Origin of the sequence: Algimonas arctica, from assembly GCF_014652695.1 — a bacterium.
Classification (GTDB): domain Bacteria; phylum Pseudomonadota; class Alphaproteobacteria; order Caulobacterales; family Maricaulaceae; genus Litorimonas; species Litorimonas arctica.
Genome location: NZ_BMZH01000007.1, coordinates 56,408 through 169,791, shown reverse-complemented (window position 1 = coordinate 169,791; position 113,384 = coordinate 56,408). Strand labels below are relative to the sequence as shown.

116 protein-coding genes, 1 tRNA gene, 1 other RNA gene and 1 riboswitch are annotated in these 113,384 nt (G+C 55.3%); of the genes, 57 read left to right on the top strand and 61 right to left on the bottom strand.

Features of this window, described 5'->3' with window-relative positions; all coding sequences use genetic code 11:
• The first annotated feature begins 332 nt into the window (after positions 1-332).
• Together IE105_RS10100 and IE105_RS10095 are read left to right on the top strand one after the other, a co-directional pair.
• A complete protein-coding gene (locus tag IE105_RS10100; protein ID WP_189498045.1) occupies positions 333-641 on the top strand; it encodes a hypothetical protein in 309 nt (102 codons plus the stop codon).
• Between the two features lie 5 nt (positions 642-646).
• Complete coding sequence (locus tag IE105_RS10095) at positions 647-952, top strand: type II toxin-antitoxin system RelE/ParE family toxin (protein WP_189498043.1); 306 nt, start codon at positions 647-649, stop codon at positions 950-952.
• Positions 953-1,355: 403 nt separating this feature from the next.
• Here IE105_RS10095 and IE105_RS10090 read toward each other — a convergent pair.
• The 4 genes from IE105_RS10090 to IE105_RS10075 form a co-directional block, all read right to left on the bottom strand.
• Positions 1,356-1,432, bottom strand: a tRNA-Arg gene (locus tag IE105_RS10090).
• Positions 1,433-1,511: 79 nt separating this feature from the next.
• Complete coding sequence (locus IE105_RS10085) at positions 1,512-1,988, bottom strand: GNAT family N-acetyltransferase (protein WP_189498041.1); 477 nt, start codon at positions 1,986-1,988, stop codon at positions 1,512-1,514.
• Between the two features lie 5 nt (positions 1,989-1,993).
• A complete protein-coding gene (locus tag IE105_RS10080; protein ID WP_189498039.1) occupies positions 1,994-2,953 on the bottom strand; it encodes a P1 family peptidase in 960 nt (319 codons plus the stop codon).
• 193 nt (positions 2,954-3,146) lie between these two features.
• Positions 3,147-3,521, bottom strand: a complete 375-nt coding sequence (locus IE105_RS10075) for a UrcA family protein (RefSeq protein ID WP_189498037.1) — start codon at positions 3,519-3,521, stop codon at positions 3,147-3,149.
• Between the two features lie 260 nt (positions 3,522-3,781).
• Here IE105_RS10075 and greA point away from each other — a divergent pair, with 260 nt between their 5' ends.
• Positions 3,782-4,258, top strand: coding sequence for a transcription elongation factor GreA (gene greA, locus IE105_RS10070; RefSeq protein ID WP_189498035.1), 477 nt, complete (start codon positions 3,782-3,784; stop codon positions 4,256-4,258).
• A gap of 3 nt (positions 4,259-4,261) precedes the next feature.
• Positions 4,262-5,212: a mitochondrial fission ELM1 family protein gene (locus IE105_RS10065; RefSeq protein ID WP_189498033.1), complete on the top strand. Its 951-nt coding sequence runs from the start codon at positions 4,262-4,264 to the stop codon at positions 5,210-5,212.
• 10 nt (positions 5,213-5,222) lie between these two features.
• On the opposite strand, the gene IE105_RS10060 is transcribed toward IE105_RS10065, so the two are convergent.
• Positions 5,223-5,996, bottom strand: coding sequence for a ThuA domain-containing protein (locus IE105_RS10060; RefSeq protein ID WP_189498031.1), 774 nt, complete (start codon positions 5,994-5,996; stop codon positions 5,223-5,225).
• 239 nt (positions 5,997-6,235) lie between these two features.
• On the opposite strand from IE105_RS10060, the gene trxB reads away from it, so the two are divergent.
• Positions 6,236-7,291, top strand: a complete 1,056-nt coding sequence (trxB, locus tag IE105_RS10055) for a thioredoxin-disulfide reductase (RefSeq protein WP_189498029.1) — start codon at positions 6,236-6,238, stop codon at positions 7,289-7,291.
• Here the strand turns inward: trxB and IE105_RS10050 are convergent.
• Positions 7,275-7,904, bottom strand: coding sequence for a hypothetical protein (locus tag IE105_RS10050; protein ID WP_189498027.1), 630 nt, complete (start codon positions 7,902-7,904; stop codon positions 7,275-7,277). The genes trxB and IE105_RS10050 overlap by 17 nt on opposite strands.
• 113 nt (positions 7,905-8,017) lie before the next feature.
• Here IE105_RS10050 and IE105_RS10045 point away from each other — a divergent pair, with 113 nt between their 5' ends.
• Together IE105_RS10045 and IE105_RS10040 are read left to right on the top strand one after the other, a co-directional pair.
• On the top strand, positions 8,018-8,929 hold the full coding sequence (locus tag IE105_RS10045; protein WP_189498025.1) for a LysR family transcriptional regulator: 912 nt from the start codon (positions 8,018-8,020) through the stop codon (positions 8,927-8,929).
• 294 nt (positions 8,930-9,223) lie between these two features.
• Positions 9,224-12,070 (top strand): response regulator, encoded by a 2,847-nt coding sequence (locus IE105_RS10040; protein WP_189498024.1) that lies wholly within the window; start codon positions 9,224-9,226, stop codon positions 12,068-12,070.
• A gap of 66 nt (positions 12,071-12,136) precedes the next feature.
• Here IE105_RS10040 and IE105_RS10035 read toward each other — a convergent pair whose 3' ends face one another.
• From IE105_RS10035 to IE105_RS10020, 4 genes are all read right to left on the bottom strand, one after another.
• Complete coding sequence (locus IE105_RS10035) at positions 12,137-13,075, bottom strand: electron transfer flavoprotein subunit alpha/FixB family protein (RefSeq protein WP_189498021.1); 939 nt, start codon at positions 13,073-13,075, stop codon at positions 12,137-12,139.
• On the bottom strand, positions 13,075-13,824 hold the full coding sequence (locus IE105_RS10030; RefSeq protein WP_189498019.1) for an electron transfer flavoprotein subunit beta/FixA family protein: 750 nt from the start codon (positions 13,822-13,824) through the stop codon (positions 13,075-13,077). The genes IE105_RS10035 and IE105_RS10030 overlap by 1 nt, the downstream gene beginning before the upstream one ends.
• A gap of 123 nt (positions 13,825-13,947) precedes the next feature.
• Entirely contained in the window at positions 13,948-14,673 is a 726-nt protein-coding gene (locus tag IE105_RS10025) for a TMEM175 family protein (RefSeq protein ID WP_189498017.1), read from the bottom strand.
• Between the two features lie 5 nt (positions 14,674-14,678).
• Positions 14,679-16,415 (bottom strand): aq_1923 C-terminal domain, encoded by a 1,737-nt coding sequence (locus tag IE105_RS10020; RefSeq protein ID WP_189498015.1) that lies wholly within the window; start codon positions 16,413-16,415, stop codon positions 14,679-14,681.
• On the opposite strand from IE105_RS10020, the gene IE105_RS10015 reads away from it, so the two are divergent.
• The 3 genes from IE105_RS10015 to def all read left to right on the top strand — a co-directional run bounded on the left by IE105_RS10015 (position 16,414) and on the right by def (position 19,345).
• A complete protein-coding gene (locus tag IE105_RS10015; RefSeq protein ID WP_189498013.1) occupies positions 16,414-17,184 on the top strand; it encodes a M48 family metallopeptidase in 771 nt (256 codons plus the stop codon). The two genes, IE105_RS10020 and IE105_RS10015, sit on opposite strands and share 2 nt — an antisense overlap.
• Before the next feature lie 53 nt (positions 17,185-17,237).
• On the top strand, positions 17,238-18,749 hold the full coding sequence (locus IE105_RS10010; RefSeq protein ID WP_189498012.1) for an FMN-binding glutamate synthase family protein: 1,512 nt from the start codon (positions 17,238-17,240) through the stop codon (positions 18,747-18,749).
• 65 nt (positions 18,750-18,814) lie between these two features.
• Positions 18,815-19,345 (top strand): peptide deformylase, encoded by a 531-nt coding sequence (def, locus tag IE105_RS10005; protein WP_189498010.1) that lies wholly within the window; start codon positions 18,815-18,817, stop codon positions 19,343-19,345.
• Positions 19,346-19,367: 22 nt separating this feature from the next.
• On the opposite strand, the gene ggt is transcribed toward def, so the two are convergent.
• From ggt to IE105_RS09985, 4 genes are all read right to left on the bottom strand, one after another.
• Complete coding sequence (gene ggt / locus IE105_RS10000) at positions 19,368-21,095, bottom strand: gamma-glutamyltransferase (protein ID WP_233354094.1); 1,728 nt, start codon at positions 21,093-21,095, stop codon at positions 19,368-19,370.
• 241 nt (positions 21,096-21,336) lie between these two features.
• On the bottom strand, positions 21,337-21,663 hold the full coding sequence (locus IE105_RS09995; RefSeq protein WP_189498008.1) for a YbaB/EbfC family nucleoid-associated protein: 327 nt from the start codon (positions 21,661-21,663) through the stop codon (positions 21,337-21,339).
• Positions 21,660-23,384 carry a DNA polymerase III subunit gamma/tau gene (locus tag IE105_RS09990; RefSeq protein ID WP_189498006.1) on the bottom strand — a complete coding sequence of 575 codons (1,725 nt, stop codon included), beginning with the start codon at positions 23,382-23,384 and terminating at the stop codon, positions 21,660-21,662. The genes IE105_RS09995 and IE105_RS09990 overlap by 4 nt, the downstream gene beginning before the upstream one ends.
• A 144-nt stretch (positions 23,385-23,528) precedes the next feature.
• Entirely contained in the window at positions 23,529-24,167 is a 639-nt protein-coding gene (locus IE105_RS09985) for a hypothetical protein (RefSeq protein WP_189498005.1), read from the bottom strand.
• Positions 24,168-24,361: 194 nt separating this feature from the next.
• Here IE105_RS09985 and IE105_RS09980 point away from each other — a divergent pair, with 194 nt between their 5' ends.
• Positions 24,362-25,801 (top strand): cytochrome P450, encoded by a 1,440-nt coding sequence (locus IE105_RS09980; protein WP_189498003.1) that lies wholly within the window; start codon positions 24,362-24,364, stop codon positions 25,799-25,801.
• A 1-nt stretch (position 25,802) separates the two neighbouring features.
• Here IE105_RS09980 and ffs read toward each other — a convergent pair.
• Both ffs and IE105_RS09970 read right to left on the bottom strand, forming a co-directional pair.
• An RNA gene (gene ffs, locus IE105_RS09975) (signal recognition particle sRNA small type) lies at positions 25,803-25,900 on the bottom strand.
• Positions 25,901-26,006: 106 nt separating this feature from the next.
• Positions 26,007-26,525, bottom strand: coding sequence for an outer membrane beta-barrel protein (locus tag IE105_RS09970; RefSeq protein WP_189498000.1), 519 nt, complete (start codon positions 26,523-26,525; stop codon positions 26,007-26,009).
• Positions 26,526-26,746: 221 nt separating this feature from the next.
• Here IE105_RS09970 and nudC point away from each other — a divergent pair, with 221 nt between their 5' ends.
• A complete protein-coding gene (gene nudC / locus IE105_RS09965) occupies positions 26,747-27,640 on the top strand; it encodes an NAD(+) diphosphatase (protein WP_189497998.1) in 894 nt (297 codons plus the stop codon).
• A gap of 6 nt (positions 27,641-27,646) precedes the next feature.
• On the opposite strand, the gene IE105_RS09960 is transcribed toward nudC, so the two are convergent.
• Together IE105_RS09960 and IE105_RS09955 are read right to left on the bottom strand one after the other, a co-directional pair.
• Positions 27,647-28,099 carry a YHS domain-containing (seleno)protein gene (locus IE105_RS09960; RefSeq protein WP_233354093.1) on the bottom strand — a complete coding sequence of 151 codons (453 nt, stop codon included), beginning with the start codon at positions 28,097-28,099 and terminating at the stop codon, positions 27,647-27,649.
• A 46-nt stretch (positions 28,100-28,145) separates the two neighbouring features.
• A complete protein-coding gene (locus IE105_RS09955) occupies positions 28,146-28,985 on the bottom strand; it encodes a prephenate dehydratase (protein ID WP_189497997.1) in 840 nt (279 codons plus the stop codon).
• A gap of 173 nt (positions 28,986-29,158) precedes the next feature.
• Between IE105_RS09955 and IE105_RS09950 the strand changes: the two genes are divergently transcribed.
• On the top strand, positions 29,159-29,800 hold the full coding sequence (locus IE105_RS09950; RefSeq protein ID WP_189497996.1) for a c-type cytochrome: 642 nt from the start codon (positions 29,159-29,161) through the stop codon (positions 29,798-29,800).
• Positions 29,801-29,818: 18 nt separating this feature from the next.
• Here the strand turns inward: IE105_RS09950 and IE105_RS09945 are convergent, their stop codons facing one another.
• Both IE105_RS09945 and IE105_RS09940 read right to left on the bottom strand, forming a co-directional pair.
• Positions 29,819-30,628: a C40 family peptidase gene (locus IE105_RS09945; RefSeq protein WP_189497994.1), complete on the bottom strand. Its 810-nt coding sequence runs from the start codon at positions 30,626-30,628 to the stop codon at positions 29,819-29,821.
• 7 nt (positions 30,629-30,635) lie between these two features.
• On the bottom strand, positions 30,636-31,142 hold the full coding sequence (locus IE105_RS09940; protein ID WP_233354092.1) for a MarR family transcriptional regulator: 507 nt from the start codon (positions 31,140-31,142) through the stop codon (positions 30,636-30,638).
• A gap of 206 nt (positions 31,143-31,348) precedes the next feature.
• Between IE105_RS09940 and IE105_RS09935 the strand changes: the two genes are divergently transcribed.
• Entirely contained in the window at positions 31,349-32,413 is a 1,065-nt protein-coding gene (locus IE105_RS09935; RefSeq protein WP_189497992.1) for an acyltransferase family protein, read from the top strand.
• On the opposite strand, the gene IE105_RS09930 is transcribed toward IE105_RS09935, so the two are convergent.
• Positions 32,363-33,799 carry a leucyl aminopeptidase family protein gene (locus IE105_RS09930; RefSeq protein WP_189497991.1) on the bottom strand — a complete coding sequence of 479 codons (1,437 nt, stop codon included), beginning with the start codon at positions 33,797-33,799 and terminating at the stop codon, positions 32,363-32,365. The genes IE105_RS09935 and IE105_RS09930 overlap by 51 nt on opposite strands.
• Positions 33,800-34,041: 242 nt before the next feature.
• On the opposite strand from IE105_RS09930, the gene IE105_RS09925 reads away from it, so the two are divergent.
• Positions 34,042-35,340 (top strand): tetratricopeptide repeat protein, encoded by a 1,299-nt coding sequence (locus IE105_RS09925; protein WP_189497989.1) that lies wholly within the window; start codon positions 34,042-34,044, stop codon positions 35,338-35,340.
• 78 nt (positions 35,341-35,418) lie between these two features.
• Here the strand turns inward: IE105_RS09925 and IE105_RS09920 are convergent, their stop codons facing one another.
• The 10 genes from IE105_RS09920 to IE105_RS09875 form a co-directional block, all read right to left on the bottom strand.
• Entirely contained in the window at positions 35,419-36,384 is a 966-nt protein-coding gene (locus tag IE105_RS09920) for a type II secretion system F family protein (RefSeq protein WP_189497987.1), read from the bottom strand.
• Between the two features lie 12 nt (positions 36,385-36,396).
• Positions 36,397-37,383, bottom strand: coding sequence for a type II secretion system F family protein (locus IE105_RS09915; protein WP_189497985.1), 987 nt, complete (start codon positions 37,381-37,383; stop codon positions 36,397-36,399).
• A complete protein-coding gene (locus tag IE105_RS09910; protein WP_189497983.1) occupies positions 37,383-38,783 on the bottom strand; it encodes a TadA family conjugal transfer-associated ATPase in 1,401 nt (466 codons plus the stop codon). Before IE105_RS09910 ends, IE105_RS09915 begins: the two co-directional genes overlap by 1 nt.
• 7 nt (positions 38,784-38,790) lie before the next feature.
• Complete coding sequence (locus tag IE105_RS09905) at positions 38,791-40,551, bottom strand: CpaE/TadZ family protein (protein WP_189497981.1); 1,761 nt, start codon at positions 40,549-40,551, stop codon at positions 38,791-38,793.
• A 10-nt stretch (positions 40,552-40,561) separates the two neighbouring features.
• A complete protein-coding gene (locus IE105_RS09900) occupies positions 40,562-41,242 on the bottom strand; it encodes a CpaD family pilus assembly lipoprotein (protein WP_189497979.1) in 681 nt (226 codons plus the stop codon).
• Positions 41,243-41,252: 10 nt separating this feature from the next.
• The gene (locus IE105_RS09895) at positions 41,253-42,740 is read right to left on the bottom strand and encodes a type II and III secretion system protein family protein (protein WP_189497977.1); all 1,488 of its coding nucleotides are present in this window, start codon (positions 42,738-42,740) and stop codon (positions 41,253-41,255) included.
• Between the two features lie 3 nt (positions 42,741-42,743).
• Positions 42,744-43,583: a Flp pilus assembly protein CpaB gene (gene cpaB / locus IE105_RS09890; RefSeq protein WP_267904674.1), complete on the bottom strand. Its 840-nt coding sequence runs from the start codon at positions 43,581-43,583 to the stop codon at positions 42,744-42,746.
• A gap of 118 nt (positions 43,584-43,701) precedes the next feature.
• The gene (locus IE105_RS09885) at positions 43,702-44,208 is read right to left on the bottom strand and encodes an A24 family peptidase (RefSeq protein ID WP_189497973.1); all 507 of its coding nucleotides are present in this window, start codon (positions 44,206-44,208) and stop codon (positions 43,702-43,704) included.
• A gap of 158 nt (positions 44,209-44,366) precedes the next feature.
• Positions 44,367-44,570 carry a Flp family type IVb pilin gene (locus IE105_RS09880; protein ID WP_189497971.1) on the bottom strand — a complete coding sequence of 68 codons (204 nt, stop codon included), beginning with the start codon at positions 44,568-44,570 and terminating at the stop codon, positions 44,367-44,369.
• An 83-nt stretch (positions 44,571-44,653) separates the two neighbouring features.
• Entirely contained in the window at positions 44,654-44,860 is a 207-nt protein-coding gene (locus tag IE105_RS09875; RefSeq protein ID WP_189497969.1) for a Flp family type IVb pilin, read from the bottom strand.
• Between the two features lie 276 nt (positions 44,861-45,136).
• Here IE105_RS09875 and IE105_RS09870 point away from each other — a divergent pair, with 276 nt between their 5' ends.
• The 3 genes from IE105_RS09870 to IE105_RS09860 all read left to right on the top strand — a co-directional run bounded on the left by IE105_RS09870 (position 45,137) and on the right by IE105_RS09860 (position 47,161).
• Positions 45,137-45,706, top strand: a complete 570-nt coding sequence (locus IE105_RS09870; protein WP_189497967.1) for a pilus assembly protein N-terminal domain-containing protein — start codon at positions 45,137-45,139, stop codon at positions 45,704-45,706.
• Between the two features lie 127 nt (positions 45,707-45,833).
• Entirely contained in the window at positions 45,834-46,469 is a 636-nt protein-coding gene (locus IE105_RS09865; RefSeq protein WP_189497965.1) for a TadE/TadG family type IV pilus assembly protein, read from the top strand.
• Between the two features lie 26 nt (positions 46,470-46,495).
• The gene (locus tag IE105_RS09860) at positions 46,496-47,161 is read left to right on the top strand and encodes a TadE/TadG family type IV pilus assembly protein (protein WP_189497963.1); all 666 of its coding nucleotides are present in this window, start codon (positions 46,496-46,498) and stop codon (positions 47,159-47,161) included.
• Positions 47,162-47,196: 35 nt separating this feature from the next.
• Here the strand turns inward: IE105_RS09860 and IE105_RS09855 are convergent, their stop codons facing one another.
• Complete coding sequence (locus tag IE105_RS09855; protein ID WP_189497961.1) at positions 47,197-48,009, bottom strand: tyrosine-protein phosphatase; 813 nt, start codon at positions 48,007-48,009, stop codon at positions 47,197-47,199.
• A 77-nt stretch (positions 48,010-48,086) separates the two neighbouring features.
• A complete protein-coding gene (locus IE105_RS09850) occupies positions 48,087-49,148 on the bottom strand; it encodes a ribonucleotide-diphosphate reductase subunit beta (RefSeq protein ID WP_189497959.1) in 1,062 nt (353 codons plus the stop codon).
• Between the two features lie 274 nt (positions 49,149-49,422).
• Here IE105_RS09850 and IE105_RS09845 point away from each other — a divergent pair, with 274 nt between their 5' ends.
• The 7 genes from IE105_RS09845 to IE105_RS09815 all read left to right on the top strand — a co-directional run bounded on the left by IE105_RS09845 (position 49,423) and on the right by IE105_RS09815 (position 55,936).
• A complete protein-coding gene (locus IE105_RS09845; RefSeq protein WP_189497957.1) occupies positions 49,423-50,991 on the top strand; it encodes an ABC1 kinase family protein in 1,569 nt (522 codons plus the stop codon).
• An 18-nt stretch (positions 50,992-51,009) separates the two neighbouring features.
• Positions 51,010-52,227: a bifunctional phosphopantothenoylcysteine decarboxylase/phosphopantothenate--cysteine ligase CoaBC gene (gene coaBC, locus IE105_RS09840; RefSeq protein WP_189497955.1), complete on the top strand. Its 1,218-nt coding sequence runs from the start codon at positions 51,010-51,012 to the stop codon at positions 52,225-52,227.
• Positions 52,224-52,715 carry a hypothetical protein gene (locus tag IE105_RS09835; RefSeq protein ID WP_189497953.1) on the top strand — a complete coding sequence of 164 codons (492 nt, stop codon included), beginning with the start codon at positions 52,224-52,226 and terminating at the stop codon, positions 52,713-52,715. The genes coaBC and IE105_RS09835 overlap by 4 nt, the downstream gene beginning before the upstream one ends.
• An 83-nt stretch (positions 52,716-52,798) precedes the next feature.
• Entirely contained in the window at positions 52,799-53,251 is a 453-nt protein-coding gene (dut, locus tag IE105_RS09830; RefSeq protein ID WP_189497952.1) for a dUTP diphosphatase, read from the top strand.
• On the top strand, positions 53,248-54,213 hold the full coding sequence (locus tag IE105_RS09825) for a sensor histidine kinase (protein WP_189497950.1): 966 nt from the start codon (positions 53,248-53,250) through the stop codon (positions 54,211-54,213). Before dut ends, IE105_RS09825 begins: the two co-directional genes overlap by 4 nt.
• Before the next feature lie 32 nt (positions 54,214-54,245).
• Positions 54,246-55,187, top strand: coding sequence for a cysteine synthase A (cysK, locus tag IE105_RS09820; protein ID WP_189497948.1), 942 nt, complete (start codon positions 54,246-54,248; stop codon positions 55,185-55,187).
• A gap of 11 nt (positions 55,188-55,198) precedes the next feature.
• Positions 55,199-55,936, top strand: coding sequence for a HesA/MoeB/ThiF family protein (locus IE105_RS09815; protein ID WP_189497946.1), 738 nt, complete (start codon positions 55,199-55,201; stop codon positions 55,934-55,936).
• On the opposite strand, the gene msrC is transcribed toward IE105_RS09815, so the two are convergent.
• Entirely contained in the window at positions 55,933-56,382 is a 450-nt protein-coding gene (msrC, locus tag IE105_RS09810) for a free L-methionine (R)-S-oxide reductase MsrC (RefSeq protein WP_189498063.1), read from the bottom strand. The genes IE105_RS09815 and msrC overlap by 4 nt on opposite strands.
• 161 nt (positions 56,383-56,543) lie before the next feature.
• On the opposite strand from msrC, the gene IE105_RS09805 reads away from it, so the two are divergent.
• Both IE105_RS09805 and IE105_RS09800 read left to right on the top strand, forming a co-directional pair.
• Positions 56,544-57,200: an acyloxyacyl hydrolase gene (locus IE105_RS09805; RefSeq protein WP_189497944.1), complete on the top strand. Its 657-nt coding sequence runs from the start codon at positions 56,544-56,546 to the stop codon at positions 57,198-57,200.
• Between the two features lie 80 nt (positions 57,201-57,280).
• A complete protein-coding gene (locus IE105_RS09800; protein WP_189497942.1) occupies positions 57,281-58,576 on the top strand; it encodes an adenylosuccinate synthase in 1,296 nt (431 codons plus the stop codon).
• A gap of 13 nt (positions 58,577-58,589) precedes the next feature.
• Here the strand turns inward: IE105_RS09800 and IE105_RS09795 are convergent, their stop codons facing one another.
• Together IE105_RS09795 and IE105_RS09790 are read right to left on the bottom strand one after the other, a co-directional pair.
• Positions 58,590-58,901 (bottom strand): WapI family immunity protein, encoded by a 312-nt coding sequence (locus IE105_RS09795; RefSeq protein WP_189497940.1) that lies wholly within the window; start codon positions 58,899-58,901, stop codon positions 58,590-58,592.
• Positions 58,902-59,004: 103 nt separating this feature from the next.
• Positions 59,005-61,164: a primosomal protein N' gene (locus IE105_RS09790; protein ID WP_189497938.1), complete on the bottom strand. Its 2,160-nt coding sequence runs from the start codon at positions 61,162-61,164 to the stop codon at positions 59,005-59,007.
• Positions 61,165-61,250: 86 nt separating this feature from the next.
• Here IE105_RS09790 and fsa point away from each other — a divergent pair, with 86 nt between their 5' ends.
• The gene (gene fsa, locus IE105_RS09785; protein WP_189497936.1) at positions 61,251-61,901 is read left to right on the top strand and encodes a fructose-6-phosphate aldolase; all 651 of its coding nucleotides are present in this window, start codon (positions 61,251-61,253) and stop codon (positions 61,899-61,901) included.
• A gap of 71 nt (positions 61,902-61,972) precedes the next feature.
• On the opposite strand, the gene IE105_RS09780 is transcribed toward fsa, so the two are convergent.
• Complete coding sequence (locus IE105_RS09780) at positions 61,973-62,140, bottom strand: CsbD family protein (RefSeq protein WP_189497934.1); 168 nt, start codon at positions 62,138-62,140, stop codon at positions 61,973-61,975.
• A gap of 94 nt (positions 62,141-62,234) precedes the next feature.
• Here IE105_RS09780 and ubiG point away from each other — a divergent pair, with 94 nt between their 5' ends.
• Positions 62,235-63,011 carry a bifunctional 2-polyprenyl-6-hydroxyphenol methylase/3-demethylubiquinol 3-O-methyltransferase UbiG gene (gene ubiG / locus IE105_RS09775; RefSeq protein ID WP_189497932.1) on the top strand — a complete coding sequence of 259 codons (777 nt, stop codon included), beginning with the start codon at positions 62,235-62,237 and terminating at the stop codon, positions 63,009-63,011.
• Between the two features lie 189 nt (positions 63,012-63,200).
• Entirely contained in the window at positions 63,201-63,833 is a 633-nt protein-coding gene (locus IE105_RS09770; protein WP_189497931.1) for a ParB/RepB/Spo0J family partition protein, read from the top strand.
• 193 nt (positions 63,834-64,026) lie between these two features.
• Here the strand turns inward: IE105_RS09770 and IE105_RS09765 are convergent, their stop codons facing one another.
• The 4 genes from IE105_RS09765 to IE105_RS09750 all read right to left on the bottom strand — a co-directional run bounded on the left by IE105_RS09765 (position 64,027) and on the right by IE105_RS09750 (position 65,639).
• On the bottom strand, positions 64,027-64,497 hold the full coding sequence (locus tag IE105_RS09765) for a hypothetical protein (protein WP_189497929.1): 471 nt from the start codon (positions 64,495-64,497) through the stop codon (positions 64,027-64,029).
• A gap of 72 nt (positions 64,498-64,569) precedes the next feature.
• Positions 64,570-64,725 (bottom strand): hypothetical protein, encoded by a 156-nt coding sequence (locus IE105_RS09760; RefSeq protein WP_189497927.1) that lies wholly within the window; start codon positions 64,723-64,725, stop codon positions 64,570-64,572.
• Between the two features lie 33 nt (positions 64,726-64,758).
• A complete protein-coding gene (locus tag IE105_RS09755) occupies positions 64,759-65,226 on the bottom strand; it encodes a hypothetical protein (RefSeq protein WP_189497925.1) in 468 nt (155 codons plus the stop codon).
• Positions 65,227-65,288: 62 nt separating this feature from the next.
• The gene (locus IE105_RS09750; RefSeq protein WP_189497923.1) at positions 65,289-65,639 is read right to left on the bottom strand and encodes an ElaB/YgaM/YqjD family protein; all 351 of its coding nucleotides are present in this window, start codon (positions 65,637-65,639) and stop codon (positions 65,289-65,291) included.
• Positions 65,640-66,084: 445 nt separating this feature from the next.
• On the opposite strand from IE105_RS09750, the gene IE105_RS09745 reads away from it, so the two are divergent.
• Positions 66,085-66,255, top strand: coding sequence for a PLD nuclease N-terminal domain-containing protein (locus IE105_RS09745; protein WP_189497921.1), 171 nt, complete (start codon positions 66,085-66,087; stop codon positions 66,253-66,255).
• 105 nt (positions 66,256-66,360) lie between these two features.
• Here the strand turns inward: IE105_RS09745 and IE105_RS09740 are convergent, their stop codons facing one another.
• Both IE105_RS09740 and IE105_RS09735 read right to left on the bottom strand, forming a co-directional pair.
• Positions 66,361-66,795, bottom strand: coding sequence for a DUF4112 domain-containing protein (locus IE105_RS09740; protein WP_189497919.1), 435 nt, complete (start codon positions 66,793-66,795; stop codon positions 66,361-66,363).
• 99 nt (positions 66,796-66,894) lie between these two features.
• Complete coding sequence (locus IE105_RS09735) at positions 66,895-67,278, bottom strand: hypothetical protein (RefSeq protein WP_189497918.1); 384 nt, start codon at positions 67,276-67,278, stop codon at positions 66,895-66,897.
• Between the two features lie 232 nt (positions 67,279-67,510).
• On the opposite strand from IE105_RS09735, the gene IE105_RS09730 reads away from it, so the two are divergent.
• The 14 genes from IE105_RS09730 to IE105_RS09665 all read left to right on the top strand — a co-directional run bounded on the left by IE105_RS09730 (position 67,511) and on the right by IE105_RS09665 (position 84,110).
• Positions 67,511-67,885, top strand: a complete 375-nt coding sequence (locus IE105_RS09730; protein ID WP_189497916.1) for a DUF983 domain-containing protein — start codon at positions 67,511-67,513, stop codon at positions 67,883-67,885.
• Positions 67,886-67,952: 67 nt separating this feature from the next.
• Positions 67,953-68,076, top strand: a riboswitch (SAM riboswitch).
• A gap of 80 nt (positions 68,077-68,156) precedes the next feature.
• Positions 68,157-69,116: a homoserine O-succinyltransferase MetX gene (metX, locus tag IE105_RS09725; RefSeq protein ID WP_189497914.1), complete on the top strand. Its 960-nt coding sequence runs from the start codon at positions 68,157-68,159 to the stop codon at positions 69,114-69,116.
• Positions 69,113-70,246 carry a trans-sulfuration enzyme family protein gene (locus IE105_RS09720; protein WP_189497912.1) on the top strand — a complete coding sequence of 378 codons (1,134 nt, stop codon included), beginning with the start codon at positions 69,113-69,115 and terminating at the stop codon, positions 70,244-70,246. The genes metX and IE105_RS09720 overlap by 4 nt, the downstream gene beginning before the upstream one ends.
• Positions 70,247-70,588: 342 nt before the next feature.
• Complete coding sequence (locus IE105_RS09715; RefSeq protein ID WP_189497910.1) at positions 70,589-72,259, top strand: dihydroxy-acid dehydratase; 1,671 nt, start codon at positions 70,589-70,591, stop codon at positions 72,257-72,259.
• Positions 72,260-72,265: 6 nt separating this feature from the next.
• Positions 72,266-73,306 (top strand): ketol-acid reductoisomerase, encoded by a 1,041-nt coding sequence (gene ilvC / locus IE105_RS09710; RefSeq protein WP_267904673.1) that lies wholly within the window; start codon positions 72,266-72,268, stop codon positions 73,304-73,306.
• Between the two features lie 96 nt (positions 73,307-73,402).
• On the top strand, positions 73,403-75,124 hold the full coding sequence (gene ilvG / locus IE105_RS09705; RefSeq protein WP_189497908.1) for an acetolactate synthase 2 catalytic subunit: 1,722 nt from the start codon (positions 73,403-73,405) through the stop codon (positions 75,122-75,124).
• Between the two features lie 296 nt (positions 75,125-75,420).
• Complete coding sequence (locus IE105_RS09700; RefSeq protein ID WP_189497906.1) at positions 75,421-75,723, top strand: ACT domain-containing protein; 303 nt, start codon at positions 75,421-75,423, stop codon at positions 75,721-75,723.
• The gene (locus IE105_RS09695) at positions 75,720-77,267 is read left to right on the top strand and encodes a 2-isopropylmalate synthase (RefSeq protein WP_189497904.1); all 1,548 of its coding nucleotides are present in this window, start codon (positions 75,720-75,722) and stop codon (positions 77,265-77,267) included. Before IE105_RS09700 ends, IE105_RS09695 begins: the two co-directional genes overlap by 4 nt.
• A 94-nt stretch (positions 77,268-77,361) precedes the next feature.
• The gene (gene leuC, locus IE105_RS09690; RefSeq protein ID WP_189497902.1) at positions 77,362-78,759 is read left to right on the top strand and encodes a 3-isopropylmalate dehydratase large subunit; all 1,398 of its coding nucleotides are present in this window, start codon (positions 77,362-77,364) and stop codon (positions 78,757-78,759) included.
• A complete protein-coding gene (gene leuD / locus IE105_RS09685; protein WP_189497900.1) occupies positions 78,756-79,340 on the top strand; it encodes a 3-isopropylmalate dehydratase small subunit in 585 nt (194 codons plus the stop codon). The genes leuC and leuD overlap by 4 nt, the downstream gene beginning before the upstream one ends.
• A complete protein-coding gene (leuB, locus tag IE105_RS09680) occupies positions 79,337-80,404 on the top strand; it encodes a 3-isopropylmalate dehydrogenase (RefSeq protein WP_189497898.1) in 1,068 nt (355 codons plus the stop codon). The genes leuD and leuB overlap by 4 nt, the downstream gene beginning before the upstream one ends.
• A 2-nt stretch (positions 80,405-80,406) precedes the next feature.
• Positions 80,407-81,924, top strand: a complete 1,518-nt coding sequence (ilvA, locus tag IE105_RS09675) for a threonine ammonia-lyase, biosynthetic (protein WP_189497896.1) — start codon at positions 80,407-80,409, stop codon at positions 81,922-81,924.
• Positions 81,925-82,030: 106 nt separating this feature from the next.
• Positions 82,031-83,884 carry a DUF3604 domain-containing protein gene (locus tag IE105_RS09670; RefSeq protein ID WP_189497894.1) on the top strand — a complete coding sequence of 618 codons (1,854 nt, stop codon included), beginning with the start codon at positions 82,031-82,033 and terminating at the stop codon, positions 83,882-83,884.
• A 70-nt stretch (positions 83,885-83,954) separates the two neighbouring features.
• Complete coding sequence (locus IE105_RS09665; RefSeq protein WP_189497892.1) at positions 83,955-84,110, top strand: hypothetical protein; 156 nt, start codon at positions 83,955-83,957, stop codon at positions 84,108-84,110.
• A 71-nt stretch (positions 84,111-84,181) separates the two neighbouring features.
• On the opposite strand, the gene IE105_RS09660 is transcribed toward IE105_RS09665, so the two are convergent.
• From IE105_RS09660 to ahcY, 12 genes are all read right to left on the bottom strand, one after another.
• Positions 84,182-85,858, bottom strand: coding sequence for a DUF8614 domain-containing protein (locus IE105_RS09660; protein ID WP_189497890.1), 1,677 nt, complete (start codon positions 85,856-85,858; stop codon positions 84,182-84,184).
• A 43-nt stretch (positions 85,859-85,901) separates the two neighbouring features.
• Positions 85,902-86,336: an HIT family protein gene (locus IE105_RS09655; RefSeq protein ID WP_189497888.1), complete on the bottom strand. Its 435-nt coding sequence runs from the start codon at positions 86,334-86,336 to the stop codon at positions 85,902-85,904.
• A gap of 413 nt (positions 86,337-86,749) precedes the next feature.
• Complete coding sequence (locus IE105_RS09650; protein WP_189497886.1) at positions 86,750-87,283, bottom strand: DUF421 domain-containing protein; 534 nt, start codon at positions 87,281-87,283, stop codon at positions 86,750-86,752.
• A gap of 65 nt (positions 87,284-87,348) precedes the next feature.
• Positions 87,349-87,534, bottom strand: a complete 186-nt coding sequence (locus IE105_RS09645) for a hypothetical protein (protein WP_189497884.1) — start codon at positions 87,532-87,534, stop codon at positions 87,349-87,351.
• Positions 87,535-87,637: 103 nt separating this feature from the next.
• Complete coding sequence (locus IE105_RS09640; RefSeq protein WP_189497882.1) at positions 87,638-88,219, bottom strand: hypothetical protein; 582 nt, start codon at positions 88,217-88,219, stop codon at positions 87,638-87,640.
• 14 nt (positions 88,220-88,233) lie between these two features.
• On the bottom strand, positions 88,234-89,433 hold the full coding sequence (locus IE105_RS09635) for a GNAT family N-acetyltransferase (protein WP_189497881.1): 1,200 nt from the start codon (positions 89,431-89,433) through the stop codon (positions 88,234-88,236).
• 5 nt (positions 89,434-89,438) lie between these two features.
• A complete protein-coding gene (locus IE105_RS09630; RefSeq protein WP_189497878.1) occupies positions 89,439-89,936 on the bottom strand; it encodes a hypothetical protein in 498 nt (165 codons plus the stop codon).
• A 37-nt stretch (positions 89,937-89,973) separates the two neighbouring features.
• The gene (ptsP, locus tag IE105_RS09625) at positions 89,974-92,250 is read right to left on the bottom strand and encodes a phosphoenolpyruvate--protein phosphotransferase (RefSeq protein WP_189497877.1); all 2,277 of its coding nucleotides are present in this window, start codon (positions 92,248-92,250) and stop codon (positions 89,974-89,976) included.
• 66 nt (positions 92,251-92,316) lie between these two features.
• Positions 92,317-92,910, bottom strand: coding sequence for a ribosome maturation factor RimM (rimM, locus tag IE105_RS09620; RefSeq protein WP_189497875.1), 594 nt, complete (start codon positions 92,908-92,910; stop codon positions 92,317-92,319).
• Positions 92,907-93,443 carry a GNAT family N-acetyltransferase gene (locus IE105_RS09615; RefSeq protein ID WP_189497873.1) on the bottom strand — a complete coding sequence of 179 codons (537 nt, stop codon included), beginning with the start codon at positions 93,441-93,443 and terminating at the stop codon, positions 92,907-92,909. The genes rimM and IE105_RS09615 overlap by 4 nt, the downstream gene beginning before the upstream one ends.
• A complete protein-coding gene (metK, locus tag IE105_RS09610; RefSeq protein ID WP_189497869.1) occupies positions 93,440-94,639 on the bottom strand; it encodes a methionine adenosyltransferase in 1,200 nt (399 codons plus the stop codon). The genes IE105_RS09615 and metK overlap by 4 nt, the downstream gene beginning before the upstream one ends.
• A 101-nt stretch (positions 94,640-94,740) precedes the next feature.
• A complete protein-coding gene (ahcY, locus tag IE105_RS09605) occupies positions 94,741-96,150 on the bottom strand; it encodes an adenosylhomocysteinase (RefSeq protein WP_189497867.1) in 1,410 nt (469 codons plus the stop codon).
• A gap of 171 nt (positions 96,151-96,321) precedes the next feature.
• On the opposite strand from ahcY, the gene IE105_RS09600 reads away from it, so the two are divergent.
• The 12 genes from IE105_RS09600 to IE105_RS09545 all read left to right on the top strand — a co-directional run bounded on the left by IE105_RS09600 (position 96,322) and on the right by IE105_RS09545 (position 105,918).
• Complete coding sequence (locus tag IE105_RS09600; RefSeq protein WP_267904672.1) at positions 96,322-97,272, top strand: glycosyltransferase family 2 protein; 951 nt, start codon at positions 96,322-96,324, stop codon at positions 97,270-97,272.
• A 10-nt stretch (positions 97,273-97,282) separates the two neighbouring features.
• Positions 97,283-97,717 (top strand): hypothetical protein, encoded by a 435-nt coding sequence (locus IE105_RS09595; protein ID WP_189497863.1) that lies wholly within the window; start codon positions 97,283-97,285, stop codon positions 97,715-97,717.
• Between the two features lie 90 nt (positions 97,718-97,807).
• Positions 97,808-98,599: an SDR family NAD(P)-dependent oxidoreductase gene (locus IE105_RS09590; protein ID WP_189497861.1), complete on the top strand. Its 792-nt coding sequence runs from the start codon at positions 97,808-97,810 to the stop codon at positions 98,597-98,599.
• A gap of 9 nt (positions 98,600-98,608) precedes the next feature.
• The gene (locus tag IE105_RS09585) at positions 98,609-100,351 is read left to right on the top strand and encodes an alkaline phosphatase D family protein (protein ID WP_189497859.1); all 1,743 of its coding nucleotides are present in this window, start codon (positions 98,609-98,611) and stop codon (positions 100,349-100,351) included.
• Positions 100,352-100,363: 12 nt separating this feature from the next.
• Positions 100,364-100,813 (top strand): tRNA (cytidine(34)-2'-O)-methyltransferase, encoded by a 450-nt coding sequence (locus IE105_RS09580; RefSeq protein ID WP_189497857.1) that lies wholly within the window; start codon positions 100,364-100,366, stop codon positions 100,811-100,813.
• Positions 100,810-101,223, top strand: coding sequence for a nuclear transport factor 2 family protein (locus tag IE105_RS09575; protein ID WP_189497855.1), 414 nt, complete (start codon positions 100,810-100,812; stop codon positions 101,221-101,223). The genes IE105_RS09580 and IE105_RS09575 overlap by 4 nt, the downstream gene beginning before the upstream one ends.
• Positions 101,220-101,687, top strand: a complete 468-nt coding sequence (locus IE105_RS09570) for a YybH family protein (RefSeq protein WP_189497854.1) — start codon at positions 101,220-101,222, stop codon at positions 101,685-101,687. Before IE105_RS09575 ends, IE105_RS09570 begins: the two co-directional genes overlap by 4 nt.
• A 21-nt stretch (positions 101,688-101,708) precedes the next feature.
• Positions 101,709-102,602 (top strand): oxygen-dependent coproporphyrinogen oxidase, encoded by an 894-nt coding sequence (hemF, locus tag IE105_RS09565; protein ID WP_189497852.1) that lies wholly within the window; start codon positions 101,709-101,711, stop codon positions 102,600-102,602.
• Positions 102,593-103,219 (top strand): HD domain-containing protein, encoded by a 627-nt coding sequence (locus IE105_RS09560; protein WP_189497850.1) that lies wholly within the window; start codon positions 102,593-102,595, stop codon positions 103,217-103,219. Before hemF ends, IE105_RS09560 begins: the two co-directional genes overlap by 10 nt.
• A gap of 65 nt (positions 103,220-103,284) precedes the next feature.
• Entirely contained in the window at positions 103,285-104,445 is a 1,161-nt protein-coding gene (locus tag IE105_RS09555; protein ID WP_189497848.1) for a DUF2891 domain-containing protein, read from the top strand.
• Positions 104,446-104,547: 102 nt separating this feature from the next.
• Complete coding sequence (locus IE105_RS09550; RefSeq protein WP_189497846.1) at positions 104,548-105,210, top strand: hypothetical protein; 663 nt, start codon at positions 104,548-104,550, stop codon at positions 105,208-105,210.
• Between the two features lie 42 nt (positions 105,211-105,252).
• A complete protein-coding gene (locus tag IE105_RS09545; RefSeq protein WP_189497844.1) occupies positions 105,253-105,918 on the top strand; it encodes a DUF937 domain-containing protein in 666 nt (221 codons plus the stop codon).
• A 164-nt stretch (positions 105,919-106,082) separates the two neighbouring features.
• Here the strand turns inward: IE105_RS09545 and IE105_RS09540 are convergent, their stop codons facing one another.
• The 6 genes from IE105_RS09540 to IE105_RS09515 all read right to left on the bottom strand — a co-directional run bounded on the left by IE105_RS09540 (position 106,083) and on the right by IE105_RS09515 (position 113,290).
• A complete protein-coding gene (locus IE105_RS09540) occupies positions 106,083-108,110 on the bottom strand; it encodes a peptide MFS transporter (protein WP_189497842.1) in 2,028 nt (675 codons plus the stop codon).
• Between the two features lie 65 nt (positions 108,111-108,175).
• Entirely contained in the window at positions 108,176-109,144 is a 969-nt protein-coding gene (locus IE105_RS09535; protein WP_189497839.1) for a bifunctional riboflavin kinase/FAD synthetase, read from the bottom strand.
• A 5-nt stretch (positions 109,145-109,149) separates the two neighbouring features.
• The gene (locus IE105_RS09530) at positions 109,150-109,584 is read right to left on the bottom strand and encodes a MaoC family dehydratase (RefSeq protein WP_189497837.1); all 435 of its coding nucleotides are present in this window, start codon (positions 109,582-109,584) and stop codon (positions 109,150-109,152) included.
• 46 nt (positions 109,585-109,630) lie between these two features.
• Positions 109,631-110,482: a TIGR01459 family HAD-type hydrolase gene (locus IE105_RS09525; RefSeq protein ID WP_189497835.1), complete on the bottom strand. Its 852-nt coding sequence runs from the start codon at positions 110,480-110,482 to the stop codon at positions 109,631-109,633.
• 43 nt (positions 110,483-110,525) lie between these two features.
• The gene (locus IE105_RS09520) at positions 110,526-110,909 is read right to left on the bottom strand and encodes a GFA family protein (protein ID WP_233354089.1); all 384 of its coding nucleotides are present in this window, start codon (positions 110,907-110,909) and stop codon (positions 110,526-110,528) included.
• Positions 110,909-113,290, bottom strand: coding sequence for a zinc-dependent metalloprotease (locus tag IE105_RS09515; RefSeq protein WP_189497833.1), 2,382 nt, complete (start codon positions 113,288-113,290; stop codon positions 110,909-110,911). Before IE105_RS09515 ends, IE105_RS09520 begins: the two co-directional genes overlap by 1 nt.
• Positions 113,291-113,384: the final 94 nt, after the last annotated feature.

Genomic DNA, 113,384 nt, shown 5'->3' with positions numbered 1-113,384 from the left:
TCCGAAACGCAGGCATGCTAACAACGGGATGTTGTCACCCGTCGAATTTGAGATGACAGCAAAATGAAGTAGCAAGGTGTCTATAAAGCTAGGGGCACATCATTGGGATACCGGTCACCAGCACCGGAAACCATCTTGCCACGTCCTGTTGGACTGGCCTATACTCCGTTCCGGACAGTCCAACAGGACGTCCACAACCGCCAAGCTCTAACTTAAATGGCGGACCACCTCATAGGGGCAGGTCAACCGATTGGGAGGCAGGCGCGTGAGCGCGGCACAATCGCAACTGCGCAATGACCACCTCTGTACAATCAGCAAAAACGGAGTCTGAGATGACATCTTCACTCTTAGCCAATTCTTGCTATACTCAATGCATGACGACGGTGCATAAATTTCCAGTCTCGAAGCTACCCGCAGAATTGCGGGAAGGTTTTTCCGATGCTGATTTTGTCACCGTGCAGGTGTCACGAGACACTGATGTTTTGCCCGGATATACCTGCGAAGAAATAGACGCCCTCCTTGAGCCGACACAGGGTCAGATCGAACGCGGTGACTATACGACGTGCAGTACGCCAGATGATCACGACGCATTTTTCAAGACCATCAAAACTCGCGCGCTCGCTTCTAATTCAACTCAGTAATTCCTATGCGTGACATACGGTATTTGTCGGTCGCAGAAGTCGACCTGATACGCATTTACCATCACTATGCAGTCGAGCGTGGTGTTGTTGACGTGGCGGACACGATTGTCGATTCCATCAAGGCATTGGCTCAATCGACGCTGCCCAATTCACCGGCGATCGGCAGACCCGTCGAGAGTGGCACCGACGGTTTGAGAGCGCTGTTAGTTCACCGGTCTCATTGGGTTATCTATACGTATGACGATCAATCCGTTTACATAAGACGTGTTTTAGCGGCGAAAAAATTGGCGTCATGGAACATACTGGAATGACATCTGAGGAACCTTCAAAAGACCTTATCGAGTTTCGTATTGAGCGCGGTCTTGCAGATATCGAGTTGGGACGATTTCAACTACTCACCCCCGTTTTATGCAGAAAATATGGCGACTAAATTGAAGGCACGTCTATGTTCTAGACGGTCGGGTGATAGTGAACGTTGAACTTGCCGATCCAAATGTGAAATTCCCGACAATCAGATCATTTTGGCCGATTCGGAAAGAATATCAGGCTCAGTTGGTCATTTTCATATAAAAAACTTGGGGTGAGCTGCACTATTGTTTGTTCAAAAGGTTGCACCAGATGTGATGAAAGTTGCCCTGCTGTGATTGCCATTCGTGAGGCAAAGCTCAGAACCATGTATTCAACATACTGATAAAATCAGAGAGTTTGGAAAAGTGGCGCACTGGGGAGGATTCGAACCCCCGACCCCTAGATTCGTAGTCTAGTGCTCTATCCAACTGAGCTACCAGTGCATTGTCGCAATCCTTATCGGATGCGAGAGGCAGGCCATTAAGCGGGGAGATGGCATGGGGCAAGTGGTTTTTCCGCCCTTTAGGGCAGCTTTCGCACATAGTAGCGCACAGACACGCTATTTGGGCGTTCAACATCCCCAATCGGATCAAACCCGAGGGCTCGGTGAAAGGCATGACTGCCCGGGTTATCGGGCTGTGTATTCACTTCACAGGCCACATGCGTGTGACCGCGCGCGCGGGCGGTGGTTTCCAAATCAGCGTAAAGTGCGCGGCCCGCACCCTGACCTTGCGCGCTCGCGCCGATCACAACGCGGTCGATATAGATGTAATTTTCCAACCTTGCGGACAACCAATCGACATTTTTGTGCCGATAGGGGCCATTACCGTCATAGGCGATGAGCGCCGCCTCCCCTGCATAGAGTTGCTGCGCGTAATCCGCGTGACCCAATAGGGCGCTCAATGCCATGTCGTCCAAGGGAGACAGCCAATGCACGAATTGCGCATTATTGCGCAGAATCGCGGCGTGATGCGACGGTTGGATGGGCGATATCGCCACAGACCTCATTGGGCCGCTAGGACGCCGCGCGTCAGCGCGCGAGCAACGCAGCGCGCGGCGGCCGCGCCTATATTTGAGAGCGCAGCCGGGCCAATCGCGGCTTGCTCGCCGACTGACAGCGCGAAAATCGTATCACCGTCCAGGGGCGTGTGAGAGGGCTGCACCGATAAAGCGAGCCCATCTTGTGCCATGATGGCAAGGCGTTTGAGATCGGACGGGGACAGCGCCGCATCCGTGACCACGGCCCCGATGACCGTATTCTGTCCCGCGCCCGCAAAGCGCGTAAGCTTCGTATCTTGCGGCTGTGTCCAGCGGTAGTCCTGCGGCGGATGCGCCCCGCCAAACTCCCCGTCCCGCTCATAGAGCCACGCGTAAGGCACGCGTGTTCCCGGCAGAAAAGGGGATCCAACCGGATTCGCGGCGATAAAGGCCCAGACGACCGCGCCATTGACCGTTTCCGACGCCACCCCAAAGCCGCCAGCGTAGATCCCCGCCGTGGCGCCATAGCCTGCGCCAATCGCGCCTTCGGAGGTCTCATAGCACGCAGCTGAAAGGGCCTCCCGCCCAAGGCGGTGAAAAGGCGGTGTATCGCCCCACGCCTTGTCTCCGCCGTTGGCGTTATCAAATAGGATTGCCGACGGGACGATCGGAGACACGGGAATGGGCGGCGGGCCGGCCGCATAGCCCACGCCTCGCGCCCCAAGCCCAGCGCAAACCGCATCAGCGGCGGCGAGCCCATAAACCGACCCGCCCGCCAAAGTGATCGCATGGACCCGGTCAACCAGCCCGCCTAGGGCCAGTGTATCGGTTTCGCGCGTCCCCGGCCCGCCACCGCGTACATCGACAGCACAGAGCGCCGGCGCGTCGGGCAGGAGCACAGTAACGCCGGTTTTAACACGCGTATCATGGGCATGCCCAACCCGCAGTCCCGAGATAGATAAGAGCTTTGAGGACGGATGAGCCATAAGCCGACGTTAAGTCAGGGAGAGAGGCCGCGCAACGCGCTGAAACCTTGACTTTTCCAGTTATAATTCACACAAATGGCGTGTTCGTCTCTTTTTCTCGTCTCCTTTCGAAGAATGGACCCGAACATGAGGCGGTGGGGTGGCACTCCTGCCGCCTCGCTTATTCCCGATCTATATGTCCGTCACAGGCGCGTTAATTCGCGTCAGTGTGCAGCGCTGTCATGCCGGCATCGTCCAGCACAGCGACGAACCCATCCATGAGGTCATCCGTGCACCGCTTAACGGGGACAGATCTGCCTAGACGGAGGGGAATTGTGGTCTTGCAGGATTTTTTGGCCTTATGTTCAAGCGCCCGATAAAGTCGAGCTGTGCCTTCTTCTGTTGCCAGAAGATCGGTTTGCACACTCACCGAGACACGCTCGCCATGGGCCGTCGCGGAAATTTTCTGCGTTGTTGCGGCAGATGCGCTCAACGGAAGGGCCGTTGCGGCGAGCGTGAAGGCCAACGCAAAAGCGCGTACAGGCCCGCGGAGCAGGCGCGATTGCGACCGTATTTTTGAAATAGTCATAGGGTTTCTCCTTTTGGGGTCAGTATGAAGATCGGACAGAACGTGGCACCGTTTCCCGATCTCAAGCCCCACTATACAACGACACTTGTCGTTATTCAAGCTTAATTTTATTGAAAAACGATAATGTTTGAGAAGAAGCGTATGATTCTTGCGTCAAACGCTTGAAACGTCTGCACAAGCTTCTAAATGTTGTCGGCTAGATTTCCGTCCTTGTGACGGGAACTCCCTTTTATCGCTCTGACTATTGACGAGATCATTCCATGCAGAAATATCCGATGACCCCGGGCGGCCACGCAGCTCTTGAAGTCGAACTCAAACATCTCAAAACGGTGGAACGCCCCGAAATTATTCAGGCGATCTCTGTCGCACGCGATCATGGCGATCTGTCAGAGAATGCGGAATATCACGCAGCGAAAGAAAAGCAGGGCTTCATTGAGGGTCGTATTCAAGAACTCGAATCCAAAATGTCTCTCGCGCAGGTGATCGATACATCCAACCTCAAGGGTGATCGGGTCACCTTTGGCGCAATCGTCAAAATTGTGAACGAAGATACGGACGAAGAATCGGCGTATCAAATCGTCGGCGAAGACGAAGCCAGCGTGAAAGCGGGCAAGATTTCAAACACCAGCCCGATTGCGCGCGCCATGATGGGCAAAGAGATCGGGGCCGTTTTCGAAGTCATCGCTCCGGGCGGCGCGAAAGGGTATGAAATTCTTGAAATTAGCTACCCGAAGTAAATCATGAAACTCCTCGTCGTCTCAGATGGTCGGCGGGGCATTGAAAATCAGGCGCTCGGACTGGCGGAAGCGGTCGCGCGGCATAGCGGCACAGCCTGCAATATTGCTGTCCATACGGCCTCGCATCGTCCGGGCTTCGCCGCCCTTCCGCCGTCCCTCCAACTCACGGTTCGTCGTGATTTCGGCCTGCCAGAGGCGGACCTTGTTATCGGCTGCGGACGACAGGCGATCGCGCCGCTGATTGCATTGCGTCGGTCCAGTCGCGCCGCATTTACGGTCTATATCCAACACCCCCGCACGGATCCCGCCCGTTTCGACCTTGTCATCGCGCCAGAGCATGATGCGCTCAGGGGTCCAAATGTCGAGACGATGATCGGCTCTCCCAATCGTATTTCCAGGGACACAATCATCGGCGGAACGCTCGCGCATGGGGCACGTCTTCACGCCTTACCGATGCCGCGCGCCATGATGGCGATCGGTGGGCCTAGCAAAACCCACGCAATGAGCGACGCGACGATCCAATCACATGTGGAGACCGCCCGCAGCTTAAGCCGACAGGGCTATAGCCTGCTCGTCACCCTCTCTCGCCGGACGCCGGACAGTGCCCGCAAAGCGTGGGATGACTTAGCACAGACACTGGAAAACATCTGGCTGCATGATCCCGAGAGCGACGTTGATAATCCCTATTTCGCCTTTCTGGGTGGCGCGGACGTCCTGTTCGTAACGGAAGATAGCACTAATATGCTGACAGAGGCCTGCACGACCGGGAAACCCGTCTACCGGCTTGCGATGGATGGCGATCCCGGCAAATTTCAAAAGCTCTATGACGCCCTAGAGACGCGCTGCTGTGTCAGGCGATGGGACGGAAACCTAGACGACCGCCCCTACCCCGCGCTGGATGAAACAAGCCGCATGGCGCAGCGTATTCTTGAGCGGATGGGTTCACGCCAATAAGCGCCGCGCGTTAATCGCACCCGACATCATCCGCGCCGGATTTCATAGTCCAGTTCATTGCGTTGGATATGAGCTGACGATGCTCGGGCGCGGCGAAACTTTCGAGCGTATGGCCCAGAGCACTGGCAACGACACGTCCGCCCTCAGGTAGACAGCGCGACCAAATAATCGCGTGATCTTCGGGCTGATCTCCCATGCGAAGATCCTCAACGCCATAAACCGTGTTCCGCGGGCTATAAGTCGTCTCATCGAGACCTGCGAGCGTGACAAAGCGGCCGTCCGGGACACCGTCAAAAGAATACCATTCATCCGTCGCTTCAAACCGATCCGGCAACCCCGCCATAACAGGGTGGCCAGTGTTGAGGACCACCACGTCGGCGGCTTGAAATTGCGGCGCCATAGGGTGGGAGATAAACTGAGGACCGACAAGTTCGTCTTGGTAAAAAGTCCAGTCTTTCTGACTGGAATCAATGCTGCCATGGATCAGAATGACAGCCCCATCATCAGCTAGCCATGTTTTAAACGCGGCTTTTTGGTCAACGGATAGGGAATCGCCCGTCGCGCTATTGAACACAATGAGGTCGAATCGGGACAGCGTCTCGGCATTGAATATTTCCGCATGTTGCGTGGTGAAATAGCCAAACCCTTTGTCTCGCGCGATTTCCATCAACGCGACATTGCCGCCAGCAATCCCTTCCTCATGTCGCCAACCGCGTGTTTCTGAATAGATCAGCACCGCAGGCTGCGGCATATATTCAGTCGGTACAGGGGCAGGACGAGACATCTCGGTCGCTGTCACAGCAGTGCTCGGGGTCTCAGCGGAGCTCGTACACCCCACTAGGGATGCCCCGAAAAGAGCGAAAAAAGACGTCGTCAGTATCCATCGGGTCATACATGTTCTTTCTCAAACCCTGTGCCTAAACGCAACCGTTCACAAGAAGGTGACGCGCAGACCGTGTCACACGCTTGCGAGGGCGCGGCACCGCCCCTACTTTGAACCCTCATTCCTACGAGGTTTCTACAATGAGCGACACCGTTCATCATCCTGTCTTGATCATTGGCTCCGGCCCAGCGGGCTATACGGCCGCCGTCTATGCGGCGCGCGCGCTGTTAAAACCGGCCATTGTCGCCGGGTTGCAGCCGGGCGGCCAATTGACGATCACCACGGACGTCGAAAACTATCCCGGTTTCCCCGAAATTATGGGGCCGGAATTGATGGAGAAATTCAAAGAACACGCGCTGAAATTCGGCACGGAATTTTATGAAGACATCATTGTTGATGTCGATTTTTCTTCGCACCCGTTCAAAGCGTTTGGCGATGGCGGGATGGTTTATACTGCCGATTCCATCATCATCGCCACAGGCGCGCAGGCGAAATGGCTGGGCTTGCCGAGTGAGGAAACCTTTGGCGGCTTTGGCGTGTCAGCTTGCGCCACCTGCGATGGGTTCTTCTACCGCGGCAAAGAAGTCATCGTCGTTGGCGGCGGGAACACAGCGGTCGAAGAGGCGCTCTATCTGTCGGGTCTGGCCAGCAAAGTCACACTTGTGCATCGTCGCGACACGCTTCGCGCTGAGAAAATTTTACAAGAACGACTCCTCAACAAAGCCAATGTCGAGGTTCTTTGGAATCATACGCTCGAAGAAATCGTGGGTGATTTGAAACCTATGCCAAATGTGAAAGGCGCCCGGATCAAACATGCTCAAACGGGCGAGGAACGAATCCTGCCGGCCCACGGCGTTTTCATTGCCATTGGTCACAAACCCTCAACCGAAATTTTCAAAGGCCACGTCGAAATGAACGAAGGCGGCTATATCATCAGCGCGCCAGACAGCACACGCACCAATGTGCCGGGCATCTTCGCAGCGGGTGATGTCTCTGACGAAACCTACCGCCAAGCGGTTACAGCGGCTGGCCTAGGCTGCATGGCCGCGCTCGAAGCAGAGAAGTGGCTTGCTGAGAAAGAGGAACTGGGTGCGAATGTCGCGCAAGATGTAAAAGCGACCGCCCTGATAGAAGACATTGAAACGCACGCCGAGGATATGGACACGCTAAGCGCGGCCATTATGGCGTCAGAGTAACGCCTTTCACCGACCGGGTCAGCGCATAAGCCAGCATAATGATCCACCCTATCCCGATGGATGGCGTCAGCAGATTACCTAAGCCCGCCGGAGACAGAAGCGCCGGGACGCTGAGTAATGCCGAGAGGACCGTGAGGGCTCCGAGCGCTTTCCACGTCACATTTTTGCGAGAGCCAAGGAACAGGCCTGCGCTAATGATCGACAGTGCAAGCCCCATAAATTTGATCGTTACAGGGACCCATAAAGTCGCAAGTCCTGCGGGATTCGCGATCCCATTGGTCATCTGCGCCGTGATCGATAACAAGGTCCGCGTCTCAATTGCATCAGCAAGTCCTGCGATGATAGCAGCGACAAGAATGACCGTCCCCAATGTGGCCCTGCAACGTCGAACGGCCAGACCGAACATCGCTCCAAACAGGCTGTAAAGTGTCATAAATAGGAAATCCCAACGATTCCCTTGGTCCATCATTGAGAGCCGGCTGGCGCGAGCCGGGTCCGCGTCGCCGCCAAACACTGCGACCAAATCGACAGGGGTGCGCGCAAATTCAAACGCGATCACGGGACTGCCATAGCCCGAAACAACCGTGGCAGCCTCGGTGGGAAAAAATGGCATGATAAGGATAACCGTGATTAGGACAGCGAGACCCGCCGCTGCACAACCCGCCCAAAGCACGCGTTCTTTTATTATCACTTTCCGCCCCCGTATTTTTCTTTAGAGAGGAGACCATGCCCGATTCCATCGACTGGGACAAACTCAAGACGTTTCACGCTGCGGCGCGATCCGGTTCGCTCACGCGGGCGGCGGCTGAGCTTGGCATTTCGCAATCCGCTGTCTCCCGACAGATCGCCGCATTAGAAGAGCGCATGAACCTGCCGCTTTTCCACCGCCATGCGCGTGGATTGACGCTGACGGAAGAAGGCAACGTCCTGTTCAAGACCGCGACCGACGTCCATAGCCGGATCGCCATGAGCCTCGCTAACGTTCAAAATGTGCGGCAATTGCCGCAAGGTGTTTTGCGGGTCAGTTCCCCGATCTCACTTGGCTCCAACTGGCTGACCACGGTGCTCCCAGAATTTTTGGAAGCCTATCCAGAAATTGAAGTGCAGCTAATTTTAGAAGACAGCGAGCATGATCTGATGGCGTTTGACGTCGACTGCGCGCTGCGACCGTGGCCCTCGACGCAAGGCGATTTGATTGAACGAAAATTGGGACAAGTGTCGCAGTCGCTTTATGCATCCCCCCGATATCTAACCGCACAAGCCGCCCCGACATCTGCCGAAGATTTAGACAATCACCGGATTGTTGCGTTTGGCGATTTATTGCCGTCAAAACTGCAAAGCTCTAATTGGGCTTTGACAGTTGGACGGAACGAGTCCGATGGGCCCCGAAAGCCCGTCATGAGCATTAACAACCTGCATGGCATCATGCGGGCTGCGGAAGCTGGGATTGGGCTCGCTGGGCTCCCAGACTATATGACGGCATCGAGTCGTCGATTGGTTCGTATTTTACCCGAGGTTCGTGGGGAGAGTTTCGATCTTTACTTTGTTTACCCGACCGAGCTTCGAGGGTCAGCAAAAGCGAAGGTTTTTCGTGAATTTTTACAACGTGTGACCCGGACCTCACCCTCTTTTCAATGATTTTCCTTATGAATCAGTGAAGAGCTATGCTGAAATGCATAGGTAGTTTGCAACCCTATCGGTTCTAATTCGGCATCAGCCCCCTAAATAGGATGAGACACACAGCGACGTCCTCCCCTTTTGCCGCTGCTGTGTTTTTTAGACCGCAAGTCACTCTCCCCGACTGAATTGCGAAGACTTTAGCCGGGCCCTGAACTTTCAGGTGTCCGGCTTTTTTTTGCCAGATTGTTAACCCTCTTCCGTCAAGAGACCCTCAGAATCACAGAGATGGCTCATCAGGGCGGTGGGGATAGGATGAACGAGATTTCAAACAGCGCGTTCCTTGATGCTTCTACGAAGAAGGTGAGTATCCTTGAAGAGGGTATGGAACGCCAGTTCCTACAGATGCTTCTGCAAAATCTTGATGTTGGCGTCGCCATTTTGGACTCCGACATGCGATACCGCATGTTATCGAATGCGTCCTTTCAACAGCTCAACATTGATGGAAGCGAACTCAGTCTCGGCGATCCCTTATCAAAGATGCACGATCTCATGATGAAAAATGGCATGATGACGCAAGACATCATGGCCAAAAATGCACTCTCCGAAGCCGCGCACCGCACCAATGCCGAAACAGGCACGAAGACAACGACCCAACTTGTGAAACTCGGCGATGGAACAACACATCGTTTTTGCCGACAAGTCTTGGACAATGGCTACACAATTTCTGTCGCGGCGGATGTCAGCGAACTGGTTGAGAAAGACCAACTGCTTGAATCAGCTTTACTCCTCGGACGATCAGGAATCTGGATCTATGAGTTCAGCACAAAAACCTATTCGCTTAGCAAATCTCTTCATGCTTTCTTCAGTGAAAAGACAGCGGCTGAGGTCGTAAAATCTGGTTTCATGGTGGCGACAAAACCAGAAGACCGCCCCCTGTTGAAAGAAGCGTTGCGAAATATCGCGAAAACCAAGGATCGTTTCGATATTGATCTGCGAGTTTTACATAGCTCCGGCACCTATCGCTGGTGCAGCGCAACCACGGAACTTGTTCGCGATGAAAACGGGCGACCTCTGCGTTTACGCGCCTTCGTCAAGGACACAGAACGCGAGCATCGTCATCAGGTTGAATTAGAATCTGCAAAGGATGATGCCATCCAAGCCAGCAAGGCCAAGTCAGAATTCCTCGCCAATATGAGCCATGAAATTCGGACGCCAATGAATGGCATCCTCGGCATGTCCGAGCTTTTAGGTCTATCCAATATTGACGACCGTCAACGCGAATATGTCGATGTTATCACAAAATCAGCGAATGCCCTTCTTCGCATTATCAATGACATTTTAGATTTCTCAAAAATCGAAGCCGGCGCATTGCAGCTCGACCCGACACCGTTTGATCTAAAATCTTCGATCAACGACGTCACCTCACTGCTGATTACCAATGCACAGGAAAAGGGCCTCGAGCTCATCATCAATTACCCGACAGACTTACCCTCAACTTTCATCGGAGATGCAGGACGAATCCGTCAAGTCCTGACCAACCTTGTTGGCAATGCCATTAAATTCACGGCGGAAGGTTATGTGCGCATTGACGTCAATGTCGAACCTTCCGACGAACATCCCAATACGCCAATGGTCACGTTGGATGTTACGGATACTGGGATCGGTATCGCCGCAGATAGTTTGAGCGCGGTGTTTGAGAAATTTACCCAAGCGGATGGATCGACCACACGCGTATATGGCGGCACAGGTTTAGGGCTCACCATTACGAAACGGATTGTCGAAATTATGGAGGGCGATATCTACGTCCGTTCAAAAATCGGCATGGGATCAACTTTTGGAATCAAGGTTCCGCTAGAGATCGACACAAATGCAAAGGTCGAGAGCTTCGACATCGCCGCGCTGTCAGGTAAACATGCCTTAATCGTTGACGATATCGCTGTGAACCGCACCATATTGACGAATCAAGTCGCCAGATGGGACATGACGAGTCACTCTGTCGGAAACGGCATTGAAGCCGCTGAAGCGCTTAAAGCCGCCGCAGATAACCCCGACGCAATTCCTTATGATGTAATCCTTTTGGATTACCTTATGCCTGGCGTGAATGGGCGCGAACTCGCCTCGATGTTGTCCAAGCAATCGAGCTTAGTCGTCCCTCCCATCGTCATGCTGTCGTCTTGCGATCAATCCGTGATGAGCGAAGAGTTGAAGGACATTGGCATTAACACATACCTAGTTAAACCGGTCCGGGAACGACGTCTCTTTGAGACATTAGGGCGCGTTTTGTCCACCCCATCAGATCTGGTCGCGCGTTCTCAGGACGCGCATCCCACGGCCCCAACACCGGCGATACCGGTTCAGGTCGCCCCGGTTATGCCGGCCCAGCAGGTGTCCCCAGCGTCGATGACCTCACAGCCGACCGTCCCTGTACAAACCACACCCGCGTTCGCCCCTATTCCGACACCGGCTCAGTATAAAACGATTCAACTTAGCTCTGATCTGGATGTATCTCCGGTCGCAACTGACGTTCCTCTTGTCGCGCCTGACATCGAAAAGCCTGCAATCGATCTGATTGACAGTATGTTGGCCGATTTATCTGCGCATTCGCCAATATCGAACCCGGCCGTCGCCGCCCCACAGCCGCCGACCCCCTCCGCTCCTCAGAACCGCGTTATAATGCCGGTTTCAAGCACCAACCCGGCTCCAGCGCCCACGCTCGACGCACCGGAACCTCAGAAAATACCGAAGCAAGAAATTCTCGTTGCAGAAGATTTTCCATTGAACCGAGATGTTGTCCGGCTGATGCTAGTTGAAAGCGCTTTTGCGCCTGTCTTCGCTGAGAATGGCAAACTGGCGTCTGATCTCTATATGGAAAACCCGGACCGCTTTCCGCTGGTTCTGATGGATGTTTCCATGCCCGTCATGGACGGATTTCAGGCCACCAAAGTAATCCGGGATTGGGAAACAGCCCAAGGTCACGCGGACAACCCTGTTCCGATCATCGCCTTGACGGGTCATGCGTTGAAAAATGATCGCCAAGAATGTCTAGATGCCGGGATGAGCCACTATTTGACGAAACCCGTCAAACAGACCGAACTCTTGGAAACACTCGAACGTTATTCTGGTCGCGCCGTTCATGGCACAGCCATCCAAGCGGCCTAACGACACATCACGCGATTAAAAAAGCCCGCCATTTAGGCGGGCTTTTTCTTATTCTGTTGAGCGCGCTTAGTAGCCGATTTTGGCCAGCTCAGCATCAAGCTCTGGCAACGCTTTGAACAGATCAGCGACGAGGCCATAATCGGCAACTTGGAAGATCGGCGCTTCTTCGTCTTTATTGATCGCGGCGATGACTTTGGAATCTTTCATCCCAGCCAAATGCTGGATCGCACCAGAAATACCGACCGCAATATAAAGTTGCGGAGCCACGGCTTTGCCCGTCTGGCCGACTTGATAGTCGTTCGGAACATAGCCTGCATCAACGGCAGCACGTGACGCGCCAACGGCCGCGCCAAGTTTGTCCGCAATCGTATCGATCAACGCGAAGTTTTCGCCCGAACCCATACCGCGACCGCCAGAGATCACGATCTTGGCGCCCGTCAATTCAGGGCGATCCGATTTAGTGAGCTCTTCGGAGACAAACGTAGAACCCGTGTCACCAATTTCGACAGACTTGGATTCTGACGCTGCAGAACCGCCGTCACCGGACAATGGGAACGCCGTCGTCCGGACTGTCACGACTTTTTTTCCGCCAGTCGATTTGACATAAGCAAGCGCATTACCCGCATAGATCGGACGTTCAAACACGTCGCCATCAATGCCCGTGACCGAGCTAATTTGCTGTGTGTCGAGCTTTGCGGCAACGCGCGGCATATACGCCTTATGCGTCGTCGTATCGGCGGCCATGACCGTGTCATAACCGTCCATCAACGCCATAATGGTGGCTTCCATGGCTTCAGGCATTTGCCGCGCCAACAGGTCATGTTCGACAGTGATGACAGCGCGAACGCCGTCAATCTGGGCGGCCGCTTCAGACGCCGCTGATGCGCCTTGACCGGCAACAAGGATGTCAATGTCCGTCCCGAGGGCTTTGGCCGCCGAGACAGTTTTGGACGTCGCTTCAGAGAGCGAAGTATTATTATGTTCTGCAACAACAAGAGTCGCCATTAGATTACTCCCGCTTCATTCTTGAGTTTGTCGACCAATTCGGCGACGGTTTCGACTATAACGCCCGCTTCACGCGTTTTCGGCTCAGTCACTTTAACAATTGTCAGACGGGGTGTCGTATCAACACCGAGGTCTTCGGGTGTCTTGGCCTCAATCGGCTTACGTTTCGCCTTCATGATATTCGGAAGAGAGGCGTAGCGCGGTTCATTCAAGCGCAGATCGGTTGTGACAACGGCGGGCAATTTGAGCGTCACAGTCTGAAGACCCCCATCAATTTCGCGTTTGACTTCGATTGTGCCCTCACCCGGTGCGAGCGTATTGGCGTACTGACCAATTGGCCAATCCATTAACGCAGCGAACATGCCGCCTGTTGCGCCGTAATCATTGTCGATGGCCTGTTTGCCCATCAAGACAAGCTCCGCGCCTTCGGCCTCTGCCACGGCTTTGAGAATTTTCGCGACCGCGAGCGGCTCCAAATCTTCATCGGTTGTGATGTGAACGCCGCGGTCCATACCCATCGCAAGCGCGGTCCGGATCGTTTCTTGTGCTTTAGCCGGCCCGACAGAGACGGCGATCGTTTCCGTTGCCGTGCCCGCTTCTTGCATGCGCACGGCCTCTTCGACGGCAATTTCGTCGAACGGGTTCATACTCATTTTGACATTCGACAGGTCAACGCCGGTTTGGTCGGGCTTGACCCGTGCTTTGACGTTATAGTCAAGCACACGCTTGACCGGGACGAGAACTTTCATGACGACTCCAAAACTTGTGTTGGGCCCCATATGCGGAGGAAACGCGAGGGTTTCAAGCGCTCGCGGGGGGCTAATCCGCGCAGGTCAGAGTTTTAAGCATGAATGACCCGACAAATGGCTTGTTTAAACAGACCCGATTGCTGGAATCGGGTGACGGCGCTCGGCCCACCAATAGGCGAAAAAGAAAAAACCGAGCAAAGACCCCGCAATGGGCCCCAAAGGGGTGAAAAAAGCCAATCCTGCTGTCATCATCGCAATAACGAACTGCACCCACCGAGCGGTGTGCATTTGACGCGTCACGGCAAGTTCCGATGCCGTGAGCGCCAACAGGTCGGCGCGTTTTAACACATGCCCGTACATCATGGCGAAAATAGCAAAGGACAGAGCGTAAGCGAGGCTGAAATAGGCGACGAACTCCCCCGCCACGGCCATGCTGGTTACGCCCAATTCCTGTGATCGACTAAAATCACCTGTGACCAATGTCGTCAGAAATGCAAACAGCGAATCAAAGGCAAACCGCAGCGGGTAAGCCATGAAGAGAACGACAAAAATCAGGACAGCATTGAGAAATAGAATCCGGCGATCAGCCACACCGTATCGCCGGAAAAACGTATAGTGGCCGTGCCATAAACCTAATAGTACTGAAAACCCCAGCGCGGCGGGGATGATACTCCAGAGGAACTTTTTGAGGCTCAGATAGTCTGTGGGCGCATCAACCCCCGAAATCAACATCCCCAAGGCCAGCGCGAAGGCGATATCGGACAGGTTCTCGATCCGAGTCACCGCCTCACCGCGCCAGCGAAAATTTGGGTCGTGGTCGAGTTGTTTACCGACCGCGTCGCGCAACATGCCGGCTAACGAACCTCAACAGAGAGATTGAGCGGTTTGATAGAGGGCTCATTCCCGTCTGCCCCTGTCAGTGAAGTGACAGAGACGGGCTGTTCAGGGGCCATTGTGATGGTCATCGTCTGGCCGGGCGTATCAATGAAATCAATGAGGCCCGAACCCAGCGTATCCATTAAGTCGCGCTGGAATTCCGATTGCGCCGTTAAAGAGCCGAGGGCGATGGCCGTCTTCGCGCCGCCCTTTAAAATAGGAACAGGGCGACCTGTGATGGCCGACGCCACTTTATACCCGCGCTCCACCAGACTATTGCCCGGGACATCCTGAATATCGCAGGTCAGACCTTCAATCTTGACCACCTTATTCGCTTCAGCTTGTGCGGCGCTATAGGCTTCAGTCTGAGCCATATAATTTTCGAACGCGGCTTCGCTATTCTCCGTATCAGAAAAATCAAAGATGGGCGGTTTAACGCCACTGGCGTCCATAATTTTTGCCGAAGCCGTGAGTCCGATCACTGAATAATCACAACGTGTACGCAGACCGCCGTCAATTTCCATTCGGTTATCTACAAAGCTAACCCGGTCAGATTTCCGGTCAAATGTTGTGGTCGACGAGCCCTTGAACGAAATTTCAGCCAATCCGTTTTCGCGCAATATATCCATAAAAGGTGCGACGGGTGTGCCCGCAAGGTCTTTGAGGGTCACGATCATGGGCGACAACACGGAGCGTAGCTCAGTGACATCCCCCTTCGTCTCACTATCGGCCTCAAAACCTTCGGTTGTCAGGTCAAAAGCAGACGATTTCAGGTCAACCTGACCGAGATCGATCTGACGATAAGGTGGCGTTGCCGACGGTGTCATTCCCGTCATGAGACCGCTGAGCAGACCTTGAGGCACGCCAACTCCGGACATTCCAGGCGTGTTCAACTGGGCGGTATCGAGGCCTAAGACGGTTACCCCATCCATTTTAAGGTTGAATAATCCGTTAGGGCCGGTTTCTGCATTTACCCAATCAAAGCTCAAGGTCTCAACCACGGCATCCATCAGGCCGTTATCAATATCATTGCCAACAATGATCTGTTTCAAGCTTAGCGCGCCGTTTTTACCTTCCTCCATGATGTTCACGACCATGTCTTCAACATGAAAAGCGCGAAACGCTTCGCTTTTCCCGTCTAAATTACCGAAATTATCCGTCGCCCCATCTGCATACGCATCGCGCGCCATCATAATATCAGTCAAATCGACAAATAGGGCCGCCGAAGGTTTCACCACGACAAGATTACCGACGGTCGCGTCCATGACAGTTTCCCGACCATCGCCTTCGCCCTCAAACCCTTCGACATACATACCACTCACCACAAGCTTATCCAGAGTTGGGCCGCCATCTGTCTCGTTCAGCCCAATCATTTCGACGCGGTCGGCGCGCATTGCGGCCTCATCATTCGATGCTGTCCAATCCGTATAGACCACGGTCGACCCGGTTATCATCCGTTCACCATAGGTCGCGTTGTCAAACCCCGCGGCGCTGAGTAGGCTTAGCGTCTCAGTTTCTGTTCCGCCGCGCTTTGTAATGACAAAATGTGCGGACAAATGGCTTTCGTCAGCACTCGTTAAGCCCAGAGAGGCGGCTTCGACCGTGATTTCCTCAGCCGGAACCTTGTCCGCGCCAGAGCAAGCCCCCATCAAGAGAGCTGAAGCGCATAAACCTGCGAGAAGTGTACTGCGCAGGTTAAACGGGGAAGCGGGCATGTCAGGAGTCCTGTCTAAATTGAAGCGCAACTCTAGCGGTCGCCAGACGCCTGACAAGGCGGAATTCCCGTTGCGCGATGAGCATGATCCGCGCGTCCTTTATGTGTTGTCTAACAAGGCGCGACGTGTCTCCCTGAAAGTCAAAGCAGCCGACCGCCAAGTCCATGTAATCGTGCCGAGCCTCCGCGCTTTTTCCCAAGCGCAGACATTTGCGCGTGAGCAACGCGATTGGATCGATGTTCACTTAGAAGGACTTCCGCCGCCCATGCCGTTCGTTCCGGGCGCGGAGATTCTGTTCCAAGGCGACCGTTACCGCCTTGTCAGTCCACCCGGAAAAGGCCGCGCGAAAATTGATCGCGCAGCGCGCAAAATTGTCGTCCCCTCGCCTGATCCAGACAGCTTCCCCGGTCGCGTCCGCCGCCTTATGATTCGCGAGGCACGGGCCGAATTAGAAGCCGCGACCCATCATTACGCCGGCGAGCTTGGCAAACGAGTCGCGAAAGTCAGCGTCCGCGATCAAGCCAGCCGCTGGGGCAGCGCCATTACCCGTAAGGGCGAAGGTCACATCTCCTATTCTTGGCGGCTGATCTGTGCCCCGCCTGACATTCTTGAATATGTCTGCGCCCATGAATGCGCCCACTTGATCGAAGCCAATCACAGCCCAGCCTTCTGGGCCGTGTGTGAAGGCCTGTTTCCAGAGACAAACAAGGCCCGGCGATGGTTGAATAAGCATGGCGGGGACCTCCATGCTGTCGGGGCTGACGACTAACCGTCAACACGTCACAGCTTGCAACACCCCCCCGCCAGACGCATAGCTTTGGCATGGATACATTTGCAAAATTCGCCATGAGCGGGCTTGAATTGCTGGGCTCACTTTTCCTTTTTACCGTCGGGTTGCTTTTGATTGGCGTTGTGGTCCTGTTCATTCATGACAAGACGCAGCGCAAGAATGCGATCTGGCGAAATTATCCGGTCGTCGGTCATTTCCGGAATTTATTTCAAGTTTTGGGCGAATTTTTTCGCCAGTATTTCTTTGCTCAAGACCGCGAAGAAATGCCGTTCAATCGCGCCGAGCGCGACTGGGTTGGCGATGTGTGCGAGGACGGCAAGGATGTCGTGCCTTTCGGCTCCACCAAAGTCTACGCGCCCGGCATGCCGATTTTCGCCAATGGCTTGTTTCCGAAATTAGACGAAGAAGAGGTCCCGGCACGCGCGCCGTTCACGATCGGACCGGATACGCCTCACCCTTACCGTCCGAGCAGCTTCTTCAATATCAGCGCGATGAGCTACGGTTCGCTCTCAGCGCCCGCGGTCCAAGCGCTGTCCCGCGGCGCAAAACTGGCCGGATGTTATTTGAACACAGGCGAAGGCGGGGTCTCACCCTACCACCTGGAAGGCGACTGCGACATTGTTTACCAACTCGGCACGGCCAAATTTGGGGCGCGCAATGAGGATTCGACTTTAAATGAAGCCAAGCTCGCCAAGATTTGCGAAAATCCAAATATCAAAATGATTGAGATCAAACTCAGCCAAGGCGCCAAGCCCGGCAAGGGCGGAATCCTACCCGCCAAAAAAGTGACCAAAGAAATTGCGGATATTCGTGACATTCCTGAAGGCGAAGCGGCCCTCTCGCCCAATCGCCATGTTGATGCGGCCAACCCGGAAGAATTGCTTGATTTGATTGATCAGGTCCGGCGCGTGTCCAAACGCCCCGTCGGGATTAAGTTCTGCATGGGGCAAGTAAAACCCGTTCAAGAATTATTGGATACCATTATACGCCGCGGTGTGGCGTCTGCGCCGGATTACATTGTCATTGATAGCGGCGATGGCGGCACCGGCGCAGCGCCAATGCCGCTAATCGACAGTACCGGCATGCTGATCGAGGATAGTCTTCCGCTGCTCCACGACATGCTGATTGATTCCGGTTTGCGAGATCGCATCAAGATCATCGCGTCAGGTAAGCTCATCACGTCGGCTGATGTGGCGTGGGCCTTCTGCGTCGGGGCCGACATGATCAATAATGCCCGGGGATTTATGTTCGCCCTCGGCTGCATCCAAGCGCTGAAATGCGACAAAAATACCTGCCCGACCGGAATCACCACGCACGATAAACGCCTGCAACGCGGCCTCGACCCGACCAATAAAGCCGTGCGGGTCCGCAATTATGTCAAAACGCTGAACGATGAAGTCGCAATGATCGCCCATGCCTGCGGCGTTGATTGTCCCCGCGATCTCACGCGGGAGCATTTACTGGTGATGCAAGCGTCCGGTCGCACGCGCCCCTTCACCAAGGTCTGGAATCCAGACCGCTACTTGTCATCCAAACAAAGCTGACAGACGCAGCAATTGACGCATAAGCGACAGTTGACCCGGAGCCGTCTCGAACCTATCTCCCCGTTATGACCCTTAAAGGACATATCCGACCCATCATTACCGTGCCCGATCCGCGGCTAAAGCAGATCAGCACGCCTGTGGACGCGATAACCGACGAAACGCGGGCGCTCATGGATGACATGTTGGCGACTATGTATGACGCGCCGGGCATTGGCCTAGCCGCCGTCCAGATCGGTGTGCCAAAACGGATAATTGTGATGGATTTGGCCCAGCAAGGCGAAGAGCCGCAGCCAAAATATTACGTGAACCCTGAAATTCTTGATCCCGCCGAAACCGTCGTTCCTTATCAGGAAGGCTGCCTGTCTGTGCCGGATATATATGACGATGTGGACCGCCCTGAATTTTGCCGCGTGACCTATCTCGATTATAATGGCGAACGTGTCACCGAAGATTGCGAAGGCCTTTATGCCGTCTGCATCCAGCACGAGATGGATCACCTCGAAGGCATCGTCTTTCTCGACCACCTCTCCCGCCTAAAGCGCGAACGCGCGATTAAGAAGGTGATAAAGGCCGAGAAATTGGCCGCCATCGCCTAATATACAGGCCTGATATTCAACCTTAAGGCCCGACCGCCAAACTATCCGGCGCACGGGGGTCCGATGCGCCTGTCAACCAATCCCCATCGCGACCGACAGAATTGACCAGCCCCAGTGTGGAACGGCTGATCGCGCCGTCTTCGTCACGCGGGAACTGATGCCCCATTTGCTCTAAAATCTGCAGCGTGTCCGGGCTGATCCCCGGCTCAACAACAACGACATCTGGCAACCATTGATGATGAATACGCGGCGCATGAAGGCTTTCGGCCGTGTTCATGTCCCACTCGACCACATTCAAAACGGCCTGCATGACCGACGTAATAATCGTCGATCCGCCCGGCGACCCTGTCGCGAGAACGACTTTTCCGTCCTTCATCACAATCGTCGGCGTCATCGAGGATAAAGGCCGTTTTCGCGGCTCGATCTTATTGGCTTCGCCACCAATCAAGCCATAGCCATTTGGACTCCCCGGCTTCGCGGAAAAATCGTCCATTTCATTATTGAGCAGGAACCCAGCACCATCGACGGAATAACCTGACCCGAACGAAAAATTGAGCGTGTAAGTGACAGACACGGCGCGCCCGTCATCATCAATAACAGAGTAATGGGTCGTATTCACACTCTCATGAGGCAGCTCTGTGCCCGGCCTAATATCGACAGATCGGCTGGAGGCCGTGAGATCAATCGTGCCGCGTAAACGGTCCGCATAATCACGCGACGTTAGCGCCGCGACGGGCACTTCAACAAAATCTGGATCCCCAAGATAAGCACTGCGATCCGCGTAGGCCCGACGCATGGCTTCGATCAACTTGTGCAAATAAGCGGCCGAATTATGCCCGTCAGCGGCCAGATCATAGCCCTCCAACATATTCATCATTTGCACCATATGCACCCCGCCAGACGAGGGCGGCGGCATGGCGGCGACGGTGTAGCCCTTATAGGTGCCCGTCACCGGTTCGCGTTCGACCACCTCATAGGCGGCGAGGTCGTCGCGCGTGATAAGCCCATTACCCTGAGCCATTTCAGCAATAATGAGGTCCGCGGTTTTGCCTTTGTAGAACCCATCCCGGCCTTGCGCGATAATGCGTTTCAGCGTCTTCGCGAGGTCACGCTGGCGCAACCTGTCGCCTGCCTCATAGCCGCCGAAATAATCCAGCGAACTTTCATCCGCATTGAGGCTGCCCGCGCTGGCGAGGGATTGCGCGAGCGCTGGACTGACGATGAAGCCGCGATCCGCCAAGGCCGCCGCCGGACCGATGACTTGCCGACGGGTCATGGTCCCGTGTGAATCGAGCGCATGCAGCAACCCCGCGACAGACCCCGGAACGCCCGCAGAGGCACGAGAAAACTGCGCTTTCTCATTATCAACATTGCCGTCAGTGCCCAGATACATGTCCCGTGTCGCAGAGGCAGGCGCTTGTTCACGAAAGTCAATCGCGCGCACATGACCGTCCGGTTCAGCCAGCATCATAAAGCCGCCCCCGCCAATATTCCCAGCCTGCGGATGGGTCACGGCGAGCGCGAACCCGACTGCGACCGCCGCATCGACAGCATTGCCGCCCCGCCGCAAAATATCTGCACCGACTTGAGCCGCAATGGCATCCTGCGCGCTGACCATGCCGTCCTTGGACAAGATCGGCTGATGGATCGCATCATATTGATAAAACGCCCGCGCCGCCGGATTGGGATCCGCCGCCATGCTAACCATGGGCAGAAAACAGACAGAAGCCGCGAGGAGAAGATGTTTCATATTAGGTAGCTTAGGCGGGAGATTGTGATGACGCTAGAGGGCATCCGACACAGCGCGGTCGCAACTCTTGTCCTTCGCCCAAAATTTGATCCCGTTCGAACGGTCGTATCCGCCCGCCCTCACTTGGCGTGCACCCTTAGTATAGTTCACATCGCCTGTTCCGCGCGTTGCATGTGAAATAAACCCCAATTCAACGCCACATTAGACGAGATGACCGACGAACGTGCGCCGATCCGTCCTCTTAGAATGGCAATTTCATTCCGGGTGGCATCGGGATGTCGCCCATGGCGGATTTCATCGTCTCTGCGGCGGCTTGATCCAGTTTGACTTTCGCGTCTTGGTAAGCGGCAATGATGAGGTCTTCGAGCATTTCTTTATCCTCAGCGCCGCCCATCAGGGTTGGATCCAGCGTGAGCGCTTTCATATTCCCGCCGCCCACGAGCGTCACCGTGACAAGCCCGCCGCCAGAGCGACCCGTGGCTTCCGTATCGGCCACTTGCGCTTGCGCAGCTTCCATCTTGGCCTGCATTTCCTTGGCCTGTTTCATCAGGCCCATCAGGTCTTTCATGACATGTCATCCTTCTTAAAGTTGCCTGCTATTACATTGGGAGCGCGGTCCTTAATCTCAAGGATTTTGGCCCCTTTAAGCAGTGGATGACGAAACGCAGGATGGGACCGATCATCAGCGTCTTGCTTCGCCTTGGCTGATTTACGTTGATCTGACAAAGTTGGCTCGCCGAGTGTCGGCACCGGGCTCACCAGCCATTGTTGGCCCGTCAATTCTTGCAGTGAGCGGACCATGCGCCCGACAATCGAATTATGACGCGCCTCAGTAATATGGATTTCGGCCTGTCCATCTGCAAAGTCCACCACACTCACATAGCGTTCGAGATCATGCCGAAGCCGAAGGTCATCAACCTGCTCAACATAATCGGCAAAACTATCCAGCCGCATTTTCGGCGCGGTCGGGGCCACGGGTTTGGGCGCGGTCATGGAGACTGTCTGCGACGCGGATGATGCGGGCGGAGATATCGAGGGTACGCTCGGCACATGGGCTTGCGGCGCAGCGGACGGCGTCAATTGCGGGAGTCCGGTTTTGCCTTCGCTGTCCAGTTTTTGCGCCTGAAGAATAATCTGCGCGGCCAATTCGGGCGGCGGCATTTGCCCCGCCAAGGCCAGTTTCAACAGCGCCATTTCAGCCGCCGCCAAAGGCACAGGGGCGCGGCGCACTTCCGAATGCGCGCCCATCAAAATCTGCCACGCCCGCGTCAATTGCCCCGCTGTAAAGGTCTGTCCAAGACCGCGCAGCCGCTCAATCTGGTCCGGGGCAAAATCAAACGCCGCGTCTTGACCCAAAGTCTGCGCGCGGCTGACTTCGTGACAAATATCGAGCAAATCGCCCATGACAACATCTGGCGCGGCGCCGTCGTCATATTGCGCGCGCATCGCCAAGAGCGATGCTTTGGCATCGCCGCCCATCGCATGTTCAAACAAATCAATCAGACGCACACGGTCGGCCAGACCCAACATGGCCCGAACTTGTTCGGCACTGACTTCGTCGCCGGACAGACCACTTTGGACAATGGCTTGATCAAGCAGCGAGAGACCATCCCGAACCGAGCCTTCAGCGGCGCGCGCGATTAAGGCGAGCCCGTCATGTGAGACCGCAATACCTTCTTGGTCAGAGATGCTCTTGAGGTGCGCGGCGAGAATATCCGCTTCAACCCGGCGTAAATCAAACCGCTGACAGCGCGACAGAACCGTGATCGGCACCTTGCGGATTTCCGTCGTCGCGAAAATGAATTTGGCGTGGTCCGGCGGCTCTTCCAGAGTCTTGAGCAGCGCGTTGAATGCGCCTGCGGACAACATGTGCACCTCGTCAATGATATAGACTTTATAGCGTGCATCGGCGGGGGCGTAACGCACGCCATCGAGCAGTTCGCGCATATTATCGACGCCCGTGCGGGACGCCGCGTCCATTTCCAGCACGTCCATATGGCTAGAGCTCATAATCGCGTCGCAATGCCGTCCCGGCGTTGCCAGATCGACGGACGGACCGTCCACCGTGTCGGTTTCGTAATTCAGAGCTCGCGCGAGCAGCCGCGCTGTCGTGGTCTTGCCGATCCCGCGCACCCCGGTCAGCATAAAAGCATGCGCGATCCGGCCCGTACGAAACGCATTGGACAAGGTCGTGACCATCGCATCTTGACCGATCATATCCTCAAACGTCGCCGGACGGTATTTCCGCGCGAGCACTTGATAGGTCTGATGAGGCTGATTTTCGGACATTAGGGAATGTATATGCAGCGCAGCCGGACTTGGGAAGCCTGATGCAGCGGCGGTCCACAGGCGTTATAACGTTTGATGCGCGTGTCCGGAGCGGTTTGAAGCATATCCGGAGCCTGCTAGGCAGTTGTCATGCCGCGCCGAGGATCAGCTTTTATCGCATGTCACGGCAGCGCGGCGACCGCGGGCGAAACGAACGGCGTCGTTGCTACGGAAAACCGTCATCCGCCCATTAGTAAAGGTCATAACGTCGGCAGTCCTATCATCGAGCAAATCGAGACGGGCGGCGTTGCCGTCTGCGTCCGTGATGAAAACGGCCCCGGCTTCAAATCCCATTGTAAATGTTTCATCGCCGCACAGATAAGACTCACCGCCCGGGGTAATCATTTGCCCGTTCGCGCCCGTACCCGCCGTATCCGGTGTGACGCCCCGCATCCGGAGCTCGGCCGCAACAAGACCATCCAAAAGCGCGCAATAGTCTTGGTCTCCGCCCTGACAGTTGGCGTGGAAGCGCGAAAAAACACCGTCATTGCTGATCTTGGCATTTCGTTGCGACGCATCACAGGCGACAGCGTCGCCAAACGCGCAGGCGGACAACAGGCGATTGGCGTCGTCTGATAAAAAATCAATGGAAATAAGAGGTGTCGTCGCCTCGTTTTGCGAAGGCTGCGATGACGTCAGCGCCTCTGTTTCGGGGGCCTCAGCACCGGAAATCATATCATCGGGAGAGGAACAGGCGGTAAATAAAAGCGCTGAACCCACAAGGGTAAGAGACCGGAATAGCATGATTGTCCTATCGGAAAATATGGGATCAAAGATATATTTTAAGCCCTTTTGCGGCGAAAAAAAGGCCTAAACTGTGACTCTCACGTCCCGTCAGAGACCACGCTCAGCGCAACCTTCTGACCGGAACAGATATTCAGAGCCACGCGAACGCGGTTGATGTTGCGCATTGACGTGGAGGCGCGCACTGTCGGACCATGAGCCCATCATCGCGCGTAAAAAAGAGCCGACACGATTATTCATTTCGTCCGGAACCCCGTTGGGAAGACGGTCGGTTTGTTCCGCCAGCCCCCTTGCCCATAGACGCGTCCATCGAAGACTGGGACGCCATTGATTGGGGTCGCTACCTACTGGCGTCGTCGAAAAACCCGATTCATGGTCAAACGACCAAGGCGATAGAGGGGTTTGACGAAGTCGCGAGAGGCATGGGCAAGATCTTTCTGACGCCGAGCCACCCCGATACAGTCCGCGAAGCCTTCGTGACCAAAGCTGACGCCCTACGCCTCTCGAGCATTCGTAACGCGATATTGAAACCCGTTCTGCGGGACGGGTTGCTGACATCCGAAGGCGAGCGCTGGAAACATGATCGCCGGGCGCTCGCGCCAATTTTCACGCCGCGACATGTCAACGGGTTTGCCAAAGGAATGGCGCGCACGACCCGCGATCACCTCACCCGCCTCCTCGCGGAGGACACTGTCGCCTTTGATAAAGTCTGTGTGGATTTGACCTATCAAGTTCTCTCTGACGTGTTGTTTTCCGGCGAGCTTGACGGCGGGCGGCAAGCGAGCTTGCACGATATTGATAAGTTTCTATCCAGCATGGGACGGCCTGACCCGTTAGATTTCACCAATTTACCGAAATGGGTGCCGCGATTAACGCGGGTAGGACGCATGGGCGTGGTCAAGCGGTTGCGAAAGCGTATCGGTCTGTTGGGCGAAGCCAGACGAACGAAAATTACCGCCGGCGACACCGTGCCGGACGATTTACTAACTCTGCTCTTGACCGCGACAGATGCAGACAGCGACACGCTCACGCCGGATCAATTGGTGGACCAACTAATTACCTTCATCGCGGCAGGTCACGAGACCACATCGAGGGCGTTGACGTGGTTATTCTATCTCTTGTCCCAAGACACAGACGCCCGCGCGCGGATGGAAGCGGAAGTGGACGCGCTGGATATGAGCGGCCCAGCCCAAAAGTGGGGTGAGAGCCTGCCTTATACGCGCGCCTGTTTAGACGAAGCGATGCGGCTCTATCCCCCCGCACCCTTCCTCTCGCGTGAGCTTAACCGCGCGGAGACGTTAGGCGGTCACGACCTACCTGAAGGGGCGATTGTGTTTGGCAATATCTGGATGATCCATCGGCACCGTAAATTATGGGATCAACCTGATGCCTTTGTGCCGGAGCGGTTCTTGCCGGGTGCAGAACGCCCGATTGGACGGTTCCAATATCTGCCGTTTGGTCTCGGGCCACGCGTTTGTATCGGGGCGCAGTTTGCGAAGATGGAAGCACTCATCCTGACGGCACTTATCGCGCGTGAATACCGACTGCATTTAGATGGACCTCACCCGTGGCCACTCGCACGCGTCACTGTGCGAACGGAAAAACCGCTCATGATGCGCGTCGAAAAAAGGTGAAAGTGGAAGACCGGGTCCCGACCCGCAGACGATTCGTTACGGCTGCTTCGTTCCCGACCTGACCGGGTTGGCGAAAGCCCACGTCCGGGCCGATCTTCCGAGACAGCATATGGCAATTCACGGCTGCGCTGACAAGGCAGAGCGCACATAAAAAAAGCCCTCCGCACAAACTGCGCGACGGGCTAAACGCGTGTTCTGTCAGAGACTAGAACTTACGGATATAAGAGATAGAGTAGAGGTCGCCGCCACCGTCACCTTCAACATCAAGGTACGTGTACTCAGCCCGGATACCGTTTTTATATTCGGGCCCAAAGTTGAATTGACCGCCAACGCCGCCGGCAAAGCCGTCAACATCTTCAGAAACAGACACATTACCGGATGAGGCTTCGAGTTCGCCGAAGTAGTAACCGACGCGACCAATGAGCTCAAACTGCTCTGACATTGGAAGGCGTCCGGTCAGGAAGCCAGAAAGATAGTAATCAACACCGGCCTCAACTTCGAGTCCTGCGACTGTTTCCTCATCATCAATGACACCAAACCCACCTTGGGCTTCGACACCGAAATACTCTGTGAAGTTATAACCGGCTTTGGCAGACAGGTTATAGCTGTCAAATTCAACAGCATCGACACCGAGGCCAACATAGGCTTGCCCATCTTGGGCCATAGCAGTTCCGCCGACCATGGCGATTGCCGCTGTTGCGGCTGCGATTTTTACGATTTTCATTCTAAAATATTCCATGTTTAAATTGCGTGCGGGGGGATGCACGCCGCTTAGTTAGGAGCGCCTTTCCCGCAATTCCAGTGCCTCACGGTATATTTCAATATGCGTGTGTCATTCCCGCAACAGTTTGTTATCGTTGCATTAATTTGCAGTAATTACTGCTTAATTACAGCACAATTTGTCGTGATTGCTTAATTTGAGTTAACCAACTAGGGCCTCGTCATATGACCCATAAATTTATACCCGACTGCCCTATTCCTTTCGCCGGCTCACAAGTCGATTTTGCAGAAATGGAACGGGGCGAGGCGCGACTGATGGAGCACCCTAAGGCGAGCGCCCTGCTGTTTCACAAGGGCCAAGTGGCGACAGACGGCCCGGCGCTTTTACGGGCCGCACCGTCGGCTATTGCGTCCCTTCCCCTCATGGACCCGGGGTTGATCTTCTTAGGCCTTGAAGAGGATGGTGATCCGGTTTTCGCAGCCTCTTTGACGGACGATAGCCAATTGCCGCCTGACTCGCTCATGGACTTGCGCATGCATGGTCATAGGCTCACGCCAGACGCGTTGGCCGTTGCCGGACGCGCGCGTTCGATTTTTGATTGGCACCGCACCCACCCCTTTTGCGCGCAGTGCGGCGCCAAAACCGCGTCCGCCGAAGGCGGTGCGAAGCGAACGTGTGCCAGCTGTGAAACGGAACATTTCCCGCGCGTCAATCCGGTCGTGATCTTCCTCATCGAGCATGAGGATTCAGTGCTATTGGGCCGTGGGCATGGTTGGCCTCCTGGATATTACTCCGCCCTCGCAGGTTTTGTTTCACCCGGCGAAACATTGGAAGAAGCCGCGACCCGTGAAGGCATGGAAGAAGTCGGCGCGACCTTGTCCGGCCACCGATACTTATTCTGCCAACCCTGGCCGTTCCCGTCACAATTGATGATTGGTTTGGTCAGTCAAGCCGCAGACAAGACCATCATAGTTGACAAAAATGAGTTGGAAGACGCGTGTTGGTTCACCCGGGCCGAGGTCGACGCTGTATTCAATAAAACAGGCGAGGCCTTCATGCGTCCCATGCGAACGACGATCGCACACCAATTGCTCAGAGCTTGGTTATCCAATCAGTAGTCGGACTTATTCTGCCAGCAAACTCGGCCAGTTATCATCAGCTTGGGTGATAAATTCCTCGCGCAACGCGTCCCAGCGTTTTTTCACGCGAGTCGAATAATTGAGATAAAGCTTCCCGTCCTCAACGTGCCAATGCTCCGCCTTGCCGGGGGCGAGTTTGTCTTTGGCTAACGCCCACGCGCAATAGCCGCCATATTGCGGCTCGAAGGCTTCAGGGTTCATCAAAAACAGATCAAGGTTGGCCTGCGTATCAAACCGCCACGTGGCTTTCTTATATTGGGTCGCAAATTCTGTGCGGCCTTTGAGCGGCTTGCCGGCATGGAAACTGACGACATCATAGCCATCAACAGCGATCTTGTTCCGCCAGCTGGTGTAAATCTCTGGTTTCTGGGCAAACGCCGTGACGGGCATGAGCGCCGCTGATGTCACGAGGACGGTTGCAATAAGAACATGTTTCATGACAATAATGTGGGGCCTGACGCCACAGAATTCAATTCACGTCCGATCACGATTTCGCGCGGACCGGATCGGCAGGATAGGTGCCCAAATGGCGAATATCTTCAGTGAAAAAATCAAGTTCTTCCAATGCATTGCGCATGGCCTGACTGTCCGGATGACCTTCCACATCGACATAAAATTGCGCCGCCGTGAACCCCCCACCGATCATATAGCTTTCCAGCTTGGTCAGGTTCAGTCCGTTTGACGCAAATCCGCCAAGCGCTTTGTAGAGCGAGCTCGGAACAGACCGCGTCCGGAAAACATAGGAAGACACAACGGGGACCTCAGTCAACGGCGGGATCCGCGCGTCCTTTGACAAAACGATAAAGCGCGTTGTGTTGGACCCTGAGTCTTCAATATCTTCTTTGAGTATATCGAGGCCATATTCCTCTGCTGCGACACGGCTCGCAACCGCAGCGACAGACATGTCGCCTCGCTCCGCAACCTTCCGGGCGGCGGCCGCCGTATCGACATCGGCAATAGCGGCGATACCCAGCGACAAGAGGCGCTCGCGCACTTGCCCTAATGCCATCGGATGTGACCGCGCGACTTTAATCCCCTCAAGGGTCGCCCCGGGAAGCCCAAGCAATTGATGATGGATCGGCTGGTAACGCTCTTGAATGATGTACAGATCACCCTCGGGCAACAGGTGGTAAATGTCGCTCACCCGCCCCGCGACCGTATTTTCAACGGGAATCATTGCCAATTCTGCCTCACCCGTTCGGACCCGGGCAAACGCTTGCGCAAAAGATTGGCAGGCCCACGGCTGCATATCCGGAAAATGCTCCCGACACGCCAGATGGGAGTAAGCGCCTGGCTCTCCTTGATAGACAATACGTACACTCATGCCGGACAATCCTGATACAGTCTTTCGAAACAAGGCTTAGACCGCTTGCGACGCTGCGCCGCAAGGGCTTTTACAATTGCAGTCACGGCCTAAATCCGTATTAGACCTAACAACAATGGCGCTCCGCACATCTGGAACGTCGACACTAAAAGATAGTAAGGACGCCGATCGTTATGGATCCGCTTGGCAATAACAAAATTTTCGCCGCCATTTTGGGGGGTGCGCTCGTTTTCATGATGATCAAGACACTGCCAGAAGTCTTCATGCATCACGAAACCCCGAAGGTTCCCGCCTATATTGTCGGTGAACTTGAAGCGGGTGGCGAAGAAGAGGTCATCGAACTGCCCTTCCCGCAAGCTGACTGGGTTGCGGCGATGGATGCGGACCGCGGCGCAAAAGTTTTTAAGAGCTGTGCATCCTGCCATAACGCGGATGTTGGCGGCGCAAATGGTACGGGTCCCGGGCTTTGGAATATCGTCGGTTCACCCAAAGGTGCCCATACAGACTTTTCTTATTCCGATGCCATGACAAGCGCAGGTACAAGCTGGACCTATGAAGCGCTCAACGGCTTCCTCGAAAAACCCAAAAACTATTTGCCCGGCACGAAAATGAATTTTGTCGGCATCCGCAAGGAAAGCGACCGCGCGGCCGTGATCGAATATCTACGCCTCGCGTCGAGCAACCCCGTGCCCCGGCCGGACCCAGCCGCAGCGACTATTGAACTCACTGTCGACGCCGAAGAGGGGGCTGTTGTTCCCGGTGAAGCCGTTCAGATCGAAGAGCCTGCGACGGATCCGACTGAGACCAACGAGTAAGCGCTCCCGCCACTCAGCTTATAAACGTTTGATAGCGCGCAGATTAACCCCTGCGCGCGTCATGCGTTTTAGGGCCGGCCCCAAAGGTTCTTCCACGACAGCCATATGCGTGGCGTTGGCATGTAAAAGCCGCGTTTTCGTTGCCAGTATTCCGACATGACCGGGCCAGAACAAGAGATCACCGACGTGGTCGGGCTGTGCCACCACGCGGCCCAGCGTCTTTTCCTGCAAGTCCGCATCCCGCGGCGCATCAATCCCGCAGGCCGATAGGCTCATCTGCACGATTCCGGAACAATCCACGCCCCGCGCCCCGTTCCCGCCCCAAACATAGGGCTGACCAAGATACCGTCGCGCAACCGCGACCAAGTCATGTTCCGGGGCCGCAATCTCTCTGACGTGCATGCGACTGATATAAGCGCCAGCGCCAATCTGACAGTAATTATCCTTTTCCAACATGACGCTGATCCGCGAACCCAGCGGCAATGACATGACAATATGGGATTTCAGGTCAGCGCGCGCGAAGACTGGGGCGCTGATGGATGAGACGAAATGCGTGTGAGCCGATCCCAGATCGCCCAGAGCTGTTGCATCAACCCAGCCAATATAGCCGTCACGGCGGCTCGTAGAGATGAGTGGACAGGCGCGTCCAAAAACCCATCGCTCCTGCTCTGCATGCACGTCGAACGCCTGCCCGTGCACGAGTTCCGTTTGCTGCGCCGCGCGGAGGTTTGGATGTGTGAGAAGCGGCGCATATTCCGTCACGACACGCCGTCGCGCAATCTTCGGCCCTATTCCGTCCGGCAAATCGAACCGTGAATCGGACGCCACAGCGCGCCTAGCGGCGTGACAATCTGCCGGCGCTCAAACCGTCCGGCATTTCACGCTGAATAAGGCTCGCATATGCGCGGAGATAGTTGATGCCGTCAGGGGTCCGGCGCAAAACGATAGAACGACGGTCGCGCGGGTCATCGGCACGAAGAATATAATTATAAGATTTCAGCCTATCAATGGCGCGTGAAATGACGGCCTTGGTCACTTTAAGACGCGCGGCCAATGAACGCACCGTATGCGGACCTTCTTCCAGATACACACACATTAAGACGGCTGTTTGTCGGGCGGATAGATCGGGCATATCGCCCGCAACTGACGCGACCGTCACGTCTTTCCACAGTGCCAGCGCCAAAGTTGATGAGAGGCGGGAGGGACGAATCGGACGGGCGGCGCGACCAGTTAGAGGGGCTGTTTGCGGCGCGGTATCAACGGCCTCTTGCGGGAGTTCCAGCGCCGAAAAATCATCATTTTCAGATATAGACTTCGTCGTTGGGTTCATCTTCGATGCCATTAATTCCCCTCCCAAGGACCCGCCTATATCACTCGAATGAATTGGGACTCGCACAGCAAGGATTCGTCGGTCAAGCACAAGCCGAACTCATCAGGCTCCGAATCAGTCAAGTGATTCAAAAGCCTGAGAACTTTTTTAAGACGTGTTGGATAAGGGTTTCGTGTGTGTCCACGTGGCGAAGGCTTATGTCTGATTTGACCCCCCTAATGCAAATAAATGCCCCTGCGGACGCCTCAGTTCTTGAACGAATCAATGCGGTCCGTCTCATCACCGTCGGATTTATCGGCTTGGGTTACGCGTCGACTATGGCTATTGGACCGCAATCCCAAGAATGGCTCAGCACATTTGGTTACGACCCCAGCCTTTTCGGCTTACAAGTCCTCTTCTTTTTATCCGGTTGGTTGGCGTGGCGAAGTCTGTCGCAGGGAAAAAGCGCGACCGCTTTCATCATGTCTCGCGTTTCGCGCACAATGCCGTGGCTCGCCCTCTACACGCTTATCGTCGTGGCGGTTCTGTACCCGCTTTTGTGTAACCCTGATGCCCCGAGCGTAAAAACCGCCGCGCAACTTGCGGTCTATTTTCTAACCACCGTCACCTTAATTGATCCGGGACAGGCCATGCCGGGCGCGTTGGATAACGCGCTCTATGCTTGCCTCTTACAAGGAGCGATTTGGTCGCTGCGGTGGGGGGCTATCGCGTTTATTGGCTTACTGCTGGCCTATAAGCTCGGCCTTCGCCACAGGGTTTTGTATCTGGGGCTCTTCGTCGTGGCAGTCTGCGCCCATATAGGGGTCAACGCTTGGACGGACCAAACCAACTCCGCGCTTCTTTTTCCGTTGATCCCCGGCCTTCGGCTCGCGTTTCCATTTCTGCTCGGAATTGCTGCTTATGGCTGGAAAGATCGACTCCCGACCGGAGCGCGCGGGTGGTTACTAATTTCCGCTCTCGCGCTCGGCGTCGCATTGATCCATTATTATGGCTTCCGCTTTTCCTACATGATAGAAATTTTCGCCATGACAGGGTGGTGCGCCTTGGCGATGGCGCTGCTGCATAGCCAGTTGCAAGCCCTAAAGAATTGGCCAAATCTCGTCTTGCCGTTTTTCCTTGGCGTTTGGCCAACCGCGCAGGGGCTACTGGCTGCGTTTCCAACCATCGCAGTCCCCGTGCTTGTGATGGCCACCTTGAGCACGGCGCTCAGCGTGGCCGCGCTCTTTTGGGGCCTAAAGCGCCTCGCTAGCCGGTCCGTCCATCGGCGTGTTCAGCCCGCCTGAGGCGAGCCACGCGAACAACCCACGGATCGCGTAGATATCGGCGCCAGTAGGATGCCCCGGACGTGTGGTGGGGTTCCAGCCATAGACATCGAAGTGCATCCACGGTCGCTTGTCGACGAAACGCTCTAGGAACAGCGCCGCTGTGACTGCGCCGGCAAAGGATCCGCCAGAATTTTTCATGTCCGCAATCGGGGAGCTCAGCATCGCGTGATAAGGCTGCCACAGCGGCATCGGCCAGATCGGATCCAGCTCCATCGTTGCGTGACGCGATATCGCATCATGCAAATGCGGACGATTGGTAAAGAACGGCGGCAGCTGTGGCCCAAGCGCGACCCGCGCCGCCCCTGTGAGCGTCGCAAAATCAATCATCAAGACGGGATTAGATTCTGTCGCTTTCGCAAGCGCATCACCCAAGACAAGCCGTCCTTCGGCGTCAGTATTATCAATCTCAACCGTGAGCCCTGCGCGAGAGGATAACACATCACCTGGGCGGTAAGCGTTGGCACTCACCGCATTTTCTGCGATTGCCAACAGGCAGTGAAGCCGAACCGGCAATCGCGCCGCCATGATCATGGCCGATAAGGCCAACGCGTGCGCAGCGCCGCCCATATCTTTTTTCATCAGGCGCGCGCCCGCCGCGCTTTTCATATTCACGCCACCTGTATCAAAGGTGATGCCTTTGCCGATAAGGGCCAAACGTGGATGGGACGGGTCCCCCCATTCTAATTCAACCAATCGCGGCGCTTCATGCGCCGCCCGCCCGACCGCGTGAATCATGGGATAATTTTGTTCAACTAAGTCCGGTCCGATAACGGCCGACAGGGTCGCGCCGTATTTTTCGGCCAAGGTTTCTGCGGCTTGATGCAACGCAACCGGGCCCATATCCCCGGCGGGCGTGTTGATCAGATCCCGTCCCAGCGCCGTCGCCTCGATCGCGTCGTGAACATGACCCGCATCCACGTCCTCACTGAGGACCAAAACGGGCGTTTCGGGGGTATCTTTTAGATAGCGGGTAAAACGATAGGTCCCGAGCCCCCACCCGATGGCGGCCAATCGATCCGTCCACTCATCTGGCTTGCTCGACAGCTCATAATAACCGCCCGTCAGGCCCGATGACAGTTGGCCGAGACGCATTTCACGGTCGAAATCTGTCGCAAGGTCGCCGCACCCCATAAGGACCGCGGCAATTCCGCCCGTCTCATCCGGCAACATGACGCTCTGCCCCGCCTCTGCGGCAAACCCATTGGCCTGCGCGAATTTAGTTTGGACACTTGGCAAGGTCCCGCTCAGCGTCGCCCAGCTGTCCGGTCGGAGCGCATGAATTGGAACAATCGGATCGCCATTGGGAACATCGTTCAAACGGCTCGTCGCGGGGGATCGTGTCATGATAGCAGAAACTCAGGGCTAGACTGGACCGGCGGACATCGCCGACCCTCTTACTTTGATACTCATAACATGAGTGTAAAGCTCCCGTTAACTCTAGCTCTTTACGATTGTTAACGAAATCCGGCTTATTCTCAATCCACTGACCGATTGCGGAAGGCCCAGTCTCAGACGTTCGTGAGGACATAATGGCGCAGCACAGATCACGACCCCTACTCAGAACAACACTCCTTCTTGGCACCCCCTTGCTCTTGTCGGCGTGCGCCTATGCGGGCGGGATCACACCGCAAGAGGCCGACGTTAAACAGCAAGTCTCCGTCGACCAATATATGCCTGCGTCACGTGAAATGCGCGATAATATCGAAACGCAGGAACTGTTCGCGCAGGCGGCTTTTTGGTCCCACGAATATGACCTAAATCCAACAGATTTGGAAGCGACGCTGAAGCTCGCGGCCTCTGTACGCAAACTCGGCAACCCCGGACGCGCCGTCGAAATCACGCAAACCTCTCGCACAATCCATCCGCGCGACCCGTATTTACTGGCCGAACACGCAGCGGGACTGATCGCGGATCAACGCGCGCTCGACGCCGTTCCCGTAATTGATCAAGGCCTCCGCGTGACACAGGGCTACGGTCGCCTTTGGTCACTCAAAGGGGCTGCGTTGGATCAATTGGAAGAATATGAGGCGGCCCGTCAGAACTATAACCGCGCGCTGCAAATCACGCCGAATGACCCGAATGTCTTGACCAACCTTGGCCTGAATTATGCCTTATCTGGCGACCTCCGCTCTGCCGAAATGTGGCTTCGTCGGGCCGCGGCGATGCCCGGGTCCGGGGGTAGCGCGCGCGAAAACCTCGCTATGGTCTTGCAGCTTCAAGGGCGCACAGAAGAGGCTGAGCGCGAATTGCGGCTCGCGGGTTTGAGCCGGGGTGATCGTCGCTTACCGGCCGCGCCAGTGCCTGCCCTAACACCGCGGGGAACCCCCGCCCAAATGTCGTCGAGTGGTATCCCCGCACAAAGTGTGCCCACACAGGGATATCAAAGCAAAGGATATCCGGACCAAGGATATGTCGCTCAAGGCACGCCGTCTCAAGGGAGTTATAACGCGCAAATGGGCGGCGTACCGGCAACGCGGTTTTCAACGACTGCCCCGAATGGACAAACCTATACGTCCTCGTCTCAAGCCGCACGGCAATCAACACAGACCAGCGCTCAATATGGCAGTGCCCAATCCAGACCCTACACACAGTCTGCCGCGCCCCGCAGCCAAGCCTATGGCAACTCACAAATGACGTCTGATCAGCAGTCGGTTCTGAACGAGATCCGTCAATCGCTACAGCCCGGCGCTGTCACACCGCAGGGACAGACAAGAACACAGCCGCAACCCTACGTGGTTGGGCCCGCCATCCAGACGCCCCAGCAACAAGCGCAGCCTTACGGAACCCCTGCCCAACCCGGATACCCGCAGCAAGTGTATCCGCAGACGTCAGAACCCTCCGCTGAGCCGCAGCAAGGACGTCAGCCCGCACGCCGCAGGCGCTGACCTCGTCTTAAACCTCTCATAAAAAAAGCCCGGCCAGAGAACCGGGCTTTTGCGTATTCGGACAACACTCTATTTGTTTTAGGACAAGGCCCCAGCAAGACGCATCGCGGCTGGCGTCAGAATAACAATGAACAAGACAGGCAAGAAGAACAGGATCATCGGGACGGTCAATTTGGCGGGCAAAGACGCCGCCTTCTTCTCGGCGACCATCATCCGCATCTGTCGGTTTTCTTTTGCCATCGTCCGCAAACTATCCCCGAGCGGTGTCCCGTATCGTTCAGCCTGAATCAGAGCTGTCGCGACCGACCGGATGCCAATATGGTTGTTGCGGCGGGCTAGGTTTTCATAGGCGGCCCGACGGGCTGACAAGTAAGAGAGCTCTGCCGTGGTGAGATGGAATTCCTCTGCCAGTTCAACAGAATTCTCTGCCAGCTCATCGGCAACTCGCCCAAAGGCTAATTCGACCGACATGCCCGATTCAACGCAAATCAAAAGCAGGTCGAGCGCGTCCGGAAACACTGACATGATTGAGGCAAGCCGTTTATTGGCGAGGTTCTTTACGTAAATAGCGGGCAAGTAATACCCCAAAAGTGTCAGCGTTAAGGTCGCCGCGATCCGTTGCAGCATCGACCAGCCCGGCGTATTGAGAATGATCAAAAACAACAAACCAAACGCGGCTAAAACACACGGCATCACCAGTCGAAAGAAATAGAATTTGTAAATCGGCGCCTGCCCCCGAAGGCCGGCCTGAGCCAACTTATCTTTCAAATCTGTCGCTTCGAGCAAGCGCTCAAGACTGAACCGATCAACAAGCTGCCGGGCAAGGGTTTTATCTGTATTCCGAAGTGACCGTGAATCATTGTCGATCCGCTTCAACCGCGCACCCTTCAGGGCTTCACGTTGTGTCGATACGGAGGCCATCCGCTTTTTCATTTTGTCGCCTTCAAGCAAGGGGGCGACAATCATGTATGCAGTAACGGCCAGCAGGATGCAGATTACCAAGTAACCGACATTCGTCAGGGTCGTGAGAGCGCCTTCGGTCATGTGCTCAGCCCCTTAATATTTGAAGTCGATCATTTTACGCATGATCCAGATACCCATAACCATCATCCCGCCACCAATCATGAGGTTCGTCTGACCACGTTCCGTCGTGTACAGCTCATTCATGTAATCGGGTGACATGATGGAGATCAGAATCATCACGACGATGGGAAGAGAGCCGATGATAATCGCACTCATCTTGGCTTCTGCGGACAGGGCCTTAATTTTCTCTGCCAAGATTTTCCGCGACCGCAGAACCGTCGACAAGTTGGCCAAAGACTCGCCCAAATTACCACCCGTTGTTTTTTGAATATTCAAAACTGTGGCGAAGAAGTTCACTTCAGATATTGGAATCCGTTCGTACATTTGCTCCAAACATACCTCGATTGGAACGCCCAAGCCTTCCGCTTCGACGACGCGCCGAAATTCTGCGCCTAAGGGATCCGGGCTTTCGTGTGCGATGATCTTCAAACAGTCACCGAGCGGAAGCCCTGTGCGAACACCACGGACAATAATATCCATCCCATCGGCGAAATGCGCGATGAATTTCTTCTGCCGACGTTTGATCAAAAAATTCAGGATAAACCGTGGAAATCCAAAACCTAGAATGAATGCCGTGCCCACTGTCAGCAGCAAAGGCATCCCTAAAATCAACATGAGCAAGCCAACGACACCGCCAATAACAGCGGACCCGATTATAAATTGGCTTCGTGTGAATGACACGTTCGCCTGCACGAGCTTAGCCTCAAGAGACTTTGCCTTTTTCTTCTTTGTTTTTTGATTTTCTTCGAGCTTTTTGAGCGATTCTTCGATCTGTTTTCGGCGATCACCTCTGTCCTCAGACTTGAACCGTTCAAGAAATTTTATTCCAGCTGGCGCTTTCCCCGTATAGGAGGCGACCCTGGCAGAATTGGATGATCCGGACGACCCGCTCAACAACAAGTAGCCAATAATACCAACAACGCCAGCACCGGCGATACCAAGTGTGATCTGCGGATCCATTAGCTACCCGCCTCATCAAGGGCCATAGCGAGGTCTTTTTCAAGATTGAAGTAGCGGGCACGATCCCAAAATGCGGGGCGCGCAATCCCGGTCGATCTGTGTTTGCCAACAATATTGCCATCCGCGTCTTCGCCGTCCATCTCATATTTGAGTAGGTCTTGCGTCACAATCACGTCACCTTCCATCCCGATCACCTCAGTAATGTGGGTGATCCGGCGCGACCCGTCGCGAAGGCGCGCGGCCTGAACAATCACATCGACAGAACCGACAATCATTTCGCGAATTGTTTTCGCGGGCAGCGAAAATCCGCCCATCGTGATCATAGATTCCAACCGAGAGAGCGCTTCGCGCGGGCTGTTGGCGTGGAGCGTCCCCATAGAGCCATCGTGACCCGTGTTCATCGCTTGCAGAAGATCGAAAGCTTCCGGTCCCCGGACCTCACCCACGATGATCCGTTCTGGCCGCATTCGCAGACAGTTTTTCACGAGATCGGCCATTGTTACTTTGCCCTTGCCTTCAAGGTTAGGCGGGCGCGTTTCTAGGCGGACAACATGCGGCTGTTGTAGCTGCAATTCGGCGGCATCTTCACAGGTGATGATACGCTCATCGGGATGGATGAAACCCGTCAAACAGTTGAGCAACGTCGTTTTACCCGAACCCGTACCGCCGGAAATTACGATATTACATTGGCACGCGCCAATAATTTGAAGAACCTTCGCGCCGGCCGGAGAAATCGATTGAAAGCCAACCAAGTCCGCCAAGGTCAACTTATCTTTCTTAAATTTCCGAATAGTCAGCGATGGTCCATCGATCGACAAAGGCGGTGCAATAACGTTGACCCGTGAGCCATCGAGCAAGCGCGCATCACAGATTGGCGAAGCCTCATCGACCCGACGACCAACCTGGCTAACGATCCGCTGGCAAATGTTCATCAGCTGCGTATTGTCGCGGAACCGAACATTCGTCTTTAACATCTTACCATTGGCTTCGATGAAGACGTGCTTGGCCCCATTGACCATAATATCGGCAATATCATCGCGCGCGAGCAGAGGCTCCAAAGGCCCATACCCGAGAATATCGTCACAGATTTCTGTGATCAGCTGTGTCTGTTCAGCGACAGAAAGCCGGACATTTCGAATGGCAATAATTTCATCGACAATGGTGCGGATTTCCGCGCGTGCTTTGTCAAGCTGCATCCCGGCCAAAGCCGACACGTCAATCGTCTCAAACAAGGCGTTGAAAATCGTCGCCTTCGTTTCGTAATATTCTTCAGACGGCTCACCTCCGCGCTTTTCCGCTCTCGCGACGGGGGCTTGATCAACCTTTTTAGGCTCGGGTGCGGGCTTAGGGGCTGCATCCGGTGATTTTACGGCCGCAATGTCTGAGCGTTTACCGAACATACTGACCTTACGCTTTCTTACGCAATAGTGACGCAATCAACGATTTAGACTTTCCACCGGACCCAGCCTTAGATCCTGCCTTGGCTTTTCGTCCCAGTTTAAGACGGGATCCGCCTATAACGGGAGGGGACGAAAACTGACCCGTCCGCAAACGGTGGCTGATATAATCAAGACCCGGGACAAGATTTTCAGTGGTTTTCATTTCCGGCAACATTTTGCCTTCATTGCAAGCCCGGCTGAATGTATCGGGATCAAAACCGATCACGAGTGACGGCTCTAGGCCCACTGCGCCAGCGAAATTATCGACACTAATCTCGTCTTCTTTCGTGCGGCAACGGCCAGTTTGATTAAGAATCAATATTGGATCAGAATCGTGCGGGCGCTGGGCCTTCAGGAAGTCGATTAAGTTCTTCGTATTACGCAAATTGGCCAAATCAGGAACGGTTGTAATGACCACATCATCCACAGTTGTGAGGATGTTTGTCGTCCAATCATTCCAAATATGCGGAACATCCAGCACGGCAAGCGGGCTAATTGACCGAACCGCCGTGATGATCGCCTCATAGGCCGCTGTGTCGGTGATGGGCTTATTATTGAGCGAACTTGATGTAGGAAGAATTGACAGACGTGATGTGTGGCGAACCATAATACGGTCCAACAGCGTGTCATCAAGACGCTCTGCATCGGCAAGCGCTTCTTCGAGGCCAGACGCACTATCATACGCAAAATCGAGCGCGGTCGTCCCCCAGCTACTATCGAGATCGATCAGTGACGTTTCTTGCATCAGACGTTCAGACAAGGTCCAAGCCATGTTATGCGCCAAGGTTGACGATCCAACTCCGCCTTTTGATCCATAAAATGCGACGGCGCGGCCAGTAAATGGCCGATCCGGATCCGCAAAAACCTCACTCAAAGAGCGGATCATATTCAAGGGGTGCAAAGGCGGAACAATATAGTCCGACACGCCTTTTTCCATCAACTGACGGTAAAGCCGGATATCATTGGTCACGCCAATAATGACGACGCGCGTGCCCTCGTCGCAAACAGAGGCCAAAGTCTCCAATTGGGTGAACAGCTCTTCGCCGCGCAACCCAGTTTCAATCATCACGAGGCCCGGCGTATTCTCTTTATGATAAAACTCGATGGCCGCCGTCAGGCCACCCATATAAATTTTCGTATTGGTCCGGCGCATACGCCAGTCACGCGTCATTTGATTGACGCAACCCGCTGTCTCGTTGCGCTCACAAAAAGCGTGAATGGAGAGTTGCGGTAACGCGCGCTCACCGCCTTCACGGTCTGGCATCGTCGTCGACACCGCAAGGGCCGGATTAGATTCAACCAGGCCAGGATACTCGGAATGTGGCGTCGGCGCTTGATGCGGCGTCCCTTGGGGCACTTGTCCCTGCGGCCCCCCGTAAGACATGGCTTGCGGTGCCGGCATTGATTGCGCGTATCCTTGTTGCGGATGACCTTGCGGCGCCGTTGGGTGGGCAACCATGGGTCGCGGAGCCATCGGCTGTGGCACCATCGGTGGGCGCGGGGCCGCCACAGGCGCAGGCATCATCGGTTGACCCATCGGGGGTTGGCCCTGTCCCATGGGCGGCTGTCCCAAAGGAGCGTGACCCATGAGTGGCTGACCCTGCGGGTGTTGCGGCTGGGGGTGTTGTCCAAGCGCACGCGGCGCCTGCATCGGCACGGGTGAAGGCATCGGCATCGGACGGGGCATGGGCTGGCCAGGCTGTGCGGGATGTTGAGGAGGGTATGTCATATGACTGGCTCTAACCTCCCGACTCTTGTGAACTTTGTTTCTGCCCATCGGGACGTTCTGAAGCCGTCGATGTGCCTTCAATATAGCGATCATAGACAACTTGACGACGTTGAGCGTTTGGCGCCTGCATCGCGTAAGGTTCGATCAACTGACGGGGATCTGTAATCATGGCCGCAAGGTTAGCCGACGCAAAACAGCCGAATTCTGGTGTCACACCATTTGTATGCGTCACGGTCAAATCGCTCAATGATGCGCAATCCTGAGAGACTGCCCGCAAGATACGGTAAGAAATAACCACCGGAGCCGGATCACCCGGCCGCGAATAATACGTGCCTGATTGGGCAGAGCTCAGACGAATCCCGTTTCGGCTCATTAAACGATCGATCAACGCGTCGGTTTGCTGAATACCTTGCGTGTGCGTGGCAGAGGCCGGACGATTTATATAGATCGGCCCGGAGCCTTGCGCCGCATATCCCTCTAGGAATGCCGATACAGCGAATTCATCGCGTTGGGACAATTCCAACCCGTTTGGACGCGCATAAAGCTCTAGGCGCTCGACGGATTCAGCGACTTTGACCGGGTGCAACCGATGCGTCGGTTCGGGCAGACTTCCTCCTTGCATACACCCTGACAGCAAGGCCGGGGACGCGAGAACCAAAGCGAGGCCCGACGTTTTAAAAAAAGCATTCATCCTGTTGCCCCTAATCCACCACATGACCGAACGGGCCCGCAAGCGCGTCGGGAGATGCTTTATCGCCGTAAACTGTGTTCAATCGACCCATTAACAATTGCTGCCGATCATTGGCGGGCTTGAAGCCTTCCAAAGGCGTTTGCAGCTTGTCAGGGTGCGTCGGGTCCACAAGATATGGCGTCACGATCACGACCAGTTCGGTCTGAACGCTCTGACTGTCTCGATTTCGGAACAAGGCGCCGATCCCCGGGATATCTTTCACACCAGGGACGCCGTCATAAGCATTCCGCGCTTCTTCGCGGATCATACCCGCAATGACGAGACTCCCGCCCGCAGGAAGCTCGACAACCGTATCGGCCCGGCGAACCCGAAGACCTAAAATGTCGCCGCCATCACCGCCTGTTTCGAATGAATTTTCTGTTGTTGGCTCTGAGACTTCAGTTGAAATACTCAATGAAATCAGCCCTTCAGATAGCACAACCGGCGTAAATCCAAGCGAAACCCCAAAGGATTTAAACTCGAAAGACCGCTGCAATTGTCCATTCTGATCTGTAAAAACGCCGCCCAATACGGGGAACTCACCACCCGCCAAAAAGGTCGCTGTTTCGCCTGAAATGGCCACCAAAGTGGGTTCAGCCAAAGTCCGGATAAGTCCGACCCGTTCCAACGCTGTCATCGCACCAGTTAACGAGCGAAGATCGCCCCCCGTGCCGTTGGTAAAGCCCGCGGTTCCGGTAAACCCAGCGCCGCTGGACACGCCCAAATTATTGATCAGCGACACAGTTGAGTCACCCAATTCTGCCACCGCAGACAAGTTAAAGCCCATTTGTTTGACAACAGACCGTTGCATCTCAACGATGCGAACTTTTAGCATGACCTGATCTTTGCCCTCAACGGAGAGAAGATTTACGATTGAGCCTTCACCCGACTCGGTCCCCTGCCACATTTCCGCTATACGTTCGACTTTAAGCGCGACCTGTGCGTTGGGAACGCGGCCAGTCAGCATGATATTATTATTGATCGATTGCACTTCGATATCGGCGGTCGGCGCGTGTTTGCGCACAAGGTCCATCAGGCCATTAATGTCGCGCTCAACCCGGATATCAATATTGAGTAATTCTTCCCCATTGTGACCGTAGAAATAGACGTTTGTTTGACCAGACGCCTTACCGATAAGCACGGTGCGACGTGCCGTATGCACAACCGCTTCAACTATGTCGGGGTTAGAGACAATGACATCCATGACGTTGGCGGGTAATTCCACCACAGTCGATTTAGAAAAAGGCAGGACAATCGACCGATTGATGCCCTCACCGGGCGACTGAATTCGAATACCATCGCTCGACGTGGTCTGGATTGAGGCCAGCGTATTATAATTGCGGTCTCCGGCATGGGCTGGAACCGCCAAAACGGCGCTGAGCGCCAACGCGGGTAGCAGTCCGCCTAACAATGTTTGGCGCAGAGCGCCCTTAGTCTGTCGAATATCAGTTCCGGTCATAATCTAATTTCCCCGAACGGCGACGGATTGAGATGCACCGGAGCGGTAGATGGTCAAAGGCGGCACGCTTTTTTCTGTCTCTGATGGACTACTCGCTCGGGACGGCGCCCGGGCCGAAGACCCGCTAAAACCGCGAAGAACAAGCGAGAGATCGCCGCGAACCTGCGCGACAGTGATACGTTCAGCGTCCCGCGGAGACAGTTCCAATGTCGCCGTTGACCCTGGAATGGCCGCGCCGCCTTCAGGGTTGTTTGAGAACGACTGATCGATCGCGAGAATGGTGACATTCTCAAAAATTGTCGTGGCGATGAATTTCGGTTGCGTTGACCCGCCGACTTCACTGTCAGGCTGGATCATCTCTTGTAAAATGATGTCGACCTTGTCGCCCGGCTGAATGAAACCGCCTGAAGCAGTATCAACACTGATCCGAACTGTCACAGCGCGCATGCCTGGGCTGAGCAGAGCAGCCATAATCCCGGCATCGCCGGCTCGGATGAACCGCGACATAACCAATGGATCCCCCGGCGTGAGGGTTTCGCGCACAAACGCCCCCAAAAGGGAGTCCATGACGGAGCCATCCGCACCGGCATCATCTGTAATTAACGCCGTTGTCACAGCTTCGGTGGGCCAGTCGATCCATTTCAGATCGCCTTTATTTACGCGGTCACCCTTATTCATCGGCTCGGACACGCTCAAAACTTGAGTGTAATCCACCTCTTCGACGATGGTTCGAACTTCAGGCGCGATGTCTGCGCTTTTCGTGTTCATTCCACGCAAAGTGGTGAATACGACAAACATCAAACCTATCAATGCGACGATAAGTAATAGGCGTTTTCTGTCCACTTTATCCGCTCCAGATGGAAAACTCTGAAGCTATGAGTAGGAGATCACACGCTAAAGCATGGTTAACAATACGCTTTCAATCAGGTTTTTATTACTCTGATCGGGACAATAAAGCAGCTTATCCGCCGATTAAGGCGGACCCGATCTGACTGTTAGGCCAAACATAGAGCGCGCCCGCCGCCAAAGCTAAACCGTAGGGCATGTCTTTCCCCCCTTGGAACAAACGCATTCCCAGCGCACTGGTTCGGAGGCGCACAGGCGCAATTGGCCCGCCAAACATAAGCAATATTCCCAATGCTGCGCCAAATAATGTCGTCGCAAGAATGAACGGAAGCGCATCTCCCCACCCCAACCATAGGCTGATCGCGGCCATCAATTTCGCATCGCCGCCCCCTAACCAGCCGAACGCGAACATCGAAAACCCCGCGGCGAAGAAAATTGTCGCCACCATCAAATGTTCGCCAAGAACGGGTAAACCCTGCCACGTCAGAGGCAAGGTCAAGATAAAGCCTACGGCCATAGCCAGGCTCACAGTGTTTGGAATTTTCATCGACCAAAAGTCCGTATAGGCCGCGATTAATAGCGGAACTGCAAAGACTAACGTGACGATGAGCGGGGAAATCATATCAAACTCCGAAGAGGTTTGTCGTTGGAGACATAAGTAAACTTAAGCCATAATCGACGGCTCTTAATTTTCCGTTTTCCCATGAAAAAAGCGTCCGACTTGTCGTCCGACGCCTGAACGCGATGGATAGCTGACCGCGAAGGGCCCGGTGATCTGCGTCAGTCGCCACCTGTTGTCACGACAGAATTGGTATCAACCACATTGTCGATCGGTGTGGACAGGTCGCTGAGCCTGTCATCAATAGAATTTCCGAGGGTCGATGCCCCTCCGATGGCCGCTAAGGACACCAAGGCGGCAATCAGACCATATTCGATCGCTGTTGCGCCGCATTCGTCCAAGAGAAATCGTTTAAATAAAGTCATTGTCACCCCCTGTAAAAAAAAAGATGGCCAGCCAAGAGGCTGGCCATCTCCTAAACGTCAACTGTTAAGTTGAGTGCGACTAATCAGTCACCACCAGCCGTGCTAACCGCTGTGTCATCTGAAACCGCGTCAAGCGCGCCAGCGATATCGGTGAATTTGTCGTCGATTGAGTTACCGAGCTGCGAAGCGCCCGCAATCATAGCGACGGCAATCAAAGCGGCGATCAGGCCATATTCAATGGCAGTGGCACCAGATTCGTCATTGATAAAATTCTTAATGAGGTTTTGCATAACTTACTCCCACGTATGCTAATTACTTTGGGATCATCCCATTTGCAGGATAATCCCTGACAAGAACGCTTTTAAGCACACCAGTTTAATAGGGCGTTTGGAGACACGGTGAATATCAGGTAAATCTGCGTTCCCCGGCATAAACCTCGATTTTTTCTTGCCCCTATATTAAGAGTCCAAGCTGGATAGAGTGTCTAAGCTGAGACCGGGTTCGGCAATCTAAAGACTTCATCAACTCTGTTTGAGTATTACCCCTCTAAATTGATGGAGTGGGCCATGCGCCGATCGACCTATATTCGTAGTTTTGTGAAACAATCCTCTCTGATGATTGGAGCGAGCCTGCTGTGCGTTGCCGGTTTTGCGGGAAGCGCCCACGCCACAGACCCAATCTATCAAGTCGACTTAAACAAGACGCAAATCTTACGCCTACCGGCTGCGGCTGGATCCGTTATCATCGGCAACCCGTCTATTGCAGATGTCACGGTTCATTCCCCGACGACGATTATGGTTGTGGGTCGCGGATTTGGTGAAACCAATCTCATCGTTTTGGACAGAGATGGCCAAACGATGGTCGATGCCGACATTCAGGTGACATCAATCACACCAAGCAATGGCGTTCGTCTGTTCAACGGGACCTCTCGCCAAACGTATAGCTGCGCGCCTTATTGTCAGCCCTCGCCTGTCTTAGGGGATAGCCCGGAACATATTTCGGCAAATTCGCCTCAAGTTTCATCGTCGAACGCCCCCTCCGCAATTTTTGACCAAGGCCCAGTGAGCACGTCAGGGTTGACCGGTGGCCCACAGGGCAATTCCGCGTTCGACGGAATGCCCGCGATTCCAAATTAGGCCACAAAGCCTCAATTAGACATTTCTTAAGCCTGTCCGTCATCCGTAGATTAACGGTCATCCTGTAAAGGAACGGTGCGCGCTTGCTAGTCTCAGCAATTTCACAGGCGGCAATATAGGGCAGTTAATGACGGGTTCGACCGGACATATATCAGCAGTGCTACGACGCCTTAGGGCTCTCCGTCGGCGTTACCGCTCAGAGGCCGACGGCGCGACCGCGATTGAATTTGGGATTGTCGCTCTGCCTTTCCTCGGTCTTATTTTTGGCATTCTTGAGCTCGCCTTAGTGTTTTTTACGGGGTCCGTCCTTGCACAAGCGATGAGTGACACGGGTCGTTTTGTGCGTGTTGGCTCCTTTCAAGGCTGTGGCACGGCGTCAGAATTCAAAGCGCTCGTCTGCGATAAAATGTCTAACCTCATGAACTGTCGGGCGAACCTTCGCATTGATCTCAGCACGGCCAACGGATTCCAAACTATTGTGCTCGCAGACCCTGGTCTCAGCGGGCTTGATCCAGATGATGAGGATGCAGAAATCGAGGATGGAACTTATGAAGAAACAGGGCCGTCCGAACCTGTCGTCATGCGCGGAACCTTCTACTATCCGCTCGCCTTACCCAATTTCATGACCCGCCTCGAAAGCATTCCAGGCAGCCGTCGCCATGTCATTTCTACCTCGACGGCCTTTAGAACCGAACCCTTTCCAACTGGGTCCAGCTGCGATCCAGCATTATCAGCCAAAATCTCAGAACATAACGGCGATTAAGAAAACTGGCTGATGGAACAACAATCATGAATATTTTTCACCTGCTGAAATCCGCCCAACGGTCGCTACAACAAAGCCGGATCGCTCGGAACGAATCCGGCATCGCGGCCATGGAATTTGCGCTGATTGCGCCGTTGATTATTGGGCTTTATCTCGGGCTCGCAGAAGTCGCCACCGTTCTCAGTGTTGAGCGACGCGTTTCTCATTCCGCGAGTGTGGCCGGTGATTTGGCGACGCAAGTCTCATCCGTGGATGAAACGGATGCCGAAGACATCGTCTCGGCTGTCCTTCATGTGGCGAACTTGGGCGCGAATGGGAATTTTATTTTGCGACTCCAAAGCTTCCATCGCGTTGCCAACGGCGATGTAGAGAGTGAAGGCGTGATTATATATACAATCGGCACGCATGGTGGATTAGCGGAATATGATAAAGATTCGCTGTCGGTAGACCTAGTTCCGGTCGGCGAAGGTATTGTCGTTGCGAGCGTCAAACACGCTTATACGCCCTTTGGCTTTAAGCGCATTGGCGGAGACAGTTCGGGCGAAGGTTTTTTACCTGACTCGATTGATCTTGAAGAAATTTTCTTACTGAAACCACGGCGGTCTTCGATTGTCGAAATCGGCGAACCCGGGACCCATACGAAGATAACTTGCACCGGTACGGTCGATAGCGTCAGCTGTACCACAGCATAATATTAGGGTGCGTAACGGTCCAGTCTTTGACTAAATCAATGTGATAAATACCGGGTTCTGATGAGGTTCAACCGATCCGCGCTGAGACCCAAAACATCCCTTGCGTAGGTTTCCATATCCCCCATTGCCTCTAAACTCGCCTCTAAGTAAGCTGGTTCGACCCCAAACATGGGACGCAAGGCATCAGCGTCAATTGCCCGCCCATAACGTTTTTCGAACATGACGGCTGCAGGCTGCAAAATGGCTTCAATATCAACCGCCGTTTCCGTCAGCATATAATCCGCCATAATATCGTCGGAAGAGACCCCCAAGAGCCCCTGAATGAGCGCGCAAAGTGTACCCGTCCGGTCTTTACCGGCTGCGCAATGAACGAGAATTCCGGGTGTGTCCGTCTCACCCTCCTCCGTCATGCGATTGAGCGTATCAGAAAATAAAGCCTTGAACCCCGCATCATGCGGACGGGTCTGGTAGGAATTGAGCATATAGCCGCGCGCATCATCCGCGGAATAAAGCGCGTTGACCATAAACGCTTCATGCGGCGCGACTTTCTCGTTTTCCCGGTCTGCGTTGGTAGGCTGTGTCAGCACCATCGCGCGGTCAGGTTGCGGGGGCCATTTGGACGGTTGGCGTTGACGTTCCGGCGCGTGCCGCAAATCAACGACGGTCCCAACCGGCAAATTATTGATCGCGTTCAAATCATCATCGCCCAGATCATTCAAGTGAGCCGACCGAAACAACGTCCCCGTCACGACCGGCCGACCGTCCAATCCGGCATAGCCACCAAAATCGCGAAAATTATAGATCGACTGAAACGGTTTCAGACGCTGTGAGATATCAATCAAAGACATAGGCTGCCGCTATCAGTCAAAGCCGCGTATGGGAAGCGCGAGCAACGTCACACCCGCGCTCTAAGCCGACGCGGCGTTTACTCTGCCGCGTCAATGCCGCGTTTGAGATCATATGTCTGGAACTTGTTCCATACGCCTGTATCGCCGTGCCAATCGCCTTCGGTTGCGCCTTTGGAATATTCGGTCGCGCGGGCCTCGAAGAAATTCGCATGTTCGACGCCATTGGTGATTTCTGTCAGCCACGGCAGCGGATGCTCTTCGACACCCGCGTATACGGTTGGCAGGCCAAGCTGTCCCAAACGCCAGTTGGCAATGTAGCGGATATACCGTTTGATATCTTCAGCGGTCATGCCTTCGACCGGGCCTTTTTCAAACGCCAGATCAATAAATTTGTCTTCCAGCTTCACAACGGTTTTGCAGCAATCGGCAATATCGTCTTTCACGCCTTTGGTCAGCGCGCCTGTTTCTTGTGCAAACGTATGGAATAGTTTGATCATCCCTTCGCAATGCAGGCTCTCATCCCGGATCGACCAAGACACAATCTGTCCCATGCCCTTCATCTTATTCAAGCGCGGGAAATTCATCAGCATCGCAAAAGAGGCAAAGAGCTGCAAACCTTCGGTGAACCCACCAAAAACCGCCATAGACGTCAGAATATCGCGATCCGTCTCGACGCCAAACTGGCCAAGATAATCGTGCTTGGCGGCCATCTCCTCATATTCCATGAACATGGAAAATTCGCTGTCCGGCATGCCGATGGTTTCGAGCAACAGCGCGTAAGCCGCAATATGGATGGTTTCCATATTCGAAAATGATGCCAGCATCATCCGGACTTCGACCGGTTTGAACAGCGGCATATAGTTTTCCATATAATTGCCACCGACTTCGACATCACTTTGTGTGAAGAAGCGGAAAATCTGCGTCAGCAGGTTTTTCTCGTGATCCGTCAGCGTCGTCGACCAATCCTTTAAGTCTTCGCCCAAGGGCACTTCTTCGGGCATCCAGTGGATTTGTTGCTGGCGCCGCCAAAAATCATACGCCCAAGGATAGCGAAACGGCTTATAGGTCACGCTGGGCATAAGCAGGCCGGACGTTCCTGTGCTGATGTGATTGGCCGCGATTTGGTCGATATTACCCATGATGTCGTCTCTGTCCTCGGTCTCGACCCGCAATATAGAAATCGCTAGTCGTTGTGGTGTCGGCTCTCATACGCACAAGATGTGGTAGATATTGCTTAACGGAACCCTAAAGACATGATTCCATTTGTCCAATCAAGAGCCGTCTTTTGGCAGTGAATAATGGGGATGATTAGTCGTTTTCCGCTAAGCCATTCCAAAGCCACACTAAAAGCAATTTTGTCGCGTGCCGCATTTTGCCTTTGACCGTTTCGGGTGCGTCACTATAGCCGCGTCAATGTTCCGCAAACTGGCAACATTCTTCCGACTTCTGCGCACAGCCTGGGTGCTGGTGCGTCATGATGCGCTTGTGCCGAAGGAATATGAACCCTTCGTGCCTGCGCCCCTGCGATTCGTGGCGGGGATTTCGCGATTCTTTTCCATACGCGACCGCGACGATAATCCAGGTGCCCGCTTTGCCAATGCGCTGGAAAAGCTCGGACCCGCTTATATCAAATTTGGCCAAGTCCTCTCGACGCGGGGCGATATGTTCGATCCGGTGTTTGCCGCAGGCCTTTCGCGCCTCAAAGACAAAGTTCCGCCCTTCCCGATGGAAACGGCAGAAGCCATGCTGGTCGCCGATTGGGGTGAGCCGTGGCAGAACAGGCTGACGTCGCTGTCCGAACCCGTCGCAGCCGCCTCTGTCGCGCAAGTGCATAAGGCTGTGATGAAATCGACTGGCGAAACGGTCGCCATCAAAATCCTCCGTCCGAACATTGTCGCTCGCATGACTAAAGACATGGATGTCATCGCCCAAGTCGCCAATATTGCGCATGCGGCTCTCCCGTCGCTACGACGCATGCAACCAAGAGCCTTTGTCGTCGAGGCGCGCCGCGCCGTCATGCTCGAGCTTGATCTTCGCTTGGAGGCTGCCGCCGCCTCTGAAATGTCCGACATTGCTGAGGCCACAGGGCTCTTCAAAGTCCCGGCCATCCATTGGGCGTTGGTTGAGAAAAATGTGCTCGCCATGGATTGGGTTGACGGCCTTGCACTGTCCTCCCCCGACATTCTCGACCTCCCGCTTGAGGAACGCCAACGCCTTGCCACAGCCGTGATCCAAGGCTTTCTCGCCTCGACCTTTACTTACGGCATTTTCCACGCTGATATGCATGAGGGTAATTTGTTCCGAGGACCGGACGGCGATCTCGTTTTGCTCGACTTCGGCATATTGGGCCGTTTGGGCGATGCCGAAATCCGGTTTGAAATCGACACGCTCTACGGCTTTTTGCAGCGCGATTATTATAAAATCGCCCAAGTCCATTTCGATATTGGCTATGTCCCGCCCAACCATAGCATCGATGAATTCGCGACCGCTCTACGCGCCGTGGGAGAACCCATTTGGGGGAAGCAGGCGGAGGACGTCTCGATGTCCAAAGTGCTGCTGCAATTGCTAGAAATCACCGAGATGTTCGACATGCCGATGCAGCCACAGCTGATCTTATTGCAAAAGACCATGATGCAAGCCGAAGGCGTCGCCCGCCGCCTCGATCCGGCCTTTGATATGTGGGAAGCCAGCCGACCGATTGTCGAGGCTGCGGTACGCGCGGAACTCGGCCCCGAACGCTATTTCAACGACTTCCTTGACGGGCTGGACCGCGCCCGCAAAACCTTAAACCGATTGCCTGACGCGACCGACAATATTGCTAAGCTCGCCGAAGCATGGGCCAACGGCGAAATTGATCTATCTGCCGCGCAGACACCCAAAACCGTCGAAATCCGCAAAAGTAACGCTCTACGCCCGGTCGGTTATGCCGCCGTGGGAGCAGCCCTGGCGCTTGGCGGCGTATGGGTAGCGGCTCACCTATAACCGCGCTAGTCTAGCCTTATGAACAAAAGCGTCCTTCTCATCATTGGCGGCGGCATTGCGGCTTATAAATCCCTGCTGCTCATCCGTGAACTGGCCCGTCGCGGCGTCACCACACGCGTGATTTTGACCAAAGGCGGGACACAATTCGTCACGCCCTTATCCGCACAAGCCTTGTCCGGATCGACCGTTTTTACAGATCTTTGGGACCTAACCGCCGAGAGCGAGATGGGACATATAGAGCTCTCGCGCAGCAGTGACTTAATCGTTGTCGCGCCTGCGACAGCCAACATTCTCGCCCAAGCCGCACACGGAGTGGCGGGCGATCTTGCAACGACCACCCTTTTGGCGACGGATAAGCGCGTGCTCTACGCACCGGCCATGAATGTGCGCATGTATGAAAGTGAAGCGACGCAGGCCAATATTGCGACTTTGGCAGAACGCGGCGCACTGTTTGTCGGACCGGACGCGGGCGAGATGGCCTGCGGTGAGTTTGGCGATGGTCGGATGGCCGAGCCCGATGGTATTGCCGACGTCATTATGGCGGCATTGCAGGGCGATATGACGCTGGACGGACTGCGCGCGCCCAAGCCCCTCTTAGGTCGCCGCGCGATCGTCACAGCGGGCCCGACGCGAGAGCCGATTGATCCGGTGCGTTACCTCTCTAATCACTCATCCGGGCGGCAGGGCTATGCGATTGCGCAGGCGTTGGCTGATCTCGGCGCACAGGTTGACCTGGTGACAGGACCGACCGCCATCGCCAAACCGCTCGGTCCCAACATCATTGCCGTCGAAACCGCAGAACAGATGCACGCCGCCGTGCACGCTGCGCTACCGGCCGATATTTTTGTCGCGGTGGCCGCGGTGGCGGATTGGCGGCCCGCCCAGCAGACCCATAAAAAGACCAAAAAGCCTGAAGGCGGCCCCGCACCCTTACAACTTGTTGAAAATCCGGACATCCTGCGTTCAGTTTGCTTGTCCGATAAGCGGCCCAATCTCGTCGTTGGGTTCGCCGCCGAAACGCATGACGTTATGGAACTGGCGCGGGCCAAGCGCGTTCGTAAAGACTGTGACTGGATTGTCGCCAATGATGTATCCGGTGACGTGATGGGCGGGCAGGAGAATGAAATGATTATCATAACGGATGCAGGCGAAACCCGCTTGCCAAAACAGAGTAAACAAGCCGCCGCCCGCGCGCTATCGCGCCGGATTGCCGCGCATTTTGGAGAGACGTCATGAATTCGCGTTTCGTCACCACCGCTTTGCTACTGACAGCGTCATTAGCATTAGCACCAACAGCCAGCCATGCGGCGACGCCCAATGGCTGTGAAGTCGTGGTCTCTAGTGAAGTCGTCGACGCCGAAGGGGGACGAATGACCGTGGCGTCCTATCGCCCCGCCGATAATTTTCTGTCCGGCGTATATGACGCGAATACCCCGCTCACCCTCAAAGAAGACGGCGCTCCTATCCGCGGTATCATCTGTGCGCGTAACGACCTTGTTCCGACAGAAAAAGATTATGCCATGTTAGCGACTGGTATCCCGCTGTCTCTGTCTCAAAACTTCGACAGCGCTGACTCGGATATTTTGACCGTCTATTTTCGGGCCGGCGCTTTTACGCATAAATATACATCCGACTATCCGATGAGCCCCGAGTTCGAAACTGCCGTCCAAACACAGCTGGCAGATTTCAGCCATCGTGATCACGGGTTGATAAATCCCAAATAAAACCGCAGCCATCTCACGCGCGTAACAAGCGTACCGCTAAGTTTACAGTGGAATTCACCGACCAAAAGACTTAGCGAACCTGCATGAAAACAGTCTCCATCGAAGTCCTCCGCCTGCCGCACATGGACGGCATTGATCTGCCCCAATTCGAGACGGCGCAAGCCGCTGGTGCCGATTTGCGCGCGGCCATCGAGACACCGGTCACGTTGGCGCCCGGCACGCGAAAACTCATTCCAACGGGCTTCTGCATGGCTTTACCGGCGGGGTATGAAGCCCAAGTTCGCCCTCGGTCGGGACTCGCGTTGAAACACGGCATCACCGTCTTAAATTCACCGGGCACAATTGATGCGGATTATCGCGGCGAAGTGGGCGTATTGATCATTAATCATGGCGATCAGGACTTTACCGTCGCGCGCGGCGACCGCTTTGCCCAGATGGTGATCGCGCCTGTCACGCAAGGCACATTCAAACTAGTGTCCGACCTTTCAGACACAGTGCGAGGGTCGGGCGGCTACGGCTCTACAGGGACAGAATGAATACGCTTTCTATTAATACGCACCTCCTTGAAGGCTGGTCTCTCCCGATCATGGTCTTGGATACCAAGCTCAGGTTCATCTTTGCCAATGAGGCATATTTGCAGGCCGTTCATCGCACTTACAAAGAGATTGAAGACGCCTATATCTTCGATGTTTTCCCCGACACTGAAGGTCTCGTTCAATCAGTTTTATCCAAATTCAATGCGACGCTGAGTGGCACCGTGACTCAACTTGAGGCCCAACCCTTTCAGCTCGAAGTGGAAGACGGATCTATGAGAGAGATTGTCTGGCAAGCGACACAGGACCCCCTCCGTGACGGTAAGGGATCCATCATCGGCCTGATTCAACGCTGTCAAGACATCACCCATCAGTATCAGTTGGAACATCGCAACAAAATCATCGGACGCGAGCTTTCACATCGGATTAAGAATAGTATGGCGGTTATTAGCGCCATCGCCCGCATCACGGGTCGAAATGCTTCGAATATTAGTGATTACATCCAAAGCTTTACGGCTCGGATTGCGGCGATGAGCCGGACCAACGATCTACTGGTGGGTAGCGATTGGTTCGGCCTTGATATTCAGGAAATTTTCAAAAGTGAATTAAGCCCCTACGTCGATAAAGGTCACACGGCATCTACGCTAAACGGGCCTCCCGCTCGTCTGTCAATTGATGCGTCTAGAAACCTCTCAATGATTTCTCATGAGCTCGCGACCAATGCGGTCAAATATGGCTGTCTTGGCAAACAGGGCGGGCATTTAGACGTTCAATGGACGCGAACAAACGACCAGATCGATATCACATGGCAAGAACATTGCGCTCATCCCATAACACCGTCTGACGACGTCGGATTTGGAACACGCCTCTTTGACATTCTGCCCTCCGTAACTGTCACGCGTGATTTCACACCAACAGGGCTTCACCTGACGATCACAATGGACGGCGAAAATCTGTTTGCTTAAGCTTCGGGCACAGCTTCCCATTAGGAGACACCATGCGCGCCCACGGTAAAATTTACGACAGTATCCTCGACACAATAGGCGGCACTCCGCTAGTGCGCCTCCCCCGCATCACACACGGCGTTCCTGCGGACCTCTGCTATAAAATGGAGTTCTTTAATCCCTGCGCGTCGGTCAAGGACCGGATTGGCCTTAACATGCTGCGCGAGATGGAAAATAGCGGCACCCTGAAAAAAGGCGGCATCATTGTTGAGCCGACTTCCGGGAACACAGGGATCGCTATCGCCTTTGCCGCGGCCGCCATGGGCTATAAAGCCATCCTCGTCATGCCCGAGAGCATGAGTATTGAACGGCGCAAAATGATGGGCATTCTCGGCGCAGAGCTGGTTCTAACCCCGGCAGCGGGCGGAATTCCCGGCGCCATGGCCAAAGCAGAAGAAATCATCGCGAGCACACCCGGCGCAGTACGCGCCGGTCAGTTCGACAATCCAGCCAACCCGGCGATTCATTACACCACAACAGGTCCTGAAATTTGGGCTGATTGCGACGGTAAAGTTGATGCATTCATTTCCGGTGTTGGGACTGGCGGAACTTTGTCAGGCGTCGGGAAATTCCTCAAAGAAAAGAACCCGGACTGCCTGATTATCGCAGTTGAACCGACGGAAAGCCCGATCATATCTAAGGGCGAAAAAGGGCCGCATAAAATCCAAGGTATTGGCGCAGGCTTTATCCCGGACAACCTCGATACAGACTTGATCGACGAAGTGGTCACGATTAATTCTGACGCCGCATTTGGAACAGCCAAACATGTCGCCGCAGAAGACGGCGTGCCTGTCGGCATTAGTTCCGGCGCAGCGATCGCGGCCTCCTTGCTCGTCGGCGCGCGGCCTGACATGCGCGGCAAACGCATCGTGACGATCATTCCAAGTTTTGCCGAGCGTTACCTCTCAACGCCGCTGTTTGATGGCTTGGACTGACCTCAGCGCTCATGAAGGCTGATCAAATAGAGCGTTATGCCCGCCACCTCGTTCTCAAAGAGATCGGAGGGAGCGGACAAAATGCGCTGCTGGCAGCGAACGTCGCCATTGTCGGTGCGGGCGGTTTGGGCGGACCCGCGGCGCTTTATCTAGCCGCGGCAGGGGTTGGACAAATCACGCTGTTCGATGACGACACCGTCAGCCTATCAAACCTGCAACGGCAAATTCAATTTGAAACCGATAATCTAGGGCAATCCAAAGTCGGGGCGTTGGCCACACGGCTTCGCGCGGTCAACCCGGACGTTACCGTCACACCGACCCCGTCCCGCCTATCCCGCGAGAATGCCGCGAAATTGTTGCAACACCATGACCTTATTTTGGATGGCTCGGATCGTTTTGCAACGCGGTTTATGATCAATGATGCGGCGCTCGCGCTGGGCATACCGCTTATCTCTGGCGCAGTCGGGCGGTTTGATACGCAAGTCGGAATTTTCGCCCAACCCGGTCCATGCTACCGTTGTTTTGTACCCGATCTTCCGCCGCAAGAAGAGACGTGCGCAGAGGTCGGCGTCGTCGGCGCGTTAACGGGAATCACAGGGTCTATGATGGCGATGGAAACGATCAAATGGATCACCGGCGCCGGCATACCCTTGCACGGTCGCCTTTGGATGTATGATGGCCTCAGCGCGGAAAGCCGCACCGTCAAATTGGCGCGCGACCCGGCTTGTCCGGCGTGCGGCGACCGCTAGATAGCGATCATTGCGGCGATCCGCTCCAGCGCGTCGGCGTCGCTCTGGTCAAATGAGCCTTTTTGAGCACTATCGACATCCAGCACACCAATGAGCGTCTCCTCGTCGAATACAGGGACGACAACTTCGGACTGGCTCGCCGCGTCACACGCAATATGTCCTGGAAACGCATGCACATCCTCGACCACTTGCGTCTCGCGGTCCATCGCCGCAATGCCGCAAACGCCGCGCCCAAACGGAATACGCAAACATCCCAGCGTGCCTTGATACGGCCCGACAACCAGTTCTGTCGGCTTATCAGGGTCAACCAGATAGAATCCGGTCCAATAAAAATCATCAAACGCTTGGCTTAACAGGCAGGCGACAGTGGCCAGCCGAGCCGTTCGGTTCGGTTCCCCGTCCAACACGCCCGCAATTTGCATTTCAACATCAGTATAATCTCGCATGGCCCGCGATTTATGGCGGAGCGGCCACGCAAGCAAGCCATCAGATGCAAGTTTAGACACGAACAGATCGCGACGACCCTGACACTGGATTACCTGATCTTGTTGACCCCTTTACCATTCCGCGTCAAAGCCCCTTTACGAATGTCTTAGAGGTATATCCGATGAAAACGCTTATTCTTGGTCTAGTCACGGCACTAGGTTTATCCGTGCCAGCCATGGCGCAAGTCAGCGAGATTCGCGTCGGTGCCCATCAACATGACATTGAAATTTTTGGCCTCGGCGGCAAAAAAGGCAAAGAAACGTCTGCCGCGATCAATGCCGAAATTATTTTTGAAGAGCCAGAGTTCTTGAAATGGGCCCTCTCGCCACAGCCTTACCTTGGCGGATCGTTGAACCTCGAAGGCAATACAAGCTATGGCGGGGCGGGCCTCTTGTGGCGACAGACATTAGGCGAAAAGCTTTACTTTGATTTCGCGTTCGGGCTCGTCGTCCATGACGGCACGAAGGAAGTGCCCCTGCCGTCCTATTTTGATGATCCGGCCGTTGTTGCCGCGTTGAACGGGACAGTAACGATCACCCCAGCGCAATTGGCCCGTATCCGGTCTGAGAACATCCCTTATTTTGAGAGTTTAAACAGTGAGATCGAATTTGGGTCCCGCGTTCTCTTCCGCGAAGCCCTCACATTGGGGCTTCGAGTCAGCGAGCATTGGGCAACGGAAGTCTATGTCGAGCATCTCTCCAACGGGAAAATTTTGACCAGTGGCTCAAATGAGGGTTTGGACGTGCTGGGCGGACGTTTGTCTTACCGTTTCGACTAACCTTACCCCCTCGCCTTTTGCTTACCTTTTCGCTAGACCGCCTGCGGTGCAATACAGAGCGTCCGGGCAAAGGATAATTCATGGCTAATGTCGTCGTCGTCGGCTCCCAATGGGGAGACGAAGGAAAAGGCAAAATCGTTGACTGGCTATCGAGCCGGGCCGACGTGGTTGCCCGCTTTCAGGGCGGCCATAATGCGGGCCATACGCTCGTTGTGGACGGGACGGTTTATAAGCTCTCGCTTCTTCCGTCTGGAATTGTGCGCGGCGGCAAACTGTCTGTCATCGGCAACGGCGTCGTGCTCGACCCGTGGGCGTTTCTCGACGAAGTTGCGCGCATCCGCGCACAAGGCGTGAAGATTACGCCGGATAATCTGAAAATATCCGAAAGCGCGGCGCTGATTCTGCCGATCCACTCGGAACTCGACGGGATTCGCGAAAACCGCGTCGATGGCATAAAAATTGGCACAACCAAGCGCGGGATTGGCCCCGCTTATGAAGACAAAGTGGCGCGTCGCGCCATTCGTGTCTGCGATCTGAACGATCCAGTGCATTTGAAAGAACGCGTTGATAACCTGCTGCATCACCATAATGCGCTGCGGGTTGGCCTTGGCCATCCAGAGACAAATGCCGAGGAATTGACGCAAAAACTCCTCGACGTCGCGCCGCACATTCTGCCGTTCATGGCCCCTGTTTGGCAGGTGTTGGATGATGCACAAAAATCAGAACAGAAAATCCTGTTCGAAGGCGCACAAGGCGCGATGCTCGATATCGATCACGGCACCTATCCCTTTGTCACCAGTTCCAACACAATTGCCGGACAAGCGGCGGCCGGGACAGGCATCGGCCCCCGCTCGCTCAACTATGTGTTGGGCATTACCAAAGCTTACACGACGCGCGTTGGCGAAGGTCCGTTCCCGACGGAGCTGGATGACGCTGTCGGGCAACGGCTCGGCGAACGCGGTCATGAATTTGGCACAGTCACCGGGCGTAAGCGCCGCTGCGGCTGGTTTGACGCCGTTATGGTGCGCCAAGCGATCATCACAGGCGGCATCACGGGCATCGCTCTGACCAAACTCGACGTGCTGGACGGCTTTCCAGAGCTGAAGATTTGCACGGGCTATAAAGTCGACGGCAAGATCATGAAACGATTGCCTGCGGGCGCGACCCAGCAAGCCAATGTAAAGCCGATCTATGAAACGATGCCCGGATGGCAAGGCAGCACACGCGGCGCGCGCAGCTGGGCCGACCTCCCCGCTGAGGCCGTCAAATATGTCCGCCACATCGAAGAGCTCATCGGCTGCCCGGTTGGCATGGTCAGCACATCACCGGAACGCGACGACGTTATCTTGATGCGGGATCCGTTTAAGGCTGTTTAGGGCTGCGCCTTAGTCAACCTTGGAGAAACTCGCGCTTTATGCCCTTTATGATCAGGGGCATAAACGACTGATCGATCGAATAATCAAAGCTAAGTTTTGATTGTTTGGTGGAACCGTCGAGGACGACAACATGGATATGAATTTGCCCGCGACGTGCTTCCAACATCAGTCGGAATCCGTCATAGCTGCTTAGCGTCGCAGTCCCTGACAATGTTTTGTAGAGAATATTGAGTTCGTCATAAAACTGCGAAACACCCGCCAAAGTGCCATCTCGAACACGGCCATGAAAGCCTCCTGCTCGAACCTCAATGAGCATCGTCTCCATACCGCTATCTGCATCTATTTCCCGTAGCCGCTTTAAGCGGACATAATATGACCCCAGTCAAATCAAGACTCCTTCTGCGTCTTCAAAACCGTTCATAGCGACCTCAAACAAAACTCTGCGGATCAATATCGACTTGGATCTTATACTTCGTCGGCACTTTCGCTTTGGCCCGCCAGGCCGCCATATATTTGGATAGGTTGACGCTCGGTTCTGCGGTCACGAACAGCCGATAGCGATAGAGACCGCGCAGCCGCGAAATCGGCGCCTCACTTGGCCCTAAGATTTCGACCCCGTCCGCGCGCGGCGCTTTGGTGACGAAATCCACGGCGAGAGCTTTGGCCTTTTTCATATCTGGCCCCCAGATGATGACCGCCGCGATCCGGCCATAGGGCGGCAGGCCGAGCATTTCGCGCATCGCCATTTCAACGCCGATAAACATATCGCGGTCGCCCGCGACAAGCGCTTGCAGCGCCTCATGCTCCGGATGGTGGGTCTGGATCAGGGCTTCGCCGGCCATATCGGCGCGGCCTGCACGGCCTGCGACCTGCACCAGCGTCTGATAGGTGCGTTCACCTGCGCGCGGGTCTGAGCCGCCCATCAGCAAGTCACCGTCGACCACGCCAACAAAGGTCAGCTTAGGGAAATTGTGGCCCTTCACGACCATTTGTGTGCCGACGAGAATATCAATCTCGCCGCGCTCCATGCGGCCCAGCCGTTCCTTAATTTCCTCCGGCGTTGACGTCGTGTCCGAGCTAAGAATTTCGACGCGGGCGTGCGGGAAATGGGACTGCGCTTCGTCTGCGATCCGTTCGACCCCGGGACCAATCGATGTCAACCCATCCTCCGCGTCACAGTTCGGGCATTTTTTCGGCATCCGCATCGAAAACCCTGTCAGGTGACAGACAGCCCTGCCCGTCGCGCGGTGCTCAACCAACCAACTATCCGTGTCCGGACTTTTGAGCCGGGCGCCGCAGGCTTTACATAAGATCAGCGGCGCATAGCCCCGACGGTTCATATAGAGCAGCGATTGCTCACCGCGCCCGATCCGCTCCGCGACCGCCTTAACCATCGGTTCGCTGAGGAATGACCCGCGTTCCGGCTTATGGATTTTCATGTCGATCAGGCCGATTTCCGGCAAGGTGATCGCGCCGGGACGTTCCGGCAAAATGATATGGGCGTAGCGCCCCAAGCGCGCATTGTGGAGGCTCTCGAGGCTCGGTGTGGCCGAAGCCAAGATCACAGGTCGGTCTTCTAATCGGCCGCGCAGCACAGCCATATCGCGCGCATTATAAATCACGCCCTCTTCTTGTTTGAACGAGGTGTCATGTTCTTCGTCGACGACAATCAGACCCAGGTTCGCCGCTGGCAGAAAGAGCGCTGAGCGCGCGCCAACGACTAATTTAGCCCGTCCCGACGCGACTTCGCGCCACGCCCGGCGGCGGGCCATGTCCGTGATGCCAGAGTGCCATGCAACGGGCTCGGCCCCAAACCGCGCCTCAAATCGCGAGAGGCCCGCTTGGGTTAGCGCAATTTCCGGCACAAGTATCAAGACTTGGCGTCCCTGCCGCAGCGCTTCGGCAACCGCTTCGAAATAGACTTCCGTCTTACCTGATCCAGTCACCCCGTCGAGCAATGAGGCGGAATAGGCATTTTTTTTAACTTGCGCGACGAGGTCAGCGGCGGCGGCATTTTGCGCAGGCGAGAGCGCGCGGCCTTTCATATTTGGATCAGGTTCAGCAAAGGGCGGATCAACGGGACGGGCATCGGCCCGCATCAATCCGACCTTGACCATACCTTTGACCACGCCCGCCGAGATACCGGCGCGCGCCGCTATCTCGGCCGCGCGCGCGGGGAACGGCCCCCCTTCATCGAGAGCCGCACGGCGGGCCGGCGTGAGGTTTGAGGGGCGCTGCCCCGTCGGCTCATAGAGCGTCGCAATCGGGGATGGGTCGAGGGCCTTCCAACTCCGCAAAACCATGCGCAACACTTGGCCCGGCGAGGCGACATTATAGCGCGCGACCCAGTTGATAAAATCGAGCATCGGTTCCGGCAGCGGACGCGTGGCTTTGACCTCTGCGATTTCCTTGAGCTCACGGCCTACATCAGCCGCGCCCACACTCATCACAACGCCCAGCTTCATCTGCTTACCGATCGGCGCAAAGACGATATCACCGCGATCGACGCGCACCCCGTCAGGCACAGCGTAATCAAACGCCCCCGGCACATTGACCGGAAAAAGGATTTGAACGTTTTGTCGACTCATAGATCGTGGTAACGTATGTCCAACGCTGTCATATTGATACTTTCTGGCCAAATACAGAATCGGCCACTACTGAATGGGACCCTATCATGAAATTCTTTGTCGATTCCGCTGATATAGACGCCATCAAAGAGCTTGCCGCAATCGGCCTTGTGGATGGTGTCACAACCAACCCATCCATTATCGCGAAATCCGGACGGGATTTCAAAGAGGTTGTGAAGGAAATTTGTGGCCTGACGGATGGCCATGTCTCGGCCGAAGTGATTGCCACATCCGCCGATGATATGGTCCGCGAAGGCGAAATTCTGCGCAAGATTGCTGACAATGTGTGCGTCAAACTTCCGCTCACGTTAGACGGGCTGAAAGCCTGTAAGGAATTATCATCCAAAGGCATTCCGACCAATGTCACGCTCTGCTTCTCGCCTAATCAAGCGCTGCTCGCGGCGAAAGTCGGCGCGACCTATATTTCGCCCTTCATCGGACGGTTAGACGACATTACATTGGATGGCATGGAATTGATCCAAGACATCCGCGCGATTTATGACAATTTTGGCTATGAGACCGAAGTGCTCGCCGCGTCGATCCGGTCCGCCAACCACGTCAAAGAATGCGCCCTCGTCGGCGCTGACGTCATCACCGCGCCGCCAAGCGTTATCAAATCACTCGCCAATCATCCGCTGACGGACAAAGGGTTGGAAGGCTTTATGAAGGACTGGAATAAGTCCGGGCAGTCGATCTAATCCAGACCCTTTCCAAGCATAAAAAAACCGGGCCTTGAGCCCGGTTTTTTCTTAAACCTATCAGTTAGGCGCTATTCGAGCGCGTCTTTGATATCGCCAATGGTGTCTTGGCCTTTGGCTTTTAATTTATCCGCTTTGCCTTTGGCTTCAAGACTCTTGTTATCCGTGGCTTTACCAACGGATTCTTTGACGTTGCCTTTAACTTTATTGCCGGCGGCTTTGATATGTTCACTTTCCATCTTAATTCTCCGTGTGTTCGTGTTGAGTTACATAAATATAACGAGCACTGAGGCTTTAAGGTTCCGAAACCGCTGCTAATGCGTATGAAGAGCTATGGCCCACGCAGAGACAACTCCCGAACATTTGACGTCCGTGTCTGTCGACCCCCGCGAGATGGAAAGCTTCTCGCGGATGGCGCATGACTGGTGGAACCCAAACGGCATGTTCCGACCGCTACACGTGATGAATGGCGCGCGGATCGATATGATTAAAAATACGGTGTGTGAGCATTTTGGCCGCGATCCGGACGCCGATAAACCGCTCGAAGGGCTAAGCCTGCTCGATATCGGGTGCGGCGGGGGGCTACTCTGCGAACCGATGGTGCGTTTAGGGGCCACGGTCACAGGCGTCGATGCGCTGGAACGAAACGTCAAGACAGCCAAAACCCATGCCGAACAAATGGGGGTCACTGTCGACTACAGGCACGGCACAATCGAGCAAATGGTCGAAGCGGAAGAACCGAAATTCGATGTTGTTCTGAATATGGAAGTGATCGAACATGTCGCCATCCCGCGCGACTTTATCGCCGACTGCGCGGCGATGGTCCGGCCCGGCGGGTTAATGACCTGCTCGACCATCAACCGGACGTTCAAGGCCTTCGCCTTTGCCATTGTCGGCGCGGAATACGTGCTGCGATGGCTGCCACGCGGAACCCATCAATATGAAAAGTTCATAACGCCCCGCGAATTACAGACTTACCTCACAGCAGCAGGACTGAACGTCGAACACGTCATCGGCATGAGCCTTAATCCAATCACAGAACAATGGCGAATCGGAGACGATCTTTCGATCAATTATGTGACGGTGGCGACCAAGCCAGCCTCGGGATAACTCACAGCGACGACAGCCCACTGTGAATAGAATGTGGATAGGTTTACAAGCCCCCTCTGTCCCATTTCAGGACCCCCCAAGGTTAACACCTTGTTAAAGACTCTGGTCGAACTTTAATTTATTGGTCGGAACTCTGTCAGGTTTGGACACGTAGTATACTTATTAACCATCACGGTTGGAGGTCTACCTATGTTGTCCACAGCATACACACCGATTCCAAACCACGCCCCTGTGGAGGAATTTTCGCTACTCCGGAGCACGCTTCTTTGCGGGAAAAAGCTGCGGGATATTCGTACCTTACAAGACAGCATTGCGCGATACGGTTTATTTTCGCCCATCCTCGCGATCAAACGCGCTGGAAAACTTATCGTGGTCGATGGTCGTAAACGGCTCGCCGCCATAAAACGATTAAGTTTTGAAGGACGCCTCCCCCGGTCCTTGGTCAAAATTCCCTATCTCTTGATTACTGACACCACCGCCGTTGAACGCCGCGCGCCCATGATTGTCGCAAACGCCGACCTTTATGACGCTGTGCTTGAACGCTTTCGGGCGGGATCCACGGTGAGCGAATTGACGGCGCATTTCCAAATATCGCATCAGTGTGTGCGCGATATTTTGACTTTGTCACGTCTCCATGGACTTATCCGCGCAGCCTTCTTTGCTAAAATGATCAATTTTGCGCAGACTCAGGCCTACGCAGCCCTCCCCAAACCAGATGATCAGCTGACGTGTTTTAATGACCTCGGACCTTTTGCAAAGCCTGCTGATATTCTCGCTGGCGCGCATTCGATAAACGCGGCGCCGGACGCCATAGCCGCTTAAACCGAGACCTATCATATATGTTTTAATAAAGCCCGGCCTCGGTCGGGCTTTTTATTGACGCCCTTCCCTCGGAAATTAAGGGCAACCACAAAACCTATTTATGACGCAGGCCGTCAGGGTTCGTTTTTTGTCATAGAAAAACCAGCCTCGAGAAAAGCTGGTTTCAATCATTTAGACCTAAACAGTCGTCGGTTTAAAACGAGGTCGAAACCCCAGCACCGGCGATCGTATAGAGCGGATCAATATCAAACGTTTTAGGGAAACCCCCGGTGTCATATTGCGCATCGCGCGTATCAAACTCGGACGCGCCCTTTGCCCCGATAAAGATCGGACTATCTTCGATGAGATCAAACGTACGCAGATCTACACCTTGGCTATAGTCACGGGACCCGGTTCGGAGCGTCGTGGTTGTATCGACGAGATCAAAACGTGTATTGAGAGGCATGACAAGGTGTGGCTGTGTCTCGTCAATTCTAATGAGCTGCGCCCGCTCGGTCACGGCTTTTTTTTCATATATCCAAATCTGCGCGTCTCCTTGAGTAACCTCATGAGTGTCCGCTGATTGTTTATCATTGCCGTTTGCTACAGCTGGGGAGAGCGCGAGCGCACAGGTTGCGGTGGTAAATATAAGCGCTTTAATCCATTTGTTGTTTGTATGTTCCATATAAAAAAAACGCCCGAACCTCATAAAAAGTTCCGGACGTTGATGAATTTCACGTTTTTTCAGTAGGTTAGGTTAAGCCGTAGCAAATGCAAAAATTGCGATCATGGCAATAATAACGAGACCTGTTGAGGCGATGAACATCCACCAAAATTTAGGCGAACTTTGCGCGCCCTGAGCCTCAACATGGTCAAGGTCTGCGGGATGGTTATCAGTGTGTTTGTCGGTCATATCAGTCCTTTCGATCGTTATGACTAATGTGTTCTATTCCGAATTATCCAAAAGCTGATTTGAGACGATCATACCCAACACGACGGCAACCAAAGCGGCCAAGAATGGCCTATCTTCAATTTGTGCCAGTACTTTCTGGACAACCGGATGTGTCAAAATTTCATCGGGTATATATTCAGATAACGGGTCCGCTTTCGCCGCGAGCACACCTTTTAGTTTGGCGTCTCGATCTATCGTGTCCTGGAGAGCCGATGCTTTTGCGATACGGCGCTTAAGTGATAAAACAATCGCGGCGGCCGCTAAAATTAAAGCTATCACCAAGAAGGCAATATCCAAACTATATGTCTTTGCGACCCATGTGAAAACAGCGGCCAAAAAGAAGGTGATTGCGACACTCATCAGTGCAAGAACACCGATTTGACTTTGTACGTCTTTTGCGGAACTCGATGTATTGCCCAACCTTAAGAGCATTGGGACAATAAATGTTGCGTATTTCAGCATTGCGCCGCCTTTCTAAATGTAAAACCCGGCGCGAACGCCGGGTTTTGAAGTATGAGGGGCGATTACTTGCGTAAGAGCGCGCTCAACACAATGCCGGCACCGACGGCGATGGCCATAGATGTGAGCGGCTTTTCACGAATTTGCGTTTCAGCTTTCGTCGACAGTTCTTCATATTTTGCGACGGCCGCGTCTTTCTGGTCGATTGCAACCGTTTTGGCTGTGTCAGTCCGGCTTTCAACTTTACTCAGGGCCTGCTCTTTGACCGTTTTGGCGAGCAGCTTGATATCATTTCGCAAAGTGTCAATTTGACTGGAAATGTCACTTGTCAGCGGGACAACATTATCGCTTTTCGTTGCCGCAATAGTTGCACCTTTTTTTGTCGGTTTATCCGTTGTTGTTTTGATAGTCGCCATGGTGGAACCCTTTTCTAAAAATTGTCATTCTAACACACCTGAATGATGTGCATTCATAAGAGCAACGACCTCAAACGCCGTTTTGTTCCAGCGGTGTCGCAGTGAATGCATATCGTCCGACTGTTTGATCCTGCGTCTCTGAGAACGGATCCGCGCCTGGCACATCCTCAGGTTTCAGCAATTTTAAATCCGTTGAAACTTTAATTTTTTCCGGAACCGAAAGTCCGTGTGGGGCGTATCTATTACATAAGTGACTTAAGCGTCTGGACCCTCCCCTTCGTCCTGATGCTTCAAAGGCCCGGGCCCGTCCATTCCCCTGCACGGCGCTCGGGCTTTTTCATGTTCAATACTCCGCCGCCCAAGACAAATAGTTTTGGAACGCTGACGCACTATGGGCGTTGTGCAAGGGTATGCGTGTTCAAAACCAACATTAAAGGAAAATTCAATGGAGTATCTCTTAGGTCTCATCGTTCTCGTCCTCGTCATCTGGGCGATTATCAATGTTTGGCAATCCAGTGAGTCCACAACGGCAAAAGTTCTTTGGACTCTCGGCTTACTATTCTTCAACGTTATTGGATTGATCCTTTGGTTCTTTATCGGCCCCAAAGCCAAATAACTTTGCGTCTCGGAGGCCAAGCCGGTTTCTGAGCGCACGCGTCCCGAATAGAAAACCCGCCATCACTGATGGCGGGTTTTTTTTATGTCTCTCATGTAAACCGCATCAAACGTGATCGATAATTCCAACATCAGCGCGCTCTTTGACCCAACGATCCTCCGAAATCCGGCGGAGTAGAGCGGCATTGCGAAGATTGCCGCGCCAGCCAATATCGAGAATATCGCCGATCACAGGCACTAACCCGATCAACCAGTCCAAAAATATATTCCACCCCATTCGGATCATGTGATGTTTCTTGGCCTTCAGACCAATACCATGACTCGCAATATAGGCCGCAATTCCCAAACTCACCGTGTCGCCAATACCCGGAACCAGACCGACAATCGTGTCGACACCGAGCGGAATTTTCGTGCCCGGAATCATAAACGCCGCATCCATAGTGCGCGCGAGCGATTCCACGCGCGCCAGTTGCGCCTGCTCTACCGCATGCTGCGCTAACAGCGCGTCTTGCTTCTCGGAGAGCGCAGGAATGTTAGTCATACTATCGTCTTTCATCATGTGAGCCCCTACCCTTGTTCACCCACAAAAAAACGGGCCGCAATGGGCCCGCCTTATTCATAGACGGCAATGTCGCCGCGATTATTGTTCGCCAATAACTTTGTTCGTGTAGGTGACACCGCGATAGGTAATTTCATACGTATCGACGACGTCAACGGTCAAAGCCGGATCTGGCAGGTCTTCGATTGGCACCAAGTGGTTGATATACAGATCGCCATTATTGTTTTGCACAATGTAGGCATCCGTATTTTGCTGCTCAAACGCACCGAGGACAGCTTGGCTATCTTCGCTCATCCGAACGAGCGTTAGTTGACTGACTTGATTATCCGCATCGATCGTTTTGACAGTCTGTGTCGCAACCACTGTCTTCGTCATTTCGGCTGGCTTCATTTCTTCCGCGTGTGCGGTTGTGGCGAAAACTGCGGCTGTTGATAGGCCGAGTGTTATTTTCAAAAATATGTTCATCGTGTCCTCCTGCGGATATACGGGCGTTTCAATGTATAAACGCCTGTTAACCATATCTGGTTCCGCACAAAAAAACCAGTGACTAGCGTCGCCGCACGATAACACCTGTGTGAAGGGCGACGAGACCCCCGCCTCTCAAGCTAAATTTGCGCTGCTTATGCCGCACCCTTACTCCCGCTTTCGTCGGCTCCGCAGTGTTGGCAGCCGCTGCAAAACCCCCTATCTGCCCACCATGATAAAAGGACCTCAACCGACTGGTGCCCTCAAGCCGAAGATTAAACGTGGCTTGATGATGAAATGCCCGAATTGCGGCGACGCCAAACTCTTCCGCGCCTTTCTCAAACCCGTTGAGTATTGCCCAAACTGCGGCGTCAACTGGGGCGAAGTGCGCGCCGATGACGGTCCGGCATGGGCCTCTATGCTACTCGCTGGGCATTTGACCGCGCCCGTATTTCATTGGGTCGTGTTTAAAACAGATATTCCAACATGGGCCTCCATAACGGTCATTTGCCTGCTGCTCACAGCGCTTTGCATCGCGTTGCTGCAACCGATGAAGGGGTTATTTATGGCCATCATTTGGGCCAAAGGCGCGCCGACTTCCGGTTGAAGCCTTTAATAAACGCTTCGAATACGCTGTGGCTTGACCTCATAGCGCGCGCTCGGCATAGCCCCCTCACTCATCAAGACCGGAGTGAGGGACAAGGCCCGATCCTCAATTTGAGGGCGACCTCCGGGGCAACCGGCGACGATTTCGTCGCATCAGGTGCCAAGTCCTGCGGGTTTCCCGGAAGATGAGAGAGCACCGCCTTCGTTTAGACGAGGCGGTGACCCTCCCATTTCCATGACCTGCATGCTTGGCCCAACAAGAAAGGTGGACCGTGCAAGGTCACGACATCAAAACAGACCTCGGCGATTGGACGCTGGAGCGTGCCTGCGAGATGCAGGGTGATACCGTGCGCGGGCGTCTTTATGGTCCTGATGATGCCCCTTTGGTCATCGTGCTCGGCGGTATTTCCGCGACCCGACATGTGGCCGATGATCCCGTGAGAAAAAGAGGGTGGTGGTCACGATTAGTGCGCCGTGGCGGCGCCGTTGATCTCGATCACGTTCGCGTATTGGGTCTTGATTTCGCGCCGCATGCAGGGGGAGAGCAATGCCCCGAGACGATCACAACAACGGACCAAGCCAAGCGCCTCAAAGCGCTCATCGACGCCCATAATCTAGGCGCCGTGACAGCCCTGATCGGCAGTTCTTACGGCGGCATGTGCAGCCTCGCTTTTGCACGCGATTACCCTGACGCGGTTCAAAACCTCTGTGTCATCGGCGCAGCGCATAAACCCTATCCGATCGGTGTCGGCTGGCGCGGCATTCAACGCCGGATTGTCCGGCTGGGACTTGAGGCGGGACGCCCGGATCAGGGCCTAAAGCTTGCGCGTGAACTCGCGATGACGACCTATCGCACGCCAGAAGAATTCGCCGATCGGTTCGCCCTTGATGAAACTCGGTCAAATCCTGCCAGCTTTGATATATGCGACTATCTCGGCGCGCGTGGCGATGCCTTTGCTGCCAGTATGGATGCCGCGCGCTTCCTCGCGCTGTCTGAATCCATCGACTTGCACCGGATTGAACCCGAAGCCATCCGCACTCCCACACTGCTGATGACCGCCATCTCTGACCAGCTCGCCCCCTTGCCCGACATGCGCGAATTGCGCGACCGACTGTCCGGTCCGAGCGAGCTTTACACCTTCACCAGCCTTTACGGCCATGACGCGTTCTTAAAAGAGTATGACGCCATGGAGCCCCGCCTCACGACGTTCATGAAGGATGCTTTGTCATGACCTCACCCGCGACAAAACTCGTGCAATCCGGCATTGGCTGGGATCCCGCTTACGGCGCGGTTGTGCCGCCGCTTTATATGTCATCCACCTATGTGTGGCCGGAACCGAATGTGGAATCCAAAGGACCGTATGATTATGGTCGGACGAATAATCCCAACCGCGACCTGCTTGCCAATGCGCTCGCAGAACTCGATGGCGGGGCGGGGGCGGTTGTGACCAGTTCGGGCATGGCCGCGATTGATCTGGTGCTGAACCTGCTACCCGCAGGCGCACATATGATCGCTCCGCATGATTGTTATGGCGGCACACACCGTTTGCTGTCAGCCCGGCATCAGCAAGGACAAATCCGCGTCGATTTCATTGATCAAGGCAACTTAGACGCTGTTCAAGCCCAGGTCACGCCCGAAACGGCGATGATCCTCATCGAAACACCGAGCAATCCGCTGATGCGCCTGACGGACGTCGCCGCCCTTTGCGATATGGCGCGCGCCGCCGGGGCGCTATCCGTCGTGGACAACACGTTCCTGTCGCCCCTGCGTCAGCAACCGCTTGCGCTTGGCGCGGATATGGCGCTGCAATCGACGACAAAATATCTCAACGGCCATAGTGATGTGGTCGGCGGTGTCGTGGTGGCGAAGACGGAAGAGCTGGCGGAACAACTAGCCTGGTGGGCCAATGCGGCGGGCCTGACCGGATCACCCTTTGATAGCTACCAGACTCTGCGCGGGCTGCGGACCTTGGCCCTGCGCGTCAATGCAGCTGAAGCGAACGCCAAAGCCATTGTAGCGTGTCTGCGCGCCCACGACCGTGTCACGCAGGTTTATTATCCAGACGCGGGCTTGGCCCTGCAACAGCAATCCGGTCCGGGCGCCATGCTATCCTTTTGCGTCACAGGCGGCGCGGACGCGGCGGCGACATTATTGCGGGAGATCACCCTGTTTCGCTTAGCCGCCTCGCTCGGCGGCGTTGAAAGCCTCATCTGTCAGCCTGCCACCATGACGCATCGCGGGATGTCAGCGGAAGCGAGAGCCGAAGCAGGCCTCGATGAAACGCTGATCCGTGTTTCAACCGGAATTGAGGCCACAGAGGACCTCATTAATGCACTCAAGGCAGCCCTTGCCTCAATTTAGTCGTATCCGGGGCATGTTATGACATTATACCCACCGACATTCGCAATCCTAAGGTAAATTTTCCTCTTGAGGGCAAGCCCCGTTTACGATTTAAGGGACCTATGAACCCGTTCGAAAAACATGAGCCTAAAGTGAAGGTCAAATCACGTGCTGCCAGCACGAATGTTGAGCTTGTCCTAGTCGTTGGTCTTATTGTGCTCCTTCTTGGGGTTGTGAACGGGTTGTAGGCAAATTTAAACGCCAGCAAGCAACCCGCCCCACCAAGGCGGGTTTTTTATTGCTTCGATAACGCTGTTTCTAAGCAAGGAGACGATGGCCACGGCAGTGGCGAAAGGGAAGACGATGAGCAAACGCTCAGACGCAATTGTCACTGGACGAGATCGCAGCGCGGCCCGCGCGATGCTGCGTGCCTCCGGCATGACAGACGAAAGTTTCGAAGGCCCGATTATCGCGGTCTTCAATACGTGGACCAATATGGGTCCCTGCAACATGAACTTGGACAAACTGGCTGTGCCAGTCCGCGCGGGCATCCGCGCGGCGGGCGGCACACCCGTCGATTTTAATTCCATCGCCGTGTCTGACGGTATCACAATGGGCAGCGACGGGATGCGCGCCAGCCTGATGTCGCGTGAAGTCATTTGCGATTCGATTGAACTGGCCGTGCGCGGTCATTCGTTGGACGGCGTCATCATCCTTGTCGGCTGCGACAAAACCATTCCAGCCGCGGGCATGGCACTCGCACGAATGAACGTGCCCGGCGTTGTTCTTTACGGCGGCTCTATCATGCCCGGCCATCATAATGGCAAAGACCTCTCCGTTCAGGATGTGTTCGAAGCCGTCGGCGCCTGCGCGGCCGGCATCATCGACGAAGACGAGCTTAAAGACATTGAAAAAGCCGCCTGCCCCGGCGCTGGGGCCTGCGGCGGCCAATTTACAGCCAATAGTATGGCGATGGCGATGACGTTCCTCGGTCTGTCGCCGATGGGCACAAACGATATTCCCGCCGTCCACGAGGATAAAAACCGCTCCGCCTATGACGCGGGCGTCTGTGTCGTCGATTGCGTGACGCACAACCGTGAACCGCGCCAGATGATTACCCAACAGAGCCTGATGAATGCCGCCATCGCGTTATCCGCGACAGCGGCGTCGACAAACGCCATTTTGCATTTGCTCGCCATCGCGTCAGAAGCTGGCATCACGGAGTTTAATATCGACGCGTTCGATCATGTCAGCCGGACAACGCCCGTTATTGGCGACCTCAAGCCCGGCGGAAAATATATGGCCTATGACCTGTATTCGGCAGGCGGATCGGGCCTAATTGGACAAAAACTCGTCGCCGACGGGCGCATTGTCGATCAACCGACTGTGACCGGACGGTCCCTGTTTGAAGAAATCGCGGACAGTCATGAAACGGACGGACAAGATGTCGTGCGCGAATTCAATGATCCGGTGAAATCACGCGGCGGTTACGGCATTTTGTATGGCGATTTGGCCCCTGAAGGCTGTGTCGTCAAACTGGCCGGTCACGGCGCGCTTAATTTTGAAGGCCGCGCGCGCGTCTTCGAGAGCGAAGAAGCCTGTTTCGAGGTCGTGCAAAACAACGGCATTCACAAAGGCGACGTCGTGATTATCCGCAATGAAGGCCCGCGCGGCGGACCGGGTATGCGCGAAATGCTCGGCGTGACAGCCGCCCTCGTCGGCCAAGATCTCGCCGATCACGTGGCGCTCATCACGGACGGTCGTTTTTCCGGTGCGAGCTACGGCTTTGTCATCGGTCACGTCGCCCCCGAAGCGGCGCATGGCGGCCCGATTGCTTTTGTCCAAGACGGCGACCTCATCACCATCGATGTCGAAGCCCAAACCATCAATGTTGATGCCGACCTCAAAGTCCGCGCGGAAGGCTGGACCCCGTCCCTGCCGCGCGACACTGTCGGTGCCTACGCCAAATTTGCCGCCCTCGTCGGCTCTGCGTCCAAAGGCGCAGTCACCTCTTTCCCCTTCCAACAGGACTAAGCCCCCATGAGCTCCCAACCGAATAAAATCGAGATTTTCTACGACGCAGACTGCGATCTGGACATCATTAAAGGCAAACGCGTTGCTGTGCTCGGCTATGGCAGTCAGGGTCGCGCCCATGCGCTGAACCTCAAAGATAGCGGCGTTGATGTGGTTGTCGGGTTGAAGACGACATCCGCGACGAACAAAAAAGTCAAATCCGATGGGCTTGAGAGCCTCGCCACGGCGGACGCAGTCAAAGGTGCAGACGTCGTCATGGTTCTGACCCCGGATGAGTGGCAGGCAAAAATTTATCGCGACGATATTGAACCCAATATCAAAGAAGGCGCAACACTGGCCTTCGGTCACGGCTTTGCCGTCCATTACGGCCAAGTCGTCGCCCGCCGGGACCTCGACGTCATCATGATCGCGCCGAAAGCGCCGGGCCACACGGTTCGCAATGAGTTCACACAAGGCCGCGGTATTCCTGACCTTATCGCTGTGGCCCAAGACGCCAATGGCGGCGCGGCGCTAGAAATCGCCAAGTCTTACGCGTCGGCCATCGGCGGCGGGCGCACAGCGATCATCTACACGACGTTCAAGGACGAGACGGAAACCGATTTGTTTGGTGAACAGGCCGTGCTTTGCGGCGGCATTGTCGAGCTGATCAAAATGGGTTTCGAGACGCTGACCGAAGCGGGCTATCCGCCAGAGCTGGCCTATTTCGAATGTTTGCACGAAACCAAATTGATCGTCGATTTGATCTATGAAGGCGGCATTGCCAACATGAATTACTCGATCTCCAACAATGCGGAATTCGGTGAATATGTGACGGGCGAAGCGGTCGTGAACGACAGCTCCCGCGCCGCCATGCGTAAATGCCTGAAAGAGATTCAGGACGGCACTTACGCCAAGAACTTCATCATGGAAGGCGCGATGGGCTACCCGTCTATGACCGCCCGTCGCCGCAATATGGCCGAGCACCAGATCGAACAAATTGGCGGTGAACTTCGTGGCATGATGCCGTGGATCGCCGCGAATAAGATCATCGACAAGGATAAGAACTAACTCACCCGGTCCCGGCCTTTTATGGTCGGGATTTTTATCGGGATGGCGTGTTGTCGAGGGAGACCTCGGCAATCAATGCCGGGGACAGCATTACTCATGACCACAGCCACACAGTTCACTAAGCAACAGACCGAAGTCTTCGAAAACCGGGACCCGAAAACGGGGGCGCTGCTCCTGCTCGAAGCGATCGAAGCCCAAGGCGTCGATATTATTTTCGGTTATCCGGGCGGCGCGATTATGCCCGTCTATGACGTGCTACCCCGCACGTCGCTGACGCATATTCTCTGCCGTCATGAACAAGGCTGTGGCATGGCCGCGATTGGCTATGCGCGCGCGACAGGCAAAGTCGGCACGGCACTGGCTACGTCCGGTCCCGGCGCGACGAACCTCGTGACCGCGATTGCGGATGCCTATTTGGATAGTGTGCCCGTCGTGTTCATCACGGGGCAAGTCCCGTCCGATTTGATGGGCACAGACGCGTTCCAAGAAGTCGATATCGTCGGCATCACCATGCCCATCGTCAAACACAGCTATATCGCGCGGGACCCGGCGGACCTTCCCGGCATGGTCGCCGAAGCCTATTTTATCGCCGCCGAAGGCCGGCCCGGCCCGGTTCTGATCGACTTACCCAAAGACGTCGCAAATGCGGTCACGACGGAACGTCACCGCTGGCGGCCCTACCCAAAGGTGAAGCCCGAAATGGGCCAGAGCCAAGATATTGCGGCGGCCGAAGCCTTGATGCGCGCGGCGAAGAAACCGCTGTTTTATATCGGTGGCGGCATTGCGCAGGGCGACGGCGTGACGGAACTCCGCGAACTCGTCGAGCGCACACAAATTCCAGTTGTTTCGACATTGAAGGGCCTCGGCTCCTTGCCGTCTGATCACCCAAATTATCTCGGCATGCTGGGCATGCACGGGCTTCGCGCCGCGAATTATGCGGTGCAGGAATGCGACCTTCTGATTGTGGCGGGCGCACGATTTGATGACCGCGCGACAGGCAAGCTCGACACGTTCGCCCCAGAGGCCAAAGTCATTCATATGGATATTGATATTGCGGAAATTAATAAACTCCGCGCCGTTAATGTCGGGCTCGACGGCAGCCTTAAAAAGAACCTCGCCGCGCTGGATCCATTTGACGGTGGCGCCGCGCCGAATATCAGCGACTGGACCGAGCTATGCTATTCGCGCCGCGCCATGCATGAGTGGGATTACGACGCACCGGGCGAATTCGTCTATGCGCCGAAGCTGCTGCACGATCTGTCCCGCCGCGCGCCGGACAGTGCCATCTTCACCTGCGACGTCGGCCAGCACCAAATGTGGGTCGCGCAACATTGCTATTTCGACGATCCGAAAGATCACATCACGTCTGGCGGCCTCGGCACGATGGGCTTTGGTATTCCTGCGGGCCTCGGCGCAAAACTGGGCACGCCAGACCGCACCGTCATCACCGTGACCGGTGACGGCTCGATCATGATGAATATTCAAGAACTGGCCACGCTCAACCGCTACAATATTCCGCTGAAGATCGTGCTGCTGGATAATTCCGTGCTCGGCATGGTGCGTCAGTGGCAGGAAGTGTTCTTTGATAAGAATTATTCCGAAACAACGCTGGACGACAATCCCGATTTCGCTTTGCTCGCCCGCGCCTTCCAAATCGACGCGTTTACCGTCAACACGCGCGACGAGGTCGATGCCGGCATAGACCGCCTGCTCAGCACAGACGGACCCGTCCTCATGCACGTCAAAATCGATCCGGGTGAGAATGTCTGGCCATTGGTGCCACCGGGTCGGTCCAACGCCGATATGATGGAACGGTAGAATGCGCAGACCTAGTTATATCCTCGAAACACTTGGGTGGGCGCTGATAGTTTTTACTGTCGCTTGGATAACATTGAGCCTGTTCAACACAGGGCCACGCTTCGACACCGCGTCAAACCCAATGATGGAACTCATGTTCATTTTTTTCTCGTCGTTAGGTTACCTCCTTGAAGGCTTGATACTTGGGACAATCGCCATTGTCTTAGCGCGTTTGGCCCGATCGCCGAAAGCACCCGCTTTGGGTGAGGTTATTAGAGATATTTTTCTTAGTGCTCGCAATGCTGGAACAAACGACCATGACTGAACTCCAACGCGATAAAACTTTCGAGTCCTCCGGTGTCGGCGGGACACTCAAAATTGTGCTGCATGATGTGTCCGGCACCTTGCTGCGTACGCTCGGCACAATTGAGCGGCGCGGATATGATTACCGCGACGTGCATTGCACCCAGCGCGTGGACGGTGATTTCGACCTGCTCGTGCGGATCGAGGACATTGGCGGACCGCGTAATTTGGACATTCTCTGCAAACAGTTGGAACGGCTTTATAATGTCGTTAGCGCGGAAAAGGTCGGGCGTCGGAAACGGGCGGAGCGGGCATGACCAACTTCGTCAAAATCTTCGACACCACCCTGCGCGACGGCGAGCAGGCGCCGGGCTTTTCTATGTCGTCGGGCCAAAAGCTCGCCATGGCGGAAGCGCTGGAAGGCTTGCGCGTTGACGTGATTGAGGCGGGCTTTGCTGCCGCCTCGCCCGGCGATTTCGAGGGCATCCGCGCCATCGCGGAGATGGTCAAAGACGTGACCGTCTGTTCGCTCGCACGCTGCAATGATGGCGACATCCGCGCGTCGGGTGAAGCGATTAAGCCAGCCAAACACGGCCGCATTCACACGTTCATCGCGACCTCCCCGCTGCACCGCGAATTTAAGCTCAAGATGGACAAGGACGAGATTGTCCGCCGCGCCGTCGCCGGGGTTGAACTCGCGCGCCAATATACAGATGACGTCGAGTTTTCCTGTGAAGACGCGATCCGGACCGAGCGCGATTATATGAAACGCGTCTGCGAAGCCGTGATCCGTGCGGGCGCGACCACGATCAATATGCCCGACACAGTCGGCTACACCACGCCCGAAGAAATCGAAGACCTGTTCCGCTTCCTGACGACAGAAGTTGACGGCGCGGACGGCGTGACATGGTCGGCCCATTGCCATGATGATCTGGGTCTCGCCGTGGCCAACTCGCTCGCCGCCATTCGCGGCGGCGCGCGCCAAGTCGAATGCGCGCTCAACGGGATCGGCGAACGCGCGGGCAATTGTGCGTTAGAAGAAGTCGTCATGGCGCTGCGCACGCGCAAAGATTTCTTTGGTATGGACACAAATATCCGCACCGAAGGGCTCTACGGCGCGTCGAAACTCCTCGCCGCGATTACCGGCAACGCCGTGCCGCGTAACAAAGCCATCGTCGGCAAAAACGCCTTCGCGCATGAGAGCGGTATTCACCAACATGGCGTGCTGGCCAACCGTGAAACTTACGAGATCATGAAGCCCGAACATGTCGGCGTCTCCACCGACAACCTCGTGCTCGGTAAACATTCGGGCCGCGCGGCGCTGCGCAATCGCGCGGAAAAGCTCGGCTTCACCCTGTCGGATAATCAGCTGCAATCCGTCTTCGTCTCGTTCAAAGAATTGGCCGACGCGAAGAAGGAAGTGTTCGATAGCGATATCGAAGCCTTGGTGCTCGGCGAGGCCGTTGGCCAAGCGGGTCCGTGGGAGATCGAAAGCCTTTATGTTTCGGCTGGGTCAGACGAAAACCGCATCCCCAAAGCGACAGTCTCCTTGCGCCATGAAGATGGCCGAACGCAGCAACATGTCTCCGAAATGCTCGGCCCGATGAACGCGGTTTTTGATGCCATCAGCCAAATCACCGACACGCCGATGGAGCTAGAGCATTACAGCGTCAATTCCGTCTCCGGTGGCGAAGACGCAATGGCGGAAGCCACCGTGCGCGTGGCCACAGAGTTCGAGAGCTATCAAGGTCGCGGCGCAAGCACAGATACCGTGCTGGCCAGCGCGCTGGCGTGGCTCGACGTGATCAACCGGATCGAGCGGCGTGCCGTGCGTACGGGCTCGATTGCGGCGCAGCATTGAAAATAAACCTGTCCCCGGCCTTTATGGCCGGGGTCTTTATCAGAATACAACCAAGCCGAGGGAGGTCCCGGCAAAAAATGCCGGGAACAAGAGAATGAAAACCCTCTTCGATAAAATCTGGGACTCGCATGTCGTCACGGCGGAGCGCGCGGCGAATCCGGCGACGCTTTATATCGACCTGCACCTGATCCACGAAGTCACCTCCCCGCAAGCGTTTACCGTGCTGCGCGAGCGGGAGTTGAAAGTCCGTCGTCCCGACCGGACACTGGCCACCATTGACCATTCCACGCCGACGTTGAAAGACCCGGACGGCGAACCGCTTTATGTCAATGAACAGGCCCGAACACAGGTCGCGACCTTGCTGTCCAACGCGGCAGAACACGGGATCGAAACCCATGGCTGGGATAGCGCCCACCGCGGCGTCGTCCATGTCATGGGGCCTGAGCTCGGCGCGGTACAGCCGGGCATGACGATTGTCTGTGGCGACAGCCACACCAGCACACACGGCGCGTTTGGCGCAATTGCGTTTGGCATCGGAACGACGCAGGTCGGCCATGTGCTGGCGACGCAATGTTTGCTGATGCGCAAGCCCAAGACGATGGCGATTGAGCTGTCCGGCGAGCTGGCCGAAGGCGTGACACCCAAAGATGTGATCCTCGCGATTATTGCCGAGATCGGCATTGGTGGCGGCACGGGCTACGCGCTGGAATATCGCGGCGACGTGTTCACGCAGATGGGCATGTCGGGCCGGATGACCGTGTGTAATATGAGCATTGAGGCGGGCGCGCGCTGCGGCTTGATTGCGCCGGACGACACAACATTTGAATATTTACGCGGCCGTCCGCATGCGCCTTCTGATGACAACGGGGACTTTGACGCCGTCGTCGAAGGCTGGCGTGAATTGAGGACAGACGACGGCGCCACGTTCGACAAGGTCGTTCGCATGGACGCGTCTAAAATCCGTCCGATGGCGACCTATGGCACCCATCCCGGCATGGCGGCACCGATTGATGCGATTATCCCGACCTCAACCAATGACGCCGACGCGAAAGCGCTGGATTATATGCAAGTCAAGGCCGGCCAAACGATGGCCAATCAAACCGTCAACCGCGTCTTTGTCGGGTCCTGCACCAATGGTCGTTTGGAAGACATGCGCGCGGCTGCCAACGTGCTCTCGGGCCGTCAGGTCGCCAAAGGCGTGCGCATGATCGTCGTGCCGGGGTCCGAAATGGTCAAGGCCGAAGCCGAAGCTGAAGGGCTCGACGCCATCATCATCGCGGCGGGCGCAGAATGGCGCGAGCCGGGCTGTTCCATGTGTATCGCGATGAATGGCGACAAGGCTGCGCCGGGCGAGCTGGTCGTCAGCACCAGCAATAGAAACTTCGCCGGACGGCAAGGCCCCGGTGCGCGGACTGTTCTAGCCAGCCCCGAAACCGCCGCCGCCAGTGCGGTGGCCGGCGTGGTCACGAGTGTCGCAGGATTAGGATCATGAGTAACGCGCCTCTCACCACGCTGACGTCGCGCACGGTCGTGCTTCCGGCTGAGAACATTGATACGGACCAAATTATTCCGGCGCGATTTTTATCCGTTACCTCTCGCGATGGGCTTGGCCCGCACGCGTTTAATGATTGGCGCTGGAATGAAGACGGCAGCCCGACCGATCACTTGCTCAACACGCCCGAAGCCCAAGCCTCGAAAATCCTCGTGGGCGGGCATAATTTTGGCTGTGGCAGTTCCCGCGAACATGCGCCGTGGGCGCTCACGGATTACGGGTTTCGTGTTGTCATCAGCAGCGAAATTGCCGATATTTTCCGGTCGAATGCCGTAAAAAATGGCCTCCTTCCCATCGTCATCGACAAAGGCGCGCATCGCTGGTTGCTCGACCATCCGGGTGCAGACGTGACGGTTGACCTTAAAAACCGCGAAGTCCGCCTGCCCGGCAACGGCGGAACCTATACGTTCGACGTCGATGATTTCTCCCGCCACTGCCTGATCGAAGGTGTGGATGAGCTCGGCTATTTAGACGGACAAGCGGGCGCGATTGCCGCCTATGAAGAGGCACGGACCAAATGAATATCAATTTCACTTACCTGCCCGGCGACGGCATCGGCCCTGAAGTTGGCGCAGCAGCGCTGGCCGTGCTCAGTGCTGTGGCGGCACAGTTCGGCCATACACTGGAGGCTGAAGACCACCTTATTGGCGGCGCGGCCATTGATGCGGGTGAAAAGCCCCTGCCGGAAGTCAGTTTTGGGTCTTGCCACCGTACAGGTGCGGTTTTGCTTGGCGCTGTAGGGGGTCCCAAATGGGATCATCTCAAGGGCGCGGACCGTCCCGAATTGGGCGCGCTCCTGCCGCTTCGCAAACGCCTGAACCTCTATGCCAATATCCGCCCCTGCAAACCCTACGAAGCCCTGCTCGACCGCGCGCCGCTGAAACGTGACCGACTTGAAGGCACAGATTTTGTCGTCATGCGCGAGCTGACGGGCGGGATATATTTCGGCAAAAAAGGCCGCGACGCGGACGGGGCCTTTGATGAATGCCGCTACTCTGAGCCCGAAGTTGAACGGATCGCTGTCATAGCGTTCGATCTGGCCATGACACGCCGTAAAAAAGTCACGTCCGTCGACAAATCCAATGTATTGGAAACGTCCCGCCTGTGGCGCGAAACGGTTGAACGCGTTGCCACGCGCTATCCCGAGGTCGAACTCGAACATCTGCTCGTCGATGCGATGACGATGCACATGCTGACACGCCCCACGCATTTCGATGTCATCCTCACTGAAAACATGTTTGGTGATATCCTCACAGATGAAGCCTCGGTCCTCTGCGGGTCCATGGGTGTCATCCCGTCCGCGTCTTTGTCTGACGCGCGCGACGATGGAAAAACCGTGGGCATGTATGAACCCATCCACGGGTCCGCGCCCGACATCGCGGGACAAGGAAAAGCCAACCCGTTCGCCATGATCCTCTCTGCAGCGTGGATGTTGCGCCTGTCGTTTGGTCTCGACGCGGAGGCCACAGCCATAGAATCCGCCGTCGAAGCGGCGCTCGTCGCTGGCGATGTCACGGGTGATTTGGGCGGATCTTTGTCGACAAGCGACGTCGGCGCAGCCATCGCACAACGACTCACCGCATAACTATGCAACCGGATCTCCACGATATCGCGGCGCGGATTGACGCGGCCCGCGTCTATGAACTCGCCGCGCGAACTCCCTTGCAATATGCCCCCAAACTGTCGGCAGACTTAGGGCGGAACGTCTGGCTGAAACGCGAAGATTTGCAGGACGTGTTTTCGTTTAAAATCCGAGGCGCCGCGAACCGTATGTCAGCGCTTAAAGATGCAGAAAAAGCCCGCGGTGTGTGTGCCGCGAGCGCGGGCAACCACGCGCAGGGCGTTGCCAAAGCCGCTGCCTATCATGGGGTCGAAGCTGTGATCTTTATGCCTGTCACGACCCCGTCGATTAAAGTCGCCGCCGTGCAATCCCACGGCGCGAAAACCCGGTTGATCGGGGACACATATGATGATGCCTGTGCCGCCGCGCTCGCCTATGCCGAACACTCCGGCGCGGTCTTTATCCACCCCTTTGACGAAATTGACGTCATTGCGGGCCAAGGCACGGTCGCGAAAGAAATTTTCGAAGACGCCCCGCGCGACATTGCCGCGATCTATGTCTGCACAGGCGGCGGCGGACTGGTCAGTTCCATCGGCGCCTATGCCCATGTCCATTCGCCGGCAACGCGGATCATCGCGGTCGAGCCGATGGGGGCTGCGACATTAAAAGCCGCACGCGCCGCCGGACACCCTGTCGCGCTGACCCATGTTGACGGTTTTGCCGACGGAGTCGCGGTGCGGACCTTCGGCCAGCTGACCTTCGCCATTTGCGAGCAGGTGGTCGATGCCTGCGTGACCGTCAGCAACGACGCGATTGCCGCCGCTGTGCGCGATATCTTTGAACTCACGCGTACGGTCGTTGAACCAGCCGGCGCGCTAGCGTTAGCGGGATTAAAACGCGATGTCGCCGACGGCAACGCACCCGACGGCGACTGCGTCGTCACCGTGTCCGGCGCGAATGTGAATTTCGACCGGATCGGCCATGTGGTTGAGCGCGCCGAATTGGGCGCGGGCGAGGAAATGTTATTCTCTGCGGTCATCCCTGAGCAACGCGGCGCGTTTCGCGCTTTTGTCGAGGCGCTCGGCAATCGTGCGGTGACAGAATTTTCCTACCGCTATCAAGCGAACAGCCACGCCCATCTTCTGGTCGGTTTGAAGATCAAATCGGGCTCGGAACGCGATGCGGTAATGGCGGCTTTACGCCTCGCCAATGTCACCGCACACGATCTGTCTGGTGATCGTTTGGCCAAACGGCACTTGCGCCATATGGGGGGGGGCCGATCCGATAGCGCCGAGGATGAAGCGATTTACCGGGTTGAATTCCCCGAACGCCCCGGTGCGTTGGGCCAATTCCTCACGGCGTTAGACGCGCGGTGGAACATCAGCCTGTTTCACTACCGCAATCACGGTGCGGCCGAAGGCCATGTTCTGTGCGGGTTCCAACTCCCATGTGGGGATAAAGAGGGCTTAGAAAACAGCCTGTCGCTAATTGGGTTTCCTTTTTGGGATGAAACGAACAATCCGGCGACACAACTGTTCTTGTAAGCTCCCGGTCCAGATCATTGCGCTGATATGATCATGATCCGCTTTGCCTCCTCTCCTTTCCGCCCTAAGATCGACAAAAATAATGGCGTGATTAGGGGAGAGTGCGATGAAACGATTGATGTTAGGCGTGGCTTTAATAGCTCTGGCTGGATGTAACGCGGCGGAGCAGCCCGTAGAGCCTCCGGCCCCTGTCGCGCTGCCGGCCGCAGAGATCATTCGCACCCCGACAAAAGTCGCGTTGTTTGGTGATCTTCACATCCATACGGAAAACAGCTTCGACGCTTATATTTTTGGCACACGGGCGTCCCCCGATGACGCCTACGCCTTTGCCCGCGGCCGCACGATTGATAATGGCGCAGGCACGCCGATCACTCTGTCCGGCCCGCCGTTGGATTTTTATTCAGTCACAGATCACGGTGAATATTTAGGCGTCGTAAAAGCCATGCGAGACCGTAAGAATCCGCTGTCAGACACAGCCACAGCCAAGTCTATTTTTGCCATATTCGCACAAAATCGCCGCGCCAACTTCCTGCGTATTGGCAGGTCTGTTGTCCAAGGTGACCCCATCGAAGACATTTATGATCGCGCCCATATCGACAGCGTGTGGTCTGATACGGTCGCGGCAGCAGAACGCCACAATGCGCCTGGAACCTTCACAACATTTGCTGGTTATGAGTTTACGGCCATGACCCAAGTGACTGAATTCGGGGCAGCCAATTTGCATCGGAATGTGATTTTCAAAGATGGCGCACCGGACCGTCTATTCACCACATTGGATAGTCCGAACCCAGAAGACCTGTGGGACTGGATGGATCAGCAACGTGACGAAGGCTTTGAGCTTTTATCCATCCCGCACAATAGCAACGCCAGTAACGGACAGATGTTTGCACAAACGCAGACAGATGGGTCGGCGTTCACCCCGTCCTATGTCGTGCAGCGTATTCGCAATGAACCTCTTGTCGAAATCACACAGGTCAAAGGCACATCAGAGACACACCCACAGCTCGCCCCCAATGATGAATGGGCAAATTTTGAGATCTATCGCAACCTGATCGGCTCAAATGAGCCCTCCACAGTCGTGCCCGGGAGTTTCGTCAGAAACGCCTTGGCGCAAGGTCTTGGAATGGACGTCGCCGGATTGGGCAACCCATACGAATTTGGTGTGATTGGCAGTTCCGACACCCATCTCGGCGCGCCGTCTTTGTCTGAGAAAGACCATTTCGGAAAATTTCCGCACGATATGGATAATGACATGCGCCGCTCTGTCCCGAGTGACAAGAAAGCGGGTTGGGCCGGGGAATCCCGTGTTGAAGATGACCTCGTCGCGGCGCCGCAATATGGCGCATCAGGACTGGCGGGTGTCTGGGCGGAAGCCAATACGCGCGCCGATATCTTTGACGCCATGAGGGCGCGCGAAACTTTCGCCACCTCCGGCCCGCGCCTCAAAGTGAGGATGTTTATGGGCGACTACACACCGAGTGACCTCATGGCAGCGGATATGTTGGAGCGCGCCTATGCGGCGGGCGTCCCGATGGGCGCCACGCGGGACACGGCGGGCACTGTCATGGCGATGGGTTATGCCGATCCAGAGGGGGAACCACTTGAACGGCTACAAATCATCGCGCTGCGCGCGGATGGATCTGAGGAAATTTACGATGTCGCCTGCGCGGCCAACGCCCGGATTGATCCCAACACACACCGTTGCGATCTCCCGACGGGCAAGGTGGACCTCTCATCGTGTCAATCAGAAGGTGTCGGGTCCGGCGAATTATCAGCCCTTTGGAATGACCCAAACCCCAGCGCCGATCAGCCTGCAGCCTATTATCTTCGCGCGCTAGAACGACCTAAATGTCGATGGAGCACATGGGACGCCGTGCGCGCCGGAACACCGCCTAGCTCGGATATGGAATCCGTTATTCAGGACCGCGCCTGGAGTAGTGCGATCTGGGTGAAACCTTAAAAGCCCACAAAAAGGGAACAAAGTGTCGCAGCGCCGCGTTTACTCTCTGTCATTGTAAGGGAGAATTCTCATGGCCAATAAATCAGGCGGAAATCCGCTCTATTTCATCATCGGCGCTGTTGTCGTCGCAGTTCTCGCCGTCGGCTTTTTTATGGTTCAAGAAAGCAACGAGCCTGACTTCTCAATTGATGTCAACGAAAGCGGGATCGACGTCGAAACCAATTAGGCGATCCATTTCACACAATAAAAGCCCCGCCGGAACCCGGCGGGGCTTTTTTTATAGCCTCGAATGCGTGACTAGATGCCGTTCGGATAGATCGGACGTATATCGTAGGGAATATCGTTCAGATTACCGAGCACGATCTCGGCTTCTGCGTCCAACACAGCATATTTATCCATAAAGGCTTTCGCCGCGGCGTAATTACCGTCACCTTGCAACATTACAACCTTGCCGGTTAGATCAGAGATCGCCTGCGCCAGCTTGTCAAAATCTATACGGAATCGCTCTTGCTCAGGCAGCCATTCAACGGCCCCAACCTCGCGGTAATAGCTATATTGATAGGCGGCCCCTTTGGCGTGCGCCGCGCCCGTACCGAAACGCATGGAGCGGAATTTTCCGGTGAAGTAAGTCGCCAAAAATGCATTGCGGTCGGCCGCATCCAGCTCACCCTCATCCATCATATAAAGGATGTTATAGGCGCCCATCACGTCCGCTTTGCCTTCTTCGATCCCGGAATAAAGGTCCTTGAGTTCCAGACGCACTTCTGTCTCACGTCCGTCGACTGTAATCACGCCAGGGCCGAGTGAGTGGGACAGTTCGTGGAACAACGTATTATTGCTCATCCATTTTTTTGCCGTCAGTGCCGCTTGATCTGACACCAAAACCCGTTCGCCAATGGGCGCGAGAATGCGGTCATATTTCGCGCCCAAGACATTCGATAAGATGACTTTCTTGGCCCCTTTCGCTTCGCGCACACGTTCATCATTGGGCAAATTAAAGGCGATGGTTTGCACACCGTTAGAATTATCACCTCCGCCTTTGATTTGATCGACAACGGCGATGGGGCTTTCAAACCCGCGACTGGTGTTCTTATAGCTGTCTGCAACCGGCAGGTTCGCTTCCATTGTCGGAAGATAGGCCTTGTATTTATCCAGCGCGGCAGACGCCTCAGGGTCCTTGAGGGTCAGGAACATTTCATAGGCGGTTTTATAACCAAACAGGCCGTCATCATAGACTTCGTAAGGACCCACCGCAATTTCGATCGGGCCTTCGAGGTCCATCCACGCCAGTTCGGATTCAAAGTAATCGTCGCTCTCAAACGCATCGGCGCGCAAGGTGAGGAACCGCTTGAGTGTCGGCTCTTCGGACAAGGCCGCGGCCTCACGCATCAAGCGAACAACCGAGTCCAAGTAATCAGAATATTCCACAGAATAAGGAACGGCATAAAGTCCGCCATCCGCATTCCGGCGAATGACCGTATACCCCGATGTGAACGCCGGACGGTCGGATGGATTCGCCGTCAAATGGGCTTCGAATTCTTCCTTCGTCATATCAGTCGGGTAAAAACCGCCCCCCACAGGACAGGTGTCCAACCCGTCAACGAAAGGCGCATCATCTTCCAACCCGTCGCAATGGGCATAATGCAGGTCGAACATGGCAAGCGCGTCCGGATCACCGGTCGCCGCAACCCGGCGACGGATCGCATCATTCTCAGCATTGCGTTGCAGCAAGAACACATCGTCCAGCAACGGACCAATCTGCATCAGCTTATTCACGACGGCGCGTTCGCTATCTGTGAGAAACGCCGTATCCGGTTTTATACGGATTTCAGCGAATTTCCCATACTGTCCTTTGACGTCATAAAACGGGGCCGCTTCGACCTCAGCAACTTCAGTGTCAGGCTGGACAGGGTCGGACCCGCCAGAACAGGCGACCAAAGCCGCCGCGGATGCAAATAGAAGCCAATGTTTCATCTGAAATATCCTTTTTTATCAAGGGACGTTAAATCGAGAGCGTTTACGTAAGCGCCGCCCGGATACGCACCGCCATGGCCGTGAGTTCTTCGGCGTCGCCCATTTCCGCATTCCCATGCCCGGCCATCGCCACGCCATCATGGCGCGGAATAACGTGAACATGCGTATGAAAGACGGACTGTCCGGCGGGCGCGCCGTTGAACTGTGTGACGATAATCCCGTCGGGTTTGAGCGCCTTATCAACCGCGATTGCGATACGTTGAACGAGCCCAAACAAACGGCCCATATCCTTAGGCGCGACATCGAGTAAATTACGTGTCGGCGACTTTGGAATAATGAGGCAATGACCCGGCGCCTGCGGAAAGGCATCCATAATGGCGACCGCGAATTTTTCATCCGCAATCACCGCAGCGGGAATATCGCCACGTAGGATCTTCGCAAAGACGTTTTCGGAATCGTAGGGGCCGTGTAGGGACATGCACCCCCTATAGTTTATTTCACAGCGCAAACTAGCCCTCAAGATGGCCTCGTCACACCGCTATTTCTTGATTAGTTCTGTATTTCAGGGCTGTTTTGCCTAGCCTTCAAGGCCGGGACAGCCCGATATCGGGCATGTAAATCAATCAGGATGAGACAAAGCTCAATCCCATAGGAACACTATAAGCTCGTAAATCCACACGCGTCATCATGGTGATGTCCAAATATCATAGTAATGGCAAAAGAATGTGAAATCCCAGCCCGGGAAACAAAACAATGATTGCCAACAGCGTTAACCCAAGTTCTGTCTTGCGCTTAGGCAAAATCGGATCAAAATCAGTCACAGGGTTGCGTCTAATATCCGCTAAATATCGGACAGCCTCATCAATCTCATTCCGCGGACGATCCTTCGCATCAATCAGTCCAGCCGATCACGCCAGTCATGATCTCCGCGTCAATATCGCGATCATCGCCCGTTTTATGCAGGACGGAAATATCGCCCGTCGTTTCAACAACCACGGCTAGAATATCCTCAAAGCGGATCGCATTGGCTTCGCGCATTTTTGCAAGAATATCGCCACGCGTAATTTGTGCCGCTTTCATTTGATCGGCGAAAAATGTGCCGTTGCGCCAAACGAGGCGCGGTTCATTATTGATCAACAGGCTCGCCCAATCCCACTTACGACGCGCATAAGCGAGGATCGCTTGTAGACTGAAGAGACATAGAAGTGCGGCAGCGCCCTGCGCGACAGGCGGATTTTCGACCATCACGGTTCCTGCCAAAATTGAACCAAACGCCACTGTGATCGCGAAATCAAAGCCGCTTAATTTAGAAAAACTGCGTAATCCGAAAAGCCGATTGAGCCCGATCAGCGCGAAAACCATCAGGACTACACTGAAGCCAATGGCCCCGAGTTTCCAGAACTCCGTCATCACCCAATCGCTCACGAAGGTCCCTCCTAATCACGCAACCTTGCCCTAAACTAACAGGGTCATTTAATATGTTTATTTAATTAGTCAGACGTACTCGTATCGTCTTTTTCGCGGGTTTTACGCACCGCGCCCATCAGACCAAACCCTATGATCACGAGCGCCCCAATACCTGTCCAAAGCGGCGGTACACCGAGCAATGTCGCGCCGAATGCTAACGCATTAACCACGACCACAACGCCGAGAAAATAAATTGAAAATGATGACATTTGTCTCTCCCTTATCCGATCAACGCCGAACACAGGTTTGCGGTTCCATTGAGACTATGAATTATTCGTCTAAAACAGGACATGGTTCACGCGCATTCAGACCCTAGTCAATGTTCGATTGTTCTTCCTCTAATAGACTCAATGTTTCGTCGTCTATGACGAGCTTGATGGAAGCCCAAGGGTTTTCATCCAGTTCGGAAAGTAATTCATCCGCCAACTGAAAGGCCGTTCGCCCCTCTGCGTTCGGACCTGAAAAATCGTAAAGTTTTAACGGTGTAATAGCGATCATGCGATTTCGCCGCATCTTTGCCGTCCGCATGCGCAATGGAGCTGACCTGATATGCGGAAGTTCCGCGCCCGCTCTCAGCTCAGGAAATGACACGCTCGCCTGCAAATTTGCGTCAACCTGACGTTTATCGGCATCCGTCAAAAGCCTTTCGTGACCTAATGTAGACACCACATCACCTTGAAATCTGATCAGGCCTTTTGTGCAGCGCCAGTGACATCTATCAATTGCGACGATCAACGCTTCATTATCTTTGAGGTCTGCTAGCAAAATTTCATCAACAACCGCAGCCTTTGTGCAAGCCGTGACGCTCACTAGCGCCAAAGCAGCTGCGGCGAAGGCAATGAGGTTTTTTCTCATATTCCAAAGGTAGGGGGACTCAACGGCGAACGCAAACATGCCCTCGTTGGCCCCTATGTTTTGCGAAACGGCGTGTGCCCTTCGAGCACTTTTATATCCCAATCCACGGCATTCCGTTCTCGTTCCAGATAGTCGCCAACCGCATCGGCGAGACCCGGATGGGCGAGATAATGGGCGCTATGGGTTGCCACGGGTTCATATCCGCGCGCGAGCTTATGTTCACCCTGCGCGCCCGCTTCAACGCGCGGCAGTCCCAATTCTAGACCGGCTTCAATCGCCTGATAATAACAAAGCTCGAAATGGAGGAAGGGCTTATCGATGAGCGCGCCCCAATTGCGTCCATAAAGCGCGTCAGAGCCAATGAAATTGAGCGCTGTTGCGACAGGATCACCGTCCACCCACGCCATAACCAGCACGATATCGTCTGCCATCGTCTCATGAATACGGGCGAAGAACTCGCGGTTCAAATAAGGCCGCCCCCATTTGCGATGTCCCGTGTCCAGATAGCATTGATAGAATATATCCCAATGCTCTGGCTTTAGATCATCCCCAGTGAGGCGACGAATCGTGACGCCGTCTTGGGCGGCGGCGCGTTCTTTGCGGATGTTTTTGCGTTTGCGGGACGTGAGACTGGCGAGGAAGGCCTCGAAGTCAGCATAATCACGATTGATAAAATGGAACTGACGATCTGTGCGTTGCAGAAACCCAGCCTCTTGCGTCACCGCCCGATCTGCGTCTGTGAGAAACGTCAGATGCGCGCCGGAACAATCCAGTTGGGCACAGGCTTGTGCCATGGTTGACAGCAAAGCGCGCTTGCCCTCCACCGTGCTGGATAACAGGCGCGGCCCGCTCGCCGGCGTAAACGGCACTGAACATTGCAGCTTGGGATAATAGGGAATACCGGCGCGTTCCAACGCATCCGCCCAGCCATGGTCAAACACATATTCGCCTTGGCTGTGGCTTTTGGCATAAAGCGGCGCCGCGCCAATGGCATTGCCAGCATTATCTTCAAGCCAAATATGGCGGGGAGCCCAGCCTGTTTCGACACTGGCACTACCTGAGGCTTCCAACGCATGCAAAAAACGGTGCGTCAGAAACGGGTGCGAACCACCCGAATTGTGACCTGGAATCAGCGCGTCCCACGCTTGGGCAGTTACCGTGCCTATGGAGGGTAGTAGACGCGCGGTAAACGATCCGCCCGTCGCAGTCGAGCTGTCAGCCGACGTCTCAGTCTCGTCTGACCGACCCGGCATCGGGATCAATTATTCGCAGAGAAATCGACGACCCCGTCGCGTAATTCTGAGGCGCCCAAGCAGCTTTCGCCCGTGTCCGTAATCTTGCAATTAAGCTGTCCGCCTTCAATCATTTTCACATCCGCACAGTCAGCTCCCGGCAGAACAATCTGGGCCGTGGCCACCGTGTCCGGGTCTGCAGTTTGCGGAAACATATTCGCCCCGGCGGTCTCGCCATTACCCGTCACATCGAAGGCAAATAGTCCCGCTGTAACCGTCTCATCTGTCCCATTGGCCACCGACATCATAAGCAAGCAGGCATTGTCCTCAGCCACCAGCCGTTCAACCATCACCAGAACCTTATCATCGGCGTTCAAGGACGCTGGAAGGCCGTCAGGCTGGTCGAGTGTCGGCGAAAGCGCGACACGCGCCGTCGTGTCGAGCTGCGAGCTGTCTGTTTTCGCCGTATCGCCACACGCAACAAGCAAAAGAGCGGCAAGAGTCAGAGGCAAAGAGTATTTCATGGATGTTCTACGCGTGAGGATAGGGACAAGTTTCATCCTAGACCGGCACGCCGGTGTCGAGACAAAATTCCCGCACCATTTCACGCAGGCTGGAAAGGCGCGTCGTCACTTTGATGTTCGGTAGGATCACGGCCCGCAGTGCGGCGACATCAAGCGCCATCATGGCACTTTTGACAGGGCCGATCCCCGTGACAGGCATGGACAGTGTGTGAAACCCAAGCGCGACCAAACAGGCGGCCTCCAGCGGACGGCCCGCAATCTCGCCGCATACAGACACAGGCGTATTATTCGCCCGACATTGGTTGGCGATGAAAGACAGGATCGACAAGGCCGCCGGAGAAAGGGGGTCATAGCGGTCCGCGACGCGCGCATTATCCCGATCGGCGGCAAAGAAAAACTGCATCAAATCATTCGCTCCGACAGAGACAAAATCGGCGACTTCGCACACTTGGTTGATCTGCCACGCGAGGCTAGGCGTTTCCAACATCACGCCAACTTCAACTTTAGCCGGAAGTTCATGGCCTAATTTTTTCGCGCGTTCGATTTCAAGATCAAACAGCGCTCGGGCATCGACCATTTCCTGAACAGTTGTGACCATCGGGAACATGACGCGTAAATGCTGCCCCGCCCCCGCCGCAACGAGCGCGCGAAGCTGGTACCGCATCAAACCCGGACGATCCAAACCGATCCGGATTGCACGCCAGCCAATGGCCGGGTTCTCTTCTGGGACAGGGTCCATATAGGGCAGAATTTTATCCCCGCCGAGATCGAGCGTCCGGAAAGTCACGGGCCGATCACCGGCCGCCATGATGGCCTTGCGGTAGAGGTCGGTCTGTTGCTGCAATCGCGGCATGAAATCCGACACCATGAATTGAAATTCGGTTCTGAATAACCCAATCCCATCAGCGCCCGCTTGGTCGAGTTGCGGGAGGTCGACCAGTAGCCCCGCGTTGAGCATAAGCCCAACTTCGACACCATCGCGCGTAATCGCTTTCTTAAATCTCAACTGCTCATAAGCGCGGCTCATTTCGCCGCGAATATTGAGCCGCATTTGGAAACCAGACACTTGCGTTTCCAGAGGGCGCAAATGAACCCGTCCTTCAACCGCATCAACCAGCACGTCATCACCCGTCTCGATCCGGTCGAGAATACCCGATACGCGGCCGACTAAGGGCAGTCCGAGCGCCTTGGCGATAATCGACGTATGGGACGACATCGTCCCCTCTTCCAACACAATCGCAGCGAGCTTACTGTGGTCATAATCGAGCAATTCCGCCGGGCCTATTTCGCGCGCGAACAGGACCGCATCCTCGGGTATGACAGGCGACGTCGTTTCGCCTGCCAAAAGCCGGAGCATGCGGTTGGCAAGGTCTTCGAGATCATGAAGGCGGGCGCGCAAATAGGCGTCCTTGACTTTCATCAAACGGGCGCGGTGTTCGTTGCGGGTCCGTTCGACCGCCGCTTCGGCGGTGAGGCCGGAATGCACGGCTTCTCGCAATCGTTCGACCCATTTGCGATCATAAGCAAAGGTGCGGTAGGCTTCGTAAATATCTCTCGACGCGCGGGTTAATGTCGCCGTTTCGCCCGACACCATCGCATCAACATGCGCGCGCAATCGTACAATCGCATCTTCAAGACGGATTTCTTCGTGTGCGATATTTTCGGCTAATAGATTTGCAGGCGGAACCGGGGGGCGGTGTAGAACGGCATGCCCACGCGCAAGGCCCGGTGAAAACGCTTTTCCGGACAAGGTTTCCGGTTTGATTTGCGACAGCTGAATCCCTTTCAGCGCCGCTTTCTTGCCACCAATCCGTTCATCATCAACAATGATTTCAGCCAGCACCATCGCCACTGTCAGCAGGTCTTCGACCTCATCTTCGGAAAAATTCCGGCCTTCTTTACTCTGCACGACCAAGACGCCGAGCGTTCGCCCGCCACGTAAGATCGGCACGCCCAGAAAGGCTTTATAAGGATCTTCGCCTGTTTCCGGTCGATAGGAAAACAATGGATGGGCCGGTGCGTCAGCCAGATTAAGCGGACGTGCCGTCAACGCGACATGACCGACGAGGCCTTCGCCCGGTTTCATGCGCGTCTTATGTACGGCGGATCGTTTTAGACCCTTCGTGGCGGATAGCTCCAGCTCTTCGCCTTTGCGCAGCAGATAAATGGAGGCCACATTGACCCGCATCGATGAGCTGATCGCGCCGACGAAATCATTCAGGCGCCCTTGCACCGATTCGGTGCCTTCCATCGCTGTGCGGATGGCCCGCATCAGCTTTGGTGGCGTCGTGACGATATCGGGAATGAGGGTCATCGCACCCCCTCTAGCCTAATGCGCGAGGGCTGTCAGGGCGAAAGCCGACATTGGGATTAAATCGTGCTAATCTTCGGAGACTTGGTCAATTTGGGGCGCATCGACATCTGTTTTGTCGCTGTCTGAGGCGTCAGGCTTATACCCATCGCCGCGCGCTTCATCCGCTTCTTCTTGTAAAATCACGATGCGTTTAGCGGCCATATCCACCGTAGGCGTATGGTGTTTCGTGAACGGGTGATAAAAGGATGGCCCGGTTAACGGTTTGATTTCCAGCGTATCGCCGGCGCCAAATTCATGCACCGCATGCACCGTTCCAACCGCCTCATCATCCTGATTGATAACGTCCAATCCGATCAAATCGGAATAATAGAACTCGCCTTCTTCCTCCGCTGGCAAAGCGTCACGAGGAACGTAAAGCTTGGTCGATTTCATCGCTTCGATCTGCTCGCGCGTGTTTTTCTCAACAACGGCTAAGCTGAAAAATCGCGACACAGGCCGCGCATTTTTCGGTGTGAAAAGATGCTTGCCATGCTCATCCAGCAGCGGACCGTATGAGGCAAACGCCATCGGGTCCGCCGTGAAGGATTTAACCTTCAAATTGCCGTGGATGCCATGCGCGCCAGCAATCGCGGCGACGCAGGTGAGGTTGGGTTTTGTCATAAAGTCATAATCGCTTTTCGCATTATCAAATCGGTCTGTCGAGTTTCGCCAAACATGAAGTCATGATCGCCAAAAAAATCAAAGCCATTTCGCTTGTAAAAACGAACGGCCGCGCGGTTTTCTTCCCAAACGCCGAGCCATAACCAGTTGTGCCCCGCCTCTCTCGCTTTCCCAATTGCAAAGTCAATCAGGGCCTGACCGATACCGTTCCCTATAGAGTCACTGTCAACATATATACGCTCTATTTCCAGCGCATTTTCGAACAGTGATTCAGTCTGAGACGTTTTCTCGTTCAACTTCAGATAGCCAATCGGGTCGACGTCCTGTTCAGCAAAATAAAAATGAGAATGAGCTTTGGTAAACTCTGATCGAATTTGCGTATGATTAAACGCCTTGGCGACATAGTGCTCGACGTCGGTGGGAAGGTTCTGCTCTGAGAAGGCCGCAATGAATGTACGCTTTGCCAGATCAGCGAGGCTAACCAGGTCTTCCCCCTGAACGCTTCTGATGATTGTCGGTATGCGAAGGGTCAAAGCCGCGCTTTGATCTCATCAATCAAATCCGTTTGCTCCCACGAAAACTCACCGTTTGGTCCCGGCTCACGACCGAAGTGACCGTAGGCGCTGGTCGGCGCATAGATCGGCTTATTCAGGTCCAAATGTTTACGAATGCCGTGCGGGGTCAGGTCCATGACTTCACGGACGATGGTTTCGATCTTGTCGCCTTTGATCGGGTTATTATCATCAACATTGACATAAATCGACGTCGGTTTCGCCACGCCAATGGCGTAACTGACCTGAATTTCGACCCACGGCGCAACGCCTGCTGCGACGAGGTTTTTCGCTAGATAGCGCGTGGCGTAGGCCGCAGAGCGGTCCACTTTTGTCGGATCTTTGCCGGAAAATGCACCGCCGCCATGCGGGGCCATGCCGCCATAAGTATCGACAATAATTTTACGGCCTGTCAGACCCGCATCCCCATCCGGACCGCCAATGACGAATTTACCCGTTGGGTTGACGTGCCAGATCGTACGATCCGTGATCCATCCGGTCGGTAGCACCTCTTCGATATAGGGTTGAACACGTGCACGGATTTCAGCCGACGTGAGGCTTGCATCTAAATGCTGTGTCGAGAGCACAATCGCCGTCGCTTCAACCGGACGGCCGTCCTGATAACGGACCGTGACTTGGGATTTGCTATCGGGGCCGAGCCAATCTTGACCTTCATGCTTGCGAGCAAAAGCGAGCCGTTCGAGAATTCGGTGACTGTAATAAACAGGCGCGGGCATGAGCGCGACCGGCACGTCTGAGGACGCATAGCCGAACATGATGCCCTGATCGCCTGCGCCTTCTTCTGCGTGTAGGCCCGTGCCATTATCCACCCCTTGCGCTATCTCGACAGATTGCGGGTGTAGCAGCACATCAATATCGCAATGTTTCCAGTGAAAGCCGTCCTGCTCATAGCCGATGTCGCGGATCGCATCGCGCGCGAGCTGTTCAATCCGGTCAGGCGTGATCGAGGCCGGACCGCGCGTCTCGCCCGCAATCACGACCTTATTTGTCGTGCAGAGCGTTTCAGCTGCAACGCGGATGGACCATGGATCCATGCCCTCTTTGATCGCTTCGCGAAAATAGAGATCGACAATTTCGTCACTGATCCGGTCGGCAACTTTGTCGGGATGACCTTCGGAGACGGACTCGGAGGTGAATTCGTAGGATTGGCGTGACATAAGAAAACTCCAGGAGATTTTAAGGCTCTGCGCTTTTTATTATTATCAGGGCCTGGATATGGGATGGGCGCGGATAACCCGCCGCGCCCGATCAGCGGGTTTTAATAGCGATAATGTTCCGGCTTGAACGGGCCTTCGACGGTCACGCCTATATAGTCCGCTTGCTCTTTGGACAACTCTGTCAGCTTCACGCCGATTTTAGCCAGGTGCAGGCGCGCGACTTTTTCGTCCAAGTGTTTAGGCAACATGTAAACTTCATTACCGTATTTTTTAGACGCCGCCTTGCTATCGTCCCACAGCTCTATCTGAGCCAAAACCTGATTGGTGAACGACGCCGACATCACGAAAGATGGGTGCCCTGTAGCATTGCCGAGGTTCAGCAAACGGCCCTGAGACAGCAAGATCATCCGGTTGCCGCCCGGAAATTCATACATGTCGACCTGATCCTTGATATTGGTCACTTTGAGATTTTTAAGTGAGGTAACTTGGATTTCATTGTCGAAATGACCAATGTTCCCAACAATCGCCATGTCCTTCATCTCGCGCATATGTTCGAGGCGGATCACGTCTTTATTGCCCGTCGTTGTGACAAAAATATCCGCCGTCGCAACCGCGTCTTCCAACGTCGTGACTTCGAAACCGTCCATCGCGGCCTGCAAGGCACAGATCGGATCGACTTCGGTGACTTTCACCCGCGCGCCCGCGCCTTTAAGCGACGCGGCTGAGCCTTTGCCCACATCACCGTAACCAAGAACGACCGCAATTTTGCCAGCCATCATCGTGTCCGTCGCGCGGCGGATGCCGTCAACGAGCGATTCTTTGCAGCCGTATTTATTATCGAATTTAGACTTGGTGACGGAATCGTTCACATTGATTGCGGGGAACGGCAAACGGCCTTCGCGTTGCAATTCATAGAGGCGGTGGACACCCGTCGTGGTTTCTTCAGAAACACCGACAATGTCATTCCGCGTTTTCGTAAACCAACCGGGGCTGGCGGCCATGCGCTTTTTGATCTGTGCGAAAATCGCGGCTTCTTCCTCAGAACCCGGCTCACCTTCAATGAGATCTGTCTCGCCCGCTTCCACGCGCGCGCCAAGCAAGACGTAAAGTGTTGCGTCGCCGCCATCATCAAGGATGATGTTCGCGCCTTCAGGGAACAAGAACGAGCGATCAAGGTAATCCCAATGCTCTTCGAGGGTCTGACCTTTGATCGCAAAGACAGGCACGCCCGAAGCAGCAATGGCGGCGGCGGCATGATTTTGCGTCGAATAGATATTGCATGACGCCCATCGCACATCCGCGCCCAGAGCCGTCAGGGTTTCGATCAAGACAGCCGTCTGGATCGTCATATGCAGCGAGCCGACAATACGCGCGCCTTTTAACGGCTGACTTTGGCCAAATTCCTCGCGCAGCGCTATCAGGCCCGGCATTTCAGTCTCGGCAATATCCAGTTCCTTGCGCCCGTAGTCGGCAAGGGAAATGTCTTTTACGATGTAATCGGTCGCGCTCATGACAGGAGGCTTTCAGAAGGAATTAAGGTAGCGTCCTTCTAACCCACGCCAAACGATATAACAATTCCTTTATATGCTACTAATCAGGGCGTTTATGCCGGGATTGTGCGCGCCGCGCTGTGCCGCTAGGAGCGGTCTATCGAACAGCCATCCGACATCCCTCTCTTCTCAGTGATCATCGTCAATTATAATGGTGGCGACTACTTGCCCCGTGTCGTGGCCGCATTGAACGCGCAAACCTTGTCGAACTTTGAAGCCTTTATCGTCGATAATGGCAGCGTGGACGGCTCTATCGCGGCCCTGCCCGCACTGGATGAGCGGTTTACAATTATTGAGGCGGGCAAAAACCTCGGTTTTGCCGCAGGCAATAACCTCGCCGCTGTGCAGGCCCGTGCCGACTGGATTGTCGCGCTCAACCCGGATGCGTTCGCCATGCCGGACTGGTTAGCCGCGTTCCACCGCGCTATCAGCCGCAACCCGTTTGTGACCATGCTCGGATCTATGCAAATCACGGCGGATCATCCGGATACATTTGACGGCACAGGCGATGAGCTGTCGATATTCGGCGTGGCCTACCGCGCGAGCTACGGCAAACCCGTTCAGACTTATACCGAGGATTTCCCGATTTTCGGCCCCTGTGCCGCCGCGGCCGCCTATCGCCGCGATGATTTCGAGGCTGTGGGTGGATTTGATGAGCGGTTCTTCTGCTATCACGAGGATGTCGATCTGGCGCTCAAAATGCGCCGTATGGGCGGACGCGCCGTGCAGGTTCACGACGCTGTGGTCCATCATGTGGGATCGGGTATCACGGGGACAGCATCTGACTTTGCCGTTTACCACGGCACCAGAAACCGGATCTGGACGTGGTTCGCCTCCATGCCGACCGGATTGATGCTCGTTTTGCTGCCGCTCCATATTGGGGCTAATCTCGCCTATCTCTTCTGGAGCGCTTTGCGTCCCGGACGGTTCCCCCCCACATGGCGCGGCATTCGCCACGCGATCAAAGGCCTGCCAAGCATCATCCAAGCCCGCCGCGCCTACCCCAAAGGGAGTGCCGCGATTTGGCCTTCACTGGTTCGAAACCCACTCAAGGTAATACAAAGAAAGAACCGTATAGATTGAGGACAATGTTATGGCGAGCTGGGACCGTGTGCTGGCCGGCATTTCAGGCTTGTGCCTCTTAGCGCTCGCCTTTCGTGTCGGCGTCTTTGTCCCAGCGGCGCTCTACATCGGACCCGAGCAAAGCGGCATGTCAATCCCGCTCATGGGCGTTAGCGCCGCCGCAGCGACCCTCTGCGTCATCACGGCCATTCGCCAATTAAAGCGCCCCCGCCCCGGTTACATGATCGCCAGCACAATCCTCATTTTTGCATTTAGCGTGGGAATAGCCATTATGCTGCATGGCATGATCAGCTCGGCCGCACAGTTTGGCTTATTATCCAGCGATTACATCCTCGGTATGCGGGCTGATACGAATAACGCACTAATGGTCGGGGTATATTCCATTGCCGGGCTTCTGATTATTCCACTCTTACGAAATCTTGTCATCCGTCCAAGATTGTCATGAGCGCTACCGCGCTGACTGCGGCTTAATCAGAACCTCTATAACGGCGGCTTCGCTCTTGCCCTTGGCTATGTTCAGCCCCTAGACAGGGCCATGCGCGATCCCTTTTCTCCCTTTATCTATGACCTCTCAGACCGGGTCGCCCTCGTCACCGGGGCGTCGTCGGGATTAGGGGCGCGGATGGCGAAGGTTTTGGCCGCGCATGGCGCGAAAGTCGCCTTGGCGGCCCGGCGGGTCGATAAACTCTCTGAGCTCAAAGCCGAAATTGAACGTCGCGGCGGCACGGCGATGGCGGTCGAGCTCGACGTCACATCAGAAGCCCAGACAATCGCCGCCTATGACGCCATTGAGTCCTCCCTCGGGCCGGTCGACACTGTGATCGCCAACGCAGGCATTGCCATGGATAAAGGGCGAGCCACGGACAATCCGATTGAGGATTTCGATACAACTTACAACGTCAATTTGAAGGGCGTCTTTTTAACCGCCCGCGAAGGCGCGAAGCGGATGATCGAGGCTGGGTCTAGAGACAGCGAGCGCGGGCGTATTGTGATGATCAGTTCCATCACCAGCTTTGACATTTCCCCACACCTCGCTTTTTACTCAGCGACCAAAGCAGGCGTCTCGCAAATGGGACGCGTGCTGGCGCATGACTGGGCCCGCATGGGCGTTAATGTGAACATGATCGCGCCGGGTTATATTCAGACGGAAATCAATGACGGTATGTTTGACACCCCTGCAGGGCAAAAAATGCTGGCCGGATGGCCCCGTCGCCGCGTGATCGACTCCGATGCGTTGGATGGCGTGGTGCTATACCTGTGTTCCGATCAGTCCCGACAGATCACAGGGACAGTCACGACCGTCGATGACGGTCAGGCCTTAAACTAGGTAGAGATTATGTCAGACACACATAAATCCGGTATCGTAACCACGCGTCGCGGGGCCTTGGCCCTGCTCGGGGTCGGCGGCGCGGCGGCCTGTTCGCCCTCGGTTGAGACGTTTCGGTCCGGCGAGCAATCCGCGCACGGTACGTTTGAACATGGCGTCGCGTCGGGGGATCCCATGGCGACGTCGGTGATCCTGTGGACACGGGTCACACCGAACGCGGCGGGCGTTGTTACGGTCGCTTGGGACATCGACACGGACCCGACGTTCCCCAATCCCGTCAGCGGTCAAACGGAGGCCCGTGCCGCCCGCGACTTCACCGTCAAAGTCGAGGCGAAAGACTTGCAACCCGGCACAATCTATCATTATCGGTTTCGCACCGGTGAAGAGACATCGCCGACGGGACGGACTAAAACCTTGCCCGCCGGGAAGACGGACCAAGTTCGGTTCGCCGTCGTCTCTTGCGCCAATTATGAGCACGGGTTTTTCAACGTCTATGACCTGATCGCCAAACGGGGCGAGCGTTACGACGCGATGTTACATCTCGGCGACTATTATTATGAATATGGCGCAGATGTTTATGACGCCCCGGACAAGCCCGAAGGACGCACGCACGAACCCGCGCACGAGATTATCACATTAGAGGATTACCGCCTCCGCCACTCACAATATCGCCGCGATCCAAACTTACAGGCCGCGACCGCCATGATGCCCATGATCGCGATTTGGGACGATCACGAAACGGCGAATGATAGCTGGCAAGGCGGGGCGCAAAACCACGGGCCGGATGAAGGCCTTTGGGAAGACCGCAAAGACGCCGCGCTCCGGGCCTATTATGATTGGATGCCCGTGCGCGAGCCTGTGCCCGGTCGCGCCCGCGAAGCCTTTTACCGCCATTTCCAGTTTGGCGACTTGCTCACTCTGATCGGCGTCGAAACACGGCTGACAGCCCGGGCAGAACCGCTCATCATCGAAGACTATCTCGACGCGATCGTGGCTGACGCAGATGGGTTTAAAGCGAAATATCTGGATGATCCGAGCCGCGAAATGCTCGGCGCTGAGCAGCAAGACTATATCGTCGAGACCTTCGCGAAGTCCAAAGCGGACGGTGTGCCGTGGCGCATGCTCGCCAATCAGGTGATTATGGGTCGCATGCTAACCCCGGATTTTACACCTTATGTCACACCGGAAGCGACCGCAGCGATTGAGAAAGACTGGCCCGGCATCCATGATTTTTTGACCCTGTCTAAATATAGCTTGCCGTTTTATCCCGATAGTTGGGACGGCTACCCGGCGGCGCGAGAGCGGTTCTTTGGCGCGTTGGATACTGCGGGCGTGAATGATGTGTTAGTCGTCACAGGGGACGCGCATGAATATTGGGCCAATGACCTGACCCGCGACGATACCACACCGATGGGCGCGGAATTTGTCGCCAGTTCAGTGACGTCAAAAACACTGATCGCTTATCTTGGTGAGGCAACGGCCCAACATAATCTGCTGCTGACCCGCGCAAATGACGACGCGCGTTATTATAACGCCTTGCACAATGGCTATATTGAGGTGGAACTGGGCCGAAAGTCGGGAAAAATCACAATGTATGCTGTCGATAAGGTCAATAGCCGCGATTACGGATCCTTCCGCGCCGCGAGCTTTAGCGTCAAACCCCGTCATAAAGACGGCAAAGACACATTGCGCATTGGCAAACCACGGGGCCTCACCCTGACGCAACGCGCCTTGTTTGCTGGCCTCGGTTAGTCACGACTGACGATGCGAATTGTCCTCTACCAACCCGGTATCGCCGCGAATTTCGGCAATATTTTGCGAAGCTGCGCCTGTTTCGACGTGCCGCTTTCTGTCATCGAGCCGTTGGGCTTCCCGCTTGCGACCAAAGACGTGCGGCGGGCGGCGATGGATTATGGCGGCGAGGTAGATCTGCTGCGGCATCCGACATGGGACCAATACAAAGACCTGCCCGGTCGCCGCGTTTTATTCACGACAAAAGGGGCCGAACCGCTGACAGGTTTTACCTTCCAACCCGACGATCACTTGGTCTTTGGCAATGAAAGTGCGGGCGTGCCGGACTCCGTTCACGATGATTGCGACGCCCGGGTTGTCATCCCGATCCAAGGACGGTCGCTGAACCTCTCCAACACGGTCGCTATCGCGCTATTCGAATCTTTACGCCAGACACGCGCGCTCGTTAAGGACGCCTCATGACTCATCCGATTTCAAAATGGCATGCCTACTCAAAGGCCCCATCGCCTGCCGCGCTCAACGCGTTGCTGCACGACGATGTGGTCTTTCACTCGCCTGTCGTTCACACGCCCCAACGCGGCAAACAAATCACGTTTGCCTATTTGTGGGCGGCGAACAGCACGCTCGGCAACGACAGTTTCGAGTATTTACGAGAGGTCCTCGACGGCAACCATGTCGTCATGGAATTTCAAACTGACATGGACGGCATCACCGTCAATGGGGTCGACATGCTCACCTTTGATGAAGACGGCCTGATCATTGATTTCAAAGTGATGATCCGCCCGCTTCAAGCCGTCAATAAAGTCCATCAACAAATGGGCGAAATGCTCGCGGCGATGAAAGCGAAATCAATGAAGGACAGCCAGACATGAAAGCCGTTCTCCTCACGCTAATTGCGGCCATCTTATTGATCGCGACTCCGTCTGCGCGCGCCGACGACGCAGCCGATCAGCAAGCCATTGAGAACGCGATTGTCAGCATGTGGGCGGCGGTCGAAGCGGGCGATGTTGACCGCTATATGACCTATATCCATCCGGATTATACGTTATTCGGTGAGGGCGATATCTATCTGCAATCCGGCAAAGCGCTCGAACGCGCCAGCTACACAGATTATCTCGGCCGGGTGAAAAACGTCCGGACCTTCATGCACCATCCCCAAGTCGTGGTGCGCGGGGATACAGCCTGGATCACCTATTATTGGTCAGATAGCGGAATTTATACGACCGGGTCTAAGGCTGGCGAACGTTTTACCAGCCAAGGCAAATCAACCCGCATTTTTGTGCGCGAGGACACGAAATGGCTCTGCATTCACGGGCATTTCACGGATGTCGGATGACACCATAATGGATGCCCAAAAATGATAGACGCCCCAGCAATAGACGATCGCGTGATAAACGATCGCAAAGCGCGCGCCTGCGCGTGGTTCCGCACCTTGCGGGATCAAATTTGTGCTGAATTTGAAGCCATAGAACGCGACGCCCCGACGGACCTTTATCCCGGCGAACCCGGCACGTTCGAGTTTACAGACTGGGAACGAAAGGTTGAGAACGGCGGAGGAGGCACGGGCGGCATGTTACGCGGTCGTTTCTTTGAGAAATGCGGCGTTCATATCAGTGTCGTTCAGGGCGAATTCACGCCCGAAATGGCGGCGAAAACACCCGGCGCGGACAAAGATCCCCGCTTTTGGGCCGCAGGCGTCTCATTGATCGCGCATATGCGTAATCCCCGCGTTCCCGCCGTGCATATGAATACACGCTACATTGTGACGACGCAGGATTGGTTTGGCGGCGGCGGTGACCTGACACCGACCCTGACCGAACAACGCACACAGGATAATCCGGACGCGATTGCGTTTCACGCCGGCATGCGCGCGCCCTGCGACGCCCATCCGGTCGCGGATTATGATCGCTATAAAGACTGGTGTGATGAATATTTCCACCTGCACCACCGGGATGAGCCGCGCGGCACAGGCGGCATTTTCTATGACCGCCATAATAGCGGATCCTTCGAGGAGGATTTCGCCTTCACCCAAGATGTCGGACGCGCGTTTCTCTCAACCTATTCCGCCATTGCACGCGGACGAATGGCCGAGCCGTGGACGGACGCCGAACGCGAAGAACAACTCATCCTGCGCGGCCGCTATGTCGAATTTAATCTGCTCTGGGATCGCGGTACGACGTTTGGGCTCAAAACGGGCGGGAATGTTGCAACAATCCTGAGCAGCATGCCGCCCGTAGTGAAATGGCCATAACTTTTGATCCAAATCGCTGGGCGAGCCTGACGCAACGGCTCGACCTCCCTCCGTCACTAGAGATGTTCGAAACGCTCCAGCGACTGCATGCACAACGTCACCGCCATTATCACACAGCTCAGCATATTACTGCCTGTCTCCAGCATCTGGACACACGACGTTCCCTCACCAATCGCCATGATTTAATCGAAATCGCGATCTGGTTTCATGATGCGGTTTATAAGCCGTTGTCTAAAACCAATGAGGCTGACAGCGCGGCCATGGCGTGCGGTTTTCTAGACGGCCATTTGCCGAGCTGTGACGTCAAAACTGTCGAAACGATGATTTTGTTGACCCAAACTCACGGCCAGACGGATGATCCTGATACGGCACTTATGCTGGATATTGATCTCTCGATTTTGGCGACACCCGCCGATGTCTATGACCGGTACACGCAAGATGTCCGCCGTGAATATCGATGGGTTCCCGGCCCGATGTTTCGTAAAGGTCGCGCAAAAATGCTGCGCCACTTTTTAGCGATGGACCGGATTTACAAAACAGAGACGCTCAGACGAGAGTGGGACGCACAGGCGCGCGTGAATATGGCGCGTGAACTGGTCGCGATGAACCTCATTTAACTAAAATATCGCGCGCCCGTCAGCCAAACCTTGCGTCGCCCAGCGACGGCTGTAACACTTCGCGCATGAAATACTTACTTCCAGCCGTCCTGCTCCTTGTTGCCTGTTCAGACGCTGTAACAGACCCTGTCGCAACGCCTCAACCTGCGGCACAATCCGTTACACCCATCGCCGTCAGTGCCGACGCCTTCCCCGGCGATATTGATCCGGCCCTTGCGGATCGTTTCTCCCGCTTGGCGCTGGATTGCGTGACGCAGGAGTTTCCGAACAAGATTTCACGCACGACGGATACGGCGGAAGAAATCGGGCGTCCGAAAGATTTATTCCCGGCCTTTTACGGCTGTTTTGATTGGCACAGCGCCGTGCATGGGCATTGGTTGCTTGTACGGCTTTTGCGCGATGGCAATTTAGACGCGGCGGCGCAGGCCGAGGCAATTGCCAAATTAGAGGCCAATTTGAATACGCTGACGATCGCGGGCGAGCTGGCCAATTTTCAGCGAACTGCGCGCGGATCGTGGGAACGTCCTTACGGCTGGGCGTGGCTGTTGCAGCTGACGGCGGAATTGCGGGAATGGGACAGTCCTGATGCGAAGCGGTGGCTCGCGGCGATCGAACCGTTGGAAGCCGACATCGTCGCCGCGACAAAAGACTGGCTCCCCAAACTCGCCTATCCGATCCGGCTCGGCACCCATAATCAAAGCGCTTTCGCCCTGACGCTCATGTATGATTGGGCCATCGCGGCTGAGGATGCGGAGTTTAAAACTTTGATCGAAAGTCGGGCTCGGACTTTCCACGGCGCCGACATGAATTGCCCGCTGGCCTACGAGCCGTCCGGCGAAGACTTTCTCTCGCCCTGCCTGATGGAAGCGGACCTGATGCGGCGGGTTCTGCCAGAATATGAATTTACCCAATGGCTGAGCGCGTTCCTCCCGACCATCCCGACAGACGGCTCCGCCGACTGGCTCGCGCCCGCGATTGTGCTGGACGCGTCCGACGGTAAACTCGTGCATTTAGACGGGGTCAATAGTTCGCGCGCCTGGAACCTGTTTAACATCGCCCGCGCCCTGCCCGATGATGACCCTCGCCGTGCCTCACTGGTTGCCGCGGCAGGCGTCCACCGCGACGCCGGCGTCGAAGCCGTCTCGGACGAACATTATTCCGGCGGTCACTGGCTGGCGAGCTTTGCGACCTATTTGATGACGGACCGGGGGTGGACGGATGAGTAACGGGCGTACTCTAGTACTCGTCCTCGGTATTTATTGCCGGGGCCCCTATCGAGATCACGCCAAGCCAAATAAGGCCCCGGCAGTGGATGCCGCGGACAACTAATGACCACTGACCTCGACAAACAAGCGCGGATTGAGCGTCATAAAACCATCCGCGCGGGACTCTGGTTCGCGGCCCTGCTGATTGTCGTCGCGGTCCTCTTTGGCGTTTACCGCTTCGTCACGGCGCCTGTGCGCGTGGCGCAGAATACCACCCAAACCATCACCCGTACGGTTGAGGAAACGGCTACAGCCGTGCTTACCCGCCGTCACATCGAAGTGCGCGAAGGACGACGTTTCGGACGACTCGCAGACCGGGCGCATGCCATCCTCGTCGCTCTCCCCCAAACACAACCTGCGACGCTCCGCGAGCGCAGCTTTCGGCTCGCACATTTACGCGGGTCTGACAGCAAAGTCTGTCAGTTCGAAATGGACTTCGGCGCCGGGCCGGTGCCTGTTTGGGTGGCGGCCGACAATCACGACTATGAAAAAAATCGGGAACTCGGCGGCGAAGGCGAGCGCCAGATCCGCATCGTGTTTCAAACAACGGATAATAGTCTCGGTCTTTCCGCTCAATATGCCCGCGACGGCGACGCGCCGGGATGGGCCTTATTATGGCGCCGACGCGACAGCCTGACCAAGCCGATCAGCGACAGCGTCATGAGTGAACGCGCGATGAACGCCCTATTTCGCATACCTCAAGACTGCTCGCGCTCGCCGCAATGATCCGGTAAGGTCGGCCCAACATTCGTTTGGAAGGATACACTTATGGCCATGAATATGATGGATATGATCATGCAAGCCGCAGGCGGCAACACCGCGCAACAAGCCGGGAGCCAGTTCGGCCTCTCGCCAGAAATGAGCCAAAAAGCGATCGGCGCCTTATTGCCGGCCATCAGCTCAGCCATGAAACAAAACACGGCGTCCCCTCAGGGTCTGGCTGGCCTTCTCGGCGCGCTCCAAAATGGAGGCCATGAGCAATATTTGGATAATCCGCAGGCCCTGTCCCAAAACGCCCAGACCGAAGGCAACGCCATTCTGGGTCATTTGTTTGGCACGAAAGAAGTCAGCCGCGCCGTCGCCGGTCGTGCGTCCGAGCAAACAGGCATTGATACGGGTATCCTAAAACAAATGCTGCCGATGGTCGCCATGATGGCGATGGGCGGCATGTCCAAACAGACCAACAGTAACCAAGGCCTTCAAGGTATGCTGGCCCAAGCGGCGATGAAGCAATTGATGGGCGGCGGTAACAGCGCACCAAAAGGCGGCCTCGGCGGCATGCTCGGCGGCCTACTGGGCGGCGGCGGACGTCAGGTGAAGCAACAACAAAAAGCCCATCAGCAAGGCCTCGGCATGCTAGGCAAAATGCTCGACGCGGACGGCGACGGCAACACGATGGATGATATCCTCGGGATGGTTATGAATCGGCGCTAAACAACTAAAACACCCGCTCCGAGCAACGCGAGGGGCTATAGTGGTGTTTTCGGTGGCCCGGAGGGTGAGCCCACAGCGTGCGCTTCCCATTTCTCGCTAAAACCACCAGACACAAAAAAGCCCGCCAATCGGCGGGCTTTTTCTTTGCGTAAGTAAGGCGGAGTTTAAGTTTTGCCTTCCAGCAAATCCGCAACTTTCACTTCATCTTCTTCATCCTCAGCCATCCACCGTTTAATCAGCGGCGAGATCAGTAACATTAGGAAACCAATGCCCATGCCGATGTACCCGATAGACGAGAACACTTGTGTATAGTTCGTCTTTGCGCCTTCCACATCGATGATCTGACCACCGACGGTGTCGGCCCCTGCCGCCGAAGCAATAACGCCGGAGAGCGCATTACCGAGACCGGAGTAGACGAACCAACCCGCCATAAAGAGACCCACCATACGGGCCGGAGCCAGCTTGGTCATCGCGGAGAGTCCAACAGGTGAGAGCATCAGCTCTGCCATTGTGTGGACCCAGTAAATTGCGAAGATAAAGAAGACTGGCGTCATCGCAGCTGGACCAACGGACTTCATGCCCCAGACAAGCACGAGGTAACCCAGACCGGCCCCAAACACGCCCATTGAGAACTTCACAGGAGTGGACGGTTCCCAACCCCGTTTGGACAGCCAAACCCATAACCAGGCCACAATTGGCGCAAACAAGAAGATAAAGCCTGCGTTAAGCGACTGAAAGACGGGCGTCGGAACGGAGATCCCAAACATTGTCGTGTCCACGAGGCGGCTCGTCACGAGTGTGAGCGAAGACCCGGCTTGTTCAAACAATGACCAAAACGGGATTTGCGCGACGGCAAAATATAGCGCCGCCCACATGCGGGTGCGTTCCCGCCCCTTCAGAGCAATGACGGAGTAAATGATAAAGCCAATGAAGAAGGCGATACCGACAAAGGCCGCAATTGGACCGATGACCGCAGCATTATTTAGCAGGATCATGCTGACCACGGTGATCGCCACAGCTGACAGATAACACGCCCATTCAACCGTGATGGGACCAAAGGCCTTTTCACGTAGTTTTTCTTCGGATGGCGGATTAGCGACACCGTCAAGATATTTCAGACCCCAACGGAAGACGATCAGACCAAGCAGCATGCCGATACCGGCCAAGCCAAAGCCCCAAGCCCAACCATAATAGACGCCCAAAATACCACAGGTCCACGCGGCCAAGAAGCTGCCGAGATTAATACCCATGTAAAAGAGTGTGAAGCCCCCGTCCCGACGCGGATCGCCTTTAGGATAAAGGTCGCCAACGATTGTCGAAATATTCGGCTTGAGGAAGCCAACACCGGCAATGATGAGTGCGAGCGAGAGGAATAGAATATTCACGTAAAGTTTCTGCTTCACGATTGTCGAGTTATATTCACCATCCTCGACCCGTAGCAGCGGATCAGCCATCGACGGCGTCTCTGCGTCAGTCGCATCCCGAAGAACCAACAGGTCAGTTTCCGTCATTTCTTCGAATGCGACAGTCTGGCCTTGATAGGTCAGTTGGCTGCCCGTTTCCGTTTCAGTGACGGCGAGCGCTTCACCATTCAACACTAAATTTGTGGATGATTCTGGTCCGGCACAGCTCATGCCAAACACGCCACAAATATTCTGGAGCAAACCACGCGATTGACGACGGATTACATAGTCACCTTCGCCCTCTGAACTCATCGGAACATAACGGGTTCCGTCCAGAACGATAAACTTCTGGCTATCGAAAACCATCCGTCGGCGATCGCCATCAAAGTCGACGAAAAGTTGGCGGTTTTTATCCCGCCCCTCATCTTGGATTTCATAAGCCCCATCGTTGAATGACAGTGTTTCAACGGAACCCGATCCCTCAAAGGCCATGCCGAAATGGCCCGCGACAAGAAGGATCGCGCCGAAGGTCACAGCTTTGGCTTGCCCGAGATATTTGTCAGACAGAATACCGCCGACCATCGACATGATGTAAACCAAGGCGATGTAGCCGCCATAAATCATGTTTGCTTCGCCGTCCGAGAACAGGAAGTGTTGGATCAGATAAAGCGCGAGAAGGCCGCGCATCCCGTAATAGGAAAACCGCTCCCACATTTCTGTGAAGAAGCAGATCGCCAATCCACGCGGATGGCCGAAAATTGTCGGCTCTGTACTGATCTGGTCAGCCATAAAGTCCCCTTGATTGTTGACGGTCCACCCCGACCGCCTTGTTGTTAAACGCCCTGCCACACGCCTTAGCGCTTGGCAATTCCGTCACTGCCCTTGCGAAGGATACCGAATATGGCGCGCGCGCCATCGGCATCTCGCGCAATCTGTTGCCTCAAGTCTTCGAAACTGTCGAATTTTTTCTCGTCTCGGATGAAGCTTCGGAAGCGAACGGTGAGACGTTGTCCGTAAATATCCCGATCAAAGTCGAAAATATGGACTTCAAGGCGCGCTTCGTCGCCATCGACCGTCGGGCGCGTGCCTGTGTTGGCGACGGCAGGCCGCCATTCGGCCTCGCCCGCGACATGACATTCGACCGCATAAACGCCAAACTTCGGACGCACGAGATCGCCAAAATCAAGATTAGCGGTCGGGAAATTGATTGTCCGTCCGCGCTGTTGTCCCATGGCAACAATACCGTCGACCATCCACGGGCGCGACAGCATATGTTGGGCGTGAAAGACGTCACCCTGTTGCAGGGCTTTTCTGATTTCGGTCGAGCCATATTTACCGTAGAGCTTGTGCAATCCAACCGGGGACACGGCGGTGACGCCAATCCCGCGGTCCGCGCAAAGCCGCGTCAGGCTCTCCACATTGCCGCACCGGTTTTTACCGAAGCCATAGTCTTCGCCGACGACAACATGGCGGATGCCTAGACCTTGGTGCAAAACTGTCTCGACGAATTCTTCGTCGTCCATATCGCGCAGAGCCACATTGAACGGGAGCTCGAATAATACATCCACGCCCAGATCGCCGAGCAAGCCTTCGCGCAGCCCTCCGCTCATGAGGCGAAAGGGCGGGGCATCGGGTTTGAAATAACGGTAAGGGTGCGGCCTGAACAAGCCAATCCCAACGGGAGCGCCCTGCGCCGCCGCGATTTCGCGGACTTGGGCAATCACGGCCTGATGCCCCCGGTGCAACCCATCGAAATTACCCAGCGCAATAACCGCGCCGCGGACCTCATCCGGGATATCTGTATAGCGGTTGAAGGACCTCACGGGATTTAGTCTGTCGGTCGTTTCGAGACAAACACGCCCGCATCACCGCGGCAGATTTTCACGCCTTTGACTTCGCAATGACATTTCATTTTCACGCGACCTGTGCGCTCATTAATCTCATCTACTGTCGCGACGGCTGTGATTTCATCCCCGATCATCGCCGGTTTGCGAAAGCGCAAGTTCAGCTCGACAAAGATCGCGCCTGGACCGGGCAACTCATTGCCAAGGACAGCTGAGATAAAGCTAGCTGACAAAGCGCCGTGCGCAATGCGGCCGCCAAACTGCGTCGTCTTGGCATAGGCTTCGTCGACATGAATGGGATTATGATCGCCCGTAATGTCGGCGAACGTGTCGATCATCTCAGCCGTGATGGTTGCCGTTGTGCTGGCGCTCATCCCGACGGTGAGGTCTTCGAGGTAATATTTTACAATGTCTTTCATGGCGTTGGCCTATACAAAGAGGGCGCCATTAAAGGCAAGTGCCACTTTACCACGCAAGTTCAGAGAGTTGGTAGCGCGCAGAGAGACCATTCTTCTCACATATCGCTCTGAATTCCTTAGCCGTTTTCCCATAAAGTCCGTCCTGAATGAACAAACAATCGATCCCTTCGCGCTGCGCACCGAGCACATCGGTGAAGAGGTTATCGCCAATCATTAGAATGCGTTCCGGTGCATAACCCAGCGTTTCTTCGAGCCACGCGCGACCCAGGTAATAAATCGGGTGATGGGGTTTGCCGCCGTAAACGACCTCTCCGCCCATACGTTCATAGACCTGCGCAATCGCGCCCGCGCACCAAACCTCACGCCCCTCGATTTGCACTTTGACGTCGGGGTTCGTGCAAACCATGTCTAATTCGCGGTCGAGCAACTCTTGCAGTAACTCCTCATAGCTCTCAGGGTCGTCATCATAATCATACGGCCCCGTGCAGACGACAAAGGCGGCATCGTCAATTTCGGCAAAATGCATCGGCACCTGATCGAACAAACCAAAACCCTCTTCGCCCTCCTCATCGACCGTGCCGATCAGGAACGCCGGACCGGGCGAGCGCCGCGCAAGCTCATTCACGATCGCGTCGCCAGACGTGACGATTGCATCGAAAAATCCATCCGGCATTTCAATCTGCGCGAAACTTTCGGGAACATAGGCGCTGGGCCGCGAGGTATTGGACATAAGCACGACCGGACCGATTTCATCGCGGTACCGTTCTAGCGCGCCACAGGCGGCGAAATTCGGGCGACGTCCATTATGCACGACCCCCCAAATGTCACAGAAAATCGCATCATATTCGTAGGCAATATCGGCAAGGCCGGAAATCGGTTGGAAAGAAAGCTGGGTCATGAGCGCGCTTTAACGGATCGCGTTACACTGTCACGCGGCGAAATCATTGATCGCCGAGATCACGCCGCAACCCGTCAATACTCCCGTCCCAATTCTGCCCATCAAAAGCAATCCGGCGCCCGACCGTCAGGCCCTCGACACAGCGCGCATTGACGCTCCAACCGTTTGGATGGCTTCGTGGACGATAGAGTGATTTAATCCCGCACGTACCGCAAAACAGATGATCTGCCGTTCTGGATCCGAACTGATAGGATATGAGCCCGTCGCGCCCCGACAAAAACCGTAAGTCTGCCGCGTCAACAAAGACATGGGCATGACCCGTCATCACGCAGAGCGAGCAATTACAGTCCGTCACATCGACGATATCCGGAGCGTCGAATTCAAACTGAACGGCGCCGCAATGGCAACCGCCCAAATATGTTGGCACTATTGCGCCCCAATCGGGCTGCCGGGCGGAAGCGCCTTTGGGGCCGGAATTGAGGCTACGCCCGCGCGCGGCGCCTCCATAAGGCGTTCAATTTCCCGCGCCAGCCAACCATCATTTCGCGTGTTGGACAGAGTCAGCGCGCGACGCATGCGCCCCAGCGTGTCTTCCGCCGCTGCGCGAACCGCAGGCGGATGGTCGCCCGCCGCCAAGTCAGCCAGCGTGTAGGCGAGGCGCGCACGAACGACATTGGCGATTTCGCCCTGACGTCCTTCGCGCGGGAAGCCCATCACAGCCGTCCGGGTTGCGGCCATAACCTCGTCAATACCAGGGTTGGCCGGATCGCGGCGGTGAAATTCGACCAAACGATTGAGCCGCTGCGGATGTAAGAGCACATCTAAAGTCAAATCCGCTGCCGTATCCGCCGCAGCGACGACATCAAACGCCGGATAGGCCGTTTTGCGGAATAATTCACGATCATTGTCGGCAAAAGAAAACGTTCCAAGCCGCGGCGTCAGTCGGTTCAACACACTATCGGGAATATCGAGCGCTTGCGGATCAAGCGTCGCCAAAACAGCGCGCAAAGCCTCACGCTGCTTGGCCGGCGCGACGATTTCGGCCTCCATCGCCTCACCGATAGCGGCGTAATCGAACCGCATACCGCCGATGGATTTTGCCGCGGCCGCCGTTTGGAAACGGTGATAGAGATAAATCGGAACCAGCGCCGCATTCAAGTCGGATTGGGTCCACCCTTCCGACATATTATCCGGTCCAAACCGCGCGAGCGCATAAGCCCGTACCGCCATGACATTGCCCAAGCTGGCAACAGCGTCAGTTCCATTGTCCCACACACTCCCATCGGGATGACCGGACCCGGCGCCGCGCCCATCGCTATCCGCGACATAGGACAGACCGCGCGCATAGGCGTCGTCCAGAATGGCATCACGCTGAACATCCGTGTGGTCGCCATAGAGCCAAGTGGCCGTGACCTTGTCCCAATCGCCAATGCCAACACCGTAAACGTGGGACAGGTCCAATTCTCCGTCGATCAGCCGGACGTCCATCGCCGGATAGTCCATGACCGATGCATTATCGTCTGAGCTCGCCGCAAAATTATGCATGAAGCCAAGCGAATGGCCGATTTCATGGGCCGAGAGCTGGCGAATGCGCATTAAGGCGAGCTGCACCGGGTCATCGGCATCGCCGCTATCGGTTTTACCCGCGCCGAGCAGCCCTTCGAAAATCATCCGGTCTTGGCGCACACGCAAGGAGCCGAGATTAACGTGGCCTTTGAGCATTTCACCTGTGCGCGGATCTGACACGCCGCCGCCATAGGACCAGCCGCGCGTTTGACGGTGAACCCACTGCACCACCGTGTACCGCACATCGAGCGGATGAATATCGTCCGGTAGGATTTCGACGCGGTAGCCATCGGGATAACCGGCCTCGGCAAAGGCCTCACCCCACCACTGCGCCCCTTCGACCAGCGCACTGCGGATCGGTTCGGGCGCACCGCCATCAATATAGACGACGATGGGTTTGATCGTCTTGCCGTCCGCGTCTTTTTGCAAACGATAGCGCCGCGCCAGACGCGTCTCAATCGGTGCGGATAATGGCGCGCTATAATTATAATGGACTTCCTCGATCGCGGCCGCGCGCGGATCAGAGATTAGCGGTTCGTAGCCCGCGTCCGGCAAACGCACGAAACTATGATGTTGGACCAGCGTCGCCGTTTTACCATTGGCCGCCGTCGTTGCCACTTCGCGACCTGCATCGGCGGTTTCTAATGTGAAGAAAATATCGAACTCGGCATTATCGGGAAAGCTGAACACATTATCTGTATCAATAAAGGTCCGGTCCGATTGCACGGAGAAGCTGCCTTGATCCGCGTCTTTGAGAAATTGTTGTAAGCCGAGCACGTCGCTGCGCAGGAAGTCTGTCATGTCGATGATCAAGCCGCCATCGCGTCCGACAATGTCGAAACTAGCAAGGAAGGACGGCGCGAAACTTTCCGCCACGGCGCGCTCTTCCAATGGATTGTCTGACGAGGCGCGGTACCGCAGGTTGGGTTGCTCTAACACGACTTTGTTGCCGCGCTGGCGGAAGATTACGATCTTGCCGCTATCACCCCAACCCCGGTCCAACCCGACCGGGTTAGACCCGAGGCCGGAGGTTAGCCGCGCCGTATGGATGGCCTCAAGTGCGACCCCGTCCGCGTCCGGCGCAGGCAGTCGCGCCAGAACTTTGCCGTCCCCTACGTCAACATAAAGATCAATAAATCCATCTCGCGCGTCCAACCCGGATAGCGGGTCAGAGCCACTCTTATTGGCCGGTTGGCAGGCGATGAGGAGGAGAATGGGAAGGATATAAGATAGAATGCGCATAGGCGTGTCTAACCCGCGATTTATGAAAAGGGGAAGAGGACTTGTGGATTTGCAGTCAAGAAGAGTGCATCGCCCTTGGCAAACCCGCGCCGTC

Excerpts from the sequence above, each read along its gene's own strand:
- IE105_RS09960 (WP_233354093.1), bottom strand. The coding sequence starts at position 28,099 with ATGAAACATGTTCTTATTGCAACCGTCCTCGTGACATCAGCGGCGCTC.
- IE105_RS09880 (WP_189497971.1), bottom strand. The coding sequence starts at position 44,570 with ATGACTTTATTTAAACGATTTCTCTTGGACGAATGCGGCGCAACAGCG.
- IE105_RS09815 (WP_189497946.1), top strand. The coding sequence starts at position 55,199 with ATGAAGGCTGATCAAATAGAGCGTTATGCCCGCCACCTCGTTCTCAAA.
- IE105_RS09570 (WP_189497854.1), top strand. The coding sequence starts at position 101,220 with ATGAAAGCCGTTCTCCTCACGCTAATTGCGGCCATCTTATTGATCGCG.
- IE105_RS10080 (WP_189498039.1), bottom strand. The coding sequence starts at position 2,953 with ATGGCTCATCCGTCCTCAAAGCTCTTATCTATCTCGGGACTGCGGGTT.
- IE105_RS09700 (WP_189497906.1), top strand. The coding sequence starts at position 75,421 with ATGACTGAACTCCAACGCGATAAAACTTTCGAGTCCTCCGGTGTCGGC.
- IE105_RS09745 (WP_189497921.1), top strand. The coding sequence starts at position 66,085 with ATGGAGTATCTCTTAGGTCTCATCGTTCTCGTCCTCGTCATCTGGGCG.
- IE105_RS09515 (WP_189497833.1), bottom strand. The coding sequence starts at position 113,290 with ATGCGCATTCTATCTTATATCCTTCCCATTCTCCTCCTCATCGCCTGC.
- IE105_RS09825 (WP_189497950.1), top strand. The coding sequence starts at position 53,248 with ATGAATACGCTTTCTATTAATACGCACCTCCTTGAAGGCTGGTCTCTC.
- leuB (WP_189497898.1), top strand. The coding sequence starts at position 79,337 with ATGAATATCAATTTCACTTACCTGCCCGGCGACGGCATCGGCCCTGAA.
- IE105_RS09695 (WP_189497904.1), top strand. The coding sequence starts at position 75,720 with ATGACCAACTTCGTCAAAATCTTCGACACCACCCTGCGCGACGGCGAG.
- ilvG (WP_189497908.1), top strand. The coding sequence starts at position 73,403 with ATGACCACAGCCACACAGTTCACTAAGCAACAGACCGAAGTCTTCGAA.
- IE105_RS09875 (WP_189497969.1), bottom strand. The coding sequence starts at position 44,860 with ATGCAAAACCTCATTAAGAATTTTATCAATGACGAATCTGGTGCCACT.
- IE105_RS09720 (WP_189497912.1), top strand. The coding sequence starts at position 69,113 with ATGACCTCACCCGCGACAAAACTCGTGCAATCCGGCATTGGCTGGGAT.
- IE105_RS10095 (WP_189498043.1), top strand. The coding sequence starts at position 647 with ATGCGTGACATACGGTATTTGTCGGTCGCAGAAGTCGACCTGATACGC.
- ggt (WP_233354094.1), bottom strand. The coding sequence starts at position 21,095 with ATGAAACATCTTCTCCTCGCGGCTTCTGTCTGTTTTCTGCCCATGGTT.
- IE105_RS09895 (WP_189497977.1), bottom strand. The coding sequence starts at position 42,740 with ATGACCGGAACTGATATTCGACAGACTAAGGGCGCTCTGCGCCAAACA.
- ahcY (WP_189497867.1), bottom strand. The coding sequence starts at position 96,150 with ATGAGCGCGACCGATTACATCGTAAAAGACATTTCCCTTGCCGACTAC.
- IE105_RS09770 (WP_189497931.1), top strand. The coding sequence starts at position 63,201 with ATGTTGTCCACAGCATACACACCGATTCCAAACCACGCCCCTGTGGAG.
- IE105_RS09860 (WP_189497963.1), top strand. The coding sequence starts at position 46,496 with ATGAATATTTTTCACCTGCTGAAATCCGCCCAACGGTCGCTACAACAA.
- fsa (WP_189497936.1), top strand. The coding sequence starts at position 61,251 with ATGAAATTCTTTGTCGATTCCGCTGATATAGACGCCATCAAAGAGCTT.
- IE105_RS09885 (WP_189497973.1), bottom strand. The coding sequence starts at position 44,208 with ATGATTTCCCCGCTCATCGTCACGTTAGTCTTTGCAGTTCCGCTATTA.
- IE105_RS09660 (WP_189497890.1), bottom strand. The coding sequence starts at position 85,858 with ATGAAACATTGGCTTCTATTTGCATCCGCGGCGGCTTTGGTCGCCTGT.
- ilvA (WP_189497896.1), top strand. The coding sequence starts at position 80,407 with ATGCAACCGGATCTCCACGATATCGCGGCGCGGATTGACGCGGCCCGC.
- IE105_RS09920 (WP_189497987.1), bottom strand. The coding sequence starts at position 36,384 with ATGACCGAAGGCGCTCTCACGACCCTGACGAATGTCGGTTACTTGGTA.
- IE105_RS09845 (WP_189497957.1), top strand. The coding sequence starts at position 49,423 with ATGTTCCGCAAACTGGCAACATTCTTCCGACTTCTGCGCACAGCCTGG.
- IE105_RS09795 (WP_189497940.1), bottom strand. The coding sequence starts at position 58,901 with ATGGAGACGATGCTCATTGAGGTTCGAGCAGGAGGCTTTCATGGCCGT.
- trxB (WP_189498029.1), top strand. The coding sequence starts at position 6,236 with ATGAGCGACACCGTTCATCATCCTGTCTTGATCATTGGCTCCGGCCCA.
- IE105_RS09935 (WP_189497992.1), top strand. The coding sequence starts at position 31,349 with ATGCAAATAAATGCCCCTGCGGACGCCTCAGTTCTTGAACGAATCAAT.
- def (WP_189498010.1), top strand. The coding sequence starts at position 18,815 with ATGACCCTTAAAGGACATATCCGACCCATCATTACCGTGCCCGATCCG.
- coaBC (WP_189497955.1), top strand. The coding sequence starts at position 51,010 with ATGAACAAAAGCGTCCTTCTCATCATTGGCGGCGGCATTGCGGCTTAT.
- IE105_RS09990 (WP_189498006.1), bottom strand. The coding sequence starts at position 23,384 with ATGTCCGAAAATCAGCCTCATCAGACCTATCAAGTGCTCGCGCGGAAA.
- ubiG (WP_189497932.1), top strand. The coding sequence starts at position 62,235 with ATGGCCCACGCAGAGACAACTCCCGAACATTTGACGTCCGTGTCTGTC.
- IE105_RS09800 (WP_189497942.1), top strand. The coding sequence starts at position 57,281 with ATGGCTAATGTCGTCGTCGTCGGCTCCCAATGGGGAGACGAAGGAAAA.
- IE105_RS09540 (WP_189497842.1), bottom strand. The coding sequence starts at position 108,110 with ATGGCTGACCAGATCAGTACAGAGCCGACAATTTTCGGCCATCCGCGT.
- leuC (WP_189497902.1), top strand. The coding sequence starts at position 77,362 with ATGAAAACCCTCTTCGATAAAATCTGGGACTCGCATGTCGTCACGGCG.
- leuD (WP_189497900.1), top strand. The coding sequence starts at position 78,756 with ATGAGTAACGCGCCTCTCACCACGCTGACGTCGCGCACGGTCGTGCTT.
- IE105_RS09955 (WP_189497997.1), bottom strand. The coding sequence starts at position 28,985 with ATGAGTGTACGTATTGTCTATCAAGGAGAGCCAGGCGCTTACTCCCAT.
- IE105_RS09835 (WP_189497953.1), top strand. The coding sequence starts at position 52,224 with ATGAATTCGCGTTTCGTCACCACCGCTTTGCTACTGACAGCGTCATTA.
- IE105_RS09910 (WP_189497983.1), bottom strand. The coding sequence starts at position 38,783 with ATGTTCGGTAAACGCTCAGACATTGCGGCCGTAAAATCACCGGATGCA.
- IE105_RS09995 (WP_189498008.1), bottom strand. The coding sequence starts at position 21,663 with ATGAAAGACCTGATGGGCCTGATGAAACAGGCCAAGGAAATGCAGGCC.
- IE105_RS09555 (WP_189497848.1), top strand. The coding sequence starts at position 103,285 with ATGAAATACTTACTTCCAGCCGTCCTGCTCCTTGTTGCCTGTTCAGAC.
- metK (WP_189497869.1), bottom strand. The coding sequence starts at position 94,639 with ATGTCACGCCAATCCTACGAATTCACCTCCGAGTCCGTCTCCGAAGGT.
- IE105_RS09970 (WP_189498000.1), bottom strand. The coding sequence starts at position 26,525 with ATGAAAATCGTAAAAATCGCAGCCGCAACAGCGGCAATCGCCATGGTC.
- IE105_RS09580 (WP_189497857.1), top strand. The coding sequence starts at position 100,364 with ATGCGAATTGTCCTCTACCAACCCGGTATCGCCGCGAATTTCGGCAAT.
- IE105_RS10020 (WP_189498015.1), bottom strand. The coding sequence starts at position 16,415 with ATGCCCGCTTCCCCGTTTAACCTGCGCAGTACACTTCTCGCAGGTTTA.
- IE105_RS09550 (WP_189497846.1), top strand. The coding sequence starts at position 104,548 with ATGACCACTGACCTCGACAAACAAGCGCGGATTGAGCGTCATAAAACC.
- IE105_RS09715 (WP_189497910.1), top strand. The coding sequence starts at position 70,589 with ATGAGCAAACGCTCAGACGCAATTGTCACTGGACGAGATCGCAGCGCG.
- IE105_RS09980 (WP_189498003.1), top strand. The coding sequence starts at position 24,362 with ATGAGCCCATCATCGCGCGTAAAAAAGAGCCGACACGATTATTCATTT.
- IE105_RS09760 (WP_189497927.1), bottom strand. The coding sequence starts at position 64,725 with ATGACCGACAAACACACTGATAACCATCCCGCAGACCTTGACCATGTT.
- IE105_RS09790 (WP_189497938.1), bottom strand. The coding sequence starts at position 61,164 with ATGAGTCGACAAAACGTTCAAATCCTTTTTCCGGTCAATGTGCCGGGG.
- IE105_RS10015 (WP_189498013.1), top strand. The coding sequence starts at position 16,414 with ATGTCAGGAGTCCTGTCTAAATTGAAGCGCAACTCTAGCGGTCGCCAG.
- IE105_RS09735 (WP_189497918.1), bottom strand. The coding sequence starts at position 67,278 with ATGAACATATTTTTGAAAATAACACTCGGCCTATCAACAGCCGCAGTT.
- ptsP (WP_189497877.1), bottom strand. The coding sequence starts at position 92,250 with ATGACCCTCATTCCCGATATCGTCACGACGCCACCAAAGCTGATGCGG.
- IE105_RS09665 (WP_189497892.1), top strand. The coding sequence starts at position 83,955 with ATGGCCAATAAATCAGGCGGAAATCCGCTCTATTTCATCATCGGCGCT.
- IE105_RS09900 (WP_189497979.1), bottom strand. The coding sequence starts at position 41,242 with ATGAATGCTTTTTTTAAAACGTCGGGCCTCGCTTTGGTTCTCGCGTCC.
- IE105_RS09855 (WP_189497961.1), bottom strand. The coding sequence starts at position 48,009 with ATGTCTTTGATTGATATCTCACAGCGTCTGAAACCGTTTCAGTCGATC.
- dut (WP_189497952.1), top strand. The coding sequence starts at position 52,799 with ATGAAAACAGTCTCCATCGAAGTCCTCCGCCTGCCGCACATGGACGGC.
- IE105_RS10050 (WP_189498027.1), bottom strand. The coding sequence starts at position 7,904 with ATGCCATTTTTTCCCACCGAGGCTGCCACGGTTGTTTCGGGCTATGGC.
- IE105_RS09525 (WP_189497835.1), bottom strand. The coding sequence starts at position 110,482 with ATGACCCAGCTTTCTTTCCAACCGATTTCCGGCCTTGCCGATATTGCC.
- IE105_RS09905 (WP_189497981.1), bottom strand. The coding sequence starts at position 40,551 with ATGACATACCCTCCTCAACATCCCGCACAGCCTGGCCAGCCCATGCCC.
- IE105_RS09950 (WP_189497996.1), top strand. The coding sequence starts at position 29,159 with ATGGATCCGCTTGGCAATAACAAAATTTTCGCCGCCATTTTGGGGGGT.
- IE105_RS09730 (WP_189497916.1), top strand. The coding sequence starts at position 67,511 with ATGATAAAAGGACCTCAACCGACTGGTGCCCTCAAGCCGAAGATTAAA.
- IE105_RS10065 (WP_189498033.1), top strand. The coding sequence starts at position 4,262 with ATGAAACTCCTCGTCGTCTCAGATGGTCGGCGGGGCATTGAAAATCAG.
- IE105_RS10075 (WP_189498037.1), bottom strand. The coding sequence starts at position 3,521 with ATGACTATTTCAAAAATACGGTCGCAATCGCGCCTGCTCCGCGGGCCT.
- IE105_RS09655 (WP_189497888.1), bottom strand. The coding sequence starts at position 86,336 with ATGTCCCTACACGGCCCCTACGATTCCGAAAACGTCTTTGCGAAGATC.
- IE105_RS10060 (WP_189498031.1), bottom strand. The coding sequence starts at position 5,996 with ATGTCTCGTCCTGCCCCTGTACCGACTGAATATATGCCGCAGCCTGCG.
- IE105_RS09930 (WP_189497991.1), bottom strand. The coding sequence starts at position 33,799 with ATGACACGATCCCCCGCGACGAGCCGTTTGAACGATGTTCCCAATGGC.
- IE105_RS09530 (WP_189497837.1), bottom strand. The coding sequence starts at position 109,584 with ATGAAAGACATTGTAAAATATTACCTCGAAGACCTCACCGTCGGGATG.
- IE105_RS10025 (WP_189498017.1), bottom strand. The coding sequence starts at position 14,673 with ATGTTGCGCGACGCGGTCGGTAAACAACTCGACCACGACCCAAATTTT.
- IE105_RS10045 (WP_189498025.1), top strand. The coding sequence starts at position 8,018 with ATGCCCGATTCCATCGACTGGGACAAACTCAAGACGTTTCACGCTGCG.
- msrC (WP_189498063.1), bottom strand. The coding sequence starts at position 56,382 with ATGCGAGATTATACTGATGTTGAAATGCAAATTGCGGGCGTGTTGGAC.
- IE105_RS09560 (WP_189497850.1), top strand. The coding sequence starts at position 102,593 with ATGGCCATAACTTTTGATCCAAATCGCTGGGCGAGCCTGACGCAACGG.
- IE105_RS09645 (WP_189497884.1), bottom strand. The coding sequence starts at position 87,534 with ATGTCATCATTTTCAATTTATTTTCTCGGCGTTGTGGTCGTGGTTAAT.
- IE105_RS10030 (WP_189498019.1), bottom strand. The coding sequence starts at position 13,824 with ATGAAAGTTCTCGTCCCGGTCAAGCGTGTGCTTGACTATAACGTCAAA.
- IE105_RS09865 (WP_189497965.1), top strand. The coding sequence starts at position 45,834 with ATGACGGGTTCGACCGGACATATATCAGCAGTGCTACGACGCCTTAGG.
- cysK (WP_189497948.1), top strand. The coding sequence starts at position 54,246 with ATGCGCGCCCACGGTAAAATTTACGACAGTATCCTCGACACAATAGGC.
- IE105_RS10100 (WP_189498045.1), top strand. The coding sequence starts at position 333 with ATGACATCTTCACTCTTAGCCAATTCTTGCTATACTCAATGCATGACG.
- ilvC (WP_267904673.1), top strand. The coding sequence starts at position 72,266 with ATGAGCTCCCAACCGAATAAAATCGAGATTTTCTACGACGCAGACTGC.
- IE105_RS09780 (WP_189497934.1), bottom strand. The coding sequence starts at position 62,140 with ATGGAAAGTGAACATATCAAAGCCGCCGGCAATAAAGTTAAAGGCAAC.
- nudC (WP_189497998.1), top strand. The coding sequence starts at position 26,747 with ATGACCCATAAATTTATACCCGACTGCCCTATTCCTTTCGCCGGCTCA.
- IE105_RS09850 (WP_189497959.1), bottom strand. The coding sequence starts at position 49,148 with ATGGGTAATATCGACCAAATCGCGGCCAATCACATCAGCACAGGAACG.
- IE105_RS09765 (WP_189497929.1), bottom strand. The coding sequence starts at position 64,497 with ATGGAACATACAAACAACAAATGGATTAAAGCGCTTATATTTACCACC.
- IE105_RS09595 (WP_189497863.1), top strand. The coding sequence starts at position 97,283 with ATGGCGAGCTGGGACCGTGTGCTGGCCGGCATTTCAGGCTTGTGCCTC.
- IE105_RS09915 (WP_189497985.1), bottom strand. The coding sequence starts at position 37,383 with ATGGATCCGCAGATCACACTTGGTATCGCCGGTGCTGGCGTTGTTGGT.
- IE105_RS09590 (WP_189497861.1), top strand. The coding sequence starts at position 97,808 with ATGCGCGATCCCTTTTCTCCCTTTATCTATGACCTCTCAGACCGGGTC.
- IE105_RS10010 (WP_189498012.1), top strand. The coding sequence starts at position 17,238 with ATGGATACATTTGCAAAATTCGCCATGAGCGGGCTTGAATTGCTGGGC.
- IE105_RS09670 (WP_189497894.1), top strand. The coding sequence starts at position 82,031 with ATGAAACGATTGATGTTAGGCGTGGCTTTAATAGCTCTGGCTGGATGT.
- greA (WP_189498035.1), top strand. The coding sequence starts at position 3,782 with ATGCAGAAATATCCGATGACCCCGGGCGGCCACGCAGCTCTTGAAGTC.
- IE105_RS09545 (WP_189497844.1), top strand. The coding sequence starts at position 105,253 with ATGGCCATGAATATGATGGATATGATCATGCAAGCCGCAGGCGGCAAC.
- IE105_RS09870 (WP_189497967.1), top strand. The coding sequence starts at position 45,137 with ATGCGCCGATCGACCTATATTCGTAGTTTTGTGAAACAATCCTCTCTG.
- IE105_RS09940 (WP_233354092.1), bottom strand. The coding sequence starts at position 31,142 with ATGGCATCGAAGATGAACCCAACGACGAAGTCTATATCTGAAAATGAT.
- IE105_RS09585 (WP_189497859.1), top strand. The coding sequence starts at position 98,609 with ATGTCAGACACACATAAATCCGGTATCGTAACCACGCGTCGCGGGGCC.
- IE105_RS09755 (WP_189497925.1), bottom strand. The coding sequence starts at position 65,226 with ATGCTGAAATACGCAACATTTATTGTCCCAATGCTCTTAAGGTTGGGC.
- IE105_RS10035 (WP_189498021.1), bottom strand. The coding sequence starts at position 13,075 with ATGGCGACTCTTGTTGTTGCAGAACATAATAATACTTCGCTCTCTGAA.
- IE105_RS09985 (WP_189498005.1), bottom strand. The coding sequence starts at position 24,167 with ATGCTATTCCGGTCTCTTACCCTTGTGGGTTCAGCGCTTTTATTTACC.
- IE105_RS09575 (WP_189497855.1), top strand. The coding sequence starts at position 100,810 with ATGACTCATCCGATTTCAAAATGGCATGCCTACTCAAAGGCCCCATCG.
- hemF (WP_189497852.1), top strand. The coding sequence starts at position 101,709 with ATGATAGACGCCCCAGCAATAGACGATCGCGTGATAAACGATCGCAAA.
- IE105_RS09630 (WP_189497878.1), bottom strand. The coding sequence starts at position 89,936 with ATGAAATACTCTTTGCCTCTGACTCTTGCCGCTCTTTTGCTTGTTGCG.
- IE105_RS10040 (WP_189498024.1), top strand. The coding sequence starts at position 9,224 with ATGAACGAGATTTCAAACAGCGCGTTCCTTGATGCTTCTACGAAGAAG.
- IE105_RS09805 (WP_189497944.1), top strand. The coding sequence starts at position 56,544 with ATGAAAACGCTTATTCTTGGTCTAGTCACGGCACTAGGTTTATCCGTG.
- IE105_RS09740 (WP_189497919.1), bottom strand. The coding sequence starts at position 66,795 with ATGACTAACATTCCTGCGCTCTCCGAGAAGCAAGACGCGCTGTTAGCG.
- IE105_RS09750 (WP_189497923.1), bottom strand. The coding sequence starts at position 65,639 with ATGGCGACTATCAAAACAACAACGGATAAACCGACAAAAAAAGGTGCA.
- IE105_RS09640 (WP_189497882.1), bottom strand. The coding sequence starts at position 88,219 with ATGTTTGCGTTCGCCGTTGAGTCCCCCTACCTTTGGAATATGAGAAAA.
- rimM (WP_189497875.1), bottom strand. The coding sequence starts at position 92,910 with ATGACAAAACCCAACCTCACCTGCGTCGCCGCGATTGCTGGCGCGCAT.
- IE105_RS09635 (WP_189497881.1), bottom strand. The coding sequence starts at position 89,433 with ATGCCGGGTCGGTCAGACGAGACTGAGACGTCGGCTGACAGCTCGACT.